The sequence below is a fragment of the Nocardiopsis codii genome (assembly GCF_036327455.1).
In the GTDB taxonomy this organism is placed as follows: Bacteria; Actinomycetota; Actinomycetes; order Streptosporangiales; family Streptosporangiaceae; genus Nocardiopsis; species Nocardiopsis codii.
Genome location: NZ_JAUZMY010000011.1, coordinates 57,672 through 173,014 on the forward strand (window position 1 = coordinate 57,672; position 115,343 = coordinate 173,014).

Sequence of the window (115,343 nt, forward strand, 5' to 3'; positions counted from 1 at the left end):
GAGGGCACCGCCCTGCTGATGATCACCCACGACCTGGGCGTCGTCGCGGGCCTGTGCGACGACATCAACGTCCTCTACGCGGGGCGGGCGGTGGAGACGGCCCAGCGCGCGCCGCTGTTCGCCGACCCGACCCATCCCTACACCGTCGGCCTGCTGGGCTCCATCCCCCGGCTGGACGCTCCGCGGGGAGAGGCGCTCACCCCCATCCGGGGCTCGGTCAACGACAACATCGCCTGGACGGACGGGTGCGCGTTCGCGCCCCGGTGCGACCACTACACGTCGGAGTGCCTCCAGGGGCCGCCGAAGCTGGTCACGGTGGGCGGGGAGGCCGGGGCCGGCCCGGCCGACGGGGCCGGTGACCGGGCCGCGACGGGCAACGCCGTCGCGGCGCACGCCCACCGGTGCGTGAACCCCGTCCAGCACGCGGACGTGGTGGACCGGACGGTACTGGAGAGCCCGGCCGTGGTCGGAGACGACGAGGAGGCGCAGGGATGAGCCTGCTGCGGATCAACGACCTCAAGGTGCACTTCCCGATCAGACGGGGGGTTCTCTTCGACCGCACGATCGGCCACGTCCGCGCGGTCGACGGCGTCAGCCTGGAGATCCAGGAGGGCCAGACCTACGGCCTGGTGGGAGAGTCCGGCTGCGGCAAGACCACGCTGGGCCGCGCCGTGCTGCGGCTGGTGGACGTCACCGAGGGGGAGGTGCTGTTCGGCGGGCGCGACCTGGCCGGACTGGACACCGAGTCGATGCGCCGTGAGCGCCGGAACCTCCAGATGGTGTTCCAGGACCCGCTGGGCAGCCTCAACCCCCGGCAGAACATCGGGTCCATCCTCCTGGAGGGCCTGCAGACCCACGGGATCGGCGGGCCGGAGGACGGCGGCGAGGGGGCGGGGGAGTCCCGTTCCGAGCGGCGCAGACTGGTCCTGGAGGACCAGCACCGCCGGGTCGTGGACGCCCTGGAGAGGGTGGGCCTGTCCTCGAAGGCGCTCACCCGGTACCCGCACGAGTTCTCCGGCGGCCAGCGGCAGCGCATCGGGATCGCCCGGGCGCTGGTGCTCGAACCCGACCTCATCATCTGCGACGAGCCGGTGTCCGCGCTGGACGTGTCGATCCAGGCGCAGGTCCTCAACCTGCTGGAGAGCCTCCAGAAGGAGCTCGGGCTCACCTACCTCGTGATCGCCCACGACCTGGCGGTGGTCCGCCACGTGAGCGACGTGGTGGGGGTGATGTACCTGGGGGCGCTGGTGGAGGAGGCGTCCAGCGACGAGCTGTACGAGACGCCGATGCACCCGTACACGCGGTCGCTGATGTCGGCGGTGCCTGTGCCGGACCCCGAGGTGGAGGACGCCCGCGAGCGCATCCTGCTCGCCGGGGACCTGCCCTCGCCCGCGAACCCGCCGGCGGGCTGCCGCTTCCACACCCGCTGCCCGTGGCGCCAGGAGGAGCTGTGCGGCACCGAGCGCCCCGAGCTGCGTCCGGTGCGGGGCGCGGCCGAGGGCAGCACCCACCGGGTGGCCTGCCACTACGCGGAGCAGATCCTGTCGGGGGAGATCAGGCCCGACGAGAAACTGGCGGAGCGCATCGTGCACGGCGCGGGCTGAGCCGTCCGGCACGCCCCGGAACCATCGGGGCGCCACGGGACAGGGAACCAGGGCGGTCGCCCGGTCGGAGGACCGGGCGACCGCCCTGTCCCCCGCCCGGCTCCGGTACGGGGCCGCACCCGTGACGGGGACGCGCACCGGCACGCGGAGCGGGCGCCGCGGGGACCGCCGGAGGGCGGGGGAGCGGTGCGGCGACGGCCTCCCCGGAGACGGGGGCGCCGACGGGGACCATGACAGTTGTCATCCCCGATCCGCCGGATCCTCACGGCGCGCGGGTGACAGCCGCGTCTACTCCGGTTCGGGCGGGCGCGACAGCCTTGGGGTATGACCTCCGTCGACTCCCCGACCCAGACCCACGGTTCCCCTCCCGGCCCCGGGAGGAGGCGTGGGGAGCGCTCGCCCTCCGCCCCCGGCCGCGTGTGGCTCGCCGCCCTCGTCGTCGGCGCGGCGGTCGCCGTCCCCGCCCACCTGTTCGCTCCACTGGCCCCTCCGCCCACCGCCGTCCTCGAGGGCGACGCGGACCTCCTCGCCGACGTGGAGGCCCTGGTCGACCCGGTGACGGTCCAGGGCGTCAGCGTCGCCCGCTTCCCGGTGGACGACCCCGGCGCGGTCGAGTGGGTGCGCGGAGGCACCGCCGACGGCTCCGTGCCGGTCGACGGGAACACCCCCTTCGAGACCGCGTCCGTCTTCAAGACGGTCACCGCCATGACCTTCGCCGACATGGTGGAGAAGGGGGAGACCTCACCGGACCGGACCCTGGGGGAGATCTTCCCCGGCCTCGACTTCGCGGACCCCGGGACCGCCTCCGCCACCCTGGAGGACCTGGCGACCCACCACTCCGGGCTGCCCACGGCGCCCGCCACCGACCCCCTGCGCCACTACGTCCTGCCGTCCCTGGCCTTCTCGGACGCCTACGGGTGGAGCCCGCACCCCCTGGAGGCCCTGGCCGTCACCCCCGCGAACACCAGGGGCGAGTACGAGTACTCCAACCTGGGATTCGCCGTGCTCGGCGCGGCGCTCGCGGCGGAGAGCGGCACACCCTACGGCGAGCTGGTCCGGGAGCGGATCCTCGACCCCCTGGGCATGGACGACACCGTGATCGTCGAGGGCGGGGTCCCCGAGGGCGGCGCGGCCCCGCACATCACCCCGGGCGGGACCGTGCAGCCCTGGCACAACACCGACTACGCCCCCGCCGGGATCACCACGTGGAGCACCACCGCCGATCTGGTCCGCTTCCTGCAGGCCGTCTCCGGGGGGACCGCGCCGGGCCTGGCCGCGCTGGACCCCGTGCACGAGGACGTGTCCCTCCCCGGGGCGCCGGAGGACGCCGAGGGCGGGTTCGGCCGCTTCACCCAGGGCCTCGCCTGGTTCACCGTCGACGTCCCCGGCCACGGCCCGGTGACCATGCACACCGGCGGCAGCCTGGGCTCGGCCACCATCGCCGCGTTCGACGACGGCCACGCGGTCGTGGTGATGGCCAACTCCCGCACCCTGGACTCGGTGGGCCTGGGCACGGAGCTGCTGAAGGACGACCCGCAGCCCCTGCCGGGCAACCCGGACTGGCTTGCCGCGTTCGGCCTCGTGACGACTCTGATGATGGTGGTGGTCCCGCCCGTGCTCCTGGTCTCCCTCATGCTGCGGCGCCGAACCCTGATCACGCAGCGCCTGCTGGACAGGCTGAGGATCGTCTCCCTGTCCCTGGGCTCCCTGACCTGGCTGGTCACGGGCCTGCGCTGGGGCGACTGGCAGACCACGCCCATGGTTCTGTGGGCCCTCGCCGCCGGACTCGTGGCCGCGGGCCTCACCGTGGGCGCCTGGCACTTCCGCCGGGTGCCCGCCGAGGCGGGGCGGTGGCGCCGGCTGCACGTGTCGGTGTTCGCCCTCTCGGTGGTCTTCTCCCTGACCCTGGGCTCCCTGATGGTCTGGAGCATGGCCATCGCGGCCTGAGCTCCCGTCGGACGGGCCCGGCGGTGCGGGCGGGCCCCGCACCGCACAGCCGGGCCCGTGGCCGCGCGCCGAGACGCACATCTCCCCGGCGCCCGCCGGGAGAGACCGGCCGTGAGGGGAAGGATGGGGGTATGAGGACTCCACCGGACACCGCCGCGGCCCCCGGGACGTTCCTGTTCGACCGCGACTGCGGGTTCTGCCAGCGCGCCGTCTCCTTCGCCCGGGACCGGGTGCGCGCACGCAGCCGTTTCGTGGCCTGGCAGGACGCGGACCTGGACGCGTTCGGGCTCACCCCGGACCAGGCCGACGAGGCCGCCTGGCTCGTCTACGCGGACGGGCGCCGCTTCCGCGGGGGCGATGCGGTCGCCGAGGTCCTGGTCCACGGGCGGCCCCTCACCCGGCCGGTGGGGCGGATGATGCGCCTGCCCCTGCTGCGCGCGGTCAACCGGTTCGTCTACCGCAGGGTGGCCGCCAACCGCCACCGGCTGCCCGGCGGCACCGCCGCCTGCGCACTCGACTCCCGGCCGGGCCCTGCCTGACCCCGGCCGGGGTCAGGCCGCCCGCAGGGTCCGGCAGGCCTCCAGCAGGTGCTCGCGCAGCTCCGCGCCGCGTTCGGCGAAGTCCCGCTGCGCCTCCATGTACGCGGCCTTGCCCTCGGCCGTCTCGATGCACACGGGCTCGTACCCCAGGTCCGCGAGGTCGTACGGGGACGCGCGCATGTCCAGGGTGCGGATCTCCCGGGAGAGCTCGAAGCAGTCCACCACGAGTTCCGACGGCATCGCGGGGGACAGCTTGTACGCCCACTTGTACAGGTCCATGTTGGCGTGCAGGCAGCCCGGCTGGTCCAGCTCCGACTGCCGTTCACGGCTCGGCCGGAGGGTGTTGAGCGGGCGCGCGGGCTCGGTGAAGAACCGGAACGCGTCGAAGTGGGAGCACTGGATCCGGTGCGACTCCACGACGCGGTCGGTGCCCTCGTGGCCGAGTCGCAGAGGCACCTGGCCGTGGCGCACCCGGCCGCTGCGGTAGACCATCGCCCACTCGTGCAGACCGAAGCAGCCCAGGTGGGCGGGGCGCGAGGCGACCGACGACAGGAGCCCCTCGACGAAGCCCAGCACGGGCCGCGCCGCCAGGAACGCCCCGGCGTCGACGCCGACGGCCCCGCCGGGCAGTTCGGTGTAGAACCGCTCCGAGAGGCGGGCGCGCGCCCCCTCGCCCAGCAGCGCCGTCCCGGCGCCCGGGTGCCAGCGCCGCAGCTGGGAGGGCTTGAGGTTGTAGTAGGTGAACAGGAAGTCCTCCACCGGGTGGGGCACGCCCTCACGGCGACGCTCCAGGTGGTCGGCGACCAGCGCGTCCACGCGCTGTTCGTGCCGCTCGGCGCGCTCGCGCCACTCCGTCTCGGCGAGGGCGGTCGGCGCCCCGGTACTCGTTCCCGTCACGGCCCCAGGGTACGCGGGCGCGGTGAGCGCCCCCGCGCTCCCCGGACCCGGCCGCGGGGTCTCAGGCCGCGCCGTCCGGGTGACCGCCGCTCCGACGACACCCGCCCGCGCCGGTCCGGGGCCCGGAGCACCGCGGCCCGACCGGGGCCCACCCGGACGTCCGGCCCTCAGCCCGCGGATCCGGCCTTGACGAGCGGTGCGTCCCGCGCGATCTCGCGGAACCCGACGCCGTGGTACAGCCCGCGCGCCTTGGGGTACCCCGGCGCGCCCAGGCAGGCGACCGTCGCATGGGCGGCCCCGGCCGCCCGCGCCAGCCGCATGCCGTGCAGGAGCACGGCCCGTCCCAGCCCCAGCCGCCGGTAGCCCGGATGCGTTCCGACCGGCTCGAACTCGGCGGTCCTGTTCGCTTCGTCGAGCCACATGATCGCCGAGGACGCCATCGTCCCGTCCGGCGCCTCGACCAGGAGGTGCAGGTCGCCGCGGTACCCCGCCGCCCGCCGGACGCCTTGGTAGGCCTCGGCCGTGTACGCCGAGGGGGCCCAGACGTCCAGATGGGCCCGGACAGCGGCCTCCGGGCCGGCCTCGTCGGCGGTGACGAACCGGAACCCGTCCGGCAGCGACGGCGGTTCCACGTCGGTGAGGTCCCGCTCGTTGAGCTGGGTCCAGGAGCCGGTGTCGCCGAGGGAGGCCGGGTCGGTCCCGTAGCCGTGCGCGGACCACCGCTCCAGGGCGAACACGTCGGCGGCGCTCGGCACCACCGTGCGTTCGAGGCCCGACGCCGTGGCGTCGTACCAGCCGATCACCTCGTCGACGAGCCCGGCGTGGTCGGGATGGACCTGGTATACCAGGCCGGCGCCGGTGACGTCCCTCTCCGACCCGTCGCTCAGCCTCACCCGGTACGGCAGACGGGCCCATCCCCACGCCACCAGGTCCCCGTGGGAGAACCACAGTCGGCGCGGCCGGCCCGCGCCGTCGCCGGCCTGTCCCCTGCCCCAGTTCCAGGCGAGCCCGCCGAACGACGCGTCGCTGTTCACCAGGTCCGGGCGGATGGCGGTGACCCGCTGCGCCAGGCCCTGCATCAGCTGCACGTCCGCGGCGGTCACAGGCTCCGTGTTCGTCATGCGTATGACTGTGCCAGGACGCCTCGAGGCCGTCGAACCCTTTTCCGGCGCCGCCGACCGCGGCGGTCGCGGTACGGCGCACGGACCGGCGCCCCGGACCGCCCGGCCTCGGGACGGGGCCGGGCCGCCGGTCCGGGACCGGGCTCAGTTGGACTGCTGGACGGGCAGGTGGCGGCCCAGGTAGCCGATGTAGACGCGGTTGGTCGTGCCCGGCCCCAGGTCGGGGTAGAAGTACAGACGCGGGCAGATCCCGTACTCGATGTCCAGCTTGATGTGGGCGTACATCGGGACGCGCCCGCCGGGCTCGACCTCCTCGGGCACGCGGAACAGGCGCTTGTCGTTGAGCTTGCCCCTGTTGCGCACGTAGTCCGACTCCTGGGATGCCAGCCGCTTGACCGGGATCACCTGGTAGCCGTCGGGCGTCTCCTTCAGGTACGAGTGGAACCCCAGGCCGCTGCCCGGGTTGTCGAACTGGTAGCGCGCGTAGTCGTTCAGGGCCATCAGGGCCTCCCACGCGCGGGTGACCCACAGGGACTCCTTGCGGCTGTCGGACAGCTCGTACACCGTCTGGGCCTCGATGGTGAAGAACAGGTGAGGCAGAGCCGACCCGTCGGTGACACGCTCCAGGAGCTCGCGTACGCTCCGGGGCGGTCGGCGCCGGGGGTCGCTCGGGGCGGGGGCCGCGGCCAGCCGGAACTGCCCCGCCTCGCGGGCCCGGTCCCGCAGCCACCGGACCTCGTAGACGGCGGACCGCGCGTGGTCCCGCGCGCTGTCGAGCTCTTCGGCCAGGTCGGCCGTCTCGGCCAGGAGGCCCTGGCGCTCCTCCGACAGCTCGGAGACCCGGGAGCTGAGACGTGTGACCTCCTCCTTCAGGCGCAGGACCTGCTGTTCCTGGGCCTCGCGTTCCTGCTCCGAGGCCAGGTCGAGGGCGCCGGCGGCCTCGGGCGCCGCCCGGTGGACGATGGCGGCCCTGCCGGTCGCGGACCGGACGCCGCCGGCCGCCGGCCCCGCGGCGGCGGAGCGGGCGGACGCGCGCAGGTCGTCGGTCTCCTCGGCGAGGAGTGCGTCGACCGCGAGGAGGGGGTCGGGGAGGCTGACGTCGAGGGCGTTGTCGCGTACACGGCGCGACAGCGCGGCGCCCACCCAGTTGCGGATGCGTTCGCCGTCGCGTGCGGTGTCGAGCGTGGCCGGGCTCATCCGGGGGTGGCGGGGGGCGTCGTCGCCGTCGAGCAGGTCCACTCCGGGTAAGAACGTCCGCACGCCGCCGGGCGGGACGTCCAGCCCGCGGGGGAGGAGGGAGGCGACGCGTTCCAGGGCGGCGGCGTCGAGCACGTAGCCGGCGCACATGCCGGTGCAGCGGGCCAGGGCGCCGGCCATGGCGTCGCGCCAGTCGGCGACGGTGACGTCCCGGGGCGCCCCGGTCGCCACCACCGCCATGCGTCTGCCGGGGTCGCTGATAGCCGACACCAGGGTGTCCATGAGGGCGTCGTCGCGACCGCGCACGATCAGGGGCGCGGGGGGCAGGGGGTGACCGCCGTCGTGGGCGTTCACCGAGTCGAGGAGCATGCGGGCGGCCTCGGGGGGCATGACGTCCAGTCGGGGCGGCTCGGCTCCGGCCCGCTCGCCGGCGGCGGGGGCGACGGCCATGTCGATCCACACGTACCGCCACGGGGACAGTTCGGGGTCGACGACGGCGGTGGCGACGGTCCGCCACAGCCCGTCGGGCTTGTCGGACTCGGTGGTGAGGCGGAGGAAGCGGAGCCCCTCGTCGGCGTTGTCGTGGCGGACCACGATGGCACGGGAGCGGTTGCTGAGGTCGTGGTGCCCCGAAGCCGAGAAGTCCACCCGCGCGCCCGAGTTGCCGCGTTTGCTCAGCCAGCGTGACAGGACCGTCGAGGTGACGTCGATGAGGTCGCCATCGTGCTCAGGGACGGCGACGAGCGTGCGGTAGACAAGTGGCAATGAGCACTCCCGGGCTCCCGTCGGCGGCGGCGGACCCGAGGGTTCGACCGAAAACGCTGGCAGAGCCCTCCTTCCCACTCTGGACGAAGGAATCCTCCCGCGCTAGTCAGTTCGCCAAAGATCCCTTGACCGCCGCCCGATATTCCCAGGAGGCTCAACTCGCCCCACCAGTGCACCTCACAGCACGTGTGCGCCACAGTGGCCAAGATCCGGACGCGGGTTGGCAAACATGGACAAAGCGTTCGGCGAGACCCGGGCGCTAGCGTCACGGACATGTCCACGCACCCGTTCTGGCTGGCCGGCACCGCCGCGACCGGCGACACCGAGATCACCGTCGTCAATCCCTACACCGGCGAGTCCGTCGGCGCGGTCTCCGTGCCCACCGCCGGGCAGATCGAGGAGGCCGTCGCCGCGGCGCACGCGGTCGCGGCCGAGGCCGCCGCGCTGCCCGCGCACGTGCGGGCCGACGCCCTCGCGCACATCTCCCGGCGTATCGGTGAACGAGCCGAGGAGATCGCCCGGACGATCACCGTCGAGAGCGGCAAACCCCTCAAGTGGGCCCGCGCCGAGGCGGGCCGCGCCGTGTCCGTCTTCCGATGGGCCGCCGAGGAGGCCCGCCGTGACAGCGGCGAGCTCCAGCGGCTGGACACCGACCCCGGCGGCGTCGGGCGGATGGCCGTGATCCGTCGCGTCCCCAAGGGGCCGGTCCTGGGCATCTCCCCGTTCAACTTCCCGCTCAACCTGGTCGCCCACAAGGTCGCCCCGGCCCTCGCCGTGGGCGCGCCCGTCATCCTCAAGCCCGCTCCGGCGACACCGGTGACGGCCCTGATCCTGGGCGAGATCGTCGCGGAGACCGACCTGCCCGGCGGCATGCTCTCCGTCCTGCCCATGCCCAACGACAGCGCGGCGCCGCTGATCACCGACGAGCGGCTCCCCGTGATCTCCTTCACCGGCGGCGCCTTCGGCTGGGAGCTGCCCCGGCTCGCTCCGCGCAAGCACGTCACCCTGGAACTGGGCGGCAACGCCGCCGCGGTGGTCCTCGCCGACGCGGACCTGGAGTGGGCGGCGCAGCGGGTCGCGCTGTTCGGCAACAACCAGGCCGGACAGGTGTGCATCGGCGTGCAGCGCGTGATCGTGGCGGACGCCGTCCACGACGAGTTCGTGTCGCGCCTGGTCGAATGCGTGGAGGCCCTGGGCGTGGGCGACCCCGCCGACCCGGCCACCGATGTGGGCCCGCTCGTGAACGAGGCGTCCGCGGAGCGCGTGGCCGCCTGGATCGACGAGGCCGTCGCCGACGGCGCCACACTGCTCACCGGCGGCACGCGGGACGGCGTGACGGTCGCCCCGACCGTGCTCGCGGACGCGCCCGCGGACTCGAAGGTCGTACGCCAGGAGGTGTTCGGCCCGGTGCTGGTCGTCCAGCGGGTGGCCGACACGGACGCCGCGTTCGCGGCGGTCAACGAGAGCGACTTCGGCCTCCAGGCCGGGGTGTTCACCCGCGACCTGCCCACCGCGTTCCGGGCCCACCGGGAACTGGAGGTCGGCGGCGTGGTGATCGGCGACGTCCCCACCTTCCGTGCCGACCAGATGCCCTACGGCGGGGTCAAGCAGTCGGGAGTGGGCAAGGAGGGCGTGCGCGCCGCCATGACGGACCTGACCTACGAGCGGGTCCTGGTGCTCACCGGCATCGACCTGTAGCGGGAGCGGGCGCCGCCCGGGAGGCGGCGCCCGGCCCGTCCGGTCGTCCCGGCGGGTCCTGGGCCGCGTTCCGCGGATCGTTCCGGGCTCGCGTCCCCGGGCTGCCTCTCGCCGCGCCGACTGCGCTCGGACAGCCGAACCCGGGCTGACCCGCGCTACCCGTCTTGCGAGAGATGGCCTGGAAGCCGCTCGCGTCGATCGGCGCAAGCGCCGAGTCAACCGAAAGCATCCACGGAACACGCCTTAGAGACCCGAGGCGTGGTTGTACAGCTTGCGGGCCTCCGCGCCCAGGCGGGGGCCGTACTGGGTGCTGCGGTCGTTGGCGTACTTGAAGCTGACCACCGAGGAGATCGTGCCCTGGCCGGTCCCGGTGTCGAAGCCCGTGAACCAGGGGCCGCCGCTGGAGCCCTGCGTCATCCTGCACCGCACACCGTTGGCGGTGGTGCCGCCGGTGTCGGCCTTGGTGCGGCCCGAACAGTAGTGCAGGTCCTCGCCGTCGAAGGGCGAGGCCGCCGGGTACCCGAACGCGTACACCTGCACGCCGTCGCGCACCCTCTCCTCGGTCCAGGTGTTGAACGCGATCCGCTGGGCCCCGACCTTGTCCTGGACGGCGGTCCCGCCGTCGGAGTTCAGCACCACCATGGCGAAGTCGTAGCTGTCGTCGGCGTCGCGCGACCACTGGGGCGCGACGAGCATGTCGCGTGCGGTGAACCTGCCGTACGGGTCCGTCCCGGCGTCGTGGCCCGGCACGAAGGTCCAGTTGCGCGCCCACGAGCCCGTGCCGTCCTTGGCGCAGTGTCCGGCGGTGACCACGGTGCTCTTGTTGGCGGAGTTCACGACCGACGCCGAGCACGTGAAGTCGCGGCCGTCCATGGTCAGGTAGACCTTGCCGGTGGTCTTCGTGACCAGGCCGCCGGCGCCCCAGACGTCGCCCCGGCTGTCGGCCCGCGGCGACGCCTGGCGGTCGACGCCGTCCTGGGCGGCCGCGGCCCGGGGCGGTCGGAGGGCTCCCACCAGCATGCTGGTGATGGGCTGGGCCGCCGCCATCCGCTCCGCGGTCCAGTAGTCGAGGACGGCCTGGTTCTGCGTGCCGGTGACGGCACCCGACTGGTGCGAGACCCCGTCCACGCGCGACAGCGCCTCACCGCTCGCCTGGGCCGGAACCGCGTGTTGCGGCATCCGGTCGGCCTGGGTGACGGCGGAGGCCGGCGCGGGAAGTCTCTCGATCAGGGCTATTCCCCCCAGGGCGACCGCGAGAGCGGCCAGGGGAGCGAGGATCTTGTGTGAGGTGGACGAGGTCATGCCCACGATCCTTGCACACTTTGTGTAACTTCATAGCTACTTTTAGTTTGTGTCGTGGGTCCGTTGGGCAGGTGGGACCGCCCCCGGCCCGGGGGCGCCGGAGGCGGTCGGAGGGTGGCGGGGCGCCGCGGGAGCGGCGCCGCTCCCGCCGCCGGTCAGGCGAGCGGCACCGTGACCTGCGTCGGGCTGCCCTCGGGGGACGTCACGTCCACCCGGTCGCCGACGGCGCTCTCGCTCGTGTAGCGCGCGTCCCTGCTGTCCACCACGACGGCCAGGCGGTGGCCGGCCGGGACGTCCCAGACGACCGGCTCCAGTTCGGTGGTCACCGTCACCGGCTCACCCGGGGCGGCGTCGCGCAGGGTGTGGGGCGTGTGGGAGAGGAGCGCGCCGGTCCCGTTCCCGTTGACGGCGTACAGGTAGACGAAGACCGACTGGTCCTCCGCGGTCGGCGTGAACGTGAACGTCGCCTCGGGGGTCCCCGCCACGCGCACCCCGTCGGGGTAGGCGGGGCTGGTCCACACGGCCGCCCGGTAGCGGTCCACCGTCGGCAGGAGGACCCCCGTCGGGATGTCGAAGAACTGCTGGAGCGCGCCGGACAGCATCACCGTGCCGCTCTCCGCGGGTGTGCCGACCCCGGTCCGGAAGCGGTAGTCCCAACCCGTCGACGGCTCGGACTCCATGGCGCCGCTGCTCTGCCAGCGGAACCAGTCGGTGCTCGGCTTCGCCAGGTAGTACCGGTCGGCGTCCCCGGTCACCGAGGGCCAGTCGGCGTGGGAGGTCCACCCGCCGCCCCCGTTGTTGGGCCTGACGTGGACGGGGCCGTCCGCGTCCACCTCGCTCTCCTCTCCCTTGAGGTGGTGGTCGAACCAGTCGCCCAGGGACTCCCACACCTCGTTGGGAAGGCCGAGTGCGCCGAACGCCTCCTGGGTGGCGTGGTCGCCCGGGGTGAGCATCAGGCGCTTGGGCCCCTCCAGCTCCTCGTAGAAGTCGGTGACGTGGCTGACGGGGAAGATGCCGTCGTTCCAGGCGTGCGCCATCATCACGGCCGTGCCGTTGGCGTTGAGCGCGTCGACCTTGGTGGCGGCGGAGCGGTCCGGGGCCAGGTCCAGGGCCGGCTGGATGTTGCCGCGCCGGTACTCCTCCCCCATCTCCGTGAGGTCCTCGCCGGGGCGGCCCGTGAGGCCGCCCGCCAGAAGGAGCAGTTCGGCCGCCTGCCTGTTGACGGTCCGGTCGGGGTACAGGGACGCGGCCAGGTCGGCCCATCCGCTCAGGGACGCCACGGCTCCGACCCGGTCGTCCTCGGCGGCGGTCAGGAGGCTGATGCCGCCGCCGTAGGAGATGCCGGCCATGCCGATGCGGTCCGGGTCGGCCTCGGTGTTCTCCAGGGCCCAGTCGATGACCGCGCCTGCGTCGGCCCGGTCGTCGGGGCCGGCGACCTCGATCCGGCCGCCGGAGTCCCAGAAGCCCCGCGAGGTGTAGGCGACGACCTGGTAGCCGGACTCCATGGCGAGCCTGGCCGCGGCTCCGACGTAGATGATGTGGGGCGTGCCCCAGGCCGAGGGCATGACGAGCAGCGGCCGGGGCCCCTCGACGCCGGTCGGGGTGATGACCTTGGCGCTCAGCTCGGTGCCGTCGTGACTGACGATCGTCTCGTAGCTGACGGAGGCGCCGACGGCGGCGGAGGCGGGGGCGGGGTGGAGGACGGTGGCGGCGAGCGCCGCCGCGAACGCGCAGGACAACAGGCGGGTGAGTCCTCGCGCGGCGGGCCGGGGCGGCGGGCCGTCCTCCGGGGACGCGGAGCGGGGTGTGCTTCTCACAGGGCGCATGCGGGGGACCTCGGGGGTGAGGGGGTCAGGGGGCCGATGGGTCGTCGCGCCGTCTCGCCATCGGGAGGCCGGTGTCCGTGGGTGCCGACGGGGGATCGGCGGCTCACGTAACCGTGGAGTAACTTACTCACGAGTAAAGTTAGGGCAATCGACACTGGTTGTAAAGACCCGGTGACTCCGGGGTCGTACCGGCCGGGTGCCGACGCGTGCGGGGCCGTGCCGGGACGGACCGCGACTGTCGGAGGACGCCCGCCTCCGGCCCGCCGCCTCCGGCCCGGCCGGCCCTCTCCCGGGCAGGTCTCCGGCGACTCCGCGGAACGGGGGCCCGCGCCGGGTGCCGACGAGTGCAGGATCGCGGCCCTCCCCGCAGACCGGTAGGTTCCTCGCATGTCGGACCGCAGCCTGATCCTCGACCTCCTCCGCCGGGCCTCGGACGCCCTCCTCGTCGAGCCCGGACCGGGCCCCGGGTTCGACCCGGGGAGCAAGCCCGGACGGGACTCGGCGGTCGAGTTGCGGGAGGCGGTGGTCGACCGGCACCTGGACGGACTGCGGTCGGCGCTGACGCGCGAGGACCTCGGGGAGCCCGCGATCGCCGTCCTGCTCGAACTGCTCCACGGAGCCGGGGCTCTCCGGGCGGAGGACCTCGCACCGTTCGCCCGCACCTGGCGCACACGCCTGTTCGTGAAGCCCGACCCCTACACGAGCGCGGCGCCGGCGGTGGTGACCTACGCGGCGGCCCTCGCCGCGTCGGGGGACGGCGCCGGCGGGAAGGTCGCCGACTCCGTGGCGCGCGACACACGCGTGTGGTCCCTGCCCGTTCGCCACCTCATGCGGGGGGCGCTGTCCCGCGGCCGGGACGCCGACCTCGCCGCCGAGGCCGAACTCGTCCCTCCCGCCCACGGAGGCGGACAGCACAGGGGCAAGGGGGGTCAGGCCGCCGCGCACGCGCTGTGCCTGGTACGGGCACGGCTCCGGGGGATCACACCAGTGGAGGCCGCCTGCGCGTCGCTCACCGAGGCGCCCGAGCGGCCGCCGTACGTGCGGCGCGGGTTCGCCGCGGCCGCCGTCGCCCTGGAGAGCGGCGGTTCGGGCCTGTGGGCGCACCACTTCCGGACCGCCTCCGTGCGTGCCCTGGACGCGGCGTTGCGCGTCGCGGACGACGGGAGCCTCCCGGTGGAGGCGCGCCGCAGGGTCCTGGCCCTCGCCGACGAGTCGACGGTCCCGGACCATCCCCGGCACGCGCGCCCCATCCGGGTCGGGGACGCCGAGGCGGACCGGCTGCGCGCGGTCCGGAGCGGGGTCGGGGCGCGGCTGGACGCGCTGACACAGGTCGGCGGGGGCCCCGGGAGCTGACGGGTCCGCGTCCGCGCGCGCCGTCACGCCCGACGCCCCGGACCGTTCGGACCAGCCGGTCCCCGGTTGTCCACAGGGGTCCGGCGGAGGTCCGCCGGGTGCGGGACAATGGGGCCGTGCGAGAAGAACAGCAGCGAACAGTAGTGATCCTCGGCTCCACCGGCTCGATCGGGACCCAGGCCGTCGACATCGTCCAGCGCAACCCCGACCGCTTCAGAGTGGTGGGCCTCGCGGCGGGCGGCGGCAGGGCGGACCTGCTGGCCAAGCAGGCGGCCGAGCTGGACGTGCCGCTGGTCGCGGTCGCCGACCCCGCGAGAGCCGCCGAGATCGCGCGCTCCCTCGCCGAGCACGGCAGCGGGGCCACCGTCCTCACCGGCGCAGAGGGCGTGGCCGAGCTGGCGGGGAGCCCCTGCGACGTCGTGCTCAACGGCATCACGGGCGCCCTGGGCCTGGAGTCGACCCTGGCGGCCCTGCGCGCGGGGACCACCCTCGCACTGGCCAACAAGGAGTCCCTCATCATCGGCGGGCCGCTCGTGCGCGACCTCGCCAGGCCCGGACAGATCGTCCCGGTCGACTCCGAGCACTTCGCCATCGCCCAGTGCTTCCCCTACCTGCCCGAGGGCGAGCTCGCCAGCCCGGCGCAGGGCCACGTGCACGCCCGCCGCGACGAGGTCAGCCGCCTGGTCGTCACCGCCAGCGGGGGCCCCTTCCGGGGCCGCGACCGCGACGGGCTGGCCCACGTCACCCCGGCCGAGGCGCTCGACCACCCCACCTGGAGCATGGGTCCGGTCATCACCGTGAACTCCGCCACCCTGGTCAACAAGGGGCTGGAGGTCATCGAGGCCAGCCTGCTGTTCGACATGCCCTTCGACAGGATCGACGTCGTCGTGCACCCGCAGTCCATCGTCCACTCGATGGTCGAGTACGTGGACGGATCCACCATCGCCAAGGCCAGTCCGCCCAGCATGATGATCCCCATCGCCTACGGGCTCGGCGCGCCCGACCGGGTCCCCGGCGCCGCCCCCGGCATGGACTGGACCCGGGCCCAGGCCTGGACGTTCGAGCCGCTGGACCACGAGGCCTTCCCCGCCGTCCGGCTCGCCTGCGAGGTCGGTGCGGCGGGCGGGACCGCCCCCGCCGTCTACAACGCGGCCAACGAGGAGGCCGTCGACGCCTTCCTGCGCGGAAACCTCGCGTTCCCGTCCATCATGGACACCGTCTCCCGGGTAGTCTCGGAGCACCAGCGAACGGACCGCCCCGGGGGAGCGTCACACCAGAGCGTGGGACTCAGCCTGGACGACGTGTACGCCGCCGACACCTGGGCCCGCACACGTGCGCGCGAGCTCCTCGCGCGCCAGGCCTGACACCGCCTAGAGGAGAGTTGCATGGTCGCCCTGATGACCGTGGTCGGGATCGTCCTGTTCGTCTTCGGGTTGTTGTTCTCGATCGCCTGGCACGAGCTGGGCCACCTCTCCACCGCCAAGATGTTCGGGATCAAGTGCACCGAGTACATGGTGGGCTTCGGCAGGACGCTGTGGTCCTTCCGGCGGGGTGACACCGAGTACGGGATCAAGGCGGTGCCGCTGGGCGGCTTCGTGCGCATGGTCGGCATGCTCCCGCCGGCCCGCCGGACCGCCGACGACAGCCCGCGCAGGCTGTCCCGCTGGCGGGCCATGGCCGAGGACGCCCGCGAGGCCTCCTACGTCGAGCTCTCCCCCGAGGACCAGGACCGGCAGTTCTACCAGCGGGCGCCGTGGAAGCGGCTCATCGTGATGTTCGCCGGCCCCGCCATGAACGTGATCCTCGCCGCGATCCTGCTCGCGGTGCTGTTCATGGGCATCGGCGTCCCCAGGAGCACCACCGAGATCGGGCTCGTCAACGAGTGCATGGTGCCGGTCGGCAGCTCCATCACCGACTGCACCGACGTGCCGCCCACCCCGGCCGCCGAGGCCGGCATACTGCCCGGCGACGTCATCGTCTCCGTCGGGGGCGAGTCCACCCCGGACTGGAACACCGCCAACCGGCAGATCCGCGAGTCCCTCGGCAGCACCGAGGTCGTGGTCGAGCGCGACGGCGAGCGCCTCCCGCTCGACGTCGACGTCGTCGAGAACGAGCTCCCGGCCCGCGACGCCGAGGGCGAGATCCTCTACGAGACCGACGCCGACGGCGAACCCGTGTACGACGACGAGGGCTACCGCGTCTACCGGACCGAGACCGTGGGCTTCCTCGGCATCGTCTTCGCCCAGGAGCGCGCCCCGCTCACCGTCGGTGAGTCCGCCGCCGAGATGGGCTCCATGATGGTCGGCGTGGGCGAGGCGCTCATCGCCCTGCCCAGCAAGGTCCCGGAGGTGTTCGGCGCCGCGTTCCTGGGCGAGGAGCGCAACCAGGACTCCCCGGTGGGCATCGTCGGCATCTCGCGTATCGGCGGCGAGATCATGGCCCAGGGCCTGCCCGTCGCGGACACCGCGGCGATCATGCTCCAGATCCTGGCCGGCGTGAACCTGTTCCTGTTCGCCTTCAACATGCTGCCGATCCTGCCGCTGGACGGCGGCCACATGGCCGGGGCCCTGTGGGAGTGGCTCAAGCGCGGCTGGGCCAAGCTGTTCCGCCGCCCCGAGCCCGCACCGGTGGACGTGGCGATGCTGACTCCGGTCGCCTACGTCGTGGTGGCGTGCTTCCTGGTGTTCAGCGTGGTCCTGCTCGTCGCCGACCTGTTCAACCCGGTCAGACTCTTCGGCTGACGCACACCGCCGCGCCCGGGGGCGGACGTCCGGCCGACGTCGTCCGTTCACCCTGGTGCGGGGCGGTGCCGACGTGACGCCGAGCACCCTCCGGTACCGGTAATCTTCAGCTGGAGCACCGGTTCCGCGCTTCGCGGGGGGTGCCCTTCCCGGGGCGGGTAACCTGGGGATCGCGATCCGGGAACGACGGTGTAGCTGAGGCCGCCGCGCGAGACGCCCCGGTCGCGGCGCCGCGCGCTGCGCCGGACGCCCTTTCCCGATAACCGACGAATCAAGTGCCGCCCCCCTCCGGCGGCAGACGAGGTGAATCAAGCGTGACCGTCGATCTCGGTATTCCAGTCGCACCGCCGCGCCCGCTGGCGACGCGGCGCAAGACGCGGCAGATCATGGTCGGGAACGTCCCCGTCGGCGGGGACGCCCCGGTGTCCGTGCAGTCGATGACGACCACCCGTACCTCCGACATCAACGCGACGCTCCAGCAGATCGCTGAGCTGACCGCCTCCGGCTGCCAGATCGTGCGGGTTGCCGTGCCCACCAACGACGACGCCGACGCGCTGCCGATCATCGCGAAGAAGTCGCAGATCCCGGTGATCGCCGACATCCACTTCCAGCCCAAGTACGTGTTCCAGGCGATCGACGCCGGCTGTGCCGCGGTGCGCGTGAACCCGGGCAACATCAAGAAGTTCGACGACAAGGTCGCCGAGATCGCCCGGGCCGCCAACGAGGCGGGCACCCCGATCCGCATCGGCGTCAACGCCGGTTCGCTGGACAAGCGCCTGCTCCAGAAGTACGGCAAGGCCACCCCGGAGGCCCTCGTCGAGTCGGCGCTGTGGGAGTGCTCGCTGTTCGAGGAGCACGGCTTCCGCGACATCAAGATCTCGGTCAAACACAACGACCCCGTGGTCATGGTCAACGCCTACCGCCAGCTGTCCGCCGCCTGTGACTACCCGCTGCACCTGGGCGTCACCGAGGCCGGCCCCGCGTTCCAGGGCACCATCAAGTCCGCGGTGGCCTTCGGCGCGCTGCTGTCCGAGGGCATCGGCGACACCATCCGCGTGTCGCTGTCCGCGCCTCCCGCCGAGGAGGTCAAGGTCGGCGCCCAGATCCTGGAGTCGCTGGGGCTGCGCGAGCGCGGACTGGAGATCGTGTCCTGCCCGAGCTGCGGCCGGGCCCAGGTGGACGTCTACACGCTCGCGGAGGAGGTCACCGCCGGCCTGGAGGGCATGGAGGTGCCGTTGCGCGTGGCCGTCATGGGTTGCGTCGTCAACGGTCCCGGCGAGGCCCGTGAGGCCGACCTGGGTGTGGCCTCCGGCAACGGCAAGGGCCAGATCTTCGTCAAGGGCGAGGTCATCAAGACCGTGCCCGAGTCCAAGATCGTGGAGACCCTCATCGAGGAGGCCATGCGCATCGCCGAGGAGATGGGCGAGGCCGGGGTCGAGTCCGGCCAGCCGACCGTCGCCGTGGCCGGCTGACCGACGGAGTTCCCGACGACGGCCGCGCCGCCCCGCAGGGGGCGGCGCGGCCGTTCGCGTGGGGGAGGGGTTCACGGGGCCGCACGGCTTCGCCCCGGTCGTGCGCGCCGGGCAGGGCTCGCGGCCCCTGCGACGACGGTCACGCGGGGCGGATCCGTATGGTCTCCCTCACAGGGGGCCGCGTTTCCTTGCGTGGAAGCGCACGGATGCGCCGCTTCTTCGGGACGGACGCAACGAATGTGGGTCATGTTACGCATAAGGCACGACTACCGTTGCTGAGGGCGTTTTCGGGCTGATGCCGGTACGAAACGTACGCCCACCTCCCACCACCCCTCCCCCAGGGGACCGGTGTGCCCGCCCACAGCAACGAGGAGTAGTCACGTGGTGGACCAGAAGACCCCGGCGGGCGAGGACGCACCCGCCGGCCCGGGCGGGGCTCCCGCGCTGAGGGAGCGCCTGACCAGGCGCAAGCCGGTCGAGAAGCTCGTCGCCGAGACCAGCGACGGCACCGGCCTCCACCGGCACATGGGTTTCTGGCAGCTCTCCATGATCGGCATCGGCGCCACCCTCGGCACCGGCATCTTCGTCGTGCTGGGCGAGGCCGTCCCCGTGGCCGGGCCCGCCGTCATCCTCGCCTTCGTGCTCGCGGGCGTCACCGCGCTCTTCTCCGCGCTCGCCTACGCCGAGATGGCCGGGATGATCCCCGCCTCCGGCTCGGCCTACTCCTACAGCTACGCCACGATCGGCGAGTTCATGGCCTGGGTGTGCGGCTGGTGCCTCATGCTCACCTACGGCGTGTCCGTCGCCGCCGTCGGCGTCGGCTGGGGCGAGTACATCAACGAGCTCCTCCACCTCACCACCGGCCTGTCCCTGCCGGGGGCGGTGCTCGCCGGGCCGCTGGAGGGCGGCGTGGTCAACCTGCCAGCCGCGATCGTGGTCCTGCTGTGCATGTTCGCCCTGCTCGCGGGGGTGCGTGAGAGCAGCCGCGCCAACGCCGTCATGGTCGCCGTCAAGGTCGCCATCCTGGTCATGTTCGTGGCCATCGCGATCACCGCCGTCCAGGACGGGAACTTCGCACCGTTCATGCCGATGGGCATGGCCGGTGTCAGCGCCGCGGGCGCCACCCTGTTCTTCTCCTACATCGGCTTCGACTCCGTCTCCACCGCGAGCGAGGAGGCGAAGAACCCCCAGCGCGACCTGCCCCGCGCGATCATGTTCTCGATGATCCTGGTGACCGCCGTCTACTGCCTGGTCGCCTTCGCCGCCGTCGGCGCGCTCGACTGGACCGGCTTCGTGGACGGGGAGACGTCCCTCGCGGGCATCCTCACCATGGTCACCGGCACCCCGGTGTGGGCGGTCGTCTTCGCCGCCGGAGCGGTCCTGGCCCTGGCCAGCGTGGTGCTGGTGGTGCTCTACAGCCAGACCCGCATCCTCTACGCGATGTCCCGCGACGGGCTCGTCCCGAAGGCCTTCTCCACCGTGGACGCCAAGGGCACCCCGCGCGCGAACACGGTCATCACCTCCGTTCTCATCGCGTTCCTGGCCGCGCTGGTCCCCCTCGGGCCGCTCGCCGACGCCACCGCCATCGGCACGCTCTTCGCCTTCGCCCTGGTCAACGTGGCGGTACTGGTGCTCCGACGCACCCGCCCCGACCTCCCTCGCGCCTTCCGCGTGCCCGGAGCCCCCGTCACCCCGGTCCTCGGCGTGCTCGCCTGCGCCTACCTGATGTTCAGCATGTCGCTGAGCGTGTGGGTGGCCTTCGGCGCCTGGCTGGCCATCGGACTCGCCGTCTACTTCGGCTACGGCATGCGACGCTCCGCCCTGGAGGCCGGGGCCTAGACCCAGCTTTCCGCTTCCTTCCGGACTCGCGACCGCCCCCGGAGGACGGGGCGGGGCCGAGGGGACACGACGCACGCCCGTACAGGGGCCGGGGAGCAGTTCGGTTCGGACCCCCGGCCCCTGTGGCGTGCCCCGGGCGGAACGCCGCCGCGGGGCCGCGGACGGCGCCGCGCGGCAATGCGCGCACGAACACGGCGGAACACGCAAAGAACCATGTCGGAGCGGCGAGAAGACGCGTGTTTCCACCGCTTCGGCGCACTGTTCCGACACGATCGGCCACCTAGAGTGGACGCGGCCCGACAACGACCGAGGAGGGGGCGGCCCATGACGCGCGCACCACTGCGTGTGGCCCTGGACCAGGGCACCGGACGCAGCGGCGACGTCGCCGACGCGCTCGGCCGGCTCGCCGACCGCGCCGCACGGGCCGCCGGGGCCGGGGCGCGCCTGCTCGTCGGCCCCGAGATGTCGCTCACCGGATACGGCCTCGGAGCCGACGCCGTGGCCCGGCTGGCCGAACCCGCGGACGGCCCCCTCGCGGACGCCGTCGCGCGGATCGCCGCCGACACGGGCGTCGCCCTCGTCTACGGATTCCCGGAACGCGCCGACGGCGCCGTGTACAACACCGTCCAGCTCGTGGACGGCACCGGAACCCGCCTGGCCGCCTACCGCAAGACCCACCTGTTCGGCGACCTGGACCGGGGCGCGTTCGCGCCGGGGGCCGACCCGGTCGTCCAGGCCGACCTCGACGGGTTCCGCCTCGGCCTCCTCATCTGCTACGACGTGGAGTTCCCGGAGGCCGTGCGCGCGCACGCCCTCGCCGGTACCGAACTCCTCGTCGTCCCGACCGCCCTGATGCTGCCCTTCACCGAGGTCCCCACCCGGGTGGTGCCCGTGCGCGCCCTGGAGAACCAGCTCCACCTGGCCTACGTGAACCGGTGCGACACCGAGGGCGATCTCGCCTACGCGGGCCTGAGCGTGCTCGTCGCTCCCGACGGGTCGGAGACGCTGCGCGCCGGATCGGGGGAGGAGTTCCTGGTCGGCGACATCGCCCCGGACGCGGTCGACCGCGCCCGCCGGGTCCAGTCCTACCTGGCAGACCGCCGCCCCGACCTGTACCGCGCGCTCACGGCCTGACCTGCTCCCGCGCGGGCTCCCGGTACCGGCCCGCCCGGTCTCCCGCCGCGGTCCGCGCCGCCGGGACCGCGCGGACCCCTGGGGCGCCCGCACGCACGGCCGCCCCCGCCGTTCTCACCGTCCGACCACCGAACACCCGAAGGAGGGGCTCCATGACGTCTGCCGTGCCCACCGCCGCCGGTACCGCACCCGCGCCCGGCACACCGCCGCTGAACATGTGCGGGCCGGACTTCCCGTTCGCCTACGACTCCTACCTGGAGCACCCCGCCGGGCTCGGCCAGGTCCCGCCCGGGCGCCACGGCACCGAGGTCGCCGTCATCGGCGGCGGACTGTCCGGGATCGTGACCGCCTACGAGCTGATGAAGATGGGGCTGCGGCCGGTCGTGTACGAGGCCGACCGGATCGGCGGACGACTGCGCACGGAGAAGCTGGCGGGCTGCCCCGACGACGTGGTCGCCGAGATGGGGGCGATGCGCTTCCCGCCCTCCTCCACCGCGTTCCTCCACTACGTCGACAGGGTCGGCCTGGAGACGACGCCGTTCCCCAACCCGCTCTCACCGGCCACCCCGAGCACCGTGGTCGACCTCAAGGGCGAGTCCCACTACGCCACCACCCTCGCAGACCTGCCCGAGGTCTACCGGGAGGTGGCCCGTGCCTGGGAGCGCACCCTGGAGGCCGGCGCCCAGCACAGCCGCATGCAGCGGGCGATCCGTGAACGGGACGTCACGACGCAGAAGGAGATCTGGAACGATCTCGTCGAAGGGCTGGACAACCAGACCTTCTATGGTTTCCTGTGTGAGTCACCGGCATTCGCGTCCTTCCGCCACCGTGAGATCTTCGGACAGGTGGGGTTCGGCACGGGAGGCTGGGACACGGACTTCCCGAACTCCATCCTGGAGATCCTCCGGGTCACCTACACGGGTGCGGACGACGACCACATGGGCATCCTCGGCGGTGTCCAGCAGCTTCCCCGACGGCTCTGGGAGGACGCCCCGGACAAGCTCGTCCACTGGGCGCAGGGCACCTCGCTGGGGACGCTGCACGGACGTGGTCCGCGCCCGGCCGTCACCGCCCTGCGCCGCACCGCTGCGAAGGGCTCCCCCTCGGGGAACATCACGGTCACCGACGCCTCGGGTTCCACCCGCACCTACGCGGCGGCCGTGTTCACCGCGCAGAGCTGGATGCTGCTGTCCAAGATCGACTGCGACGAGGACCTGCTGCCGATCGACCACTGGACGGCGATCGAGCGGACCCACTACATGGAGTCCTCGAAGCTGTTCGTGCCGGTGGACCGCGCCTTCTGGCGCGACAAGGACCCCGAGACGGGCCGGGACGTCATGAGCATGACGCTCACCGACCGCATGACCCGGGGCACCTACCTCCTGGAGGGCTCCGACCCGGAGAGCCCCGCCGCGATCTGCATGTCGTACACCTGGTGCGACGACTCGCTCAAGTGGCTGCCGCTGTCGGCCAACGAGCGCCTGGAGGTCATGCTGTCGTCGCTGTCCAAGATCTACCCGGGGGTGGACGTCCGCTCGCACATCACCGGTGACCCGGTCACCGTGTCGTGGGAGGACGAGCCCTACTTCATGGGCGCCTTCAAGGCGAACCTGCCGGGCCACTACCGCTACCAGCGGCGTCTGTTCACGCACTTCCACCAGGAGGAGCTGGCGGAGCGCCACCGCGGCCTGTTCCTGGCCGGGGACGACGTCTCCTGGACGGCGGGATGGGCGGAGGGGGCGGTGCAGACCGCGCTCAACGCCGTGTGGGGGGTGGCGCACCACTTCGGCGGCGGCACCGATCCCTCCAACCCCGGACCGGGCGACCTGTTCGACGAGCTCGCCCCGGTGGAGCTCCCCGAGGACTGAGCCCCGCCGGTGATTCCCGGGGCGGGCCCCGCAGGCTCCTCCGGCCCCCGCCCTCGGGCGACCGGGCCGTCGCCCGGGAGCGCACGCGTCGCGAACCGGCCCCATACCGATTCCGCATGGGAGTGGCTGTTCCCGTCTTGGACAGCATCGGGGCCGGTGGCCAGACTGCTGGGCGGGACCATCCCGCAGGGGTGGCCCACGCGCGGCGTCCCCGCCCGGAGCGGTGGGGGCGGACACCGCCTCACCGTTGCGGGCGGACCGGGCCACCCGGGTCGCGCGCCCCCGGAATCAGGAGATGAACAGGACCATGTCGCTCTCACCGACCCTGCGCGCCGGAGGTGCGGCCCTGGCCGCGCTGGCCCTCGCCACCGCCTGCTCGACGCCCGGCTCCGACCCGGCGCCCGTACCCGGGCCGGGCTCGGAGCAGTCGGCATCTGCCGACGCCGCGGCCCTGCCCGCCCGCGAGTTCGAGCGGCTGGAGGAGCGGTTCGACGCACGGCTGGGCGTCTACGCGGTGGACACGGGCACCGGAGAGGAGATCACCCACCGCCCCGACGACCGCTTCGCCTACTGCTCCACCCACAAGGCGCTCTCCGCCGGCGCGGTGCTGCGGCGGAACACGCTGGAGGAGATGGGGGAGGTCGTCACCTACACCGCCGACGACCTGGTCGGCCACACGCCGATCACCGAGCGCCACGTCGACACGGGGATGACGCTCCTGGAGGTGGCCGACGCCGCGGTCCGCTACAGCGACAACACCGCCGCCAACCTCCTCCTGGAGGAACTGGGCGGTCCGGACGGGTTCGAGGAGGCCATGGAGGAGATCGGCGACGACGTGATCGAGGCCGACCGGATCGAGCCCGACCTCAGCAGGACGGCTCCCGGTGACACTCGGGACACGAGTACTCCGCGCGCCATGGCCGCGAGCCTGGAGGAGTTCACGCTCGGGGACGCTCTGCCCGAGGACCGGCGCGCCGTGCTCAACGGGATGCTCGCCGACAACACGACCGGCGACGAGACGATCCGCGCCGGGCTTCCCGAGGACTGGGAGGTCGGCGACAAGACCGGCAGCGGGAACTACGGAACGCGCAACGACATCGCCGTCGTCCGTCCCCCGGGCGGCGCCCCCGTCATCATCGCGATCATGTCCATGCGCGACGAGGAGGACGCCGGGTTCGACAACGCGCTGATCGCAGGAGCCGCCGAGGTGGTCGCGGAGGCCCTGGCCTAGCCGCACCCGGACGCGTGCCCGTCACCGACCGCGTCCCGGGCCAGGGCAGGTCCGGCGGAGGCGGTCCGGGCGTCGAGGGGGCCGTCCGCCTCTCGGCGAACGGCCCGCCGGCGCCCGGGTTCAGGGGGCGTCACCCCTCCCAACGAACGGAGCGGGCCCAGGGTTTCCGCTCCGGTGGGGGACACGCCGCGTCGCCGCTCAGGGCAGGTCGGCCGTCCCGGCGAGGATCGGCTGGTCCACGAGTCGGGACAGGACCAGCGTGCTCTTGGTCCGCACCACGAAGGGCTCGGCGCCCAGGCGCTCGATGACCTCTTCCAGGTGGTGCGTGTCGCGGGCGCGCACCTGCACGATGGCGTCGGCCTCGCCGGTGACCGTGCACGCTGACGTGATCTCGGCGTAGCCCGCGAGCCCGGACCGTATCTCGCCGGGGGAGGTGCGGGCGCGGCAGTACAGCTCGATGAAGGCCTCGGTGGTCCACCCGACGGCCTTCGGTTCGACGACGACGGTGAACCCGCGCACGGCGCCGGACTCCACCAGGCGGTCCACGCGCCGCTTCACCGCGGAGGGACTCAGTCCGACGTGACCGCCGATCTCGGCGAAGCTCATCCGCGCGTCCGCGCCGAGAATCGCGATGATCCGCTCATCGACACGATCCAGCCGCATTGTGCCCCTTTGTCCACGTCTGATCCAGGCAGGGCACATGTTACCGGGGCATGCCCGCATGGGGTCCGTGTCGCTTCCCTCTGTCACGTTGCGCAGCGGTGACAATGCATGAGGTCACCTAGGCAGTGTGAGGGAGTGGACGAGTGCGAGCACGAACCCTGGCGGCGGTCTCGGCCGGAGCGGTCCTGGCCTCCCTGGTCGCGGGAGTCCCCGCCCGGGCGGAGCGGACCGAGGAGACGGCGGAGACCTCCCGCGCCGCTCCCGAGGGCCTGGCGTGGGGCCCCTGCGAGGACATCGCTCCCGTCGGGGACGAGGCCCTGGAGTGCGCGACGCTCACCGTCCCCCTCGCCCGCAGTGCCGACGGCGCCCGGGTCAACGGCCTCCAGGACACCGTCGAACTCGCCCTGTCACGGGTCCCCGCCACCGGCCGGGCCGAGCACACCATGCTGGTCAACCCCGGCGGACCCGGAAGCGCGGGACGGATGTGGGCCGCGCACACCCACCGCCGCATGCCCGCGGAACTCCGCGAGATCTACGACGTCGTCTCCTTCGACCCGCGCGGAGTCGGGGCGTCCACGCCCTCCATCACGTGCGACCCCGGCTTCTTCGCGCCCGTCCGCCGCGACACGGTCCCGGCGGACGCCGACGCCGAGGCGGCCCTGCGCGCCGGCGCCGAGGAGTACGCCCGGGCGTGCGAGAAGAACACCGGCCCCCTCCTCGACCACGTCCGCACCGAGGACACCGCCCACGACATGGACGCCATCCGGGCCGCCCTCGGTGAGGAGACCATCGACTACCTCGGCTACTCCTACGGCAGCTACCTGGGCACCGTCTACTCCGCGCTCTACCCGGACCGGGTCCGCGCCCTGGTCCTGGACAGCGTCGTCGACCCCGACAAGCCCTGGTACGAGAGCAACCTGACGCAGAGCCGCGCCCTGGAGAGGGCGGCGGACGGCTTCTTCGACTGGGTCTCCCGCCACGACGACGCCTACGGGCTCGGCACCGACGCCGGACAGGTCGCCGAGGCCTACTACTCCCTGCGCTCGGACCTGGCGGCGGCCCCCGCGGCGGACACCGTCGGCCCCACCGAGCTGGAGGGCGCCGTCATCGTCGTCTCCTACAGCGGCGGCACCTGGCCGCGGGTCGCGGAGGCGCTCTCCGCCCGGATCAACGACGGGGACGACGCCCCGCTGGTCTCCCTGCACGAGGCCTACGGGGACGACGCGGACTCCGACCGCGGTTACGGCGGCTACCTCGCCGTCCAGTGCACCGACGCCCGGTGGCCCGAGGACTGGTCCACCTGGCACGACGACGCCGCCGCGCTCCACGCGGACACCCCCTTCATGGGGTGGCACAACATCTGGTACAACGCTCCGTGTGCGACCTGGGGCGCCGAGTCCGACGACTGGTTCCAGGTCGGCGACGGCTACGGCGAGCACCCCGCCTACGACGGGGACGCGCTCGTCGTGCACGCCACCCGGGACGGCGCCACCCCCGTCGAGGGCGCCTACTCCCTGCGCGACAGGCTCCCCGGGTCGGCTCTGGTGATCGAGGAGGGCGGACTGACCCACGGGGTGTCCCTCACCGGGAACACCTGCGTGGACGACGTCGTCACCGCCTACCTGCGCGACGGGGTTCTCCCCGCGCGTGCCGGGGGAGAGCGGGCCGACGTCACCTGCGAGGGGCGTCCCGAGCCCCGGCCGCGTACGGCCCGCACCGCACCTGAGACGATGGTGGAGCGCCTCGGGCCGGTCGGCCTGGAAAGCCCCGGGAAGCCCGGGTCATACGAGTAACCGGTCCAATAGGCTGGAACCGGTGCGAACAGGCTCGGCCAGTCGTCCCAGGGCCCTCCCGGGCCCGGGCAGATGGGGGAGATGCGATGCTGCGGACCTCGCCGGTACGGATACTCGGAGAACGGGACCGGGACGCCGTACGCGCGCTCCTGGACGCCGACCCCGTCGGCAACGTCTTCGTCGCCTCGCGGCTGATGGCGGGCGGCCTCGCCGCCGGCCCCCACGGCCCCGAGGTGTGGGGTCACGTCGAACGGGGACGCCTGACCGCGATGTGCTACTCCGGGGCCAACCTGGTCCCGGTCAACGCCGGCCCGGCCGCGATCCGCAGCTTCGCCGACCACGCGCGCTGGCGGGGGCGCCGCTGCTCGTCCATCGTCGGCCCGGTCGAGGCCGTCAGCGACTTCTGGGAGCAGGTCACTCCCGTGTGGGGGCCCGCGCGCGCCATCCGCGGCAGCCAGCCCGTCCTGGAGATCGACGGGCCGCCCGCCGTGGCCGCCGACCCCCTCGTGCGCCGGGTCAGACTCTCCGAACTCAACACCCTGGTGCCCGCATGCGTGGCCATGTTCACCGAGGAGGTCGGCGTCCCGCCGGACTCCGGTGACGGCGGCGCCCTCTACCGGGCCCGTGTGGAGGAACTGGTGCGCACTGGGCGGGCGTTCGCGCGGATCGAGGACGGCCGGGTCGTGTTCAAGGCCGAGATCGGCGCGGTCACCCGCCACGCGTGCCAGGTGCAGGGCGTGTGGGTGCACCCGGACCTGCGGGGCCGCGGCCACTCCGCCGCGGGGATGGCCGCGGTGGTCGAGTACGCGCTCGCCGAGATCGCCCCCCGCGTCACCCTCTACGTCAACGACTTCAACGCCCCGGCCCGCGCGGCCTACCAGAGGGTCGGCTTCCGCCAGGTGGGCGAGGTCATGTCGGTCCTCTTCTAGCCCCCGGAGACGCCGCTCCGGTGTCGGCTCCGCCCGCCACCGCCCCTTTCTGACGGACTTCTGTCACATTGCCCCCGTGCTTCCTGTGCCGGCGCCCACGCGCCGGTAGCGTGGGCGGGTTCGCGCGCCGCGTCGCGCGCCCCCGTCACCCACGAGAGAGCCACGATGCGGCACAACCCGACCGGACGCGCACGCCTGGGCCTGGCCCTCCTCCTCGGCCTCCTGGCCGTCCTCGGCCCCCTCAACATCGACATGTACCTGCCGGGCTTCCCGGAGATCGCCGCCGACCTCGACGCCGGGGCGTCACAGGTCCAGCTGAGCCTCACCGCCTGCCTGATCGGGCTCGCGGTCGGCCAGGTGGTCGTCGGTCCCGTCAGCGACGCCCGCGGGCGCCGCGGACCCCTCGCCGTGTCGCTCCTGCTCTTCGTCCTGTCCTCGCTGCTGTGCGCCATGGCCCCCGACATCGCGACGCTGGTGGTGGGCCGCTTCCTCCAGGGGTTCACCGCCTCGGCCGGAATCGTCCTCTCACGGGCTGTCGTGCGCGACGTGTTCGAGGGACCCGCGCTGACGAGCTTCTTCGCGCTGCTGATGGTCATCACCGCCGTCGCCCCCATGGCAGCGCCGGTCGCGGGTGGCGCCGTCCTGGCGCTGCCCTTCGCGACCTGGGAGACGATCTTCCTGTTCCTCGCCCTGTTCGGCGCCGTGATCGCCCTGGTCGCCCTGCTCCGGCTCCCCGAGACACTGCCCGCCGAACGGCGCATCCCCAGCTCGCTCGGCGGTTCCCTGCGCACGATGGCCGTGCTCCTGCGCGACCGCTCCTTCATGGGGTACGCGCTCATCGTGGGCCTGCTCCACGGAGGCAGCTTCGCCTACGTCGCCGGGACGCCGTTCGTGTACCAGGACCTCCACGGGGTGTCCCCGCAGGTGTTCGGCGTGCTGTTCGGCGTCAACGGGATCGCCATCATCCTGGGCAGCGCCGCCGTGGGGCGCCTCAGCACACGGGTGACCGAGCGCACGCTGCTGAGGATCGCCGTGGTCACCGCCGTCCTGGCCACCGGGGTGCTGCTGGTCGTGACGCTGGCCGACGGTCCGCTGCCCGCCCTGGTGGTCCCCGTCTTCGTCTACATGACGTGCATGGGGATGATCCTGACCAGCTCCTTCGCCCTGGCCATGGAGGGGCAGGAAGGGCGTGCGGGGAGCGCGGGCTCACTGCTCGGCGCGCTGCCGATGCTGATCGGCGCCGGGGTGGCGCCCCTCGTCGGCTTGGACGAGAGCACAGCGGTGCCGATGGGCGCGGTCCTGTTCGGAACCGCGGCCCTGGGCCTGCTCGTGCTGGTGGGCATGACCTCCGAGCGCAGGCGTGAACCGGCCGCCGAACCCGGCCGCTGAGGACGGGGCCGCCCACCCGCGGGAGGGGTGACGATCCACCCCTCCCGCGGGCGGGCGCGCGTCCTACGCGTCCGTGACGGGCCGGTCCTCCACGGCCATGCCCAGACGCTCGGGGGTCCCCGCGAAGGACAGTTCGAAGTCCGGGGTGTCCGCGATCAGAGCCCGGGTGTACTCGTGCTCCGGTGCCGACATCACCCGACCGACCGGCCCCTGTTCCACGATCGCGCCCCGGTGGAGAACGGCCACCCTCTGCGCGATGTTGGACACCAGGGCGATGTTGTGGGTGACGAACAGCAGCGCCATCCCCTCGTCCTGGAGTCCGCGCAGCAGCTTGACGATCTCCGCCTGCACCGACACGTCGAGCGCCGACGTGATCTCGTCGCAGACCAGGAGGTCCGGGCGGGTGGCCACGGCACGGGCGATGCACACCCGCTGCCGCTCACCGCCGCTCAGCTGCTCCGGGTAGCGGTCGGCGTAGGAGGAGGGGAGCGCCGCGCGCTCCAGCGCCTCGGACACCACCGCGTCGGGGTCCTCCGGCCTGCCCACCAGGTGTCGGTAGGGGCCCAGGACCTGGTCGCGCACCCGTCGGCGCGGGTTCAGCGCCTCGTACGGGTTCTGGAACACGTACTGCACCCGGCGCCTCTGCTCGGCCGTGCGCCGGTAGCTGCCGGGGGCCAGCCGGCTCCCGTCGAACAGCACCTCGCCGGTGTACTGCTGGTGCAGCCCCGCGACCGAGCGCGACAGGGTCGTTTTGCCCGACCCCGACTCGCCCAGGAGGGCCACGCACTCACCCCGGTGGACCGACACGTCGATCCCCTCCAGGACCCTGGTGCGCCCGTACCCCGCGTTGAGCCCCGCGACCCGCAGCAGCGGCTCGCCCTCCGGCTCGCCGCCCTCCTCGTGGCCGGAGGTCCTCAGCAGCGGCACCGCCATCAGCAGCCGCCGGGTGTAGGAGTGGCGGGGGTCGGCCAGGACCCGGTCCGTGCGCCCGCGCTCGACGACCTCGCCCCGGTACATCACCGCGATCTCGTCGGCCAGGTCGGCGACCACCGCCATGTCGTGGCTGATGTACACCCCCGCCGTCCCGTAGTCGCGGGTCATCCGGCGGATGGTCTCCAGGACGTGCGCCTGCGTCGTCACGTCCAGGCCGGTGGTCGGCTCGTCCAGGACGATCACGTCGGGGCGGCCGACGAACGCCATCGCGATCGCCACCCGCTGCTGCTGTCCGCCGGACAGCTGGTGGGGGTAGCGGGCCAGGAACCCCTCGTCGTCGGGCAGCGCGACCTCGCCCAGGACCTCGCGGACCCGGGCGTCGGCCTCGGCGGCCGACAGGGAGGCGTCGTGCAGGGCCTCGCGCAGCTGGGTGCGCAGCCGCAGGGCCGGGTTGAGCGCGGAGGCCGGCGACTGGGGGATGTAGGCCACCGCCCGCCCGCGCAGCTCGCGCACGCCCTGTTCGGTCAGCGCGGCCAGATCCTTCCCGGACACCTCCACGTGTCCGGCGGAGATCTCCGTGGCCCGCTTGCAGTGCGCCAGCAGCGACAGCCCCAGTGTGGTCTTCCCGGAACCGGACTCGCCGACCAGGCCGAGGATCTCCCCCCGCCCGACCGTGATCGAGACCCCGCTGATGATCTCCACGTCCGAGGGGCGGCCGATCACGGTCAGGCCCTCCACCGAGAGCACGATCGCCCCGGTGTCCCGGTCGCCTCCGGAGCCCGCGTCCGGTGCCATGTCCCGCGTCACTTCTCCACCCCCCGGTCGATGCCGATCGCCGCACGGGACAGCCCGTCGGTGATCAGGTTGGCGCCGATGGTCAGGACGGCGATCGCCGTCACGGGCAGCGCCACCGCCCACGGCTGCACGGCCATGCCCTGCCGGTTCTCGTTGATCATCAGTCCCCAGTCCGCCGTCGGCGGCTGGAGCCCCATCCCGAGGAAGCCCAGTACCGCGACCACCCCGATGGAGTAGGTCAGCCGCAGGCCGAGCTCCACCAGCAGCGGGCTCGTCACGTTCGGCAGGATCTCCACCGCCATGATCCGCCAGCGCGGCAGGCCGATGGCCTCCGCGGCCTTCACGTAGTCCTGCTCGATGACCTTGCGGGTCGCCTCACGGATCACCCGCGCCACGCGGGGCATGTGCGACACCGCGATGACGGCCACGATCAGCCACACCTTCGGCCCGATGATCGACATCACCAGCAGGGCGGCGATCAGCTGGGGGAAGGCCAGCAGCACGTCGCTGACGCGCATGAGGACGTCGTCCAGCCACCCGCGCCGGTACCCGGCGATGACGCCGACGACGGTTCCCGCCGCCACGCCGATCCCCGCGGAGGCGCCCGCGAGCAGCAGCAGCGTCCAACCGCCCCACAGGAAGCGGGTCAGGACGTCGCGGCCCCGGTTGTCGCCGCCGAACAGCGTGCCGTCCACACCGGTCTCGAACGGCTTGGCCACGAACTCGGTGGGGGTGTACGGGGCCACGAAGGGCCCCACCACCGCGATCAGGACGACCAGGCCCGTCAGGGCGACGCCCACACGGGTCCGGCCGAACCCCCAGGCGGTCCGGAACAGTCCGGCCCCGCGGCTTCGCGGTACGACGGCCACGGGCTCCACGCCCGCGTTCACGGGAGCGCTCATCGGTTCGCCACCCTCACCTTCGGGTTGGCCGCCAGCCCGATCACGTCCGCGAGCAGGTTGACGAGGATGTAGATGCCGGCGATGAGCAGGACCACGGCCTGGATCAGGGGCACGTCGCGGTTCTCGATCGCGTCCATCAGGACCTTGCCGACACCGGGGAAGTTGAACAGGAACTCGATGGCCACCACTCCGCCGGCCAGCCACGCGAGCTGGAGGGCGACCACCTGGGCCACCGGACCGATGGCGTTGGGAGCGGCGTGCCGCCACAGGACCGCGCGCTCGTCCACGCCCTTGAGCCGGGCCTGCTGGACGTACTCGCTCTCCAGGACCTCGATCATCGTCGCGCGCATCATCCGGATGATGGGCGGCGCCACCGCGAACGCCAGCGTCAGCACGGGCAGCACCCACTGGTCGGGCCCGCCCTCGCGGGAGTACACCGACGGGAACCAGCCGAGCCCGCCGGGGCCCAGCAGCAGGATCAGCAGGATGCCGACCACGAACTCGGGGATGGACGCCACGACCAGGGTCCCCATGGACGAGGTGTGGTCGAAGGCGCGGTCCCGCCGCAGCGCGCTGACCGCGCCCACGACGAGGGCGACGGGGGTGGCGGCGACGGCCGCCAGCCCCATCAGGGTCAGCGAGCTCAGGACCGGCTTGGCGAGGACCTCGGTGACCTCCAGCCGGTTGGAGTAGGAGGTGCCCAGGTCGCCCTGGACGAGTCCCTGGAGCCACTGGAGGTACTGCACGGCCACCGGCTCGTGCAGGTTGAGCTGGTCGCGCAGGACCTCCACGCGCGCGGGCGTGGCGTCGCGGCCCAGGATCATCTGGGCGGCGTCACCCGGCAGCGCCTGCGTGGCCGCGAAGACCACGAGGGACACCGCCCAGAGTGTCAGCGCGCCGAAGAGGAGGCGGACGACGATGAGTCGGATCATGGTGAGCTTTCGGTAGCGGTCGGTCGGGTCCGTGGGGAACCGCTACTGCTCCAGCCAGGCCCGGTGGAACGCGTAGGAGCCCAGCGGGTGGCCCGACACGGCGGGTTCCAGGCCGTGCACCGTCGTGCTGTGGCCGTCGAGGAGGTTCACGAAACCCCACACGATGTAGCCGCCCTCCTCGAACTCGACCTGCTGCGCCTGGCGGATCAGCTCGTTGCGCTCGTCCTCGTCGGCGGTGCGGCGGGCCTCCTCGAGGTGGCCGAGCCACTCCTCGTTCTCGCCCCACATGGTCTCGTTGTAGGGGGCGCCCACCACCGAGCCCTGCGCGGCCTGGGTGATGTAGTTGCGCGCGCTCCAGAAGTCCTGGCCGAAGGCGTAGGGGAAGCCCTCCTCCTCGTTCCAGTAGTCACTGGGGTTGACGCGGCGGAGCTCGACGGTGACCCCGGCCTCGCGGGCCTGCTCCTGGAAGACCTCGGCGGCGGCGACCACGCCCGCGCTGATGTCGGAGGTGACCAGCTCCACCTCCAGGCCGTCCTCGTGCCCGGCCTCGGCCAGCAGGCGCCTGGCCTCGTCGATGTCCTGCTCGCGCTGCTCGACGCCGTCCGGGTAGGACGGGTCCATCCGCGCGTACATGTCGTTGCCGACCTGGCCGTACCCGGAGAGGGCCTGGTCGATCATCTCCTGGCGGTCGACGATGAGCCGGAAGGCCTGGCGGACGCGGACGTCGTCGAAGGGCGCCTGGTCCACCCTCATGGTGAACGGCAGCCACATGCCGGTCTCGGACTCCATGATCGCCAGGTCGGGGTTGCCCTCGATCACCGCCACCTGTGCGTGGGGCACCTGGGTGATGAGGTCCACGCTGCCGCTGTTGAGGGCGTTGACGCGCGCGTCGTCCTCGGGGAAGTCGACGATCTCCAGTTCGTCCGCGTACGGCAGGCCCTCCTCGTGGTAGCCCTCGTGCCGCTCGAAGAGGCTGTACTCGCCCGCCACGAACTCGACGCTGCGGAACGGGCCGCAGCCGATCGGGTCCGCGGGGTCGTACCCCTCGGGGACGACGCAGTTGTAGTACTCGGCGAGGGCCTCGGGGAGGGTGACCGTGGGCTCGTCGCAGCGGATGAGCACCGTGCGCTCGTCCACCGCCTCCAGCCCGTCCGGGTCGACGCCCGCCATGTCGCCGGCGCCGCGCAGCGGGTTGTCGGGGTCCAGGATGCGTTGGAGGGAGAAGACGACGGAGTCCGCGGTGACGGGGGAGTCGTCGTGGAAGGTGAGGCCCTCCTTCAGCACCACGGTCCACTCGGTGGCGTCCCCGTTGGGCTCGACGGACTCGGCCAGGTGGTTCTCGATGGTGCCGTCGTTGGCGTAGCGCAGCAGCCCGGCGTAGAGCGCGAAGTTGCGGGCGATGTCCACGTTGTCGGTGGGGTCGTGTGCGTCGAGTGTGTCGTTGACACCGCCGCCCGCGACGCCGACGCGCAGGCGCCCGCCCTGCTGGGGTTCACCCCCGCCCGAGCCCCCGGAGCCGGAGTCCCCTCCGCAGGCTGCCAGGACCGGGGCGACGACCGCGCCGGCGGCGGAGACCTTGAGGAGGGACCGGCGGCTGGGAGTGGAGAAACGGGGGGAGCGGGAGCTTTCGGACAGGGGCGACAAGGGACACCTCGTGTGGGGACGGGAAGCGCAGGGCGTCCGGGCCGGGGTTTGAGGAGGCGCCCGGGGCGGGCGCGGCCCGGCATCGGACCTGATCGATACTTGTTCGCCCTTCACGGAGCGTCAAACGAGGTGGGAGGCGGTGCGGACTGTGAACGGGGTGTTGCGGCACGGTAACGGCGGAGGAAGTGGGGATCGCGCTCGAATGTGCTGTGGCCTGGGGCTTTCAGCGATGTTCGGCGGATGCCCCACGTGGCCGTGTGCGCATGGCGCCCACCGCCCGTTCACGGCGAACGACGCTCCGGGAGGCGCCCGGGTTGTGCCCCAATCGATGTCGGGGGGACGCGAAACCGTGGTGTTTAGTGCGGGAAATATCCGTTTTGTGGCTGTAATGGGCTATATGTCTGTTCGGGTGGGCTCGCGGTGGCGTCCGGGCGGCCCGATCCGGCCTCCCGGCGTCGCGGGCGTGCGTCCGCGCCGCTCGTGGCGAGGTCCGCGCGCCGCGGTGTGGACCTCGCCCGGCCCCGGGGCGGCGTCCGCCGCGTCATGTGCCGGTCTCCCGCGGAGGCGTGTGCCTGGTGCGGGCGTGCGGCCGGTGGCCGCCGGGCGGTCCCGGCCCCGCCCCGGCCGGGGTCGGCGTCCACGGCCGCGACGGGGGAGTGCCGGGCGTCCCGATACCATCTGAAGAGGCACGAGGGGCGGCCCCGGTCCGCGGGCGCGGTTCCCCGGTGCGCCCCGGGCGTCGGCGGCCCGGCGCGGACGCCGCCGGACCCGCCCTCCACACGGGGCGCGGAGTGCGGTCCGGACACGGAGGCGATGGTCTCGCCCCCGTCGCCGTCGGGCCGACGGTCCGACCGGGGCGGGTATTGCCAACGTGTTACACCTCACATGGGGGACTCTGGGGTCCGGACTGTTTCCTTTGTCCTCATCGGGGATGACACGTGACGGGGTTTTGTGGCCAATACCAGGCGGGGGCAATGCAGGTGTGCTGTTCTGGACCCAGCACACCCTTGTCTAAGGTGAGTGCAGGCGGCGCAACCCGCGCGCCCGTCGCGGGTGATTGGAGTGACCGGATGGCTGAGGCGAGGCAACTCCGGGAATACGTGCCCGCGGAGGTACCGGAGAACACGGTTCCCACCACACCGGGGTTCGAGGCGGGCGACCTCACAGGAGGGTCCACGGACCACACGGTGTGGAGCTGCGCCGGCAACCTCACGGCCGTACGGTCGATCCGCGCGCGCGTGCGGGACTTCCTCACCCGCATGGGCCACGCCGAGGGCGCCCTGGACGACGCCGAGCTGTCCGTCAGCGAACTGGCGACCAACGCGCTGCTGCACTCCCGCTCCGGGCAGAGCGGCGGCGTCATGACGCTCTTCATCCGCTCCGACGCCGGACGCCTCCGTGTCGCCGTGGCCGACCAGGGCGAGCGCGACGGCGAGGGGGTGCACACGCGCGAGGACGGCGACGACTTCGGGCGGGGCAAGCTCATCGTCGACAGCTGCGCCACCCGCAGCGGCGAGTACTGGAGCGAGGCCACCCACGTGGCCTGGTTCGAGATCGAGGAGGACCACGTGCCGGTCTCCGCCTTCGACGCCGAGTCCGCCTCCGCGGAGTCGGTCGGCTCCGGGGACTGACCTCCCGCCGGATCCGCCCCATCCGGGTCCGCGCACGCCGGGGCCCGGGGACGGGTTCCGGCCCCGGTGCCTCTCAGCCCCTCAGCGCACGCTGTCGTGGTGGGGGAAGCCGACCCGTGTCGGCTCGGGAGAGCAGAGCACGGTCACCTGACGCCCCTCGGGCGGGGGGCAGTCCGCCCCGGTGACCACGCAGGCCCCCGTCCACAGCGCCAGCGCCACCAGCGCCACCCGCGTGGCCTCGTCACCCCGTTCGTCCACCGCCACGACGTCGTCGGCGGTCAGGTCCAGCAGGTTCCGGAGCTCGGAGAAGCGGACCATCAGGTCGTTGTGCGGGTAGAGGGTGGTCAGCAGTCCGTCGCTGGTCCTCTCGTAGCCCAGGATGCCGTTGTCGAACAGGCCCCGCGCCGGGCTGTACCCGTTGCCGTCGGGGCTGGGCTGCAACAGGTCCTCGAAGGGCGTCGTGCCCAGTGCCGGTCCGAACGAGATGATCTGCCGCACCCGCGAGCGCTCCGCCAGTTCGAGGGCGGTCTGCGCCAGCTCGGGGCTGACCAGGAGCAGCCGGGCGTCGGTCTCGGCCAGGACCGCGCACTGGGTGTCCAGGTCGGACGAGGTCGAGAGGGGCAGGGCCCGGCCTCCCACGGCCATCACCGTGTACGTGGCCAGGAACCGGTCGGGCGAGACGGGCGCGAGGACCCCCACGACGTCGCCGAAGCACATGCCCCGACGGCTCAGTCCCGCCGCGGCCTGCTCGACCGTGGCGGAGAACGTCAGCGCGTCCACCCGGTGTCCGACGGCACGCAGCGTTCCCGGCCTCGTCGAGCGGAGCCGCAGCCGCTCGCAGAGGCCGCCCGTCAGAGATCCGATCGGGTCGTCCCTCCGCGGCAGGTGGCGCCCCGGTCGTCCGGTTCCTGAAGACAGCCCTACCCCCATACGTACCCCCAGTCGGCCCATCCGGTGGTGGATCTGGCGACCGGGCTCGTCACGCCCCCTCCACGTGGCGAGCCCGGTCGGCGCCGCTCCGGGTGGTCGGTGCGTTGTCCCTCCCCAGGACGCACCCCGCTCCGGTGCGGTTCTCCACCGGCCCCGGGAAGCTTCCCGGGGCTGACGGTCCGCCGGAATCCGGTGTTCGGATCCGGCTCCGACGGACGTTTCCGGGACCCACGGAACTGTGTCACCGCAGTGCCACGAGCGTGGTGTCCCATGGCGTGAAGCCTAGCGCGTTCACAGTCAGATGCACATGCATATTGCTATGCAGATGCATATGTAGATTCTGGCCACGGGGACAGGAACGCCCGTGCGAGAGAGGGCGTAATCGGGCAGACCGGGCGTTCAGCCCGCGGCTCTGTGCTGCTCCATCCACGCCGTGATCTGCGCCCGCGAGTGGAACCCCATCTTGCGGTTGATGTTCGCGACGTGCCTGGCGGCCGTCGACGGCGTGATGAAAAGGGTCCGGGCGATCTCCGGGTTGCTCTGGCCCGAACTCACCAGCCTCGCGATCTCCAGCTCCCGCTTGGTCAACCGCTGTTGAGGGGTGACCGACTCGGGCGCCGGCACGGGGCCGGTCACGGGACGGCGTGCCCTCCCACGTGCGGCGGGCGTGGAGACGGCGGCCGCCGCCGGCGGCGAGCTCCGCCTCTGAGGGGGCCGCCGCCCCTCCTCGGCCAGGCGCTCGGCCTCGCGGACCACCTCGGACAGGCCCAGTCCGCGCCCCTGCTCCCACCACGTCACCAGCTGCCTGCGCCGCCGCCGTACCCGTTCCACGTCGACGAAGGGCCACGGGGCCGCGTGGACGGCCAGACCCAGCTGTTCGCGCACGCCCATCGCGGCGCCCGACAGTTGGCAGGCGGGTTCGCGCAGCCCGGTGCCGAACACCACCCGGGCGATGGCGACCAGCGCCCGCGCGGCCTCGGCCCGCTGCCCCGTCGAGTGGCTCAGCAGAAGCCCCTCGCTCAGGTAGTCGTAGGCCTGGCCCGTGGAACCCTGCGCGTGCGCCACCCGGCCGATCCCGGCCAGGCAGCGCGCCTCCTCCGCCGCCGCCCCGATCATCCGCTGGGTGTCCAGGGCCTCGCGGTAGCAGCGGTCCGCGGTGATCAGGTCGTTGTTGGCCTCCGCGGCCCGGGCCTGGCCGATGAGGGTGACGCCCACACCCCACCGGTGGTCGATCCCCCGCAGGAGGGTCAGCGCCGCGTTGTAGTGGTGGTCCGCCGTCGGATAGTCGCCCTGCTGGGCGACGAGGGCGGCGCGGGTGCCCAGGGCGATCGCCTCACCCCACTGGTCACCTGCCTCCCGGCACAGTCTCAGGGCCTCCTCCACACGCACCGCGGCCTGGTCCGACACACGGTCGCGCACCTCCACCAGGGCCAGCAGGTTGAGGGCGGTGCGCACGAACGCGTCGTCCCCGGCCTCGCGGCACAGCCGCAGACCCTCCTCGCCCAGCGACACGGCCAGACCGTGGTCGCGCCGCACCCGCGCCAGCTGGGCCCGTGCGACCAGGGCACGCGCCCGTGAGGGCGCCTTGCCCGACTCCTCCAGCTCCAGCAGCCGGTCCATCCAGTGCGCGCCCTCGGCGTGGGCCTGGTGGCTCACCCAGTGCGCGACCAGGCTCACGCACAGCCGGAGCCCGGACTCCGCCGCGCCGCGCGACAGGGTCCAGCGCAGCAGCGACCGCAGGGTGTCGTACTCGGCGATCACCCGCTGGCGTCCGGCGTCGCGTTCGCTCCAGGGCATCGGACGGCTCGACTCCAGCTTGCGCCCCAGGTCCTCGACCAGGCGCAGCATCCGGTCCAGCAGGCGTTCGTGGTAGAAGTCCGCCTCACCCGCGGCGACCAGGCGCCCGGCGGCGAAACGGCGCACCGCCTCGGGGAGCCTGTAGCGCACGCGCCCCTCGAACTCGCCGGTCACGGTGATCAGCGAGCGGTCCAGCAACGACGTCAGCAGGTCCAGGACGGCCGACTCCGGAAGGGACTCGTCCGCGCACACCTGCTCGGCGAGTTCGAGGTCCCACCCCCGGAACACCGTCAGGCGGCGCAGCAGCACGCGCTCGGCCTCCGACAGGTTCCGGTACACGTAGTCCAGCACCAGCGGCAGCACCTGGCTGCGGGAGATCGCCTGCCCGGGGCCCGGCTGGAACTCGGGCGACGCCAGGTGGGCGCGCAGGCCCTCCGCGAGCGCACCGGGGCCGACGGCGGGTGCGAGGGCTCCGAGCACCTCGATCCCCAGGGGCACACCGCCCGTCAGGTCGCACACCACCGCCACGGTCTCCAGTTCCGCCGGCGTGGCGGAGAAACGGGGGTCCCGCGCCCGTGCGCGGTCGAGGAACAACCGGACCGCGTCGGACGTCGCGGGGTCCGGCGGCGGCGCGTTGCGCGCGGCCACCGGCAGCGCCATCGGGGTCATCCGCCACACGGTCCCGTCCGCGAGACGGACGGGTTCCTCACTGGTGAGGAGGATGCAGAGCGCGGGGCAGGCCTCCAGAAGGGCCTCGCCGACCTCCTTCACCCGGTCCGGGACGTGTTCGCAGGAGTCCAGCACCAGCAGCAGGCGCCGGGAGCGCAGAGCCTCGGCCACCGTGGCCGACAGGGGCTGCCCGGGTTCCTCGATCACGCCGACCGCGGCGCAGACCCGCGCGTAGACCTCCAGCGTCGTGTGCGCGTCGGTGAGGTCGGCGAGCCACACCCCGTCGGGGAACGACACGGTCGACTGCTCGGCCACGCGCAGCGCCAGCCGGGTCTTGCCCATGCCGTCGGTTCCGCACAGGGTGACGGACCGGCTGGAGCCGAGCAGTCGGAGCAGGTCGCTCAGGTCCCGCTCGCGGCCCACGAAACCGGTGCCCGGTCGGGGGAGGTTGTGCCGCGCGGGCGCGGTCAAAGGTGCCATGGCCTTCACAGGTAGGGGCGGTCGGGGGGTTCCTCACCAGGGCTGAGGGGTCGGTAGGCAAGGGGGACGTGATCGATGAGTGCGGTGGAGGTCGGGGTTTCTGTCTTAGCGGGTGCACGCGCACTGTGCAAGTGCTGCCGGGTGATCGGGGCCTTCTCAGCCACCGTCCCGGGGAGCAGCCCAACCGGTCAACTGCGTCCTGGAGGAAATTGAGAGTTTTCTGAAGATGTTCGCTATATGTCGGGCTGCTGTGGCCTGACTGATGGTCAACCGCTCGGCGATCTCACGGTTGGACAGACCCCGCTCGGCGAGTTCGGCGATCTCCCGTTCCCGCGGCGTCAGCGACTCCGGCCCCGACGCCTTCGGGGCCGGCGACCGCGGGAAGGCGAGCGCCCGGTCGCGCACCTGTTCCAGGGGCAGCGACCGCCAGGCGTTCCAGGCCTCGGACGTCCGTGCCCCGCCCACGCGGCGCTCCACGGTGGAGCGGAGCCGCAGCGTCTCCGCAGAGGGCCGGTCCAGGGAGGTGCGCAGGCCCGCGGCCACACCCGCCAGGGCGGCGGCCCGTTCGTCCTCGTCCTCGGCCAGGGCGAGCTCGGCCAGCGCCTCCAGCGCACGGGCCACCGCGATCCGCTGCCCGGACGTGAAGCTCACACGAAGGCACGTCGACAGCGGCTCGCGTGCCCGGAGGGGCTCGCCCCCGGCCAGGAACAGGCGTCCCAGGTCCCGCGCGCAGTGCGCGGTGGCAGGGGCGGCCTCCAGCTCGCCGAAGACCGCCAGGGCCTCGGTGAACAGCTCGCGCGCCCCCGCGAAGTCCCGGCGCTCCGCGGCGATCGTGCCCAGACCGTGCAGGCCGCGGGCCACGCTCCAGCGGTCGTCCAGGTTCTCCGCCAACGTGATGCCGTGCTCCAGGTGGGCGACGGCCCGGTCGGGTTCCCCGTTGCGCCTGGCCACCTGGGCCAGCACGCCGAGCGTCGTCCCCTCGGTGATCGGGTCGTCGATCCGCTCGGCCCATCCTCCGGCCCGTTCGGCGTGCTCCAGCGACTCCTCCAGCCGGCCCGTCCGCAGGGCCAGCGCGGCCATGGTCGTGAGGGCGGAGGCAGCGGCCCCCGCGTCGCGGCAGGCCCGCGCCGCCTCCAGCGCGCACTGGGCGAGGGTGGACACGCGCGGCGCGGGGTCGAGGTCCAGCCGCAGCTCCGCGTGGAGGGCCAGGGCGCGCGCCCGCAGGTGCGGGGACTGGGCGTCGGGGTCGGCCGCCAGGACCCGCCCCAGAACGCGGCTCCCCTCGGAGGCCAGGTCGCGCACCATCCAGTACGGGCGCAGCGCCACGCACACCCGCAGGGCGTCGTCCACGCGCCCCTGCGAGAGCGCCCACTCCACCATCCGCGCGTGGTTCTCCCGGTGGTGGTCGAGCAGTTTCAGGTACGACAGCCGCTCGCTCCACGCCAGAGGCGCGCAGAAGCTCTTGGCCCACTCCTCCAGACGGGTGACGGAGAAGCGGAGGTAGCGTTCCCATCGCGCGTCGAGGTCGCCGTCCTCGGCCAGGCGCTCCGCGGCGTAGGCGCGCACCGTCTCCGTCAGCCGGTAGTGCGCGGTGCCGTCGATCTCGGTGTCCACCACCACCAGGGACTTGTCCAGCAGGGAGAAGTGCAGCGGCAGGATGTCGGCGGAGTCGACGCCCTCGCCGGAGCACACGTCCTCGGCGGTCTCCAGGTACCAGGTGGAGAAGACCGACAGCCGGTGCAGCAGGAGCCGCTCCGGTTCGGTCAGCAGGTCGTGGCTCCACTCCAGCACCGCCCGCAGGGTGCGCTGGCGCGGGGGCAGGTCGCCGGAGCCGTCACTGGTCAGCAGCTGGAACCGGTCGTCCAGCCTGCGCAGGATCTGCTGGACCGACAGCACGCGCACCCTGGCCGCCGCCAGCTCGATCGCCAGGGGCATGCCGTCCAGCATCCGGCAGATCTCCGCGATGTAGCCGGAGTTCTCCCTGGTCATCTCGAACCCCGCCCGGGCGGCGTGCGCGCGTGTGACGAACAGGCGCACCGATTCGTAGCGCTGGGTGTCGCGGCGGGGGATGGGCGCCGGATCGGCCGCGTACGGGTCGGTGGGGGTGGCGCGGGCGGGCAGCGAGAGCGGGGGCACCCGCCAGATGCTCTCCTGGGCCACGTGCAGGGGCTGGCGGCTGGTGACCAGGATCCGCACCCGGGGGCAGTCGCGCAGGACCGCCTGGCACAGCTGGGCCATCGGCCCCACGGCGTGCTCACAGGTGTCCAGGAGGAGCAGGAGGTCGCGGGTGCGCAGCGACGTGATGATGGCGTCGGTCATCGTGCGCTCGTCGTCCTCCACCGCCTGGAGGCTGTTGGCCACCGTGCGCAGTGCCTGGTCGTGGGTGGAGGACTCGCTGAGGTCGATGAAGCGGACACCGTCGGGGAACCGGCGCATGACGCGCTCGGCCAGGTGGAGGGCGAGGCGCGTCTTGCCGATGCCGCCGGTCCCGGTCAGGGTGACCATCCGGGCGGTGTTGAGGAGACGGCTCAGGTCGACGATGTCGCGCTCGCGCCCGACGAACCTGATGAACTCGCCGGCGGACAGGGGCAGGTTGTGGCGAGGATGAGACATGGCCTCGATCAGTAGGACTCCGAATCGGCCCGCGGGGCACGCCCGGGGGACGCGTCGACGCGGAGAAAGCCGTTCCCAGTCTGGCACCCGGCGGCCGGGCTGTCTCGCCAATGGCCGGTTCCGGCACGAGCGGCCGGAAACCGCCCATGCCTGTCGATCGGGTGCTACGGGTCGACTACCCTGCGCTGCCCTCCCCGGAGGGCTCCGGGGACCAGGTGCCGGGGTCGGCCGGTCCCTGGACGCCCGACCCCATGTCCTTCACCTCGTGGCCGCCGTCCGCGTCGAACGGGGGGAACCACACGAAGGGGATGCCCTTCTTGGAGGCGTACTGGATCTGCTTGCCGACCTTGGCGGTGGAGTGGAACACCTCGGTGTTGAACCCGCGGGAGCGCAGCAGCTCGCCCGTCAGCAGGGCGTCCCGGCGGTGCTCGGCGCCGGGCACCACGACCATCACGTCGGTGGGGCAGGTCCGCCCCTCCTCGATCCGGCCCTCGGCGACGAGCTTGGCGAAGATGCGGGTGAGGCCGATGGAGATGCCGACCCCGGGCAGCTTCCGGCGGATGAACTGCCCGGCGAGGTTCTCGTACCGCCCCCCCGCGCAGATGCTTCCGTAACCGGGGTCGTCGTCGAAGGAGGCCTCGTAGACGGTGCCGGTGTAGTAGTCCAGGCCGCGGGCGATGGAGAGGTCGGCGACCACGCTGCCCTCGGGGAGGTCGGCGAGTTCGCCCATGACGAAGTCGAGCTCGTCGAGGCCCTCGTCGAGGAGGTCGGAGGAGACCCCGAGCTCCCGTACGTGTGCGGCGACGTCCTCGCCCGAGCCCTTGACGTGCGCCAGGGCGAGGCAGGCGTCGGCCTGCTCCCCGTTGAGGCCCTCGGCCAGGAGGATGTCCCGTACGCCGCCGTCACCGATCTTGTGGAGCTTGTCGACGGCGCGGATGACAGCGATCGGGTCCTTGACCCCCAGCCCCTCGTAGAAGCCCTGGAGGACCTTGCGGTTGTTGACGTTGAGCGTCCAGGCGGGGATGTCGAGCCCGCTGAGCACCCGGTGGACGATGCGCGGGAGCTCGGCGTCGAAGTGCAGGGGGACGGAGTCGACGTTGATGACGTCGATGTCGCACTGCGTGAACTCGCGGAAGCGCCCCTCCTGCGGCCGCTCACCCCGCCAGACGCGCTGCATCTGGTAGCGCTTGAACGGGAACGTCAGCTCGTTGAAGTGCTGGGCGACGTACCGGGCGAACGGCACCGTGAGGTCGAAGTGCAGCCCGAGCCGGGCGTCGGAGTCGTCCTTGGCGTCGGCCTGGAGCCTGTGCAGGGTGTAGACCTCCTGGGAGGTCTCGCCCTTGGCCGTCAGTACGTCCAGGTTCTCCACCGAGGGGGTCTCCACCGACGCGAAGCCGAAGGACTCGAACCCGGCGCGGATATGGTCCAGCCAGCGCTGCTCCACGGCCCGGACCTGTGGGGTCCATTCGGGGAAACCGCTGATGGGAGTGGGACGGACGACGCGCTGATCGGACATGTGGGGTTCTCGGCTCCCTTGGGAGGGTCGTGTCGGGCGGCTCGCCCTCGGCCGGACGCGGGCGCGGGTGCGCGCGTGCTGGTCCGGCGCGGGGAGGGCGAGCCCATCCTACGGCCAACCGGGGGGAAGGGCCCCTGCGAGGAGCACCCGTGGCCGGGCCCCGTCCGCGCGGAACAGCGGCCGGACCGCGGAGCGGGCCCTGCCGGACCCGTGGGGCGTACCGGGGCGCGGGGATCCCCGGTGGGGACCGCGGGGGCGTGTGAGCGGTGCTGCCAGCCTCCACCGGCCCACGTGGACGGTTGTGGGCCGGTGGGGCGCCGGAACGCCGACCTGAGGTGTCGACCGGACCCGACGTCGAAGAGCGAGACGTCGGTACGTGGTCGCCCGCCCCGGGGCGTCGCGGGGCTCCCGCGGGCGGTCGCGTCCTCGTGCCAGGAGTCTGTACCGCGACCGCGTTGTGGTGCGGGGGCCCTGTCCTCCACCGTAGACTCCGTGGGCGGTGTCGCACAGGGATCGACGCGGCCGAAAGCGGCCGAAAATGGCCGCTCACAATGTCGTAAAGTCGACCTTCCGGGGTAGAAGTCTGTGCTTACCTGGTCACGGTGAGTTCCCGGAAGGGGACTCGCCGCCACGGAGCGTGCGGAGTACCCGTGGCCGTGCCTGCTGCCCTGCGGAGGTAGGTGCCGTAGCGTCGGGAATGTGGTCTCTTGCACCACTGTCCCGAAACGCCGTCTCCGGTGCCCTTGCGGTGTTAGGTTCCAGGGGCGACACCTCCCGTGATGGTTCGGACCCCGGGAGTACCGCACCCCTCAGGACCGGGCCGTGTGAGCCGCATAGTCCGTACTGGCCCGGCACTCTCGCTAGGACTAACTGTGATCGATCCAGCCAACAGCACGAACAACGCTCACGCACCCACCGAGCTGTCCACCAAGATCATCATCGCCGGGGGCTTCGGGGTCGGGAAGACCACGTTCGTCGGCGCTGTCTCGGAGATCCCGCCCGTCCGCACCGAGGCCGCGGTCACCGCGGCCAGCGCCGGTGTCGACGACCTCTCCCACACCCCGAACAAGACGAGCACCACCGTCGCGATGGACTTCGGACGCATCTCGCTGGACACCGACCTGACCCTGTTCCTGTTCGGCACACCGGGCCAGCAGCGTTTCTGGTTCATGTGGGACGACCTGGTCCGCGGTGCGCTGGGCGCCGTGATCCTGGCCGACACCCGCCGCCTGGAGGACACCTTCCAGGCACTCGACTACTTCGAGCGCCAGTACAAGCTGCCCTTCGTCGTCGCCGTCAACGAGTTCGACCCCGAGGCCCCCTACAGCGCCGATGAGTTGCGCGACGCCCTGGACCTGCCCCCGGAGGTCCCCGTCGTCTACTGCGACGCCCGTGACAAGCAGTCCGTCGTCCGGGTCCTGATGACCCTCGTCAAGCACGCCATGGCCGTCGAGGCCCGCCAGCGCACGAAGCGCCAGCTCGTCTGACGTACGGGCGCCCCGTGTCCGAGGTGCGGGTCCGCCGATCCGCGCCGGCATGGGGGCGCCCGGGGTTCTCCAAGGGGTTGTGTCCGGCGTTACCCTGTGGTGGTGTTCGGACGAATGGCGGAAAGCGTCCGCCGCCTACTGGGCAAGCCCGGTGCGGTGGACCTGCGGCCTTATACCAAGCTCCTGTCGGCGATCGAGGCCGAGGAGGATGGTCTGCGTGAGCTCGACGACACCGAGCTGACGGACAAGGCCATCGAACTCGGCAACGCCGAACTCCCCTACGATCGCAACGACCTCGTGTCGCTGTGCGCCGTCGGCCGCGAGGCCGCCCGGCGCTCACTGGACGAGCGCCCCTTCGACGTGCAGCTCCTCGGTGTCATGGCGCTGCTCGACGGCCACGTCGCGGAGATGGCGACGGGTGAGGGCAAGACGCTCGCCGGCGCCCTCGCCGCGGCCGGGTTCGCACTGCGCGGCCAGCGCGTGCACCTCCTGAGCGTCAACGACTACCTGGCCCGGCGCGACGCCGAGTGGATGCGACCCGTCTACGACATGCTCGGCGTCACCGTCGGGTGGATCACCGAGGACTCCACCCCCGAGGAGCGCCGCGCCGCCTACACCTGCGACGTCACCTACGCGGCCGTCAGCGAGCTGGGCTTCGACGTCCTGCGCGACCGCATGGTCACCGACATCGACGACCGGGTCGTGCCGCCGCCCAACATCGCGATCATCGACGAGGCCGACTCGGTCCTCGTCGACGAGGCCCGCGTTCCGCTGGTCCTCGCCGGGGCCGCCGAGAGCGTGGCCGCCGACGTGGAGATGGCGGACATCGTCCGAGGGCTCAAGCCCCGCCTGCACTTCGAGATCGACGGCGAGGGACGCAACGTCCAGCTCACCGACGCCGGTATCGACGCGGTCGAGAAGGCCCTGGGCGGGATCGACCTGTACTCCGAGGACGACACGTCGGTCCTTCCCCAGGTCAACCTGGCCCTCCACGCGCACGTCCTGCTCCAGCGCGACGTCCACTACGTGGTGCGCGACGGCGAGGTCCGGCTCATCAACGAGTCCCGGGGCCGCATCGCCCTGCTCCAGCGGTGGCCGGACGGCCTCCAGGCCGCGGTCGAGGCCAAGGAGAAGGTGGCGGTCAGCGAGACCGGCGAGGTCCTGGACTCCATCACGGTCCAGTCGCTCGTGCTCCGCTACCCCACGCGCGGCGGGATGACCGGTACCGCGATGGCCGTGGCCGAGCAGCTCCGCGAGTTCTACGAGCTGGAGGTGGCGGTCATCCCCTCCAACAAGCCGAACGTCCGCGAGGACCACGGCACGCGCCTGTACGCCACGCGCGAGGAGAAGGAGGACGCCCTCATCGCGAAGGCGGAGGAGGTGCACAAGTCCGGGCGGCCGATCCTCATCGGCACCCAGGACGTGGCGGAGTCCGAACTGCTCGCCGGGCGCCTGCGCGACGCCGGCCTGGACTGCGTGGTCCTCAACGCCAAGAACGACGCGGACGAGGCGTCGATCATCGCGGAGGCGGGTACCCACGGCGCCGTCACGGTGTCCACCCAGATGGCCGGCCGCGGTACCGACATCCGCCTGGGCGGCAGCGACATGGGCGACCGCGAGCGGGTCGTGGAGACCGGCGGCCTGTACGTCATGGGATTCGGCCGCTACCCCAGCAGCCGCCTCGACGGGCAGCTGCGCGGGCGTGCGGGCCGCCAGGGCGACCCGGGCGACTCCATCTTCTTCGTCAGCATGGACGACGACCTGGTGGTGAACAACGCCCCCGAGACGACGGGGTACGAGACCACCGCCGAGGGCGAGATCACCGACGCCGGCTGGCTGCAGATGGTCGACCACGCCCAGCGGGTCGCCGAGGGCCAGCTCCTGGAGGTCCACCGCAACACCTGGCGGTACAACCAGCTGATCGACGTCCAGCGCGACGTGGTGCTGGAGCACCGCGAGATGGTCCTGACCGGAGACCAGGGCGACCGGCACATCAAGCTGGACCGCAAGAAGCAGCACGCGGAGCTGGTGGACGAGGTGGGTGAGGAGAAGGTCGCCCAGGCGGCCAGGCTCATCACCCTGTACCACCTGGACCGGGGCTGGACCGACCACAACGCGTTCCTGTCGGAGCTGCGGGAGGGCATCCACCTCCGGTTCCTCGGCCGCCGCGACCCCCTGGACGAGTTCAACCGCGACGCGGTGCCGGTGTTCAAGGGCTTCCTGGACGAGGCGCGCGCCCGTGCGGCGGAGAGCTTCGAGGGCCTGGAGGCCGAGGACGGCGAGCTCGACGTCAGCGGGGTCGGCGTCAAGCGCCCGTCGATGACGTGGACGTACATGGTGCACGACCACCCGTTCAGCTCGGCGTTCGAGACGCTGGTGGGACGGCTCAAGGGCGGACGGGGTACGGCCGACCGGGACTGAGAATTCAGGCAAGGACGGTTTCCTGCGCGGGTCGGGACTTTGGTCCCGGTCCGCGCATTACCTTTGTCAGCTATTCTGCTGAAACGTCGGTCGGACGCGAAATCGCCATGCGCAATTGCCCTGGCCGCGTTAACATGACTGCGTTTTCAACAGAATCCGAGACGGTTGGGACTGAATCCACTGTGGTTCACGAAGTCGGCGCGCAGGAGAAGATCAGTTACGGCCGGAACGACCGCTTCGCGGGCGGTCCGGTCGGTGGGGGGAGCTTCTGGATCGACGATGACGGCCGCCCGGTGGCCAAGATCGGCGGCCCGAAGGAGTGGCGCCCCACGCCCATGATCGACGTCCACGTGAGTGATGTGTTCAGTGTGGGAGGGCAGGTGTGGAGGGTCACCGATATCGTTGACGCGGACAGCCCCTCCGCCTATCTGCTGGCCACGCGAATAAGCTGAGCGCGCTCCGGGTGGACGGCCCGGGACGCATTCGACTCGCTCGGACCGGGAAACGCAACCCCGTGCAACCTTTCCGGGTGAAGTCACGGATTGTTTTCCTTCCCGGTTTTGTGGATGTCGCCCTTTTTCCGGTGGAGTCCGCCTCGCGAGGGCGCGGCGGACCTCCACCGGGGCTCCCGTTAGTTCTGTGATTTCTGGGGTTTCGGGAGTGAAACGGAGGCGTGGCTCTGTGTCACCGCAGTTCAGTGCGTGTCTCCTGATATGGCCGGAAGGAATCGAGACGTTCCGGTTATCTGATGGAGGTTGTTCGCGTTACCGCTGAATCGTTAACGTCAGTGGTGCAGGGCGCGCCTCGGCGCACGGGGAGGGCATTACTCTCGGCGGTTTTCGGGTCGCTGCGCCTTGCCGCCCCCCAAGGTCGGTCCCAGGGGCTGTCCCCCGCCCCTGGGCCTGGCCGCCCCCGCTCCGCCTCCGGCGGGGGAGCGGTGCCGCTTCGCCCCGGCGCCGGTTCGCGGTCGCTCCCGTGAGGGGCTCGCGGCCCTCCGCCCCACCGCGGTCCCGCGCCGCCCCGTCGCCCCCTCTGCCGGGCCCGGCCCCGTTCCCCGCGCCCTCCGGGGACGCGTCTGCCCCGGAGCGGGCTCGCAGTGCTCCCCTGTGGTTCGAAGGCGCCCGGCACCGCCCCCGGCCCTCGGTGCGCCCCCAGGTAGATCGTGTTCCACTGCGGACGTGGATCGCCGTGACGGCAGGCCCGTCCTGCACGTGTCCTGCGCGCGGGGCTTGCGGTAGAACGCGTTCCAGTATTAACCTCTGCGTATACCTGGCCCGGTGAGGGCGTCCGGCGGTTCGGTCGCCGGTCGCCAGCGGACGGCAGGTGAGAGAGGATCGTCGCCCGTCGACGTCGGATCGCGCCCCGACGCCGGCGGGCGACGCCCGTTCGGGCCCCGGTCAGCCCAGGAGGCGGCTCAGCTCGCCGAAGGTGGTGCAGGGCCAGGGCAGGCGGCAGCCCAGGCAGTGGTGTCCGCCCGGTTCGTCCTGCTCCTCGGGGCGGTGCAGTCGCAGCAGGTCGGCGCAGACGCCCGCCAGTGCGGTCACCTCGTCGCGGGCGTTCGCGTAGAAGGCGACGTCGTTGATCCGTGCGAGGGCGCTGTCGGACCCGGCGTCCGGGATGCCGACCGTGTCCGGCTCCCAGGGGACCGCCCGCACGGAGCGCTCCTGGATGCCCTGCACGCACTGGAGCAGCTGCGCGTGCTCGGAGAGGTGTCCCCTCCGTGGCGCTGGTCTGGCGAACGGCGACATCGCTGATCTCCCCCGATGGGTGGATACGCAGCCTCACGTAGTGACACAGCGTATACCCAGCGTCGCGCGTTGTCGCGATCTGTGGGGGTGTGGGGCCGGAATGAACGCGAGGTGCGGGCCGCCCCCAAGGGGAAGGGCGGCCCGCGGGGGGTGGGACTCAGGCGCAATTGCCACCGCAGCTACAGGATCCGCCGTTCTGGCATCCGCAGCCGCAGCCCGAACCGCAGCTGCATCCGCTCAGGCTCGGGACGGTGGTCGGGGGGTGGGTCACAGTCACTCCTCGGGGCTCGGCAGCGCCCGCGCGCGATCACGCCGGGAATCCTCCCAGGAGGGGAGGGGCGTCGCGGGCGTGTTTCCCGAAACTTGACGTGCCCCCTCCGCGGCTTTCCCAATCCGCGACGACAACCTTGCCGACGCGTGACCGGGCGACCCCGTCCGGGTCACGGGCTACCCCACCGGGGTCGAGCTGGGAAGCCGTGACACGCGGAGTCAGGCGAAGAAGGTCGCCTCGACCGCAGGGCGGCGCGTCATTCGGTACAGCCAAACCTGGCCGATGAGCATGACCGGAATTGCGGGCAGGAGGGTCACCCAGACGAACACCCCGGTCCCGGCCGGTACCGGGGCCCACGGGAGCTGCGCGGCCACCGCCACCAGGAGCCCGGGCACGGCGATGGCCAGCGCCGACGTGTGGCGCGACAGCATCGGCCCCACGAGCCCGCTGGTCGCCGCCAACGCCCCCGCCAGCACCACCGCGAGGATCACCGCGGGCGCGGCCGACGAGAGCTCGGGGCCGCCCGGGAGGAGGGCCGCCGCGGCGGCCAGGACCGTCGCCCCCAGAGCCGCCCGCGACAGCGGACGGGTGACCCGCGCCGCCACGTCCGCGCTCTCCGCGTCGGCGGGACCGACCAGCCGCTCCGCGCCGAAGGCCGCGCCGCGCAGGGCGAACAGGGCCATCACCACGGCCGTGCACAGCACGGTGAACGCGCTCGCCGTGAGGCCGCCGGTGAGCATTCCCGCGACCGTCAGCCCCCACGTCGCCGCGACGGTCCAGCTGCCCGCGACGATCGCGGCGTCGCAGCCCAGGCGCCAGCGGGGTCCGGCCACGCGGGCGCGCAGCCACAGCCCCGCGTCGCGGACCAGCCATGCGGCCAGCATGGCGGCGAGCACCGGCCGCAGTTCGGCGACCACGTGGTGCTCCAGGAGGGGGAACAGGCCGGCCAGGACCCCGACGGCGGCGACCAGCCACACCTCCGAGGCGAGGAAGTAGGGGGCGATCGCGGACACGACGCGCCGGCGCTGGGCGGGTCCGCGCGCCACGTGCGGCATCAGCATGCCCAGGCCGATGTCGGACCCCGCTAGGACGAGGTACCCCACGAAGAACAGGGCGAGTAGTGCGGTGGAGGCGAAGGACAGGACGTCCATGGCTGGGATGCTCCCTGGATCAGAACGTGTGGACGGGGTCGGCGAGCTCCGCGGGCTCCTCCTCGCGGCGCTCCGCGAGAGGTCCGCCCCCGGGGCCGCGCCGGGCGTACCGCACCAGGAGCCAGTAGGTGACGGCGGCCAGGACCGCGAACGCGACGGTGAAGAAGGCGAAGGAGGCGACGGCCGCGACCGGCGTCATCGGGGTCACCGCGTCGGCGGTGGTCAGGTGGTGCACCACCGTCCAGGGCTGCCGGTTGGTCTCCCGGAACACCCAGCCGCCGACACTCGCCAGATAGGGGGCGAAGGGGGTGACGACCAGCGGGGCGAGGAACCACCGCCACCGGTCGAGGCCGCCGAAGGGCCAGACCAGCAGCATGACCGGGCCGAGGAAGAACAGCACCGCCCACATGCTCATCATGAGGCCGTCGGCGGTCGCGTTGACGCCGTTCAGGAGCGGGCCGCCGGGGGAGGCCGCCTCGATCGCCGCGATCTCCTCGGCGGTGTAGGTCAGTCCGCTGGTGGGCGGGGCCTCTCCGAAGAGCCCGAACTGGACGCCGCCGAAGGTCACCACGAACATCGGCATGACGGCCATGACGATCGCGGCGTAGCGGATCCCGCGCCGGAAGATCCCGTGCGGGTCGTCGCGCCGCACCAGGTGGTAGGCGCTGGTCGCGGCGACCACCAGGGCGCCGACCGTCATGGCGCCGCTGACGACGTGCCCGAACGCCATGGTGGCGGCGGGGTTGGTCATCAGGGCGACCGGGTCGGTCAGGTGCGCGACGCCGTCCACCATCTCGAATCCGGTGGGGTTGCGCAGGAACCCGTTGGAGACCAGCACCCACCACGCCGAGGCGTACGCCGTCGCGGTGACCACGGCGAAGCAGGCGAGGTGGGCCCACCTGCCCATCCGGTCCCAGCCGAAGATCCACAACCCCAGGAACGTGGACTCGACGAAGAACGCCGTCATCGTCTCCAGGGCCAGCGGAGCCGCGAACGTGTAGCCGAACATCTCGTGCAGGCCGCTCCAGTTGAGCGCGAGCTGGAGCTCCATCACCAGGCCCGACAGGATCCCCATGCCGTAGTTGACGAGGTACAGGCCGCCCCAGAAGCGCACGGCGGTCATCCGCGAGCGGTCACCGCGCAGTGCGGCCAGGAACTGGGTGGTGAGGATGTACGGGGCGAGCCCGAGTGTCAGCGCCACGAACATGTAGTGCGTGGCGGCGGTCAGCGCGAACTGGAGCCGTGCCAGGAGAAGCGGGTCTTCGAGCATCGTCGGGCCTCGCGATCGGCGGTGGGAACACGCCAAGCATCCGACGACGGCGGCAGCGGGCACATCGTCCCGGAGGGGGCTCCTGCCGACCCCCCTCCGGGGTACGCGCCGCCGGGAGGCTACTCCCGCGGGTGTACGGGGAGACCCTGAGGCGACCCCGACGTCCCGCGGTCGGGGTCGGGGTCGGTCAGCTGTTCTGGCTCCACCGCGGAGTGACCAGGGCCGTCTCGTAGGCGATGACGACCAGCTGTGCGCGGTCCCGCACACCCAGTTTCACCATGGAGCGGCTCACGTGGGTCTTGGCGGTGGCCGGGCTGACCACCAGGCGGGCGGCGATCTCCTCGTTGGACAGGCCGCCCCCGACCAGCGCGACCACCTCGCGCTCGCGGTCGGTGAGCCCGTTCAGGCGGACCGACGGCTCCGGCGCTCCGGGCGGGCGGCGGGCGTAGTCGGCGATCAGCCGCCGGGTGATCCCCGGCGACAGCAGTGCCTCGCCGCCGTGCACGACCCGCACCGCCTGGAGCAGGTCGCGGGGCTCGGTGTCCTTGACCAGGAACCCGCTGGCCCCGGCCCGGAGCGCCTCGAAGATGTACTCGTCCAGGTCGAACGTGGTGAGGATGACGACCCGGGTCGCCGACAGGTCGCGGTCCGCGAGGATGCGCTCGGCGGCGGCCAGGCCGTCCACACCCGGCATGCGGATGTCCATCAGGACCACGTCGGGGCCCTCCGCCCGGGCCAGCCGGACGGCCTCCTCGCCGTCACCGGCCTCGGCGACCACCTCGATGTCGGGGGCGCTGTCCAGCAGCGCGCGGAAACCCGCGCGCACCAGGACCTGGTCGTCGGCGAGCAGCACCCTGATCACGGTGTCCTCGTTTCGTCGGTGCCGGACGCGCCGCGCGCGTCCGGCGAGGCGGAATCGGGTCGGCCGGGCTCGGAGCGTCCCACCGGCAGCCGCGCCCGCACCCGGAATCCTCCACCCTCCAGAGGGCCCGCGTCCACCGTGCCGCCCACCAGCGCGGCCCGTTCGCGCATCCCGGTGATGCCGTTGCCCGGCACCGGCGGCCCGACCGTACCGCGTCCGTCGTCCGTCACCTCGACCACCAGGTCGGTGGCCCCGTACTCGATCCGGACCCGGGCGCTCGTCGCGCCGGCGTGGCGCACCGTGTTGGTGAGCGCCTCCTGCACGGTGCGGTAGGCGGCCGATTCGGTGCTCACGGGCAGGTGGCGGGGGACGCCGGTGACCTCGACGCCCACGTCGATCCCCGCTCCCCGCGTGCCCTCGGCCAGTTCGCCGACCCGGTCGAGCCCGGGGACCGGAGACCTCGGCGCGGCCTCGTCCACGGCACGCAGGACACCGAGTATCCCGCGGAGCTCGATCAGGGTGTCCTTGCTGGTCTGCTTGATGGTGGCCAGGGCCTCCGCGGCGCGTTCGGGCTCCGTCTCGATCAGGTACAGGGCTGTGCCCGCCTGCACGTTGATCAGCGAGATGTTGTGCGCGACGGTGTCGTGTACGTCCCTGGCGAGCCGGACGCGCTCCTCCGACCCACGGCGGAGCACCTCCTCCTCCCTTGTGCGGTCGGCCTCGGCCGCGCGCTCCCGGTCGGCCCGCAGGTACTCCTGGCGCCAGCGCACGACCTCGCCCGTGCACAGCAGGAGCAGGACCCACGCGACCATGCCGACCGCCTCCAGGCGGTACCCGCCGACGACCACCAGTTCGAAGGCGTTGACGGCCACGAACTGGCCGATGCCCAGCGTCCACCCGAACACGCGGTACCCCCGGCGGACGAGGGCGTAGAGCGTGACCGCGGTGCACAGCATGACCATGCCGTCGGGAAAGCCCAGCGGGTAGTAGACGGTCGCGGAGGCGACCGAGACCAGGCCCACCACACGCGGGAGGGCGGTCCGCCACAGGAGGGGCAGGCACGCCGCGAGGATGAGGGCGTACCCCCACGGCCAGAGCTCTCTGTCCGCGGTGACGGGGGCGACCCACTCCCTCGCGAGGGTGCTGCCCAGGGACAGGACCAGCAGTGCCAGGGTGATCCATGAATCGGTGCGCGTGGGGCGCGGGAGTAGTGCTGCCACACCACCGACAGTACGGGCAGCACCCCGGGGGCGCGCGTCGTCCTCAGGGCTGATCCTCGCCCGACGGCGTACTCCCCACGGCGTACGCGCCCTCCGGCGCGACCCGCACGGGGCCGCCGCAGGGGGCGGGGGATCCGCGACCGCGCGTCCTCCGGTCCCGGCCGCATCGGCCGGGACCCCGCGGCGGTCTCAGAACACGTCGTCCGGCGGAGCGGGGGAGTCGACCGCGTCCGCGTCGTGGACGGGCGCGCGGCCCGACACGAAGCGGTCCAGGTCCTCGCCCTCCAGCAGCCGGGCCATCTCCGGGTCGCGGTGCGCACGGCGGCCCAGTTCCTGCGCGGGGAGCGGCCGGTGGCCGGCCACCAGGACGAGGTTGCCGAACCGGCGCCCGCGCAGGATTCCCGGCTCCGCCGTCAGCGCCACGTGCGGCAGGGCCGCACGGACGGTCGCCGCCTGCGTCCGGGTGTGCTCCAGCGAGTGGCCGTCGCCGATGTTCACCGCCAGCAGGCCCCCGGGGCGCAGCACGCGGGCCGCCTCCGCGTAGAACTCCACCGACGTCAGCCGGGCGGGGGTCCGGGCGCCGGCGAAGACGTCGCTGATGACCAGGTCCGCGCTGTCGGCGTGCCGTGCGGTGATCCACTCCCGGGCGTCGCCGATGCCCACCCGCAGCTGGGCCCGGCGGTCCCACGGCAGCCGCCGGCGCACCATCTCCACCAGCGGCGCGTCGACGTCCACGGCGCGCTGCCGCGAGCCCGGGCGGGTGTGCGCCACGTACCTGGCCAGTGTCAGCGCTCCCGCGCCCAGGTGCAGCGCGTCGATCGGCTCGCCCTCGGGCGCGACGAGGTCGGCTGCGTGCGCGATCCGCCGCATGTACGAGAAGTCCAGGTAGGCGGGGTCGGACAGGTCCACGTGCGACTGCGGTGTTCCCGCCACCACGAGGAACCACGAGTCGGACCGGTCGGCGTCGGCGAGCAGTTCCATGCCCGGGACGCCCGTCGGCTCCCCGTCCCCGTCGCCCTCCGGGTCCCGAGTACCGCGTCTGCCCATGATCTCCCCGTTCGTCGGCCGCGCCCGCCGGCCACGCACGCCGCCCGGTTCGTCGGTCCCCCAGCCTAGGTACCGGCGGGAGCACTCGCGCAACTCACGCGCGAACGCGTCCGCACTACCGCTAGCCTGGGTCTCCCCTAGTTCAGTTCCCACGCCCCACGGGCGTGTTCACCGAGGAGTGGCCGTGCTGCTGCGGATGTCGAACCTGTTCCTTCGCACCCTGCGTGAGGACCCGGCGGACGCCGAGGTGCCGAGCCACAAGCTCCTCGTCCGCGGCGGGTTCGTGCGCCGCGCCGCCCCCGGCATCTACACCTGGCTGCCGCTGGGCAAGATGGTCCTGGACAACGTGGCGCGGATCGTGCACGAGGAGATGGCCGCCATCGGCGGCCAGGAGGTCCTCCTCCCCGCCCTCCTGCCCAAGGAGTTCTACGAGGCGAGCGGCCGCTGGGAGGAGTACGGGGACACCCTGTTCCGCCTCAAGGACCGCAAGGGCGCCGACTACCTGCTCGGCCCCACCCACGAGGAGCTGTTCACGCTCCTGGTCAAGGGCGAGTACTCCTCCTACAAGGACTTCCCCGTCGTCCTGTACCAGATCCAGGAGAAGTTCCGCGACGAGGCGCGTCCCCGGGCCGGCGTGCTCCGCGGCCGCGAGTTCCACATGAAGGACTCCTACTCCTTCGACATCGACGACGAGGGCCTCCAGGCCTCCTACGAGGCCCACCGCGCCGCCTACGTCCGGATCTTCGACCGGCTCGGACTGGAGTACGTCATCGTCTCCGCCACGTCCGGCGCCATGGGCGGCTCGGCCTCGGAGGAGTTCCTGGCCGTGGCCCCCAACGGCGAGGACACCTTCGTGCGCAGCACGGAGTCCGACTACGCCGCGAACGTCGAGGCCGTCGCCGTCCCGGTGCCGCCCGCGCTGCCCGTCGAGGGGCTGCCCGAGGCCGTGGTGCACCACACCCCCGGCACCGCCACCATCCAGACCCTGGTGGACTTCCTCAACGAGGCCGGGACGGGCCGCGTCTACAGCGAGGCCGACACCCTCAAGAACCTCCTCGTCAAGACCCGCGCGCCGGGCGCCGAGGACTGGGAGCTGCTGGCCATCGGCCTGCCCGGTGACCGCGACGTCGACCTCAAGCGCCTGGAGGCCGCCCTGGAGCCCACCGAGGTCGCCCTCCTGGACGAGGCCGACTTCGCGGCGAACCCGTTCCTGGCCAAGGGCTACATCGGTCCCCGCGCCCTTCTGGACAACAAGGTCCGCTACCTGGTCGACCCGCGGGTGGTCACCGGCACCGTCTGGGTGACCGGCGCCGACAAGACCGACCACCACGTCATCGACCTGGTGGCCGGACGCGACTTCACCCCGGACGGCACCATCGACGTCGCCGTGGTCCGCGACGGCGACCCCTCGCCCGACGGTCACGGCACGCTGTACACCGCGCGCGGCATCGAGATCGGCCACATCTTCCAGCTCGGCCGCAAGTACACCGACACCTTCCAGGTGGACGCCCTCGGCGCCGACGGCAAGCCGAAGCGCGTCACCATGGGCTCCTACGGGGTCGGGGTGTCGCGCGCCGTCGCCTGCGTCGTCGAGCAGTCCCACGACGACAAGGGCATCGTCTGGCCGCGCGCCATCGCACCCGCCGACGTGCACGTGGTCGGCACCGGCAAGGGCGAGCAGATCGAGGAGGCCCTGCGGATCGGCGCGGAGCTGGAGGCCCGCGGCCTGCGCGTCCTCGTGGACGACCGCAAGGGCGTCTCGCCGGGTGTGAAGTTCACCGACGCCGAGCTGCTGGGCATCCCGACCGGCGTCATCATCGGCCGCGGGCTCAAGGACGGCCTGGTGGAGCTGCGCGACCGCGCCACCGGCGACCGCGAGGAGGTCGCCCTGACCGAGATCGTGGACCGCACCGTCGCCGCCTGCCGCGGCTAGCCGCAGGGCAGCGGACGAGACGCGGGGCCGGGGAGGGATCCCCGGCCCCGCGCGCGTGCCGCCGTCAGGCGGTCTCGAAGCCGGGAAGGGCGTCCAGCTCCCCGCCCCACTCCAGCCCGCGCAGCGTCGTCTCCTGGAGGGCCCGCGCGCCCGTCACCCGCAGGCCGGTGTCGGCCGACGCCGCCAACCACAGGTACGCGCGCGCCGCCGTCTCCTCCACCCCGATCGCGAAGGCGTCGAGGGCCCCGCCCCCGCGCTCCTCCGGCAACGGGTACGAGGCCAGAGCGGAGGGCGCGTCGATGCCGCGTTCCACCGCGGCGGCGCGCAGCGTGTCGCGCAGCGCCTTGTGCCGCTGGGCCGCGTCCAGGGCCCGCTCGCGCCGGTCCTCGTCCCCGGCGGCCCCGCCGACGAACTCGTACCCGTACACCGCCGCGTGCTCGGCGCTCAGGGCCTCGGCCAGCGCCTCGGGGCCGGGGTCCGACCCGTCCGGGGTGGACGCGGGACTCTCGTTCACCTGTACCGCCTTCACGTTCGTGGATGTCCGTCCGGAGGCAAAAGCTAGACCCTGCCCAGCAGGTACGCGTGTCCTGCCTCGCAGGCGCCGATACCGCTGATCAGCTGTGCCAGACCCGGGTCGGAGACGGATCCGGCCTGGTCGAGGCGGGCGCTCGTCGCCGCCGACTCCAGCAGCCGCAGCCCGGCGGCGTCCATGGCCGCGCCGGACGCGGGATCCTCCGCGGGAGGGTCGCCCTCACCGTCGGCGAGGTCGGCGGGCGCGGTGGGGGAGGCGTCCTCGGGCAGCGACTCCACCAGGGCGTCCATGTGGGTCAGGTGGTGGCCCAGCAGGCGCTCCAGCAGCTCCGCGGGGCCCGAGCCCTCGGCGATCGCCGCCTCGTAGCGGACGACCATCCGCTCCTTGTCCCGGATCACCGACCGGAGCACGTACTCGTCCGGGGTCACGTCCGCGGGGTACCACTCGGCCTCGCCGCACGCGGCCAGACCCGCGACCGCCGCTCCGGCCACCGCCGCGCCCAGCACCGTGCGGCGGCTGATGACGCAGCCGTTCACCTGGCCCACGTGCTCTCCTTCCGTGCCCCGTGCCGTCCCTCGTCGGCACGACGGCCGTCCGGGACGGCCACGGCCCCATCTTTCCACGGTCCGCGCGGGGTGCGGCCCGCGCCGACACACCCCGTCACACGGGCTTTCCCGCTCCCGGAGGCCACACGGTGACGCGTCCCGGGCACCGACGGCGACCTGGACCGCGCCCGGGTGTGGATACCCTTGCAGCACAACCGCCGTCGCACGCGACGCGCGGCCGGTCCGCGTCCCTCAGGGGGGCGGACCGTTCAGTCGCAGACTACGTACAGAGCTGGACCGCCCCGTACACCGGCCAGAGGCCGAGCGGGCGGGATTTCTCCGCTGGAGGGGCAGACACCACATGGGAGCGCAGGCACGCGAAGAGCGCATCGCCGAGCTGCTGGAGCCGGTACTGGCAGAGGCCGGACTGGACCTGGAGGCCGTCGAGCTGACACCGGCGGGCAAGCGCCGGGTCCTGCGCGTCGTCGTCGACTCCGACGACGGGGTGGACCTGGACCGGGTCGGTGAGGTCAGCCAGGAGGTCAACGCCACCCTGGACGCCTCCGACGTCATGGGCGAACTGCCCTACGTCCTGGAGGTCACCTCGCCGGGGGTGGACCGACCGCTGACGCAGCCGCGCCACTGGCGGCGCTCCCGTGGACGGCTGGTGAAGGCCGCCCTCACCGAGGGCGGCGACGTCACCGGCCGGGTCACCGACGCCGACGACGAGGGCGTCACCCTCGACGTCGAGGGCCGGCCCCGCACCCTCGCCCACGCCGAACTCGGCCCGGGCAGGGTCCAGGTGGAATTCCGTCGCGAAGCCGACACCGACGCGGCGGACTAGAGGGGGAGCCCCGTGGATATTGACATGAGTGTCCTGCGCAGCCTGGAGCGCGAGAAGGACATCGCGGTCGAGTTGGTCGCCAAGGCCATCGAGGACGCGCTGCTGATCGCCTACCACCGCGAAGAGGGGCCCGACAAGAAGGCCCGGGTCGAGCTCAACCGCTCGACCGGCCACGTGACGGTGTGGGTGTCCGAGACGGACGAGGAGGGCGGGGTCGTCGGCGAGTTCGACGGCACCCCGTCCGGATTCGGCCGTATCGCGACCTCCACCGCCAAGCAGGTCATCCTCCAGCGTCTGCGCGACGCCGAGGACGAGCTGACCCTGGGGGAGTTCGCCGGACGCGAGCACGACATCGTCTCCGGCATCATCCAGCAGGGCAGGGACCCCCGCAACGTGCTGGTCGACCTCGGCAAGCTGGAGGCGATCCTTCCCCCGCAGGAGCAGGTCCCCACCGAGACCTATACCCACGGGGAGCGCCTGCGCGCCTACGTGGTGCAGGTGCGCAAGGGGCACCGCGGTCCGTCCGTCACCCTCTCGCGCACCCACCCCAACCTGGTGCGCAAGCTCTTCGAGCTGGAGGTGCCCGAGATCGCCGACGGGACCGTCGAGATCTCGGCGATCGCCCGGGAGGCGGGCCACCGCACCAAGATGGCCGTCCGCTCGCACCGGGGCGGAGTCAACGCCAAGGGGGCCTGCATCGGCCCGCTCGGCAGTCGTGTCCGCAACGTGATGGCGGAGCTCCACGGAGAGAAGATCGACATCGTCGACTTCTCCGAGGACCCGGCCGTGTTCGTGGCCAACGCCCTCTCCCCGGCGCGGGTCAACTCCGTGGAGATCCTCGACATGGCCGCGCGCGTCGCGCGCGTGATCGTGCCCGACTACCAGCAGTCCCTGGCGATCGGCAAGGAGGGGCAGAACGCCCGCCTCGCCGCCCGTCTGACCGGTTGGCGCATCGACATCCGCTCCGACGCCGAGCCCACGGGCGAGGCCGCGGACGGTGACGGAACCGACGGCGACGACGCCGCCGCCGTCGGTTAATCGGGTCGCGGCGATGTCCCGACGCGATATGGTGGCCGGAGACGGTCCCGTCGGCCCCGTGCGCACCTGCGTAGGGTGCCGGTCACGGGCAGTCCAGTCCGACCTCGTGCGGCTGGTGGCTGTGGGCACGGCCATCACGCCCGACACCCGGGGTCGACGTCCGGGGCGTGGCGCCTACCTTCACGGCGATCGGCGATGCCTTGAGCTCGCCGAACGTCGCAAGGCCTGGTCCCGCGCCTACCGGAGGGGAGCGGGTGATACCGGGTGGGACCTCTCATCCGTGGAGGCCCTGCTCGATGCCGCCCCGCGTGGCGGATAGGGTCACCGCTCCCGATAGGGTTGGAATGTCTGCGCCGGCCTCTGGGTTGTCATAATCGAGGTCGGCGTAGCAGTGCTGTGTCGGCATGCTGGTACCGACCCATTGTTGTGTAGCGATGAGGAAGCAGGTCGAGATTGCGATGAGCGCCTGATGAGTACGCAGCGATGAGTAACTCGAGCTAACGACGGTCCGGCACAAGCCCATGTCCCGGACCGAAGCTGAAGGAGAGTAGTGGCGAAGGTCCGGGTGTACGAACTCGCCAAGGAGTTCGGTGTAGAGAGCAAGGCCGTGCTGGCCAAGCTCAACGAGATGGGCGAATTCGTCCGTTCGGCGTCCTCGACGATAGAGGCCCCCGTCGTACGACGCCTCCAAGAAGCCTTCAACAACGGTTCCGACGGCGGCAAGAAGGGCTCGGCTCCCAAGCCCGGCCCGCGCGCCGCGTCCGAGCCGGGTGCGGCCCCGAAGCCGGGTCCCGCCCCCAAGCCGGGTCCGAAGCCGGCTCCCGCCGCGCCCAAGCCGTCGGCCGCGCAGGGCGAGTCCGCCCCGCGTCCCGGCGCGCCCAAGCCCGGCCCCAAGGCCCCCCGCGGTGAGGCGGGTGCCCGCCCCGGCGGCGCGCCCAAGCCCGGTGGTCCGGCCGGTCGGCCCGAGGGTGTGCGCTCCGAGGAGTCCCGCCCCGAGGGCGGGCGTCCCGAGGGTGGACGCCCCGAAGCCGGTCGTTCCGAGGGCGGGCGTCCCGAGCGCGGTGACCGCCCGCAGCGCGGCGACCGTCCCCAGCGGGGCGAGCGTCCCGAGCGCGGCGGAGCCCGTCCGGGTCCGCGCACGTCCGGTCCGCGTCCGGGCAACAACCCGTTCGCGTCCAACGCCTCCGGCATGGGCTCCAAGCCCGCGCCGCGTCCCGGCGGCGCCCCCGGTGGCGCTCCCGGCGCCGGTGCCCCGCGTCCGGGCGGTCCCCGTCCGGGTCCGCGTCCCGGCCCGCAGGGCGGTGGCGACCAGCGCGCCCCGCGTCCCGGTGGCGCTCCCGGCGCCGGTGCCCCGCGTCCGGGCGGTCCCCGTCCGGGTCCGCGTCCCGGCCCGCAGGGCGGCGGCGACCAGCGCGCCCCGCGTCCCGGTGGCGCAGCGGGCGCCCCGCGTCCCGGCGGTGCCGCGGGTGGACCCCCGCGTCCCGGTGGCGGCGCAGGCGGACCCCGTCCCGGCGGTCCGCGTCCCAGCCCGATGAACATGCCCTCGTCCCGTCCGGCCTCGCCTGCGGGCGGCGGTCGCGGTGGCGGCGGCGGTCGTCCCGGCGGCGCAGGCGGCCGTGGCCGCGGGGGAGCCCCCGCGGGTGCGGGTCCGCGTCCCGGCGGCGCCGGTGGCGGCGGCGGTCGTCCGGGCGGCTTCGGTGGTCGTCCCGGTGGCGGCGGTCGCGGTCGCGGTGGCGGCACGGCCGGTGCGTTCGGTCGTCCGGGCGGTCGTCCCGGGCGCGCACGCAAGTCCAAGAAGCAGCGGCGCCAGGAGTTCAACGACCTCCAGGCCCCGTCCTTCGGCGGCGTCAAGATCCCGAGCGGCAACAACCAGGTCATCCGTCTGTCCCGCGGCGCCTCGCTGTCGGACTTCGGTGACAAGATCGACGTCAACCCGGCGTCGCTCGTCCAGGTCATGATGCACCTGGGTGAGATGGTCACCGCGACCCAGTCGCTGCCCGACGAGTCGCTCCAGCTGCTGGGCGAGGAGCTCAGCTACCGCATCGAGGTCGTCAGTCCCGAGGACGAGGACCGCGAGCTGCTGGAGTCCTTCTCCATCGAGTTCGGCGAGGACGACGGTACGGCCGAGGACCTGCGTCCCCGTCCGCCCGTGGTCACCGTCATGGGTCACGTCGACCACGGTAAGACCCGACTGCTGGACACCATCCGCAAGACCAACGTCGTCAGCGGCGAGGCCGGCGGTATCACCCAGCACATCGGTGCCTACCAGGTCTCCACCGAGGTGGACGGCGAGGAGCGCAAGCTCACCTTCATCGACACCCCCGGTCACGAGGCGTTCACCGCCATGCGTGCCCGCGGTGCGAAGGTCACCGACATCGCGGTGCTGGTGGTCGCGGCCGACGACGGCGTCAAGCCGCAGACGGCCGAGGCCATCGACCACGCCAAGGCGGCCGAGGTGCCGATCGTGGTCGCGGTCAACAAGATCGACGTCGAGGGCGCCGACCCGCAGCGGGTCCGTGCGCAGCTCACCGAGTACGGCCTGGTCGCCGAGGAGTACGGCGGCGACGTCCAGTTCGTGGACATCTCCGCGCTCAAGGGCGACAACATCGACGGCCTGCTCGAGTCGATCGTGCTGACCTCCGACGCGGCGCTCGACCTGACCGCCAACCCGGACATGGACGCCCAGGGTCTGGCCATCGAGGCCTACCTGGACCGCGGTCGCGGTTCCATGGCCACGGTGCTGGTCCAGCGCGGCACGCTCAACGTGGGCGACTCGATCGTCTGCGGCGACGCCTACGGCCGCGTGCGCGCCATGCTCGACGAGCACGGCGACAACGTGCAGACCGCCGAGCCGTCCCGTCCGGTGCAGGTGCTGGGTCTGACCAACGTTCCCAGCGCCGGCGACAGCTTCCTGGTCGTCAAGGACGACCGGGTGGCACGGCAGATCGCGCAGCAGCGCGAGGCGCGCGAGCGCTTCGCCCAGCAGGCGCGTTCGGCCCGCCGCGTCACGTTCGAGACCTGGCAGGACGCTCTCAAGGAGGGTGAGCGCTCCGAGCTGCTCCTCCTCATCAAGGGCGACATGTCCGGTTCGGTCGAGGCCCTGGAGGAGTCGCTCCTCAAGATCGACTCGGGTGGCGACGAGGTCAACATCCGCGTCATCGGCCGCGGTGTCGGTGCGATCACGCAGAACGACATCAACCTGGCGTCGTCCGCCGACGCGATCATCATCGGCTTCAACGTTCGGCCCGAGGGCAAGAACAGCGAGCTCGCCGATCGCATGGGTGTCGACATCCGGTACTACTCGGTGATCTACCAGGCCATCGACGAGGTCGAGGCCGCTGTCAAGGGTCTCCTCAAGCCGGTCTACGAGGAAGTCCAGCTCGGCAGCGCCGAGGTCCGCGAGGTCTTCAAGGTTCCGAAGATCGGCAACATCGCGGGCTCGATCGTCCGCAGCGGCCTCATCCGCCGCAACACCAAGGCGCGGCTCATCCGCGAGGGTGTCGTCATCTCCGAGAACCTCACCGTGGAGTCCCTGCGGCGGTTCAAGGACGACGCGACCGAGGTCCGCGAGGGCTTCGAGTGCGGTATCGGTGTCGGTTACAACGACATCCGCGTCGAGGACGTCATCGAGACCTACGAGATGCAGGAGAAGCCCCGCGACTAATCCTCGCGGAGCCTGATCCGAGGGGCCCCGGCCGTGTGGCCGGGGCCCCACACTCTTTCCGCACAACACCACAGGTGATCACTTGTACGTAGGGTCGCTGACCCTGGACGTCCTTCTCGGTGACGTCCACTCGCTCAAACAGAAGCGCTCGCTGGTCCGGCCGGTGATCGCCGATCTGCGCCGCAAGTTCTCCGTCTCGGTCTCCGAGGTCGGGGACCAGGACCTGTACCGACGGGCCAAGGTCGGCGTGGCGGTGGTCGCGCCGACGGCGGCGCACGCCCGTGACCTGCTGGACACCTGCGAGCGTTTCGTCGCGGGACGTCCCGAACTGGAGCTGCTCTCTGCCAGGCAGCGGCTCTTCAACGAAGAGGAAGACTGACAATGGTTGACGCCGCACGCGCGCGGAAGATCGCCGACCGCATCCAGCGCATCGTCGCCGAGATGCTGGACCGGCGGATCAAGGACCCGCGCCTGGGATTCGTCACCGTGACCGACGCGCGCATCACCGCTGACCTGCGGGACGCCACGGTGTACTACACGGTGTTCGGCAGTCCGGAGGAGAAGGCCGCCTCCGCCGCAGCTCTGGAGAGCGCCAAGGGCGTCATCCGCAGCGAGGTGGGGCGCCAGACGGGTATCCGGCACACGCCGAGCCTCACCTTCGTCATCGACGAGGTGCAGGAGAACGCCCAGCACATCGAGGAACTGCTGGTCAAGGCGCGTCAGTCCGACGCGGAGGTGGCCGAGAAGGCCACCGGCGCCCAGCACGCGGGCGAGGCCGACCCGTACAAGGCTCCCCGCGAGGACGACGAGGACGAGGACGAGTAGAGTCCCGCCCCGTTCCACCACCACCGGCGGCGGCGCGGTCGCGCCGCCGCCGTCCCCTTCCCTCCGATGCTCCGAGGAGTCCCATGGCCGAGAGCGGCGTCGTCGTCGTCGACAAGCCCGCCGACTGGACCTCGCACGACGTGGTCGCCAAGACACGCGGGCTGGCACGCACGCGCAGGGTCGGCCACGCGGGCACCCTCGACCCCATGGCGACGGGGGTCCTCGTGCTGGGGATCGAGAAGGGCACCAAGCTCCTCGGCCACCTGACACTGACCGAGAAGGAGTACGACGCCACGATCCGCCTGGGGCTGGTGACCAACACCGACGACGCCGAGGGCGAGCCCGGGGCCCGGGTGGACGCCTCCGGTGTCGCGGAGGAGGCCGTGCGTACGGCGGTCGCCAGGCTGACAGGTGAGATCCAGCAGGTTCCGCCGCAGGTCAGCGCGATCAAGGTCGACGGCAAGCGTGCCTACAAGTCGGCGCGCGAGGGCAAGGAGGTCGTCCTCAAGCCCCGCACGGTCACCGTCTCGGGGTTCGAGATCACCGACATCCGCAGGGTGGAGGACGCCGACGGCGCGTTCGTGGACGTGGACGCCCTGGTCACGTGCTCCAGCGGCACCTACATCCGCGCGCTCGCCCGCGACATGGGCGAGGATCTGGGCGTGGGCGGCCACCTGACCGCGCTGCGCCGCACACGGGTGGGCCCCTACGACCTGTCCCAGGCCCGCACGCTCGACCAGTTGGCCGCGGAGTTCACCCAGGTGCCCCTGGCCCGCGCGGTCGCGGTCGCCTTCCCGGTGCGCATGCTCACCGACGACGAGACCCGTCGCGTCCAGAACGGCAACCGGATCGAACCGAGCTCGCTGGGTTCCGGGCCCGTGGGCCTGTTCGCCCCCGACGGCCGGGTGATCGCGCTGGGCGAGAACCGCCGGGACCACATGAAGCCCCTGGTGGTGTTCGAGCCCGCCTGATCCCCGCCCGCGGGCTCAGACGGCGCCGAGGAAGTCCGCGAGGGCGGCGGTCAGTTCCGCGGGGCGTTCGACGGACGGCAGGTGTCCGGTGTCCGGCATCTCCAGGAGGCGTGCCCCGGGGATACCCGCCGCGTACAGGTCGGCGACCTCCCGGACCGGGCCGGGCTCGGACAGGCCCTTCACCACCAGCGTGGGTGCGGCCACCTCGCCGAGCCGGGCCTCGGGGGGTCTCCGTGGCCGGCGGGTGGTGAGAACCGGCCCCGACCACTGGCGCGCGAACAGCTCCCGCAGCATCAGCAGGGACAGGTCCCACGCCTCCGGCGCCATGTCGGCGGGGTCCCGTTCGGGGCCCAGCACCGTGAAGCGGGCCTGGGCCTGCGCCATCGCCGCGACGTCCGCGGGGTCGGGGGCGGCACGGCCCGCCCGGTACGCCTCCAGGCGCTCGTGGGGGACGGCCGCCAGGGCCGCCTTGCGGGACTCGCGGACGAACACCTCGGGCCACTCGTGCCCCGACATGCCGGGACACACCAGGGCCAGGGCCTCGACCCGGTCGGGCGCGGCCAGAGCGGCGTCCGCGCAGTAGGCGCCGCCGTGGGAGGCCCCCACCAGTGTCGCGCGCTCGATCCCGAGCCCGTCCATGAGGGCGAGCAGGTCCTCGTGGTGGGTGACGGGCCCCTCGTGGTCGGCGGAGCCGCCGTGTCCGCGCCAGTCGTACCTGACCGCCCGGTGGGTCCGTGCGAACGCGGTGAACTGGTGGTCCCACATGCGCCGGTCGCCCACCCCGGCGTGCACGAACACGATGGCCGGCCCGGAGCCGGCCTCGTCGTACGCGAGTCGGGTCTCGCCCGTGTCGATCATCGCCATCCGGGCACGTTAACGGTGGTCCGGCCGTGTGCCAACCCGGCCCTGCGACCGGAGGGGCGCGGTCGTGCCCGGGAGGCTCCGCGCACACGGTGCCCGCTCGTCGACTCCACCGCGATGCCCGCCAGGTGTCCGCCCGCGCCGGTTCGCCTTGCATCACGGTGCTCCCCCCTCTGCCCGGGGACTCCGGCCAGGGGGCGACCGCCTCCCCGACCTCCCGCGGACCGACTCGGCGGCGGGCGGTGCGCGCCCCGCCCGCGTCCGTCCGGGGAATCCGGGGCCCCGGGTCACGTGCCGCTTCGTCGTACGCGCAGAGGTTGCTGTCGAGGGCCGTTCCCCGGGCGTCGGTCCCGCTCCCGCGCAGAGGGGGCGGAGGGTGTGCCCGGCCACACACCCCGCGTGTCGGTGCGGGTGCGCCCGGCGTGGCACCCTTGGTTCCGGAAAGCCCCGTGGCCCATGGCGGCGGGGCTCGGCGCGAAGCCATGAGGAACGACGAGCAGGGGAGCCGGACGTGCGGCGATGGGACGGGCTGGAGGGCATCCCCTCCGGGCAGGGGCGCTCCGTGGTGGCGGTCGGTGTGTTCGACGGGGTGCACCGGGGCCACCGGGCCATCCTGGAGGCCGCCGTCGGGCGCGGCCGCGAGCTCGGGCTCCCGGTGGTCGCGGTCACCTTCGACCCGCACCCGCGGGCGGTGCTGACCGGGACCGCTCCGCCGGTGCTGACCCCGCTGGAGCGCCGGTTGGAGCTGCTGGGCGAGTACGGCGCCGACGCCGTGTGCGTCCTGGCGTTCACCAAGGACCTGTCCTCCCTCACCCCCGAGGAGTTCGTCCGCCGGGTGCTGGTCGACCGCCTGCACGCCGCGGCCGTGGTCGTGGGCGAGGACTTCCGGTTCGGACACCGCGCCGCGGGCGACGTCGCCGCGCTGGCCGGGTTCGGAGCCGGGTACGGCTTCACCGCGGACGGGATCGCGCTCGTCGCGGACGGCGACGCCATCACCTCCACGCGGGTGCGCGCCCTCCTCTCCGAGGGAGCCGTCGCCGAGGCCGCCGACCTGCTCGGCCGTCCCCACCGGGTCGAGGGCGAGATCGTCCACGGGGCGGCGCGCGGCCGTGAGCTGCTGGGCTTCCCCACGGCCAACATGGATCTGCTGCCCGGCACGGCCGTTCCCGGTGACGGCGTCTACGCGGGCTGGCTGAGCCGCGTCGCACCCGTCGCGGGGCACGAGTCGCGCTGGCCCGCGGCGATCTCCGTGGGCACCAACCCCACCTTCGACGGTGCGGAGCGGACCGTGGAGGCCTACGCCCTGGACCGCGACGACCTGGAGCTCTACGGGGTCCGCATGACAGTGGACTTCACCGCGCGCATCCGGGGCCAGGAGCGGTTCGACAGCATCGACGAGCTCATCGTCGCCATGCGCCGGGACGTGGACCTGTGCCGCGACGTCCTCGGCGCGGCCTGAGCCGGGGTCGCGGGGGCGGGGAGACGGGGCACACCCGCGGAGCAGCCCCGTCACCTCGTCCTCTGCGGTAGGGTGGGTCCGTCCACGTGTGCCTCGCGGACGGTCACGATCCGGTGAACCGTCCCGTGGGGAGCGCGGTGCGCCCACGCCGTCGGCGGAGGGCCGCGCACACCACACGCGACGGTGACTGTTCGCACGCGCGGTCACCGCGTCTGATCCTCGTCTCGTACAGGGATCCGCCCTGCGTGCCGACTTTCCAGTGAAGGAGCGACGTGTCGATCGACACCGCCACCAAAGAGAAGATCATCGCCGAGTACGCCACCACCGAGGGTGACACCGGTTCCCCCGAGGTCCAGGTCGCGCTGCTCACGCACCGCATCACCGAGCTGACCGAGCACCTCAAGGACCACAAGCACGACCACCACAGCCGTCGTGGCCTGCTCCTGATGGTCGGTCGCCGTCGCCGCCTCCTCAAGTACATCGCCAAGCAGGACATCACCCGCTACCGCTCGCTGATCGAGCGTCTGGGTCTGCGCCGCTAGAGGTGATCGGCGGGAGTGGCTTCGGCCGCTCCCGCTTTGTTAGTAAGGTGTGACGCGACGGCGGTCACCTACCGCCGCTCGCCCCTAATTTCACAGAGATCACCCGCGCCCCTCCCTCGGCCGCAGAGTCGAGGCCGGTCCTCGGTAGTGGTCCCCGGACACCGCCCGTCAGGGCGTGCCGTGGGCTTCGATCGATGACCGGCCGTCATCAACTCCGGGGCACGGACGCGGGATACGAACCATGAAGCGCCTGAGGCACACCCGTGCCCGGCGTGACGAACGCGAACACGTGTAGCAGGAGGTCGCCCATGGAGGGCGTTTACTCGGCCGAAGCCGTCATCGACAACGGCAAGTTCGGCTCCCGTACCATCCGCTTCGAGACCGGTCGCCTGGCCCGCCAGGCCGCCGGTTCGGCGACGGTCTACCTGGACGACGAGACCGTCGTCCTGTCGGCCACCACCGCCTCGAAGCGTCCCAAGGAAAACCTCGACTTCTTCCCTCTCACGGTGGACGTCGAGGAGCGCATGTACGCCGCGGGCCGCATCCCCGGCTCGTTCTTCCGGCGTGAGGGCCGTCCCTCCGAGGACGCCATCCTCACCTGCCGCCTGATCGACCGGCCGCTGCGCCCGTCGTTCCGCAAGGGCCTGCGCAACGAGATCCAGATCGTCGAGACGATCCTCGCCCTGCACCCCGAGCACCTGTACGACGTCGTCGCCATCAACGCGGCCTCGATGTCCACGCAGATCTCCGGGATCCCCTTCTCCGGTCCGATCGGCGGCGTGCGCGTCGCCCTGATCGACGGCCAGTGGGTCGGCTTCCCGACCCACGCGGAGCTGGAGGGGGCCACCTTCGACATGGTGGTCGCCGGTCGCGTCCTCGACGACGGCGACGTGGCGATCATGATGGTGGAGGCCGAGTCCACCACCCGGACGCTGAAGCTGGTCGCCGAGGGCGCTGTCGGCCCCAACGAGCAGACCGTCTCCGAGGGCCTCGAAGCCGCCAAGCCCTTCATCAAGGTGCTGTGCAAGGCCCAGCAGGCCGTCGCCGACCAGGCGAGCCGCGAGGTCACCGAGTTCCCGATCTTCCTCGACTACGAGGACGACGCGTACGCGGCCGTCGAGGCCGCCGTCCGCGAGGAGCTCTCCAAGGCGCTCACCATCGCGGACAAGCAGGACCGCGACGCCGAGCTGGACCGCGTCAAGGCCATCGCCGGCGAGAAGCTGGCGGAGGACTTCGAGGGCCGCGAGAAGGAGATCGGCGGTGCCTTCCGGTCTCTCAGCAAGCAGGTCATGCGCGAGCGCGTCCTGCGCGAGAAGGTCCGCATCGACGGTCGCGGCCCCAAGGACATCCGCGGGCTGAGCGCCGAGGTCGGCGTCCTGCCGCGGGTGCACGGCTCCGCTCTCTTCGAGCGCGGCGAGACCCAGATCCTGGGTGTCACCACGCTCAACATGCTGCGCATGGAACAGACGGTTGACACGCTCAACCCGGACAAGACCAAGCGCTACATGCACAACTACAACTTCCCGCCCTACTCCACCGGCGAGACCGGTCGGGTGGGCTCGCCCAAGCGGCGCGAGATCGGGCACGGCGCCCTCGCCGAGCGCGCCCTGCTCCCGGTGCTGCCGGCGCGCGAGGAGTTCCCGTACGCCATCCGCCAGGTGTCCGAGGCCCTCGGGTCCAACGGCTCCACCTCGATGGGCTCGGTCTGCGCGTCCACCATGTCCCTGATGGCGGCCGGCGTGCCCCTCAAGGAGATGGTGTCGGGCATCGCCATGGGTCTGATCAGTGAGGGCGACGAGTACGTCACCCTCACCGACATCCTGGGCGCCGAGGACGCCATGGGCGACATGGACTTCAAGGTCGCCGGTACCCGTGACCTCATCACGGCCCTGCAGCTGGACACCAAGCTCGACGGCATCCCCGCCGAGCAGCTGGCGCTCGCGCTCCAGCAGGCCCGCGGTGCCCGCCTGGCCATCCTCGACGTGATGCAGGAGGCGATCGAGCGTCCGGCCGAGATGAGCCCGAACGCTCCGCGCATCCTCACCGTCAAGGTCCCGGTGGACAAGATCGGCGAGGTCATCGGCCCCAAGGGCAAGATGATCAACTCGATCCAGGACGACACCGGCGCCGAGATCACGATCGAGGACGACGGCACCATCTACATCGGTGCCACCGACGGTCCGTCCGCCGAGGCCGCTCGGGACACGATCAACCAGATCGCGAACCCGACGATGCCCGAGGTGGGCGACCGGTACCTGGGTACCGTCGTCAAGACCACGACGTTCGGCGCGTTCGTGTCGCTGCTGCCCGGCAAGGACGGCCTGCTGCACATCTCGCAGATCCGCAAGCTGCACGGCGGCAAGCGGATCGAGAACCTCGACGACGTCATCGGCATCGGTGAGAAGATCCAGGTCGAGATCCGCGAGATCGACGACCGCGGCAAGCTGTCGCTCGTCCCGGTCGAGGTCGTCGAGGCCGAGGCCGCCTCCGCGGCTCCCGCCGTCGAGGCCGCCGTCGAGGCCGACGACGCCCCCGCGGACGAGGACAACGGTGGCGACAAGGACGGGGACGCCCCGCGTCGCCGTCGTCGCCGCAGCTCGGGCGGGCGTTCCGAGAACACCTGATCCTGACTGACGCGTGTCGGGGGCGGTCGCACCACGGGTGCGGCCGCCCCCGGCGCGTATCCTCGGCTGGGCCCCGGCGGCCCGGCCGCCGACGTTCCGACGCGAAGAAGAAGGATTCATGAGCTCTGTCCCCATCGCCGCCGAGCAGGATCCGGGCACGACCGTGACGCTGCTGGAGCCCGACGGCGGTTCCGGCCTGGTGCGCCGCACGGTTCTGCCCGGCGGCCTGCGCGTGGTCACCGAGAACATCCCGGGCGGCCGTTCCGCGGCGTTCGGGATCTCGGCCACCACCGGCTCCCGCGACGAGGACTCCGCGCACGCGGGGTCGGCGCACTTCCTGGAGCACCTGCTGTTCAAGGGGACCCGGACCCGGTCGGCGCTGGAGATCTCCGCGCTGCTGGACGGTGTGGGCGCGGACCACAACGCCTACACCACGAAGGAGCACACCTGCTACTACGCGAAGGTGCTGGACCGCGACCTCCCGCTGGCCATCGACGTCGTCGGTGACATGGTCGCGAACTCGGTGCTCGACGCCGGGGAGGTGGAGACGGAGCGGGGCGTGATCCTGGAGGAGATCGCCATGTACGAGGACGAGCCCGCCGACCTGGTGGACGACGTCTTCGCGGCGCACTTCTACGGAGACACCCCGCTGGGCCGTCCGATCCTGGGCACCATCGACACCATCCGGGCCCTGCCCCGTGACCGTATCGCCGAGCAGTACCGCGACGTGTACGTCCCCGGTGAGCTGATCGTGACGGCCGCCGGAAGCCTGGACCACGACCAGGTGGTGGAGCAGGTCCGGGCGATGTTCGCCGACCAGTCGGCCGCCGCCGGTGACGCCCGCCCGGCCCGCCCGCGCTCGGGGGACGGCCGGGTCGCCACGAACGGCGGCACCGTGGTGCAGCCGCGCGACACCGAGCAGGCGCACATCATCCTGGGTTCGGAGGGCATCACCCGGACTGACCCGCGCTGGCACGCGCTGCGGCTGCTCAGCGCGGCCCTGGGCGGGGGCATGTCGTCCCGCCTGTTCCAGGAGGTGCGGGAGAAGCGGGGACTGGCGTACTCGGTGCACGCGTACCAGACGGGCTACGCCGACACCGGCATGTTCCAGGTCTACGCCGGCTGCCTGCCGGAGAAGGCCGACGAGGTCATCGGCGTGTGCCGCGACGAGCTGGAGAAGGTCGCCGCCTCGGGTATCACCGCCGAGGAGCTGACCCGCGCCAAGGGCCAGATCCAGGGCTCCCTGGTGCTCGGCAGCGAGGGCACCAACGCCCGGATGGGGCGGCTGCTCTCGCACGAGCTGAACAAGCCGCGCCACTACTCGATCGACGAGGACCTGGCGCTCTTCGACGCCGTGACCGGGACGGAGGTGGCCGAGGTGGCCGCCGAACTGCTGTCGCGTCCGCGCGCCCTCGCCGTGATCGGCCCGTACGAGGCCGACCGGGTCTTCTAGGGCGTGTTCCGTGGATGCTTTCGGTTGACTCGGCGCTTGCGCCGATCGATGCGAGCGGCTTCCAGGCCATCTCTCGCAAGACGAGTAGCGCAGGTCAGCCCGGGTTTGGCTGTCCAAGCGCAGTCGGCGCAGCGAGAGGCAGCCTGGGGGACGCGAGCCCGGAATGATCCGCGGAACGCGGCCTAGCCCCGTCAGGACGCCCCGGCCCCGTCCCCGGACGGGGCCCGCGCCCCGCGCCGGCCTCACACGAGGCGGGCGCGGGGCGCTCGTGCGCCCGGGGGAGGAGGGCCCCGCCCCGGCCTCGGCTCTGCTCCGCCCGGCGCCGTGTGGTGCCCGCCGGACGGTGGCGCGCGAGCGGGTCCGGCCCGGTCAGCTCTCCAACAGGGTCTGACCCACGTATCCCCCCTCCTCGCACCCGGGCGGAACGGCGAACACCGCAGAGCCCACCGCGGTCACCCACTCGTTGAGCAGGTCGAGTTCGTCCATGCTCCGCTGGATGGGCACGAACTGGCGCACGGGGTCGGCCTGGAACGACGCGAACAGCAGCCCGGCCTCCTCCCCGCCCGCTCCGCGCTGGTCGTAGTTGTAGGCCCGGCGGAAGATCCGCTGCGCCGGGTCTCCCGTGACCGCACGGCGCACGTGGGCGAACGCCGGGACGACCGTCAAGCCTGTGGCGTCGGTGGCGGCCAGGTCCACCTCGTCGTGCTCGGACGACCCCGTCAGCGGCGCGCCGTTGTCCAACCTGCGGCCGATGACGGCCTCCCGGGCGGGCCGGTCCAGTTCGTCCCACGTGTCCAGGTCGGTGGCGATGCGCCGCAGCACCAGCCCCGTTCCGCCCTCCAACCACGAGGGCCCGCCGCCGCCCCACACCAGCTGGGCGAAGTCCGCCGTCCCCGGCTCGGGGTTGACGGTGCCGTCGACCTGGCCCATCAGGTTGCGCATGGTCGTGCCGTCGGGCTGGGAGCCGTGGGCTCGGCGAAACCCGCTCTGGGTCCACCGGGGCCGGGTGAAGGCCCGTGCGTCCTTGAGGAGCATCCGGACCGCGTGCGAGACCGTGAGGGGGTCGTCCGCGCACACCTGCACCAGGAGGTCCGCCTCGCCCCAGGCGGGGTCGAGCCGGTCGTGGTCGAACTCCGGCAGGGGCCCCAGCCAGTCCGGGGCCGCGTCGGGGGCCACACGTTCCACCAGACCCCGTCCGAAGCCGAACGTGGTGGTGAGCCGGGCCGGCACCTCCGCCAGTTCGGGCTCGGTGTCGGCCAGGGCGGGCTCTCCCCGTGCCAGGCGGGCGGCGTCGTCGCTGAGCAGCCGCATGAGGCGTCGGACGCCCTCCGCGTCGACCTCCGCCCCCAGGTCCAGCGCCACGAACGTGCCGTGCGCCTGGGGCGGGGTCTCCACCCCGGCCTGGTGGGGGCCGTGGAAGGACACGGTCAGGGGGCCGTGGAGCGGGGGGTCGGCCGCCGGGGCGGGGCCGCCCTCCGCCCGTTCCGCCCATCTGGCCGCCCCGACCCCGGCGACCCCTGCGGCGCCGAGGCCCGCAGCCCCGCCCACGAGAAGGCGGCGGCGGCTCAGCGGGCCGGTGCCCGCACCGCGTTCCGCCATCAGTGGTCCCCGTCCCCGTGTCCGTCCCCTCCGTGTCCGTCGCCCTCGTACTCCTCGTTGGCTCCGGCGTACTCCTTCACGGGGGCGGTGAACTCGGCGGTGGAACCGTCGGAGAACTCCACGGTCACCGTGGTCTCGTCGCCGGGTTCCAGGTCGCGGGTGAGGTCCATGAGCATGATGTGGTCGGCACCGGGCTCCAGGGGGAGGCCGCCCCCCGCGGGTACGACGAACCCGCCGTTCTTCTCACGCATGGTGGAGTCCGCGCCCTCGGTGACGACCTCGTGGAGTTCGACGGTGTCGGCGGCGTCGTGGGAGGCGGCGACGATCGTGACCTCCGCGTCGGAGCCGTTGGTGATCTCGCCGAAGACGGCGGTCATGCCGTCGTCGGCGGTGGCGGCCTTGACCCAGGGGTCGGTGACCGCGAAGGCGTCGGCGGCGGTGGCGGCGTCCGCGGACGGGGAGGGGGCGTCCGCGTCGGCGGTGGAGGGGTCGGGGGAGGTCGCGGGGCCGCCGCAGGCGGTCAGGGCGAAGGCGAGCAGGGCGGTGGCGGCCCACGTACGGGTCGGGTTCACGGGTGTTCGCTCCAGGTTCCGGGCCGCGCTTCCGCGGCCGTCCACCCTTGGTGTCGGATCCGCGGGCCGTTCGGTTCCCGGGAACCCGGTATCCGCCTCCCGCCGGGCGCCGGAGGGAGTCGCGCGGGGGCGCGGAGCCGGGCGGGCGGCGCCGCCCCGCTCCGGCGGCGGGGGAGCGTCCTGCGGCGCGGCGAGCCGCCGACGGGCCCCGGGGCCCGACGGCGGCTGCCCGGTGGGCCGGCCGGAAGGGGCTCTTAGGAGTGCTTCGGCGCCCGTCTGCGCACCGCGATGCGCTTGGGGCCCCGCGCGTTCGCCCCTCCGCGGACGGTGATCTCCAGCAGGCCCTCGTCGAAGGAGGCCTCGATGTCCTCCTCGCCGATGCCCTCCGGCAGGCTGATCCTCCGTCGGAACGTGCCCATGAAGCGCTCGGACGTGTAGTAGACGACGTCGCTCTCGTCCCGGTGGCGCTCCCCGCTGACGCTGAGGATGCCGTCGTTGAAGCTGACCGACACGTCCTCCTGGCGTACCCCGGCGATCTCGCACCGGAGCACGAGGTCGGTGCCCCGGGCGAGGATGTCGGTCGGCGGGCTCCACGCGTCCGAGTACCCGCGTTCCCTGTCGCCCGCCTGGCCGCTCTCCAGCGAGGACATGCTGTCGGAGATCCGGTTCATCTCGCTGATCATGTCCACCACGCCGTGGAACGGGTTGTTGAACCTTCTCGGAGCCACCACGGCCTCCTCTCTTCGCTTTCGGTGTGCTTCGGGGGATCAGTCGTGGCGGGACGAGCTCCTGGAGCCCCGGTCCTCCGCCCGGGACTGTTTCGGCGCCCCCGGTTTCGGTTCCGAGGCCAGGCCCTTGAGCAGCCCCCAGACCATGAACAACAGGATGACCGCGAAGGGCAGGCCGGTCACGACCGATGCCGCCTGCAGGGCGGACAGGGCGTTCGTGCCGCCCAGGACCAGCAGGATCAGCGTGACCGCGCCCTCGCTGATCGCCCAGAAGGCGCGCTGCGCCTTGACCGGGTTCAGGTCGCCGCCGCTGGTGAGGGTGTCCACGACCAGCGAGCCGGAGTCGGAGGAGGTGATGAAGAAGACCGCCACCACGATGATCAGGAGGACGGAGACGATCAGTCCGACGACCTCCCCCATGGGCAGCAGGTCCATCAGGTGGAAGGCCCTGTCCTCCTCCGCGAGCCCGTTGAACGCGCCGTCGCCGAACAGTTCGTAGTAGAGCCCGGACCCGCCGAACACGCCGAACCACAGGATGGACACGATGACGGGGGCGAGCAACGCGCCCAGGACGAACTCGCGGATGGTGCGCCCGTACGAGATCCGCGCCAGGAAGATACCGACGAACGGAGCCCAGGAGATCCACCATCCCCAGTAGAAGATCGGCCAGGTGGTCGTCCAGGTGGCCGCCTGCTCGTCCACGAGGGGACTGGGGAAGGCCAGGCTCCACGGGATGAGGTTGGACAGGTACTCCCCGGCGGAGGTGGTCGTGATGCTGATGATCCACAGCTTCGGCCCGAACGCGAAGACGATCACCAGCAGTGCGAAGGCGAGCCACAGGTTGATGACGGAGAGCCTGCGGATGCCCTTGTCGATGCCGGAGAGGACGCTGAGCAGGGCGATGCCGGTGATCACGATGATGATCACCGACTGGACCAGGGAGTTCGAGGGGATGCCGAAGACGTGGTTGAGGCCGCCGTTGATCTGGAGCGTGCCCAGCCCCAGGGAGGTGGCCAGTCCGAAGATCGTGCCGAACACGGCGAGGATGTCCACGAGGTTGCCCGGCCAGCCGAAGGCGCGGTCCCCCAGAAGCGGGTAGAGGGCGGAGGCGGGGCGCAGCGGCAGCCCCTTGCGGAAGGCGAAGTAGCCGAGGGAGAGCCCGAGGGCGATGTAGATCGCCCACGGGTGGAAGCTCCAGTGGAAGTAGCTCAGGGCGAGTGCCTCGCTCGCCGCCTCGGGGGAGGGGAGTTCGCCCTCGGGGGCGATGAACTCCGAGGACCGGGGCGAGTGCAGGTGGTGGATGGGCTCGGAGACCCCCCAGAACACCAGGCCGATGCCCATACCGGTGGTGAAGAGCATGGCGAACCAGGCCACTGTTCCGAACTCCGGCCGCGAGTCGTCGGGGCCGAGCCGGACCGAGCCGAACCGGCTCAGCATGAGGACGACCGCGATGATCAGGAAAAGGGTCGTCGCGAGGATGTAGATCCAGCCGAGCTTCTCGCCGATCCAGTCGCGTGTGGCCGTTGCCGCGTTCAGCAGGGGGTCGGTGGCGACGATGCCCGCGACGACGAAGGCGATGATCACGAGCCCGGACACACCGAAGACAGTGGGGTTGGTGTGTTCTCGGATGTGCTGACGTAGGGATGAGATGGTGGCTCCTTCCCGGCCCCTGTGGGACGGGTGCGCCGTTGGCTGGCCGGTTGTCTGCGCTCCTCCGGCCACTGACGTGTTTCCGTGGGATGGTAGGGCCGGAACAGGCCAGGGCAAAGGAACCGTGCGATCACGGAGTGTTGGCTTATCGAGCGTCATTGCACACGGTGACGGGATATGTCACCCCGAGTCGCCAGGAGGGGCCGACGGCTACCGGTGGCCGTCGGTGAGGCCGTCCAGGGTGGTGCCCACGCGGTCCAGCCAGTCCGCGATCACGGCCAGCTCCTCCAGCGTGTAGTCGGCGTGCAGGGCGGTCATCGCGCCGCGCATGTCGGGCGCGGTGGCGGCGGCCAGGCGCTCGGCGCCCCCGGTCAGGCGGACGGCGACCTTGCGCCGGTCCTCGGGGTGGCGGGTGCGCTCCACGAGCCCGTGCGCCTCCAGCCTGTCGACCACCCCGGTCACCGAGCCCGTGGACAGGCAGAGGCTCTCGGCGATCTCGCCGGGGGTCATGGTGCCGCCGACGCGGAGCAGCGTGTAGCACTGGAAGTCCGTGGGGTTCATCCCCGAGCGGTCCGCCATCCGGTGCAGCAGGCGGATCAGCCGCACGGCGAGTCGCTGCCCGTCGTTCTGGAGGGAATCGTAGAGTTCACCTCGCGACCGGCTCTCGGCATCCCCGTCGCGGGCGTCCTGTAGCCCGTCGGAGTGTGCTGCCGGAACGGCGTCCATGGTCTCTCTCTCGTGCTGGCGTGATCGGTTCACCCGGTCTTCCCTGTGAGTCTACGGTGCGCGGTGCGGGGGCTCCTCCGGTCCGCGCACGCGTTCCCGGGGGGCGGGCAGGGTTCGGACGCCGCACTCCGGGAAATGCTTCGTTTACCAAGATTCATAGAATCCGAGTAATTATGGGCAGTCCGGAGGCCCGACCACGGGAGGAAGCCGTCAATCCGCTCCTGAACACCCAGAGGCACGTCCACACCGCCGCGGTCGCGGGACACCGCACCGCACTGGAGGACGCCCTGCGCAGCTACCTCCACCGAAGACTCCGCGACGCGGAGGCCGTCGACCGGGAGTTCGGTCGTGAACTGGCGGGTGAGACCGTCCGCTTCACCCTCGGCGGAGGCAAGCGGATGAGATCACTGCTGGCCTGGTGGGGATGGATCGCCGGCGGGGGGACCACCGACGGCGAGGGCGCGCACTCCGCACTCCAGGCCTGCGGGGCCCTCGAACTCATCCAGACCTGCGCCCTCGTCCACGACGACGTCATGGACGGCTCCCCGACGCGCCGGGGCCGCCCGTCGGTCCACGCCCGCCACACGGCCGAGCACGCGGAGAACGGCCACGGCGGCGAGCCGCGGCGGTACGGCGAGGCCCTGGCCGTCCTCGTGGGCGACCTCGCCCTCGTCTGGGCCGACGACATGTTCGGGGAGGCCCTGGCCGGTGTGCCGCGGCCGGGCCGGGCGCGGCCGGTCTGGAGGGAGCTGCGCACCGAGATCATGGCCGGGCAGTTCCTCGACGTCCGCGCGCAGGCCCGGCGCGACCGCTCCGAGGGGGCGGCCCTGCGGGTGAACCTGCTCAAGACGGCGTCCTACAGCGTCGAGCGACCCCTCCACCTCGGCGCGGCGATGGCCGGGGCCGACGGGGAGACGGTGGACGCCCTGCGCGGCTACGGGCGGGACGTCGGGACCGCCTTCCAGCTCAGGGACGACCTCCTGGGCGTCTACGGGGACAGCGCCCGGACCGGCAAACCCGTGGGCGAGGACATCCGCGAGGGGAAGTGCACCCTGCTCCTCGGAGCAGGGGTGCGGCTGGCCGGGGAACAGGAGGACGCGGCCGCGCGCGACCTGCTCGCCCGCGTCGGCGCGGACGCCGACCCCGCCGAGGTCGCCGACACCCTGGACCGGCTCGGCGCACGCGACCTCGTCCGCGCCAGGTGCGAAGAGCTGGCGGCCCGCGGGGCCGGCCGGCTGGACGGGCTCGACCTGGACCCCGTCGTCCTGGAAGGTCTGCGCGGCCTCGCCGCCCGGACCGGGACGGACCCCGCGTGAACGGCCGCAGCGGTGCGGCCGACGGGGCGGGCAGGCGGACGGCGGCCCCGGGACCCGGCCGCGACCGGGTGGTCGTGGTGGGCGCGGGACTGTCCGGCCTCGCCTGCGCCCTGCACCTGCGGGGCGCGGGGCGCGAGGTCGTCGTCGTGGAGAGGGAGCGGCACCCGGGCGGGCGCGCCGGGCGGCTCGACCTGGACGGCTTCCGGATCGACACCGGACCCACGGTGCTCACGATGCCCGAACTCCTCGACGAGGCGCTGGGCGCCGTCGGCGAGAGCACGGCGGACCGGCTCGACCTCGTGCCGCTGAGCCCCGCCTACCGGGCCGCCTTCGCCGACGGCTCCGTGATCGACGTGCACACCGACCGCGAGGCGATGGCCGCCGAGGTGGCGCGGGTGGCGGGTGAGCGCGAGGCCGACGGCTACCTGCGGCTGAGGGACTGGCTCACCCGGCTGTACCGGGTGGAGATGCGCTCGTTCATCGACGCGCCGTGCGACTCGCCCCTGGACCTGGTCCGGCCCGACCTGTTCAGACTCGCCGCGCTGGGCGGGTTCGGCCGCCTGGCCCCGGCGGTCGGGCGCCGTGTCACGGACGAGCGGCTGCGCCGGATCTTCTCCTTCCAGGCCCTGTACGCGGGTGTGGCGCCGGAGCGCGCACTGGCGGCCTACGCCGTCATCGCGTACATGGACACCGTCGCGGGGGTGTACTTCCCGCGCGGAGGGATGCGGGCGATCGGGGACGCCCTGGCCGGGGCGTTCACGAAGGCGGGCGGAACCGTCCGCTACGGGGAGGCGGTCACCCGCCTGGAGCGGAGCGGCGACCGGGTCACCGCAGTGGTCACCGCCGAGGGGGAGCGCATCCCCTGCGGCCACGTGGTGGTCACCGCCGACCTGCCCGCCGCCCACCGCCTCCTCGGCCACCGGCCCCGCCGGCCGGTCCGGACCCGCTTCTCGCCCTCCGCCGTCGTGCTCCACCTGGGCACCGATCGCACCTGGGAGGGGCTGGGGCACCACACCATCTCCTTCGGCGCCGCCTGGAAGCGCACCTTCGCCGAGATCATCCGGGAGGGGCGCACCATGAGCGACCCCTCCCTGCTGGTCACCCAGCCCACCCGGACGGACCCGGCGCTGGCCCCGGAGGGGCACCACCTGCTGTACGTGCTCGCCCCCGCCCCGAACCTGGCCGCGGGGGACATCGACTGGGAGCGCGAGGGGCCGCGCTACCGGGACAGCCTGGTCCGGACGCTGGAGGAGAGGGGCCTCGACGGCCTCGACGCCTCCGTCCGGACCGAGCGCCTCGTCACCCCCGCGGACTGGGCGCGTCAGGGGATGGAGCACGGAACCCCGTTCTCCCTCGCGCACACCTTCGCGCAGACGGGGCCGTTCCGCCCGGGCCACACGGTCCCGGGAACCTCCAACGCCGTCCTGGCGGGGTGCGGGACCTCTCCGGGGGTCGGCCTGCCGACCGTGCTGATCTCCGGAAAACTGGCCGCCGCGCGCGTGCTGGCGGAGAGGCGTGGCCGATGAGGGCCACGGCCACGGCGGAACTCGACGCGGCCGGGATCGGCTGCGACCGGCTGCGCGGGGACTACCTGCGCTGTCGGCAGCTGCACGCGCGCCACGGGCGCACCTACTTCACGGCCACGCGGGTCCTGCCGCCGGAGAGGCGACCCGCCGTGCACGCGCTCTACGGGTTCGCCCGCTGGGTGGACGACATCGTCGACGAACCTCCCCCGGGCACGACCGCGGCCGGCCTGCGTGAGCGGCTCGACGCCGTCGACGCCGACCTGGGCCGCGCGCTGTCGGGAGCGGAACCCGACGACCCGGTCCTGCGCGCCCTGGCCCACACCGTCGCCCGCTACGACCTGCCGCCCGTCTACTTCACGGCGTTCATGGACTCCATGCGGATGGACCTGGACGTCACGGGATACCGCGACCTGGAGCACCTGCGGGAGTACATGTACGGGTCGGCGGCGGTCATCGGACTCCAGGTGCTGCCGGTCCTGGGGACGGTGGCGCCCCGGGCGGAGGCCGCGCCCCACGCCGCCGCACTGGGCGAGGCCTTCCAGCTCACCAACTTCCTCCGCGACGTGGCGGAGGACCTGCGGCGGGGCCGGGTCTACCTGCCCGCCGACGTGTTGGAGTCCCACGGGGTGGACCGGGGGCTCCTGGAGCACTGCGCGCGGGTCGGGGCACCCGACCGGCGCGCCCGTGCGGCGGTCGCCGACCTCGTCGAGGTCAACCGGGGGGTCTACCGGGAGGCCGAGCCCGGCATAGCGATGCTCTCCCCGGTGGCCCGCCCGTGTGTCGCCACCGCCTTCCGGCTCTACCGGGCGATCCTGGACGAGATCAGCGCGGCCGACTTCGACGTGTGGAGCACCCGCCACCGGGTCTCCGGCGCCCGCAAGGTCGCCGCGGCCGTCCCCGCCCTCGCCCGTTCCCTGCTCGCCCGCTCGGTGCCGCGCCCCCGGTCCGGCTGAGCGCGGCGGACACGCCCAGGAGGAGAACCACGTGACGCTGCCCGACCCCGAACCGCGGCGGACCCCGCTGCGCCGGATGCCCGCCGTCGAGTGGAGCGAGCAGAGGCCCACCTGGAGGGAGGGGTCGCCCGCCGTCATCGGTGCGGCGCTCAAACGCGCCCTGGCCAGGCCGTCCGGGAACTGGTTCGTGCTGGCGGCCAGCCGGGAGGTGCGCGCCGACCGGCCGTTCGGCCGTGTCGTCGCCGGTACCGAACTCGTGGCCTGGCGCACCCCCGACGGCGCCGCCCACGCCGGCCCGGGCGCGTGCCCCCACCTGGGGGCGCCGCTCTGCCGGGGAGCGGTGACCGGGGGGAACCTGGTGTGCCGCTGGCACGGGCTCTCCCTCGGGGCCGGTGGCTTCCCGGGATGGGACCCCTACCCGGTGCACGACGACGGGGTCCTCGTGTGGGTGCGCCTGGACCGGGAGGGCGGGGAGGAGCCCCTCGACGCCCCGGTCGTCCCCGAGCGCCCCGAGGAGGGTGCCGCGATCACGGCGGTGGAGAGCCTGGCGGGGCGGTGCGAACCGGAGGACGTGGTGGCCAACCGGCTGGACCCCTGGCACGGCTCCTGGTTCCACCCGTACTCGTTCGTGGGGCTGACGGTGACCGAGGTGCCGGAGGGCCCCGACCCGCACCCGGACCGGATGGTGGTCGACGTGGGGTTCCGGGTGGCGGGGCGACTGGGGGTGCCGGTGCGCGCCGAGTTCACGTGTCCCGAACCCCGCACCGTGGTCATGCGCGTCATCGAGGGGGAGGGGCTGGGCAGTGTGGTGGAGACCCACGCCACCCCGCTCGGCGTCGACGCCCGGGGGGTACCGCGCACGGCGGTCGTCGAGGCCACCGTCGCGACGTCCGACAGGGTCGGCTTCGCGCTGGCCCGCAGGGTGGCGGGCGCGGTCGTGCGCCCCGCGATGCGCATGGCCGCGCGCCGCCTGTGGCGCGACGACCTCGCCTACGCGGAGCGCCGGTACCTCCTGCGCGCCTCCGGCCGCTGGCCAGGGTGAGCCGCGCCCGGACCGTGCGGCCCCCGCCGCGCCCGGGGTCAGACGGGAGAGCTCCGGGCCCACCGCGCGAGCGACCGCAGCGGGGCCGAACGCCCCCGCCGGGGCACCGTCCACACGGTGTGCCCCTCCCGCCCCCAGCGGGACAGCAGGGCGTTCGCGGCCAGCAGCCCGCTGGTGGCCGCGCGCTCCATCAGCGCCACCGGAAGGTCCGTGCGGACGTGGTCGCCCGCCAGGACCAGGAACGGGTCCGGGGTGGACACCCCGCACCGGTCGCGGTGGCTCCCGGGGGCGAACAGCGGGCAGTCCGCGCGCAGCTCGTGCCGCGCGTCCACCACACCGCAGGCGCCCAGTTCCGGATAGACGGAAGCGGCCTGTTCCCAGAGCCGCACCCGCTCGCGCTCCGGATCGCAGCCCTCCGGGAGGGAGTAGGCGTGCAGTTCCACCACGGAGCCGCCCGTGCGCCGGGCCCACGCGCGGGCCTCGTCCTCGTAGCGGTCGAGCACGCTCACGTTGTCCAGCGCCGTGTACCCCGCCGTCCCCAGGAACGCCGGACGGTGCGGGCGCACGGGACGGTCGAGCCAGTAGCGCGACACCAGGAACGGGGGAGCCGACGCCAGTCGCCCGAGGCGACCGCGCCATCCCGCGTCCCCCAGGTCCGGGGACGCCGCCACCAGGCCGCGGACCCCGGGCGGGTCGGCCGCCAGGACCACACCGTCGAACTCCTCTCCCGGCCCGCCCCCCTCCGGCCCGCACCGCACCGCGAACCGGCGCGCGTGCCCGGGACGCACCCCCTCGACCGGCTCGCCGGTCCGGAACCGCGCGCCCAGCTTCACCAGGTGGCGCTCCAGCGGATCCCACAGCGCCTGCGGGAAGGGCGAGCCCGGCACGTCGAACACCAGGCCCTCGGACGAGCCGAGGAAGTACAGGTGGAACATCACCGCCAGTTCGGCGGCCGACAACCGGCCGGGATCCGCGAAGAAGCTCCGCGTGAACACCTCGAACGCGAGGTGCCGGGCCCGCGGCGGGAAGCGGACCGCCTCCAGCAGGTCCCGCGCGCTCAGGTGGTCGAGGCGCTCGTACACGCCCGGCACGTCGACGTCCAGAAGCTGCAGGGCCGCGGGGACGTTGACCCGTGCCAGGTCGCGCAGGGGGAAGCTCGGGCTGGTCGCGGCGAGCACCGCCGCGTTCCACGGCGGGGTCGTGGGCAGCCCCGAGAAGCGGTCGCGCGGGCCGTCCCGGTGCACCAGCGGGTAGTCGGCGAGGGGCACCAGCCCGTCCAGGCCGGGGTCGGCCCGCCGCAGCAGGCCGCGCAGGTTGTAGTACTGGCGGAAGAACGCGTGGAAGCCCCTGGTCATCGTGGCGTTCGACCCGTCGCGGAGCGTGGTCTCCCACCCCCTCAGGCGCCCGCCCAGGGAGTCCTCCCGCTCGTAGACCACCACGTCCACGTCCCGCTCGGCCAGGGCGCACGCCGCGGCCAGCCCGGCGACGCCGCCGCCGACCACCGCGACGGCGGGCCGCTCTGCGGGCCGGGGCCCGGACGGCGGCGCGGGGGCGACGGGTTCCGCCAGCGGGTCCCGGACGTCCTCGGGGCGGTCAGCGACCATGGCCGGCCTCCGTCCCGAGGGGCCGCCGGCCCGCGAAGGTGTGCGTGACACCGTACTGCCAGCCGGGCAGCGGGGCGCTGGCCACCGACTCCAGGCCCGAGCGGCGCATCCGGTCCAGCAGCGCCGCGCGGCCGTCGAACTCCAGCACGCTCCGCCACAGGTAGCGGAACAGGTCGGCCCGGCCGGTCAGTGCCCGGCCCGCCGGGATCACGACCCCCCAGCACACCGCCGACCACACCGCCCGCGCGGACACCGAGTCGGCCACGGAGTACTCGTGCAGGACGAGTCTGCCGCCGGGCCGCAGGAGGGACCGCACCGACGCCAGCAGCATGTCGGGGTCGGGGCAGTTGCGCACCAGGTACGCGCCGAACACGGCGTCGGCGGGACCGCCCAGGTGCTCCTCCGCCCACGCGGGCGTGAGCTCCTCGGCCCGCCCCCGGTGGAAGGACACCGAGGTCGGCCAGGGCTTGGCCCGGGCGGCGTCGAGCATGCCCCGCGAGGCGTCCACGCCCGCGATCCGGGCGGACGGGGCCGTGTGCAGCAGAGCCGCGGTCGACGCCCCGGTGCCGCACCCCAGGTCGAGCAGGCGCAGCCCGCGCCCCCGGTCGGGCAGCCCCAGCCGCCGGGCCGAGATCCGCAGGTGGGCGTGGTATCCGGGGTTGGCGGACACCAGCCGGTCGTAGGCGTCGGCGGCGTGGTCGAACTCGCCGGTGACCGCTCCGGCCTTCATAGTCCTCGTGGTGGTGTCCACGGGTCCCTCCCCCGGGTTGCTGGGTGTTCGCGTGCTCACGGCGGCCTCCCGGTGCATGCTGGGGGCATGGCCGACTACGACGTGGCGATCATCGGCGGGGGAGCCGCTGGGCTCACCCTGACCCACCGGCTCGGCGGTATCAACGACCGGAGCGGTCGTCCGCTGCGTGTCGCCCTCCTGGAGCCGCCGCCCGGACCGCACACCCCTCCGCCGCGCACCTGGTGCTTCTGGGAACCGGACGGCGGCCCCTGGGACGGCCTGCTGGCCGCACGCTGGGAACGCCTGTCCGTGGTGGGGGAGGACGGGGCGGTCCACTCCTCCCCCGCGGCGCCCTACGTGTACAAGATGCTGCGGTCGGTCGACGTGGACGCGCACGTACGCGCCTCGGCGGGCGAGCACGTGGACCAGCTCCCGCTCCTGGTGACGGGGGTCCGGGACGGGGAGGGGCAGGCGCTGGTCGAGGGGGTCGGGCCGGACGGCGGGACGGCGGCGCTCACCGCGGCGTGGGTGTTCGACTCCCGGCCGCCCCGACCGCTCCCGCGCGGGCGCACCCACCTCCTCCAGCACTTCCGGGGCTGGTTCGTCCGCGCCTCCGACGACGTCTTCGACCCCGGCGCCGCCGTGCTGATGGACCTGCGCCCTGCCCAGCCGGTGAACGGGGTCGCGTTCGGCTACGTGCTCCCCCTGACCTCCCGTGAGGCGCTGGTGGAGTACACCGAGTTCGGCCGCGAGGCCCTCACGACCGCCGAGTACGAGCGCGCGCTCGGCCGGTACTGCGACCTTCTCGGGCTCTCCGGGCTGGAGGTGACGGCTGCCGAGCAGGGAGTCATCCCGATGACCGACGCGCCGTTCCGGACGCGGGAGGGGCGCCGGTTGTTCCGGGTGGGGGCCGCGGGGGGCGCCACACGGCCCTCGACCGGCTACACGTTCAGCGGCGTGCGGCGCCAGGCGGAGGCGGTGGCCCGCGCCCTCCAGGAGGGCTGGGTGCCGGTGCCGCCGGTGCCCCACCGGCGCCGCCACCTGGCCATGGACGCGGTGATGCTGCGGGCCCTGGACACGGGCCGGGTGCGGGGGGCGGACTTCTTCTCGGGACTGTTCGCGGCCAACCGGCTCGGGGACGTGCTGGCCTTCCTGGACGGCGGCTCGCGCCTGCACCGGGAGCTGGCCATGGGCCTGAGCACACCCGTCGCGGCGATGTCCTTGACGTCGGCCGAACACGCCTGGCACCGGCTGCGCGCGCGGCCGGCCCGCCGTTCCTGAACCGGGTCCGGCGCCGGGCCGGGGCCCGGGCCCGGCTCACCCCGGGGAGAGTACCCGCACGGCCTCGGCGAGGGAGTTCAGGTGGCCGTCGGCGAGGGATGGTCCCCCCTTCAGGGAACGCCATCCCGGTCCCGCCGTGTACACGGCGGTCGACTGCGGCGCCCCCGCCGCCGCGTGGACGGTGCGCCGTAGCGCGACGGAGTCGGCCGAGTCCCCCGCGTGGCACCAGAGCACCACGGCGCGGGGCCCGGTGCGGCGCACCGCCCGCGCGGTCGCCTCGACGGGGGTGCACGGGCCGAGCATCCGGTGTGGCACGCCGTGCTCCCTGAGCGCTGCGGCGAGGGCCTCCACCGGAAGGCTGTGCATCTCGTTCGGACCGCAGGCGAGCACGGTCGGCCGGACGTGCGCCGCCGTGCTCTCCGCGCCTGCGGGAGTGCGGGCGGGCGGTGGGACGCGGCGCAGGGCCGAGGACACGCACCACGAGAGCAGGTGCTCGACCTCCACGTAGCGCAGGGTGTCCTCCCACTTGCGGCCCATCCCGTACAGCAGGGGCATGGCCAGCTCCTCCCAGACCGCCACGACGCCGTGGCGTTCCAGCGCCTCCTCCAGGAGCGTCTCGACCAGCTCGGAGTCCAGCCGCATCGCGGCGCGGGCGATCCCCTGGAGCGTGGGCGCCGCGTGGCCGAGAGGGAGGGTGTCCCCGCCGGGGCGCCAGCCCGGGCGGGCCGCGGACGTGCCGGCGCCCGTTCCACCGGCCGCCGCGCGGTCCGCACCCTGGTCCCCGCCCCCGGCTCCTCCGCCGGGAAGCGCTCCGGCGCCTCCCGCGGGCGACGGTTCGGCACGCCTCGGGGCCGGTACGGGCGGCGACCGGTCGAGGGCGAGGCGGGCGGCCGAGGCGGGCGGAAAGCCCTCGCCGACCAGACGGCACAGCTCACGGAGCCGGGCGACGTCGTCAAGGGAGTAGCGGCGGTGGCCGCCCGGGCTGCGCTCGCGGGGGCCGACCCCGTACCGGTGGTCCCAGCTGCGCAGGGTGGAGGGGGCGACCCCGAGAAGGCGGGCGGTCGCCCCGGGAGTGAGTGCGTCGGTCATGGCGCCCCAAGCGTTGCGAAAGCGACGCGACTTGTGGTGTGCGCCACCCACGCACGACTCTAGCTGGGAGGACACCGAAAGGGGCAGCACATGGACCTGGACACGACACGTCCGGCGGACCGCCGTCTCAGCGTGGTCTACAGGGTCGGAGCGGGGCTCACGGGCCTGGTACTCGTCGGTTTCGGGATCGCGGGCCTGTTGACCAGGCTTCCGCTGTTCGACACCCAGGGAGAGGTGATCGCCGGGCTGTCCACGAACGGCGCGCTCAGCTTCCTCTCGATCGCGATCGGTTCGCTCCTGCTGGGAGCGGCGGTCCTGGGCGGTTCGTTCGCCTCGACAGTCTGCACCGTGGTGGGCGTGGGGTTCGTGGTCAGCGGGCTGGTCAACCTCTACCTCATGAGCGCGGGGCCCAACATCCTGGCGTTCTCGATGCCCAACGTCATCTTCAGCTTCGTGGTCGGCATCATGGTGATGACCTTCGGCATGTACGGCCGCGTCGGCAGCCACCTGCCCGTGGACAACCCGTACCGCCGGCGCCGGGAGGAGCGCCGCGAACGCCGCCGGCGCGAGCGCGGGGCGATCGGGGCCACCGGATGACCGGGGGCCACCGGACCCTGGTCACCGGGGCGACCGGGTACATCGGCGGACGGCTCGTGCCCGAGCTCCTGGCGGCCGGGCACACCGTCCGCTGCCTCGTGCGCACCCCGAACAAGCTCCGCGACGTCGACTGGCGGAGCGAGGTCGAGGTGGTGCGGGGGGACGTCGTCTCCGACGAGGGTCTGGCCGAGGCGCTGGAGGGCGTCGACACGGCCTACTACCTGGTCCACTCGATGTCGGGGGGACAGGGCTTCGAGAGCGCCGACGCCAAGGGCGCCGGGAACTTCGCCCGCGCCGCGGAGCGGGCCGGGGTGCGGCGGCTGGTCTACCTCGGCGGGCTCGTCCCCGAGGAGGGCGAGCTGTCCGCGCACATGGCCTCGCGCACGCAGGTCGGCGACGTCTTCCTGGAGTCGTCGGTCCCCGCGGCCGTGCTCCGCGCGGCGGTGATCATCGGGTCGGGTTCGGCGTCCTTCGAGATGCTGCGCCACCTCACCGAGCGCCTGCCGGTCATGACGACGCCCCGGTGGGTGCGCAGCCGGGTGCAGCCGATCGCGGTCCGCGACGTGCTGAGACTGCTGGTGGAGTCCGCGGAGCTTCCGGAGGGGACCGACCGCACCTTCGACATCGGCGGCCCGGAGGTCCTGACCTACGCGGGGATGATCCAGCGCTTCGCCGCGGTGGCGGGCATCGCCAAGAGGCTGATCATCCCCGTGCCGGTGCTCTCGCCCGGGCTGTCCAGCCTGTGGGTCGGCCTGATCACGCCGGTGCCGCCCGCGATCGCCCGGCCGCTGGTGGACTCGCTGCGCCACGACGCCGTCGCCGGGGAGGACGACCTGGCGGACTGCCTGGGGGACCACCACCGGATCGGTTTCGACGAGGCCGTACGGCTCGCGCTGCGGAGGGTGGACGAGTCGCGGGTGGACACGCGGTGGTCGTCGGCGGCCTGGCCGAGCGCGCCGTCCGACCCCCTGCCGACCGACCCGGACTGGACGGGAGGCAGCCTCTACACCGACGCCCGGGCCCGGTACGTCGACGCCGAGCCCGAGGACGTGTGGCGGGTGATCGAGGGGATCGGGGGCCGCAACGGATGGTACTCCTGGCCCCTGGCCTGGGCGGCGCGCGGGTGGATCGACCTGGCCGTCGGCGGGGTGGGCCTGCGGAGGGGCCGGCGCGACCCCGCCCGGCTGAGGACGGGTGACTCGCTGGACTTCTGGAGGGTCGAGGAGGTCGTGCCGGGCCGCCTGCTCCGGCTGAGGGCGGAGATGCGGCTCCCCGGTCCAGCGTGGCTGGAGCTGGGAGTCGCCACGGTGGGGGGACGCACGGTCTACCACCAGCGGGCGCTCTTCCACCCCCGCGGGCTCCTCGGACACCTGTACTGGCAGGCCGTGACGCCGTTCCACGGGATCGTGTTCGGTTCCATGGCCACCAACATCGCCGACCGCGCGAGCGAGGAGGCCCACACCGAACACGCCGGGTGAGCCGGCGGGAGGGGGCGCCCGGGCGGCGGTCCGTCGCCGACCCGCGCCGACAGTTGACTCGAAAAGCAAGATACTCTTATTTCGAGCCAATTTTCGACGCAACGGAAGGACCCGTCCCGTGCGCAAGGACAAAGACCGGCCACGCCGATCCCGCTGGTGGGTGGGGGCGGCTCTGGTGGTCGCCCTCGTGTGGCTGTTCGGCGCAGGCCCCCTCGGCATGTTCCTGGGCAAGCTCGGAGAGGTGCAGACCAACGACCCCGGCGCGTTCCTGCCGGTGGGCGCCGAGTCCACCGAGGTCGCCGAGATCGCCGAGGGGTTCGACCGCGAGGAGTCCGTCCCCGCGATCGTCGTCTACTCGGGGAGCGGTGACACCGGGGAGAGCCTGGACGCCATCGCCGAGGTCGGGGAGAGGGTCGCGGAGCAGCCCTGGGCCTCGGGCCCGGTGGTCGGCCCCTTCCCGGGGACCGAGGACCCCTCCGTCGCCCAGTTCGTCGTGTCCATCGACCCGGCCTACGACACCGGCGACACGGTCGCCGAACTCCGCGAGCTCCTCGCCGACGAGCCCGTCCCCGGACTCCAGGCCCAGGTCACCGGCCCCGCCGGGTACGCGGCCGACCTCACCGCCGCCTTCGGCGGCATCGACTCGACCCTGCTCATCGTCGCGATCTCCGCGGTCCTGGTCATCCTCGTGGCCGTCTACCGGTCGCCCCTGCTCCCGGTCCTGGTCATCCTCGCCTCCCTGCTCGCCCTCGGACTGTCCGGAGCTCTCGTCTACCTGGCCGCCGACACGGGCCTGGTCAGCCTCAACGGACAGAGCCAGGGCATCCTGTTCATCCTGGTCGTCGGTGCGTGCACCGACTACGCGCTGCTGCTCGTGGCCCGCTACCGGGAGGAGCTCGCCACGCGGGACAGCGTGCCCGAGGCCGTCCTGGCCGCGGTGCGCGGGGTGACCGGCCCCGTCCTGGCCTCCGGCGGCACCGTCATCCTCGGCCTGCTCTGCCTGCTCGCCGCCGACCTGGCCTCCACCCGCAGCCTCGGACCGGTCGTCGCCATCGGCGTCGCCGCCGCACTGCTCTCCGCGATGACCTTCCTGCCCGCCGTGCTCGCCCTCGGCGGGAGGGCGGTCTTCTGGCCCACCGCGCCGCGCCGGCCCGGCGCCGGGCCGGCGGCGGCGGACGGCCCCGCCGGGGGCGAGAGCCTCGACGAGGTCATCGGGAGGCACCGCCTCTGGGGGCGGATCGCCGGGGCGGTCTCGCGCCGTCCCCGCGCCTACTGGGTCGCGACCACCGCGGTCCTGGTGGCGGCGGCCGTGTTCGCGCCCCAGTTCGACGCCGGGGGGACGGGCCAGTCCGAGGTCTTCCGCACGGAGGTCGAGGCGGTCGAGGCGCAGGAGGTCCTCACCCGGGGCTTCGGCTCCGTCGGCGGCGCGGCCCCCGCACTCGTGGTGGCCGACGCGGACCGGCTGGACGAGGTCGTCGCCGCCGCGGAGGGGCTGCCCGAGGTGGAGGAAGCGGTCGCGGTGTCCGAACCCGGACCGCCCGGGGCCGACGCCCCGCCCCTGGTCGAGGACGGGCGCGTCCTGGTCGAGGTGACCCTGGCCGTCCCCCCGGAGTCCTCCGACGCGGTCTCCGCCGTCGGCGACCTCCGGGAGGAGCTGGACGGCGTCGAGGGCGCCGACACCCTGGTCGGCGGTGTCACCGCCACCGACCTGGACACCCTGGAGACCGCCCAGCGCGACTTCACCGTCGTCGTCCCCCTCGTCCTGGTCGTGGTGTTCCTCGTCCTGATCCCGCTCCTGCGCTCCCTGGTGGCGCCGCTGCTGCTGATGGCCGCGAACGTGCTGTCCTTCGCCGCCGCCCTGGGCGTGGGCACGCTGGTCTTCGAGCACCTGCTCGGCCTGCCGGGCGCGGACCCGGTCGTCCCGCTGTTCGCGTTCGTGTTCCTCGTGGCGCTGGGCATCGACTACAGCATCTTCCTGATGTCACGCGCCCGCGAGGAGGCACTGGTCCACGGACACAGGGAGGGGGTGCTGCGCGCGCTCGCCGTCACGGGCGGGGTGATCACGTCCGCCGGGGTGGTCCTCGCCGTGACCTTCGCGGCGCTGGCGGTCATCCCGCTGCTGTTCCTGTTCCAGCTCGCGTTCCTGGTGGCGTTCGGCGTGCTGGTGGACGCCCTGCTCGTCCGCACCCTGCTGGTGCCCGCCCTGTCGCTGGACGTGGGGTCGCGCGTGTGGTGGCCGGGGCGCGCCCGGAGATCGGCCGGGCCCGCCGACGGGGCGCCCGCGGCGGCGGAGCAGAGGGGTTAGCGGTCCCCCGGGTCCTCCGTGTGGAGGACCCGGGGCCGGCGCCCGGGCCGGCCCCGGTCGGTGCCGCCCTCCCGCGACCGGTCCGGGCGGCACGCCTACAGGGGGTCGCCCGGGATGTCGCGGTAGGCGGCGGCCAGCTTGTGGATCAGGGCGGACTGCGGCAGGTGGATCCCGTCGATCGAGGTGACCGGCCGTACCCCGGTGGTGGCGTTGGTGACGAACGCCCCCGACACGCGGGTGCTCGCGGCCCCGGCGACGGGCCGGGTCGACACGCGCACCGAGAGGGAGTCGGCCGCGCGGTCCACCAGCTGGGCCGTCACCCCAGGGAGGCACGGGGCCTGCGGCCACACCAGGCCGCCGCCGTCCAGGAACCCGATGTTCCAGGTGGGCCCCTCCGACACCCGCCCGTCGACGCCGACGAAGAGGGCGTCGTCGAACCCGTCCATCTGGGCCGCCCGCCGCTGGCGGATCGCCCCGAACATCCCGGTGCCCTTGACCTGCGGGGTGTCGCGGGCGAACGGCCGTGTGCCCAGGCGGACGGGAGACGGGCGAGCGCCCGGGGCCGGCCGGGTGGTGACCAGGATCTGCGGGAGCGGGCGTGAGCCGGGGCGGGCGAGGTCCATGCCCGGGTCGAAGACGGTCACCCGCACCACGGAGGGCGACGGGTGCGCGCGTGCTGCCCGGCGGGCGAGTTCGCGGACCCGGGGGATGTCCAGAAGGGTGCCGAACAGGGTCTGACAGTCCCTGCTCAGCCGCTCCATGTGCAGGTCGAGCCCGCGCACCCGCAGGTCGGTGACGAGCATGGTCGTGAAGTGGCCGTACCCGTACAGGGCCAGGCCCGCGATTTCCCCGGTGCTGACGGGGCGTCCGTTCAGTTCCATCGGGTCCTCATTCTGGCACTTCGGGACCTCCGTCATGCGGTTTTCGCCGCACCTGTGGACAAGTCGTCCCAAGACGGCCCGCAGCCGCAGCCCCCGGCCGCCGCGCGCGGCGGGGAGGTCCGCGGAGGCCGTGCCCGGCGGGGGCCGGCGACTCGGAGGGAGCGCCGGGGGTCGGGGGGCGTTGCGGAAGGGCCTGCGGGGCGCCCTCCACCGCGGTCAGGCGCCCCGCTCCCGTGCGGTGAAGGCGGTGACGAGCTGGTTCTCGGAGGTGTCGAGGTAGGTGGCGAGCTCGTCGGCGGCGCCCCCGACGTCGTCCGAGGCCAGCAGCGTGTGGATGCGCCGGTTCCAGTCCAGGTACGGGGCGTGGAACTCGCGGGGGGCGTCCATGACGTGGAAGACCAGCCGGGTCTCGGCGAGCACCTGGTTCATGAACTCGTTGACGCGCGCGCTCCCGGCGAGCCCGGCCAGGGCCTGGTGAAAGCGCATGTTGGCGGTGCCCATGCGCTTCCACTCCCGGCGGCTGCGGGCGGCCTCGCCCTCGTCCACGGCGGACCCGACCGCTCGCACGGCCTCCTCGGTGGGACGGACCGCACCCCGCAGTGCGGGAAGTTCGAGGACCCTGCGGGCCTTGAACAGGTCGCGGACGTCCTCGCTGGTGGGGAGAGTGACGAACACCCCCCGGTGCATCTGGTGCACGAGCAGGCGGTCGCGGACCAGGAGTCGGAAGGCCTCGCGCAGCGTGTTGCGGGAGACCCCCAGTTCCTCGCACAGCCGCTCCTCGGAGAGGCGCTGCCCCGGGGGGTAGGCGCCGTCGATGAGGGACTCGCGGAGCAGTGCGGCGACCCGCTCGGCCTGGGTGGGCAGCGGGGGCAGGAGGCGCCTGCGGCCGGCGGTCCGGTCGGTGTGGGCGTCCGTGGCCGTCACATGTGCTCCTCGGGGTGCGTTCGGTTACTCCATTGTGACCGACCCCGCGGACCCGTGGGGAAGAGGGCCTCCGCAAGAGCCGGTCGGTCGGATGACGGGACTTGTGATTCGTCGGTGATCGCGCCACTCCTCGGGGCGCGGGAAAAGGCGGCGATCCCCGCGACAGCATTGACCTGGGTTTTTTGCTTACGTGACCTTTACTCGACTCGTTGGATTGAAGTATTGTTCAACAATCCAACGATGGCGTGGTTGGTCATCGCGCCACGGCACGCTTCTCGCACTTCCTGGAGAGACCCATGGGCGACACGCCCCCCGCACCCCCGAAGGTGCGCCCGCGGATCGGCCGGATCACGGTGAGCAGCAGCCTGCTCGGCGCGATGTTCCTCATGGCCACGAGCGCCATCGGCCCCGGCTTCATCACCCAGACGACGACCTTCACGGCGCAGCTCGGCGCGACCTTCGCGTTCGCGATCCTCATCTCGATCCTCGTGGACATCGCGGTCCAGCTGAACATCTGGCGGGTCGTCGGCGTCGCCAACATGCGTGCCCAGGACCTGGCCAACAAGGTGCTGCCCGGAGCGGGCTACCTCCTGGCCGTCCTGATCGTCTTCGGCGGACTGATCTTCAACGTCGGCAACCTCGCCGGCACCGGTCTCGGCCTCGACGCCCTCCTCGGGTTCGACCCGAAGATCGGCGCCGCCGTCTCCGCGGTCCTGGCCGTGGGCATCCTCAGCGCCAAGAAGCTGGGCGTCGCCCTCGACCGCATCCTCATCGTGCTCGGCGTCGCGATGATCGCCCTGACCCTGTACGTCGCGATCGTCTCCCAGCCCCCGGTCGGCGAGGCCCTGCGCCAGTCCGTCATGCCGGAGCAGCTCAGCACCGACGTCTTCCTCGCCGCCGTCACCATCATCGGCGGCACCGTCGGCGGCTACATCACCTACGCCGGCGCGCACCGGCTCATCGAGGGCGGCCAGGGCGGCCGGGAGAACGTCGGGGACATCTCCAGGACCTCGGTCATCGGCATCATCGTCACCGGCGTCATGCGGGTCCTGCTCTTCCTCGCCATCCTGGGCGTCGTCAGCGGCGGCGCCGCCATCATGGAGGCCCCCAACCCCTCGGCCGAGGCCTTCTACCAGGCCGCCGGCGAGGTCGGCATGCGCCTGTTCGGCATGATCATGTGGGCCGCCGCGGTCAGCTCCGTCATCGGAGCCTCCTACACCTCGATCTCCTTCGTCACGACCTTCCACCCGTGGCTGGAGAAGCGCCGGGGCCTGCTGGTCACCGTGTTCATCGGTGTCTCCCTGGCGATCTTCCTGCTGTCGGGCCAGGCCCCGACCACGCTGCTGGTCCTCGCCGGCGCACTCAACGGCATCATCCTCCCGGTCGGCCTCGGCATCATGCTGTGGGTCGCGGCCCGCCGCTCCCGGGACCTCCTGGGCGGCTACCGCTACCCGCGCTGGCTGATCGCCATCGGTGTCGCCGCCTGGCTGCTCACCGTGTACATGGCCGTCAACGCCCTGGGCGGCATCGCCGCGCTCTGGCAGTAGAGACCCGGGGGGCGCGGCGCGGCGACGACCCCGCCGCGCTCTCCGTTCCAACCCCCGCCCCGCACGGTCCGGGACGCGTGGACCGTGCGGGGTAGGAGCCCTGTGAGGGCCCAGCACAGTACGACAGTGCCGAGGGGAGCGGACGGGCTGCGGGGACGCGGAGGCGCGCCCGCCCCGGACGCCCCGGCAGGCACGAAGATGAACGAGGAGCACCGACGTTGCGCATCGACCTCAACTCCGACCTCGGCGAGAGCTTCGGCCGCTGGGAACTCGGTGACGACCGGGCCCTGCTGTCCGTCGTCACCAGCGCCAACGTCGCCTGCGGGTTCCACGCGGGCGACCCGAGCGTGCTGCGCCGCACCACGGCGGACGCCAAGGAGCGCGGCGTGGCCGTCGGCGCCCACGTCGGCTACCGCGACCTCGCCGGGTTCGGCCGCCGCTTCCTCGACGTCCCGCCCGCGGACCTCACCAACGAGGTCGTCTACCAGCTGGGGGCCCTGGCCGCCTTCACCCGGCTGGCCGACGACCGCATCCGCTACGTCAAACCGCACGGCGCCCTCTACAACACGATCGTGCACCACGAGCAGCAGGCCGCCGCGGTCGTCGAGGCCGTCCGCGCCTTCGACCCCGACCTGCCCGTGCTCGGCCTGCCCGGTTCCCGGTTCCTCGCCCTGGCGGAGCAGGCAGGGCTGCGCACCTACCGTGAGGCGTTCGCGGACCGCGCGTACACCCCCGACGGCGTCCTGGTCTCCCGTCGCGAACCCGGAGCGGTGCTCCACGACCCCGCGGCGATCGCCGAGCGCTGCCTGCGCATCGCCCAGGGGCTGCCTGTCGAGGCGGTCGACGGGACGGAGATCGTCATCGAGGCCGACTCCCTGTGCGTCCACGGTGACAGCCCCGGCGCGGTGGACATCGCCCGCGCCGTCGCCGAGCGGCTGCGCGCCGCCGGCGTCGCCATCGCACCGTTCGCCCAGGAGGCTCCGGCCGCCCGGGGGAACGCGTGACCGTTCCCGCACGGGGAGGTGCGCGCGCGGGGGCGTGCGCACCTCCCCCTGCGGAGACGCCCTGCCGCCGCAGGCAGGGTCGCCACCACCAGGTTGAGGAGTCTTGTTGCGTGTCCTGAAGTGTGCCGACAGCGGTGTGCTGGTGGAGGTCGAGGACCTGGCCGCGGTCATGGCCCTGCGCTCCGCGCTGGAGGCTCACCCCGTCCCCGGGGTCACCGACGTCGTCCCGGCAGCCCGCACCCTGCTGCTGCGGATCGAACCCGGTACGCCCCCGGAGGGGGTCGCGGCGGCCGTCGGCGCCCTGTCCCCCGCCTCTGGCGGGGAGCAGGCCTCCGGGGACACCGTCACCATCCCGGTCGTCTACGACGGTGAGGACCTCGACGACGTCGCGGAGCTGACCGGCCTCACCCGTGAGGGCCTGGTCCGGGCGCACACCTCCGCCACCTGGACGGTCGCCTTCTGCGGGTTCGCGCCCGGGTTCGGCTACATGGTCGGCGACGACCCGCGCCTGCACGTCCCCCGCCGGAGCGAGGCCCGCACCCGGGTCCCGGCCGGCTCGGTCGCGCTCGCCGGGGAGTTCGCCGGCGTCTACCCGCGGAGCTCCCCGGGCGGCTGGCAGCTGCTCGGCCGGACCGAGGCCAGGATCTGGGACCTGGACCGCGAACCGCCCGGCCTGCTGCGCCCCGGAGTCCGCGTGCGCTTCACGGACGCGGGCGCCGACGCGCGGACGGGGGTGACGGCGTCATGAGTTCCCTCGAGATCATCGCGACCGGCCCCCTGACCACGGTCCAGGACGCGGGCCGGTTCGGGCACGCCGACCTGGGGGTGGGTCGCTCCGGAGCGGCGGACGCCGCCTCCTACGCCCTCGCCAACAGACTGCTCGCCAACCCCGCGGGATCCGCCGCCCTGGAGGCCACCCTGGGCGGGCTGCGCGTGCGCGCCCGCGGGGCGGTCACCGTCGCCGTGACCGGAGCCGAGGCGCCGGTGGAGGTGGACGGGCGCGGCGCCGCCGCGAACACGGTCCTGCACCTGCCGGACGGAGCGGAGCTCACCCTCGGCATGCCCGTCCGCGGCCTGCGCACCTACCTGGGAGTGCGCGGCGGCGTCGACGTCACGCCGGTCCTCGGGTCGCGCAGCACCGACGTGCTCGCCGGACTCGGCCCGGAGGTGCCCGCGGTGGGAGCGGTGCTGCCGGTGGGCCCGGCGCCCTCCGGCTTCCCCGCCGTCGACCAGGCCCCCGTGGCGCCCGTCGGCGGGCCCGAGGCCACGCTCAGGGTCGAGCTGGGTCCGCGCGAGGACTGGTTCACCGACGAGGCGATCACCACGCTCCTCAACGGCGAGTACGAGGTGACCTCCCGCAGCGACAGGGTGGGGGCCCGGCTCTCCGGCCCCGTCCTCGAACGCGCGCCGTCCCGGTCCGGAGAGCTCCCGAGCGAGGGCATGGTCGTGGGCTCCCTCCAGGTGCCGCCGGGCGGCGAGCCCGTGCTGTTCCTCGCCGACCACCCCGTCACGGGCGGCTACCCGGTGGTGGCCGTCGTGCGCACGGCGGACCTGCCCAAGGCCGCGCAGGCCCGCCCCGGCAGCCGGATCCGGTTCGCCCTGTGAGGCGGAGCGGGGCCCGGACGGCAGGCCCCCCACAGGTCAGAACGAGAGGCAGGAGACCATGACCTCACCGGCGGAACTCTCCCCGAGCCAGGCCCGCGCGCTGTTCCGCGCGGGGCTGAAGGTGCCGACCTCCGGGTACAGCCCGGGCTACGCACAGGCCAACCTCATCGCACTCCCGCAGGAGGCCGCGTTCGACTTCCTGCTGTTCGCGCAGCGCAACCCGAAGTCCTGTCCGATCCTCGACGTCACCGAGCCGGGCCGGGTCGACGCGTCGGTGTTCGGCGGCGACCTGCGCACCGACCTGCCCGCCTACCGGGTGTACCGGGACGGGGCGATGGTGGAGGAGCGCACCGACGTCACCGACCTGTGGCGGGACGACCTGGTGGCCTTCCTCATCGGGTGCAGCTTCACGTTCGAGACGCCGCTCCTGGAGGCCGGGGTGCCGGTCCGCCACATCGAGGCGGGCAGCAACGTCGCCATGTACGCGACCAACCGGGAGTGCCGTCCGGCGGGCCGGTTCCGGGGGCCGCTCGTCGTGTCCATGCGGCCGATCCCCGCCCACCAGGTCGCGGACGCGGTGCGCGTCACCTCGCGCTACCCGGCGGTGCACGGCGCCCCGGTCCACGTGGGGGACCCGGCGGCACTGGGGATCACGGACCTGGACAGGCCCGACTACGGTGACGCGGTCGAGGTGCGGCCGGGCGAGATCCCCGTCTTCTGGGCGTGCGGTGTGACCCCGCAGGCGGCCGTGACCGCCTCCGCGCCGGAGTTCGCGATCGGCCACGCGCCCGGCCACATGGCCATCACCGACGTCCGGGACTCCTCCTACCAGGTTCCCTGACCCGCGCCCGTGCAGACCCGGCCCTCCCAGGGGCCAGGGCGCCCCGGGAGGACCGTGCCCCCGAGGGCGGGCGCCGGGGCCTCCGGAGGCCCCGGCACCGTGAGGGGCCCGGGTGCGAAGGGGCGCAGGCGGAGTGGCCGGCCCTGCCCCGGGGCAGGACCGGAACGACGGGGCGGCGCCCCCACACGACCGGTGAGGCGCCAGCCCGCCCACCCGGCACGCGCGGTCCCGGGCGGCTCAGCCGTGCCGGGGCGGTTCCGTGTCCTGGGGCGGTCCGGCCGCGGCGCCGGGCCCGCGCCCACCGGCAGCGGGGGGCGCGGGGTCGGGGGCGGGACGGCCCCGGTCGGTCTGCTCCCCGCGGATGACGCCGTCGCGCCCGGATGCGTCGGCGGGGGCCTGCCCGCGCCCCCGCTTGCGGGAGTAGCCGGACTGGCTCGCGTAGAGGGTCTTGGACGTGCGCGACGCGTCGTCGGTGCGCGCCCTCTCCGCCATCAGCCCCAGTTCGGCGGACTGCGCCGCCACCTCGGGAGGAGCGGGCGCCCCGTAGCCCGCGGGGCCGCCCGAGCCCGCGGGACCGCCGAGGTCCCGGCGGGCGCGGTCGAGGATGTCGGCGGCGGTGTCCCGGTCGCCCCGGCGCAGGGCCTCCCCGGCCTCCCGCTTGGCGGTCTGCGCACGTTGGAGCGACTCCTCGGTGCGGACCTCGGGCCTGGGCACCCTCGACGCCGCCTGCTCGCCCGGTACCACGTTGACGGTGACCGGCAGGGTCGCGGTGTACGTGGTCAGGGTCGCAGGGTCCACGTAGGTGGCCTCCAGCGCGGTGACCGTGACGGTGCCCAGGGAGGACAGTCCCGGAACCTCCAGGCGCAGGAGGAGGCGCCGGCTCTCGCCGGAGTGGAAGTCGCCGAACTCGACCACGACCGACCCGTCGGGCAACCGGTGGGACGGCATCTCGCCGACGACGCCGACGGCCCTCAGGCGGGGGCCGACCGGTATCCGCAGGGACACCGCCTGCGCGGTCTTGGCCAGGAGGTACTCGGCCTCCTGGGCGATGAGGCCGCCCGCCGTGTCGGGGTCCTCCGCGAAGAGCGCGCTGCCGGCGCCGCCGTCGGCGACCGCCCCGAGCAGCGCCTCGTCGAAACCGAGCCCGTAGCCCAGCGTCGTGGTGGTCACCCCGTGGGCGTAGGCGTCGCTCGCGACCTGTTGGAGCAGGTCGTGCGCGGTGACCCCCTGGTTGGCGTGCCCGTCGGAGATCAGCAGGAGCGTGGCGCCCCGGTCGCCGCCCGCCCTGCGGGCCTCCTGGACGCCGCGCAGCAGGCCGCTGGACAGGTCGGTGCCGCCTCCCGCGCGCAGGGCGCGGATGCGGCGGCGCGTCTCCGCCCGGTCGGTGAGGGGGCCGGCCGGGATCTCGACGCGGGCCTGTTCGTTGAAGGAGACCACGCCGAAGTTGTCGGAGGGCGCGAGCCGGTCCACGAGGCCGAGCAGCGCGCGGACCGCGCCGTCCAGGCGGCTGCCGCCCATGGAGCCGCTCCGGTCCAGGACGACCTGCAACGTGGCCGGCGGGCGCGCGGTGTCCTCCTCGCGTTCCGGGGCGGTGACGTCGAGGAGGACGGACACGGCGTCGTCGGTGTCCAGGGGGACGGCGTCGAAGTCCAGCAGGGCGGACAGGTGCATGCGGTCTCCCGGGGGGTGCGGTGGCGTCTCCAGCCTAGGCACGGGGTCCGACGTTCCGCAGGAGGTCACCGGGCGGGGAGGGCCGGCCGCTCCGGGTCAGAAGCCGCGCAGCCCCAGGCGCCGCAGCTCCAGGTCGGCCAGGGCGCCGACGGCCTCCCTGTCGTCGGCGTGCCACGCACCCGCGGGGTCCCCGTGCACGCCGACGAGCTTCGAGGGCGCCACCGACGACAGGGCGCGCAGGGCCAGGAGCCGTGAGCGCGCCTCCGGGGCGAGTGCGCGCAGCCGCCGGGTGGCGTTGGCCTGGTGCACCCAGCGGACCCGGGCGGGCAGCCACGTCGCGGCGATCAGCAGCAACGGGAGCGAGGCGGTGAGAAGCGGAAGGGTCAGCGCCAGCGAGGCCACGGACTCCCGGAAGGCGTCGCCCGCGGACGTCAGGGACTCCCCGGTCTCGCTCATGCCGCTGAACGGGGTGGCCAGCGCCTCCCCGGCGACGGGCACCCTCCGGGCCTGTTCCGCGGCGTTGGTCATGTGCTCGCTGAACCCCTGGCCGGTGCTCTCCAGCAGTTCCCCCGGACGGTCCAGGGTCAGGACGGTCTCGCGGAGCGACAGGGCCGCCCGGACCCACACGTAGATCCAGACCAGGGCGAGCACGTCCGAGGCGATCTGGACGAGCGCGCGCACGGGGTGTTCGGCGTAGAGCTTCACGGGGACTCCCGGGGGGTAGGCGTGGTCGTGGGTCCCGGACCCACGGTTGCGCGTTACCCGTTCCCGGGCCTGTTCGCACCGCCTCGCACGGGTTCCTTGGCGGCGCACGCACGGCACGCCGCCCCGGACACGGGTCCGCCCCGGGCGGGACCCGTGTTCACGGGGTCCCGCCCGGGGCGGTGGGAGACGGTGTCGGAGCGAGGGCTGGGAGGCGCTGCGACACCGCGCGCGGGCCGGTTGCGGTCCCGGGAGGGCCGGCCCGCTCTGTGGTCAGCTGCCCTTGACCTCGGCGGGCGTCCGGTCGCCGCCCTCGGAGGCGTCGGCTGCACCGTCGGCCGCGGCGTCGGCGGTCCCGTTCGCCGGGGCGCCCTCCGGGCTCTGGGCCGCGGGGCCGTCCTCGTCCTTCTCGTAGCTCATGAGGGCGTCCATGTCGATGGAGTTGGGGTTGTCCAGGACCTCCCGCAGCCGCTCGCGGTCGAGCGTGCCGGTCCAGCGACCCATGACCAGCGTGCCCACGGCGTTGCCGGTCAGGTTGGTCAGGGCCCGGGCCTCGGACATGAACCGGTCGATGCCGACGATGAGCGCGATACCCGCCAGGGGGATGACGTCACCGAAGGCCGCGAGCGAGGCCGCCAGGGTGACCAGGCCCGCGCCGCTGACTCCGGCGGCGCCGTTGCTGGAGATCACCATGAACACGAGAAGGCCGATCTGGGTCCAGACCGAGATCTCGGACCCCGTGGCCTGGGCGATGAAGATGGCGCCCATGGCCATGTAGATGGCGGTGCCGTCGAGGTTGAACGAGTAGCCCGTCGGGATGGTGAGGCCCACCGTCGACTTCCGGACGCCCGCGGCCTCCATCTTGACCATCATGCGGGGCAGGACCGACTCGCTGGACGAGGTGCCGAGCACGATCAGGAGCTCGTCGCGGATCAGCCGGATCATCTTGAAGAGGCTGAAGCCCGCCACACGGGCGATGAGGCCGAGCACGACCACGATGAACACGACGCAGGTGATGTAGAAGCTGAGCATGAAGAAGGCGAGGCTGCCCAGGACCTTGCTGCCGTGCTCGCCGATGGTGAAGGCCATGCCGCCGAAGGCGCCGATGGGCGCGGTGAACATGACGATCTTGATGACGCCGAACATGATGTGCGACATCGTGTCCAGCGCGCGGACGGCGGGCTCGCCGCGTCGGCCGAGCATGGTGAGGGCACAGGCCACGAGGACGGCCAGGAGCAGCACCTGGAGCAGCTGGCCGTCGACGAAGGCGGAGAAGAAGGAGTCCGGGACGATCTGCATGAGGAAGCCGGACACGCCGGTCTCGGTCCCCTCGACCGCGGCGATGGTGTCCGCGGCGTCGGCCTCGTCGAAGGACATGTTGAGCCCGACGCCCGGCTGCATGATGTTCACGGTGATCAGGCCGAGGGCCAGGGCGACGATCGTCGTGGCCGTGAAGTAGACCATGGTGCGCATCGCCAGGCCGCCCGCCTTGGCGAGGTTGCCCATGCCGGCGATGCCGACGGCGACCGTACAGAAGATGGTCGGGGCGATGACGACCTTGACGAGGGCGATGAACAGGTCGGCGAGCCAGCGCATCCCGGCGGCCTGGGCCGGGAAGAGCAGACCGACGGCGATGCCCAGGGCGATACCGACGAGCACCCAGAAGTACAGGTGCCGGTAGATGGGCTTCTTGGGCTGGGCCGGTGCCGTGTCGGCGCCCGGCCCTGCTTTGGCGGCGCGTCCGAAACTCGGCATGGCCTCTCCTTCAGGGTCCTGTGTGGCGGGTCACAGGAACCTTCGCCGAGGGTGTGTTCAACGGCCAAGTCACGAGGGGGAAACTTAAGATTTACCTGACATTCGATCACCCTGTGTCGCATTCCGTGACACGGCGGTGAACATTCCGTGTCCTGGGCGGGTCGACCACCGGGGCGCGGTCGGCTCAGCACCCGTTCGCCGACCGGTCCGCGCTCGGCTCACCTGCGGCAACGCCCGGTGGTTGGTGACGGAGGGTGACGCAGGCAACAGGCGTCCGGACGCCGGCGGTTCCTCGCCGGCCGGCGTACGTCACGCGGGCGCTCCCCGGTCCTCCCCGGGGCGTGACCGCCGACCGCTACGATCGCGCGGATGACCGTGGAACACACCTGGCGGGGCGGTTTCGACAACGCGGAGCTCAACGCGCTCCACGCCCGGGGGTTCGGGTACGAGCCCGGTGACGCGGACGTGTGGGGGCGCGTCAACGACCACAGCCTGGGATGGGTGTGCGCCCGCCTGGGAGGCGAGCTCGTCGGCTTCGTCAACGTGGTCTGGGACGGGGGCGTCCACGCGTTCGTCCTGGACACCGTGACCGACCCGCGCCACCGGCGGGCCGGGATCGGCACCGCGCTGGTGCGCCTCGCCGCGGAGCGGGCGCGGGGGGCCGGATGCCGGTGGCTGCACGTGGACTTCGAGGCGCACCTGGACGCGTTCTACCTCCGGGCGTGCGGGTTCGCCCCTACCCGGGCGGGACTCATCGCCCTCTGAACCCGCAGGGGCCGGGACCGGTCACCCGGCCCCGGCACCCCGCCGACGGCCTGCCCGCGCACCTGGCGGCCGACCGGCGCCGCGGCCCCGCACGCGCCCGGCCGACCGGTCTCGGCGGGTGTCCGTCCTCCACCGGGAGAAGCGCCGCTCCAGGGTGAGGAGGGCGCAGAGCGGCCACGCCACCGCCACCGCGACGACGAACCCGGTCAGCGCCCGGGGCAGGCTCGCGGACACGTGGGCCACAGCTGCCCGCTTCCCGCGAGATCCCAGGCCGCGGCGAGCACCTGGGTCAGCGGTGGCAGGAACACCCGGTCCACCGGGCCGAGGCGGGGCGCGCACTCCCGCAGGAGCAGGAACGCCCCGATGGCGGCGGACCGCTTGAACCACAGCCAGGCGGTCGCCCGGGCGACGCGTTCCGCGCCCGTCGGCGCCGCGACGGGTTCCCGGGGCCCTGTCCCGGGGCGAGCCGGGCCGGTCCGGGCACCGGGGGCTCCGTCAAGGTGAGGGCGTCCGCCTGGCGGTGCCGTGGGCCGGTACGGCCGATCGCCGCGCGGGAGACCGGGCCGTCCAGGGGCGGCCCTGTTAGCTTGCGGGCAGGGAACACAGGACAGAGAGGACCCCCGTGGACGACAGGACCCAGGCGTTCGACCAGCTCACCGAGGACTACCGCCGCTTCCGTCCCGACTACCCCGCCCCCCTCCTCGAACGGCTCGGCGAGCACGTCCGCGCCGGGGACCGCGACTCCTGGCCGACCCCGTGGCTGATGCTCGACGTCGGCTCCGGAACCGGGATCTCCACCCGCGCCCTGCGCCGCGTGTTCGGCCCCGCGCCCCGCGTCGTCGGGGTCGAACCCGGCCGTGCCATGCGGGACACCGCCGAGGGCCACGACCGCGACGGCGTGGAGTTCGTCGGGGGCCGGGCCGAGGAGGTCCCCTTCCCGGACTCCTCCGCCGTCCTCGTGCTCGCCGCACAGGCAGTCCACTGGTTCGACCGGCCCGCGTTCTACGCGGAGGCCGCACGCCTGCTCGCCCCCGGCGGCACCGCCGCCGTCCTCAACAACGACCGCGACTGGACCGCGAGCGCGTTCGCCGACGCCTACGAGAACCTGCTGGAGGAGTACGGCGACGACTACCGGCGCGACTACAGGGCCTACGACACCGTCGGTGAGATGAACGCCGCCGACGGCCTGGGCGAGGCCACGGAGTCCACCGCGTCCTGGACGCGCTCACTCGGCCCCGAGGGGTTCGTCGGCACGGCCCTGTCCTCCAGCCGGATGGCCGCCGTGGTCCGCAACATCGGCGAGCCGCGCACCCGCGACGCCCTCGCCTCGCTCGTCACCGAGTACTTCCCCGACGGGAACGTACGCGTCCCCTACACCACCCGGCTCTACCTCGCCCGCAGGGAGGGCTGACCGGACGCCCGGCCCCCGACCGCGGTCGGGGACCGGCTTTGCCCCCCGTGTCACCACCGCTGGGTCTACCCAGACGCGGCACCGGGCAGGCTCCCGCCGATCGGGCCCACCGCGGGCCCCGACCGACGAGGGGCACGCACACCCATGGCTCAGCTGATCGTCCTCGGAGTGGCCGACCGCGACACCGCCGAGAAGGCCCTGGACATCGCCGCCGACCTGAGCAGGCAGCAGCTCCTCCAGTTGGAGGACGCCGCCTACGCCTACAAGGACGAGAAGGGCCGGCCGCGCATCCACCAGACCATCGGCACCACCGGGGTCGGCGCGCTCGGCGGCGCCCTGTGGGGCACCCTCATCGGGCTCGTCTTCCTCAACCCGCTCCTCGGCCTCGCCGTCGGCGCGGCCACCGGAGCCGTCGCCGGGAAGCTCACCGACGTGGGCATCGACGACGACATGATCAAGCAGATCGGCTCCCAGCTCGAACAGGGCCGTGCCGCCGTGTTCCTGCTGGCCGACTCCGCCACCGCGGACCGGGCGATCGAGGCCTTCGCACCGCTGCACCCCACGGTCATCCGGACCAACCTCACCCGTGAGAACGAGCGGGAGCTCGTCGAGGCCCTGCGCTCCTGACCCGGGCTCCCTCCGGCCGCCGCCGCGAGTCACCCGGCGGCGGCCGGAGGGAGCCCGGTGGAGCGGACGCTCCCGCGCGCCCTCCCCGCGGCCCGGTCCACGCGGCCGGGCGGTCCCGCCCCACCGTCCGCGGCGACCCCCCGGTCGTGCGCGCGTGCCGGGCGACCCGCGACCGTTCGCGAACCCGAAGGCGCCGTCCCGGCAGAGGACGCGGGGCGGACGACGGCGCACTGCCCGTACCCCGACCAAGATGCGACAAGGAGCAGTCATGACCACGACCAAGCCGAACCTGGAAGACGTCACCGACTTCGCGGACGCCGACCGGGGCCTCGTCGCCCGGCTCGAACCCGGCCGGATCAGGGACGATCGGGGCCGTGTGGTGTGGGACGCCGACGCCTACGCGTTCCTGGAGGAGGAGTGCCCGGACACCGCCGCCCCGAGCCTCTGGCGCCAGTCCCGGCTGTGCGCCCGCCAGGGCCTGTTCGAGGTGGTGGAGGGGATCTACCAGATCCGCGGGTTCGACCTGTCCAACATGACCCTCGTGGAGGGGGACACGGGCGTCATCGTCATCGACCCCCTCGTGTCGGCCGAGCCCGCCGCGGCGGGGCTGGACCTGTACCGCAGGCACCGGGGCGAACGTCCGGTCACCGGCGTGGTCTACACCCACTCCCACATCGACCACTTCGGCGGTGTCGGCGGCGTCACCGACGGCGACGTCCCGATCCTGGCCCCCGCGGGGTTCATGGAGAACGCGGTCGCGGAGAACGTCTACGCGGGCCCCGCGATGACCCGGCGCGGGCTCTTCCACACCGGTACGAACCTGGAGCGCGGCCCCGCGGGCCAGATCGGCGTCGGGCTCGGCCAGACCAACTCCACCGGCACCGTCACCCTCATCGCCCCCAACCGCGACATCACGCGCACCGGGCAGGAGGAGGCCGTCGACGGGGTGCGGTTCGTCTTCCAGATGACGCCGGGGACCGAGGCCCCCTCGGAGATGAACTTCCACCTCCCCGACCGCCGGGCCCTGTGCATGGCCGAGAACGCCACCCACACCCTCCACAACGTCCTGACCCTGCGCGGGGCGCCCGTCCGGGACGCCCGGGCCTGGTCGCGCTACCTCGACGAGGCCGTCGAACTGTTCGGCCGGGACTCCGACGTGCTCTTCGCGTCCCACCACTGGCCCACCTGGGGCGCCGAACGACTGGTGTCCTTCCTCTCCCAGCAGCGCGACATGTACGCCTACCTGCACGACCAGACCCTGCGCATGCTCAACAGCGGCTTCGTGGGAACGGAGATCGCCGAGCTGATCCAGATGCCCCCGGGCCTGGAGCGCGAGTGGCACACCCGCGGCTACTACGGATCGGTCAGCCACAACGTCAAGGCCGTCTACCAGCGGTACATGGGGTGGTTCGACGGCAACCCCGCCCACCTGTGGGAACACCCCCCGGCCGAGGAGGCCCGCCGCTACGTGGACTGCATGGGCGGCGTGGACGAGGTCGTGCGCAAGGCGGGCGAGTACCGCGACGCCGGAGACCTGCGCTTCGCCGCCACCCTGCTCGACCACGCGGTGTACGCCCGGCCCGACGACTCCGGCGCCAAGGCGGCCCTGGCCGGTGTGTACGAGGCACTCGGCCACGGGGCCGAGTGCGGCACCTGGCGCAACTTCTACCTCCAGGGCGCCGCGGAGCTGCGCGGCGGCGGGGCGGGCGAACCGCTGGCAGCGGGAGCGGGCATGGCCGCGGCCCTGACGGTCGAGCAGCTGTTCGACTCGCTCGCGATCAGGGTCGACGGGCCCCGGGCGTGGGAGGAGCGCTTCGCGATCGACTGGGACCTCACGGACCTGGGCGCCGTCGTGCGCACCACGATGTCCAACGGCGCACTCATCGTCCGGGAGGACCCCCGCGCGGGGGAGGCCGGCCTGCGGGTGACGCTCACCAGGCCCGAACTGCTCAGCCTCATCGGAGGAGGGGGCGGACACGGCCTCGCCACGTCGGGCGACGCGTCGCTGCTGGGGCGGCTGTTCGGTCTGCTGGAGGAGCCCGACCCGGTGTTCCCCGTCGTCACCCCCAGGAAGGCGGCGGACACCGGGGGGAGCAGGTCCGCGGCGCCGCGACCTCGCAGGGAGGGCGGGGACGGGGCCTGAGGGGACACTGCCGCGGAGGGCGCCGCGGTGGGCGGACGGCCCGGGCGGGTCCGCGCGGTGCACAGGGCCGATGCGGAAGGGGCGCGTGCCCCCCCCGGGCGGAGCGGGCCGAGGGCCGCGTCGGTTCAGAGGTCGGCGGCCCCCGGGCGCGACCGCAGGCGGCGCAGCATCCGGGCGTCCTGGAACCCGACCGCCCGGGCCGCCGCCTCCACGGTCTCCCCGGTGCCGATCAGGTGCTCGGCGCGCTCCACCCGCAACCGCTGCTGGTAGCGGAGCGGGGTGAGGCCGGTCGCCGCCACGAACGCGCGGGACAGGGTGCGCTCGCCGACCCCGGCGTCCGACGCGAGCTCGGAGAGGAGCAGGCGGTCCCCGAACCGCGCGTCGATGCGGTCCTGGACCCGGTGGACCGCGTCCACGAGGTGCCCGCGGTGCCGGAGCATGGCGCTGGCCTGGGGCTCGTCGCCGTTGCGGCGGGCGTAGACCACCATCTCCCGGGCGATCGAGGCCGCCGCGGAGGGTCCGTGCCACACGGTGACCAGGTACAGGGCCAGGTCGATGCCGCTGGCGATCCCCGCCGAGGTCACCACGTTGCCGTCCGGCACGTACAGGACGTCGGGTACGACCCTGGCGCGCGGCCACCGGCGGGCCAGGAGGTGCTGGAGGGCGTGATGGGTGGTGCAGGACCGGCCGTCCAGGAGTCCGGCCTCGCCGAGGGCGAAGGCGCCCGAGCACACGCTCGCCACGGTTCCGCCCGCCGCGTGGTGGGCTGCCAGGCCGGACGCCTGCCCCGGGGTGAGGACGCGGAGGGGGACCTCCCCGCCGGACCGCCAACCCGGAACGACCACCAGGTCGTCGGGGGAGGTGTCCGGCCAGGCGGTGCCGGCCCGCAGGGTGACGCCCTGGGCGGTCGGCACGTCCTCCCGCCCGGACACGTACCGGACCTCGTAGCCCAGGCCGAGGTCGGCGGCGGTGGAGAACACCTGCGCCGGGCCGGCCAGGTCCAGCAGGTGCAGTCCGGGGACGAGGAGGAAGACGACGGTGCGCACGATCCGGTCAGGCTACAGGGTCAGTTCCGCCACCGTGCGGACCCTGGCGAAACGGCCCTCCAGGGCGTAGACGGTACGGGCGACGACGGCGTCGGTCCCCAGGGTCAGCGGGTCGGCGAGGATCTCCGCGAGGGAGCGCCCCTCGGGGGATCCGGGAGCCTGGATGGGCTCGGTGGCCGTCGCGTCCACCGCGAGAACGACCTCGTACCCCAGGTCGGAGGCGGCGCGGACGGTGGTCTCGCAGCACTGCTCGGTACGGATACCGCAGACCACGAGTTCGGTGACGCCCCACCGGGTCAGGTGGCGTTGCAGACCGGGGCCGCCGAAGGCGCTGTGCACGACCTTGGTCAGGACAGGCTCCCCCTCCCGCGGCACCAGGCCGTCCAGCGGCTCCACGAAGCCGCGCGCGGGGTCGAACACGCTGCCGGTCCCGGGTTCGGTGTGCAGGACCCACACCACCCGGTCGCCCCGGCCGCGTGCGTGGTCCACCAGGGCGGCGATGCGCGAGCCGACGTCCGGCCGGGAGGACGCCTTCCAGCTTTCGCGCTGGAGGAAGGACTTCTGTGCGTCGACCACGACGAGTGCTCTTGTCATGGGTCGATGCTGGCAGTGCGGGACCGTTCGGGGCCAGGCACGATCCCGCCCGCCACCGGACCGATCCGGTCACGGGGTGCGTCGCCGCCGGGCCGGCGGCGCGGTCAGGTGAGCCGCTTCTTGAAGCCGACGTGGGAGGCGGTGTAGCCGAGTCGGCCGTAGAAGCGGTGCGCGTCGTCGCGGGCGGCGTCCGAGGTCAGCTGCAGCATCGCCGCCCCGCGTCCGCGCGCCTCCGACTCGGCCCAGGCCATCATCTCCGATCCCAGTCCGCTGCCGCGTTCGTCCGCGTGCACCCGCACAGCCTCCACCTGTGCGCGGGTGGCGCCGCGGTGGGAGAGGCCGGAGAGGAACGTGAGCTGGAGGGTTCCGACCACCCGCCCGTCGCGGCGCGCCACGGCGAGGAACTGGTGGGGGTCGGCGTCGATCACCTCGAACGCCGCGAGGTAGGGCTCCTGGTCGGCCGGGTCCTCGCGCCGGGCGCCGAGCACGTCGTCGGCGAGCAGGGCGACGATCGCCGCCACGTCCTCGGTGCGGGCACGGTCGATGGTGACGGCGGCGGGCATGCGCTCTCCTCGGAGGTCCAGGGGTCGTGGCGCCCCAACGTAGTGCAGGTCGGCGCGGCCTCTCCGGGCGGCCGACCCCGGGGCGCGCCCCGCTGCGGGCCCGCCTCCGCGGAAGCGGGCGGCCCGACGGCCGGGAGGGCGCGCCCGTCAGAGGAGCAGCCGGGCGACGGCCGCGAGGTCCTCCACCACCGTGGTCGCGTGCGCGAGGTCCGCGGGGTCGGTCGTGGACGCCACCGCCAGTACGGGCATCCCGGCGGCGATCCCGGCGCGCGCGCCGGCGGGGGAGTCCTCCACCACGACGCACGCCCCGGGGACGGCCCCCATGCGCCCGGCTCCCAGCAGGTAAGGCTCGGGGTGGGGTTTGCCCTCGGTGACGTCGTCGGCGGTCACCAGCACGCGGGGGAAGGGCAGCCCCGCCGTCCCGATCCGGGCGCGGGCGATCCTGTCGCCGCCGGACGTGACGACCGCCCAGGGGCGCCCCCGGGCGTCGAGTTCGGTGAGGAGGCCCAGGGCCGCGGGCACGGCACGGACCCCGTCTCCGGCGGCGGCCTCGTGGGCCTCGATCCGCTTCGCCTCGGCGGCCGGGTCCAGGTGCGGGGCCACCAGCCGCACCAGCCCGTGGTCGGTGCGTCCGTGGCTGTGCTCCAGGACCTCGGCGACGTCGAGGCCGCGCTCGTCGGCCCACGCCGTGAGGCCCGCTCGGATGCTCTCGGTGGAGTCCACCAGCACCCCGTCCAGGTCGAACAGCACCGTCGCCCCGTCGTAGGCGCCCACGTCGCCCCCTCGGTTCCAGGTCGGTCGGCACTCCAGGGTGCCAGAACCCGGCCAGGGCGCGGCGGGGCGCGACCCGCCGCGCCCGGACCCGCGCCGATGACAGCTGACCCATGGACACGGAACAGCTGACCCCCTCGCCCGGGCCACCGGCGTCGACGACCCGTCGGCGGGGCTCGACGCCACGGTGCGGGCCCGCAGGGAGAGGGAGCGGATCGAGGCCGTGCTCGTGCGCCGGGCGCGCAACCGGGGTGCAACCGGGGCTCCACCCGGGCGGAGATCGCGGAGGTCCTCGGAGCCTCCCGACAGGCCGTCCACAAGGAGTACGGCGGGCGGGGGCTCCCCGGTTCCCGGAAGCAGGCGCCGCGGCACCCCGGTCAGCGCAGCGCCGCCGCGAACCTCTCCATGCGGGCGCCGAACCCCTCCGCGTCGCCGAACCACACCGCCACCGAGTCCGCCCCGGCGGCGGTCAGCTCCCGGAACTGTTCCACGGCGCGCCCGAACTCCTCCTCGCCCCCGGGCCAGGCGATCCGGGTGCCCGTCCGCACGGGACGGTCGGTCAGGCCCCGCAGCCGGTTGCGGGCCGCCACGAACCCCTTCGTGGTCAACCCGACCCCCTGCCACTCGTCACCCCACACGGCGGCACGCCGCAGCGCCCGGTCGGAGGCCCCGCCGACCATCACCGGGACGGGCCGCTCCGGGCGCGGCTCGAACACCCCGTCCCCGTAGGAGTGGAACCGGCCCTCGAACGGGCCGCCGCCCTCCGACAGGTGCCGCAGCAGTCGCAGCGCCTCGTCCGTTCGGGCCCCGCGCGTGGCGAAGTCCGCGCCCACGGCGGCGAACTCCTCCCGGGACCATCCGACGCCCACCCCCAGGACGAACCGCCCCCCGGACAGCGCGTCCAGGGTCGCCGCCTGCTTCGCGAGGACCAGGGGGTCCCGCATCGACGCCACCAGCACCGACGTGCCCAGGCGGATCCGTGTCGTGCGGGCGGCCAGGTGCGCCAGGGTCACCAGGGGCTCGTACACGCCGCCGAACGTGGTCCCGTAGGGCGAGGGCGGCAGCAGGTGGTCCGGAAGCCACACGGCGTCGATGCCCAGTTCCTCGGCTCGGACGCCCAGGCCGACGAGGGTCCTCGGGGACATCTCCGGCGACTCGTCGGGCAGCACCACCTGGAGGCGGGTGCCCGTGATCGGTTCGGTCAGCTCGCTCATGAGCCGACGGTAGACCGTGCCATCGGTGTGAGGGTCAACCCCGACCGGCGCGCCCGGGCCGCGCGTCGCGACCGGCCCCGGGGCGGGTCCGCTACCGCGCCTCGGGCAGCGTGACCCGGGCGAGCACCGCCCGGTGGTCGCTGCCCGTGACCTCCACGACCTCGAACGAGCCGACGCCCATCGACGCGTCCACCAGCACGTGGTCGATCGTGACGCCGGGCAGGCCACCGCCCACCGGCCACGTGGGTTCCAGCCCCTGGCCGTGGACGGTCGCGGCGCTCACGTACCCCGCGTCCAGGACGCGGCGCAGTTCGGCGTGGTCCAGCGTGGCGTTGAAGTCGCCCGCCAGGATCCGGAGCCCCGTCCTCTGCAGGGGGTCGCCGGCCTCCCCCGCCCCGGCCTCAGCCCCGTCGGGGCCGGGCAGGGCGCGCAGTCCGCCCCGCCACCCGTCCATGGTCCCGGGCGCCAACGGCGGCTGGGGGTGTACCGACACCACCTCGACGGGGGAGGAGTACCCGGGCACCTCCATCGCCGCCCGAGGCATCGCGAACGCCTCGGTCCCCTCCGCCAGGTCCCCCAGGTCGGCGAGGGGGTGGGCAGCGTGGACGCTGCTTCCGTGCACGCCCGGGGCCGAATGGTCGACCGTGTGGGGGAGGAGGTCGTCGAGCCCGGCCGCCGACAGGGCGTCCAGCACCTCCGGGGTGACCTCCTGGAGGGCGAGCACCGTCACGCCGCGGTCGCGCACCAGCCCGACCACCTCCCCGGCGTCGGCGCCGCCGCCGAGGACGTTCAGGCTCATGACCCGCAGTTCCGGGCCGCCCGCGCCGGAGATCCCGAACGGCACCGCGCGCGGGACGACGGCCACCGCGAGGACGGCCGCCGCCGCGACCAGGACGGCCAGCGGCACCCGGCGCCGCAGCAGGCCCGCGGCCGTCGCCGCGAGGAGCGCGCCGCCCAACGCGTACGGGGTGAAGGCCAGCGCGGGCACCAGCGGCCACCCCCGCTCCAGGCCGAACCCCCGTAGCGCGGCGAACCCCGCGAAACCCACCGCCACCAGGGTGACCAGGATCGTCACGGCCGCCGAGCGCCGACGGCGAACGGCCCCGCCCGGCACCGGCTCCACCGCATCGGCCCCACGTACGTCCACGCGATCCATGGCCCCGCCTCCCGAGTCCCGCGGACGGTCCCGCCCGCCCCGGATAGGACTCCGTGCGCGGGCGCCGGGTTCGGAGCCGTTCCGGGCGGCGCCGACCCGCGCGCCCCGCGGCAGCGCAGGGGGTGGCGCGCCGACGGCACCGGCCGGTCCCGTCCGGGTCAGGCGGCCCCGCACCGCAGGCCCTCGGCGTACCCCTGGCGGAACGCCCTCCCGAACCGCTCCCCGCCCAACGCGGCGCGCGCACGGCCGCCCGCGCGGTCGACGTCCTCGCGCTCGGCCCCGGGCAGTGCCGCCCCCACCGACTCCCGCGCCGCCGACGCGGCTCCCAGGAGCAGCGCGGCCCTCCACGGGTCGCCGCCGACGGCCGCGGCCCCCGCCAGCCCCTCGAAGGCCAGAGCCACGGCACGCGGGTCCCCGGTATCGCGGGCCGCTGCCAGCCCCTCGGTGTGGAGTTCGAGGGCGGCGTCGGCGTCGCCGCGGAGCTCCGCGACGAAGCCGAGTTCGGCCAGCCCCAGGCACACTCCCGGCAGGTAGCCGCGCGCGCGGTTCCACGCCACCAGTTCGCGCGTGCGGGCCTCGGCCGCGTCGAGCCTTCCGGCCCTGCGGTCGGCCAGGGCCAGCCCGGTCGCCGCGAACGCCGCGTTCGACCCGAACGCCTGCTCCCGGGCGACGCGCAGCGCCCGCTCGTGCAGGTCCGTGGCGCCGGGGAGGTCCCCGGCCAGCAGGCGCAGCCGGCCCAGCGCCGCCAGCTGGTCGGACACCGAGGCCCACAGCCCCAGCTCCTCGGCCATGTGCAGGCCCTCGGTGGACAGCCGCCGGGCCGTCCCGTAGTCGCCGCCGATCTCGGCGAGCATCCCCAGCAGTCGCGTGGTGTGCAGGCGGCCCCAGCGGTCCCCCTCCTCCCGGAACAGGGCGGCAGCACCCTCGGCCTCCTCGCGCAGCTCCGGCAGGTTCCCGGCGACCGACGCGAGCTCGGCGCGGACCGCCCGGGCGGCGGCGATCCCCCAGCGGTCGCCCAGCGTCCGGAAGGCCGACAGGGCCTCCTCGTTGATGTCCCTGGTCCGGGACACGTCCCCGGAGCCCAGCATCGCGTACGCGCACAGGATCCGCGCGTACGCCGCCCCCGCCGGGTCGTCGACGGCCGCGTAGCCCAGGAGCACGTCCCCCAGCAGGCGTTCCGCGCCGGTGTCGCCGTGGTCCAGGAACCCGAAGCAGGCCAGCCACGCCATGGCCCGCAACCGCACCGGGTCCGGGGCGGTCCCGTCGGCGGGCGCGGGCCCCAGGGCCGCCGCCAGGTGCCGCCGCGCCTCCCGGACGCGCCCGCGCAGGAACCAGTACCGGCCCGCGGCGCCCGCCAACCGCAGCGCCGTCGTGCTCCCGCCCGATCCGACCGCCCAGTCCAGGGCGGCGCGCAGGTCGGCCGACTCCGCGTCCATCCGCCGCAGCCACGCGTGCTGGAGGTGCCCGCGCAGGGCCGGTTCGGACGCCTCCGCCAGCTCCGCGAGGTACTCGGCGTGCGCCCTCCGCACCGGCTCGGCCTCTCCCGCCTCCTCCAGCCGTTCGAGACCGTAGTCGGCCACCGACTCCGACAGCAGGTAACGGCGCGGATCACCCCCGTCGACCACCACGAGGGAGCGTTCCAGCAGGCGGGACAGCAGGTCAAGGACGTCGGCCCGGTCGACGCCGCCGCCCGCGCACACCCGCTCGGCCGCCGCGAGGGTGCAGCCGCCCCGGTGCACGGCGAGCCTGCGCAGCACCGCGCGCTCCTCCTCCGACAGCAGGTCCCAGCTCCAGTCGATGACCGCCCGCAGCGTGCGCTGCCGTGGGGGAGCGGTCCTGTGCCCGCTGCCCAGGACCCGGAACCGGTCGTCCAACCGGCCCGCCAGGTCGCGCACGTCCAGGACCCGGACACGGGTGGCGGCCAACTCCAGTGCGAGGGGGATGCCGTCGAGCCGGCGGCAGAGCGCCGCGACCGCCGCCCCGTTCCCCTCGTCCAGGGTGAACCCGGC

92 protein-coding genes (2 of these 92 cut by a window edge) are annotated in these 115,343 nt (G+C 73.3%); 49 read left to right on the top strand and 43 right to left on the bottom strand.

The genetic code is table 11. The features are described from left to right. From Q8791_RS13125 to Q8791_RS13140, 4 genes are all read left to right on the top strand, one after another. Positions 1 to 495: the 3' portion of an ABC transporter ATP-binding protein gene (locus Q8791_RS13125; protein WP_330091952.1), read on the top strand. The gene continues 639 nt to the left of window position 1, outside the view; the window shows 495 of its 1,134 coding nt (coding positions 640-1,134); its start codon lies off the left edge, out of view; it ends in the stop codon at positions 493 to 495. Continuing rightward, positions 492 to 1,604, top strand: coding sequence for an ABC transporter ATP-binding protein (locus tag Q8791_RS13130; protein WP_330091953.1), 1,113 nt, complete (start codon positions 492 to 494; stop codon positions 1,602 to 1,604). The genes Q8791_RS13125 and Q8791_RS13130 overlap by 4 nt, the downstream gene beginning before the upstream one ends. Positions 1,605 to 1,928: 324 nt before the next feature. Beyond that, positions 1,929 to 3,551 carry a serine hydrolase domain-containing protein gene (locus Q8791_RS13135; RefSeq protein WP_330091954.1) on the top strand — a complete coding sequence of 541 codons (1,623 nt, stop codon included), beginning with the start codon at positions 1,929 to 1,931 and terminating at the stop codon, positions 3,549 to 3,551. Between the two features lie 131 nt (positions 3,552 to 3,682). Next, on the top strand, positions 3,683 to 4,090 hold the full coding sequence (locus tag Q8791_RS13140; RefSeq protein ID WP_330091955.1) for a thiol-disulfide oxidoreductase DCC family protein: 408 nt from the start codon (positions 3,683 to 3,685) through the stop codon (positions 4,088 to 4,090). 12 nt (positions 4,091 to 4,102) lie between these two features. Here the strand turns inward: Q8791_RS13140 and Q8791_RS13145 are convergent, their stop codons facing one another. From Q8791_RS13145 to Q8791_RS13155, 3 genes are all read right to left on the bottom strand, one after another. After that, positions 4,103 to 4,987: a 3-methyladenine DNA glycosylase gene (locus Q8791_RS13145; RefSeq protein WP_330091956.1), complete on the bottom strand. Its 885-nt coding sequence runs from the start codon at positions 4,985 to 4,987 to the stop codon at positions 4,103 to 4,105. A gap of 167 nt (positions 4,988 to 5,154) precedes the next feature. Continuing rightward, positions 5,155 to 6,108 (bottom strand): GNAT family N-acetyltransferase, encoded by a 954-nt coding sequence (locus Q8791_RS13150; protein WP_330091957.1) that lies wholly within the window; start codon positions 6,106 to 6,108, stop codon positions 5,155 to 5,157. A 144-nt stretch (positions 6,109 to 6,252) separates the two neighbouring features. Continuing rightward, entirely contained in the window at positions 6,253 to 8,070 is a 1,818-nt protein-coding gene (locus Q8791_RS13155) for a hypothetical protein (protein ID WP_330091958.1), read from the bottom strand. Positions 8,071 to 8,343: 273 nt separating this feature from the next. Between Q8791_RS13155 and Q8791_RS13160 the strand changes: the two genes are divergently transcribed. Beyond that, positions 8,344 to 9,768 carry an aldehyde dehydrogenase family protein gene (locus tag Q8791_RS13160; protein WP_330091959.1) on the top strand — a complete coding sequence of 475 codons (1,425 nt, stop codon included), beginning with the start codon at positions 8,344 to 8,346 and terminating at the stop codon, positions 9,766 to 9,768. Positions 9,769 to 10,011: 243 nt separating this feature from the next. Here Q8791_RS13160 and Q8791_RS13165 read toward each other — a convergent pair whose 3' ends face one another. Continuing rightward, positions 10,012 to 11,070 carry a trypsin-like serine peptidase gene (locus tag Q8791_RS13165; RefSeq protein WP_330091960.1) on the bottom strand — a complete coding sequence of 353 codons (1,059 nt, stop codon included), beginning with the start codon at positions 11,068 to 11,070 and terminating at the stop codon, positions 10,012 to 10,014. Positions 11,071 to 11,225: 155 nt separating this feature from the next. Further along, a complete protein-coding gene (locus Q8791_RS13170; protein WP_407941992.1) occupies positions 11,226 to 12,887 on the bottom strand; it encodes a CocE/NonD family hydrolase in 1,662 nt (553 codons plus the stop codon). A 396-nt stretch (positions 12,888 to 13,283) separates the two neighbouring features. Between Q8791_RS13170 and Q8791_RS13175 the strand changes: the two genes are divergently transcribed. The 8 genes from Q8791_RS13175 to bla all read left to right on the top strand — a co-directional run bounded on the left by Q8791_RS13175 (position 13,284) and on the right by bla (position 24,534). Then, a complete protein-coding gene (locus Q8791_RS13175) occupies positions 13,284 to 14,249 on the top strand; it encodes a hypothetical protein (protein WP_330091962.1) in 966 nt (321 codons plus the stop codon). Positions 14,250 to 14,392: 143 nt separating this feature from the next. After that, entirely contained in the window at positions 14,393 to 15,613 is a 1,221-nt protein-coding gene (gene dxr, locus Q8791_RS13180; protein WP_330092055.1) for a 1-deoxy-D-xylulose-5-phosphate reductoisomerase, read from the top strand. 21 nt (positions 15,614 to 15,634) lie between these two features. Continuing rightward, positions 15,635 to 16,990, top strand: a complete 1,356-nt coding sequence (locus Q8791_RS13185; protein ID WP_330091963.1) for a M50 family metallopeptidase — start codon at positions 15,635 to 15,637, stop codon at positions 16,988 to 16,990. Between the two features lie 314 nt (positions 16,991 to 17,304). Then, complete coding sequence (ispG, locus tag Q8791_RS13190) at positions 17,305 to 18,462, top strand: flavodoxin-dependent (E)-4-hydroxy-3-methylbut-2-enyl-diphosphate synthase (RefSeq protein WP_330091964.1); 1,158 nt, start codon at positions 17,305 to 17,307, stop codon at positions 18,460 to 18,462. Between the two features lie 381 nt (positions 18,463 to 18,843). Further along, positions 18,844 to 20,301 (top strand): amino acid permease, encoded by a 1,458-nt coding sequence (locus tag Q8791_RS13195; protein ID WP_330091965.1) that lies wholly within the window; start codon positions 18,844 to 18,846, stop codon positions 20,299 to 20,301. A gap of 324 nt (positions 20,302 to 20,625) precedes the next feature. Further along, complete coding sequence (locus tag Q8791_RS13200) at positions 20,626 to 21,435, top strand: carbon-nitrogen hydrolase family protein (protein ID WP_330091966.1); 810 nt, start codon at positions 20,626 to 20,628, stop codon at positions 21,433 to 21,435. A gap of 152 nt (positions 21,436 to 21,587) precedes the next feature. Further along, positions 21,588 to 23,303 carry a flavin monoamine oxidase family protein gene (locus Q8791_RS13205; protein WP_330091967.1) on the top strand — a complete coding sequence of 572 codons (1,716 nt, stop codon included), beginning with the start codon at positions 21,588 to 21,590 and terminating at the stop codon, positions 23,301 to 23,303. A 307-nt stretch (positions 23,304 to 23,610) separates the two neighbouring features. Beyond that, on the top strand, positions 23,611 to 24,534 hold the full coding sequence (bla, locus tag Q8791_RS13210) for a class A beta-lactamase (protein WP_330092056.1): 924 nt from the start codon (positions 23,611 to 23,613) through the stop codon (positions 24,532 to 24,534). Positions 24,535 to 24,732: 198 nt separating this feature from the next. On the opposite strand, the gene Q8791_RS13215 is transcribed toward bla, so the two are convergent. After that, positions 24,733 to 25,197, bottom strand: coding sequence for an Lrp/AsnC family transcriptional regulator (locus Q8791_RS13215; RefSeq protein WP_330091968.1), 465 nt, complete (start codon positions 25,195 to 25,197; stop codon positions 24,733 to 24,735). 143 nt (positions 25,198 to 25,340) lie between these two features. Here Q8791_RS13215 and Q8791_RS13220 point away from each other — a divergent pair, with 143 nt between their 5' ends. The 3 genes from Q8791_RS13220 to Q8791_RS13230 all read left to right on the top strand — a co-directional run bounded on the left by Q8791_RS13220 (position 25,341) and on the right by Q8791_RS13230 (position 29,308). Then, positions 25,341 to 26,990, top strand: a complete 1,650-nt coding sequence (locus tag Q8791_RS13220; protein ID WP_330091969.1) for an alpha/beta hydrolase — start codon at positions 25,341 to 25,343, stop codon at positions 26,988 to 26,990. Positions 26,991 to 27,076: 86 nt separating this feature from the next. Then, on the top strand, positions 27,077 to 27,919 hold the full coding sequence (locus tag Q8791_RS13225; RefSeq protein ID WP_330091970.1) for a GNAT family N-acetyltransferase: 843 nt from the start codon (positions 27,077 to 27,079) through the stop codon (positions 27,917 to 27,919). A 165-nt stretch (positions 27,920 to 28,084) separates the two neighbouring features. Next, on the top strand, positions 28,085 to 29,308 hold the full coding sequence (locus Q8791_RS13230) for a Bcr/CflA family efflux MFS transporter (protein WP_330091971.1): 1,224 nt from the start codon (positions 28,085 to 28,087) through the stop codon (positions 29,306 to 29,308). Positions 29,309 to 29,371: 63 nt separating this feature from the next. On the opposite strand, the gene Q8791_RS13235 is transcribed toward Q8791_RS13230, so the two are convergent. The 4 genes from Q8791_RS13235 to Q8791_RS13250 are packed head-to-tail and all read right to left on the bottom strand — an operon-like array spanning position 29,372 to position 34,514. Beyond that, a complete protein-coding gene (locus Q8791_RS13235) occupies positions 29,372 to 31,036 on the bottom strand; it encodes an ABC transporter ATP-binding protein (RefSeq protein WP_330091972.1) in 1,665 nt (554 codons plus the stop codon). An 8-nt stretch (positions 31,037 to 31,044) separates the two neighbouring features. Then, entirely contained in the window at positions 31,045 to 31,938 is an 894-nt protein-coding gene (locus tag Q8791_RS13240; protein WP_330091973.1) for an ABC transporter permease, read from the bottom strand. Further along, complete coding sequence (locus Q8791_RS13245; RefSeq protein ID WP_330091974.1) at positions 31,935 to 32,870, bottom strand: ABC transporter permease; 936 nt, start codon at positions 32,868 to 32,870, stop codon at positions 31,935 to 31,937. Before Q8791_RS13245 ends, Q8791_RS13240 begins: the two co-directional genes overlap by 4 nt. Before the next feature lie 42 nt (positions 32,871 to 32,912). Beyond that, positions 32,913 to 34,514: an ABC transporter substrate-binding protein gene (locus Q8791_RS13250; RefSeq protein WP_330091975.1), complete on the bottom strand. Its 1,602-nt coding sequence runs from the start codon at positions 34,512 to 34,514 to the stop codon at positions 32,913 to 32,915. Between the two features lie 1,070 nt (positions 34,515 to 35,584). Here Q8791_RS13250 and Q8791_RS13255 point away from each other — a divergent pair. Next, positions 35,585 to 36,145, top strand: coding sequence for an ATP-binding protein (locus Q8791_RS13255; protein WP_330091976.1), 561 nt, complete (start codon positions 35,585 to 35,587; stop codon positions 36,143 to 36,145). Between the two features lie 81 nt (positions 36,146 to 36,226). On the opposite strand, the gene Q8791_RS13260 is transcribed toward Q8791_RS13255, so the two are convergent. The 4 genes from Q8791_RS13260 to hisS all read right to left on the bottom strand — a co-directional run bounded on the left by Q8791_RS13260 (position 36,227) and on the right by hisS (position 44,150). Next, the gene (locus tag Q8791_RS13260; protein ID WP_330091977.1) at positions 36,227 to 37,075 is read right to left on the bottom strand and encodes an AMP-binding protein; all 849 of its coding nucleotides are present in this window, start codon (positions 37,073 to 37,075) and stop codon (positions 36,227 to 36,229) included. A 399-nt stretch (positions 37,076 to 37,474) separates the two neighbouring features. Further along, positions 37,475 to 40,012 carry a LuxR C-terminal-related transcriptional regulator gene (locus Q8791_RS13265; RefSeq protein ID WP_330092057.1) on the bottom strand — a complete coding sequence of 846 codons (2,538 nt, stop codon included), beginning with the start codon at positions 40,010 to 40,012 and terminating at the stop codon, positions 37,475 to 37,477. Positions 40,013 to 40,177: 165 nt separating this feature from the next. Beyond that, positions 40,178 to 42,634, bottom strand: a complete 2,457-nt coding sequence (locus tag Q8791_RS13270) for an ATP-binding protein (RefSeq protein WP_330091978.1) — start codon at positions 42,632 to 42,634, stop codon at positions 40,178 to 40,180. A 175-nt stretch (positions 42,635 to 42,809) separates the two neighbouring features. Then, positions 42,810 to 44,150: a histidine--tRNA ligase gene (gene hisS / locus Q8791_RS13275; protein ID WP_330091979.1), complete on the bottom strand. Its 1,341-nt coding sequence runs from the start codon at positions 44,148 to 44,150 to the stop codon at positions 42,810 to 42,812. An 872-nt stretch (positions 44,151 to 45,022) separates the two neighbouring features. Here hisS and Q8791_RS13280 point away from each other — a divergent pair. The 3 genes from Q8791_RS13280 to Q8791_RS13290 all read left to right on the top strand — a co-directional run bounded on the left by Q8791_RS13280 (position 45,023) and on the right by Q8791_RS13290 (position 48,510). Then, positions 45,023 to 45,637, top strand: coding sequence for a GTP-binding protein (locus tag Q8791_RS13280; RefSeq protein WP_330091980.1), 615 nt, complete (start codon positions 45,023 to 45,025; stop codon positions 45,635 to 45,637). A gap of 114 nt (positions 45,638 to 45,751) precedes the next feature. Next, positions 45,752 to 48,058: an accessory Sec system translocase SecA2 gene (gene secA2, locus Q8791_RS13285; protein ID WP_330091981.1), complete on the top strand. Its 2,307-nt coding sequence runs from the start codon at positions 45,752 to 45,754 to the stop codon at positions 48,056 to 48,058. 182 nt (positions 48,059 to 48,240) lie between these two features. Next, positions 48,241 to 48,510 (top strand): DUF6406 domain-containing protein, encoded by a 270-nt coding sequence (locus Q8791_RS13290; protein WP_330091982.1) that lies wholly within the window; start codon positions 48,241 to 48,243, stop codon positions 48,508 to 48,510. 945 nt (positions 48,511 to 49,455) lie between these two features. On the opposite strand, the gene Q8791_RS13295 is transcribed toward Q8791_RS13290, so the two are convergent. From Q8791_RS13295 to Q8791_RS13320, 6 genes are all read right to left on the bottom strand, one after another. Beyond that, on the bottom strand, positions 49,456 to 49,806 hold the full coding sequence (locus Q8791_RS13295; RefSeq protein ID WP_330091983.1) for a hypothetical protein: 351 nt from the start codon (positions 49,804 to 49,806) through the stop codon (positions 49,456 to 49,458). A 489-nt stretch (positions 49,807 to 50,295) separates the two neighbouring features. Continuing rightward, entirely contained in the window at positions 50,296 to 51,228 is a 933-nt protein-coding gene (locus Q8791_RS13300; protein WP_330091984.1) for a cytochrome d ubiquinol oxidase subunit II, read from the bottom strand. Positions 51,229 to 51,247: 19 nt separating this feature from the next. Then, positions 51,248 to 52,498, bottom strand: a complete 1,251-nt coding sequence (locus Q8791_RS13305) for a cytochrome ubiquinol oxidase subunit I (RefSeq protein ID WP_330091985.1) — start codon at positions 52,496 to 52,498, stop codon at positions 51,248 to 51,250. Positions 52,499 to 52,685: 187 nt separating this feature from the next. After that, positions 52,686 to 53,360 carry a response regulator transcription factor gene (locus Q8791_RS13310; RefSeq protein ID WP_330091986.1) on the bottom strand — a complete coding sequence of 225 codons (675 nt, stop codon included), beginning with the start codon at positions 53,358 to 53,360 and terminating at the stop codon, positions 52,686 to 52,688. Next, positions 53,357 to 54,580 (bottom strand): sensor histidine kinase, encoded by a 1,224-nt coding sequence (locus Q8791_RS13315; RefSeq protein WP_330091987.1) that lies wholly within the window; start codon positions 54,578 to 54,580, stop codon positions 53,357 to 53,359. The genes Q8791_RS13310 and Q8791_RS13315 overlap by 4 nt, the downstream gene beginning before the upstream one ends. 189 nt (positions 54,581 to 54,769) lie before the next feature. Next, positions 54,770 to 55,627 carry a spermidine synthase gene (locus Q8791_RS13320; RefSeq protein WP_330091988.1) on the bottom strand — a complete coding sequence of 286 codons (858 nt, stop codon included), beginning with the start codon at positions 55,625 to 55,627 and terminating at the stop codon, positions 54,770 to 54,772. Between the two features lie 196 nt (positions 55,628 to 55,823). Here Q8791_RS13320 and Q8791_RS13325 point away from each other — a divergent pair, with 196 nt between their 5' ends. Continuing rightward, the gene (locus tag Q8791_RS13325) at positions 55,824 to 57,560 is read left to right on the top strand and encodes a proline--tRNA ligase (protein ID WP_330092058.1); all 1,737 of its coding nucleotides are present in this window, start codon (positions 55,824 to 55,826) and stop codon (positions 57,558 to 57,560) included. Between the two features lie 64 nt (positions 57,561 to 57,624). Here the strand turns inward: Q8791_RS13325 and Q8791_RS13330 are convergent, their stop codons facing one another. Together Q8791_RS13330 and Q8791_RS13335 are read right to left on the bottom strand one after the other, a co-directional pair. Beyond that, entirely contained in the window at positions 57,625 to 58,074 is a 450-nt protein-coding gene (locus Q8791_RS13330) for a ferritin-like domain-containing protein (RefSeq protein ID WP_330091989.1), read from the bottom strand. Between the two features lie 44 nt (positions 58,075 to 58,118). Beyond that, positions 58,119 to 58,637, bottom strand: coding sequence for a ferritin-like domain-containing protein (locus Q8791_RS13335; RefSeq protein ID WP_330091990.1), 519 nt, complete (start codon positions 58,635 to 58,637; stop codon positions 58,119 to 58,121). Between the two features lie 361 nt (positions 58,638 to 58,998). On the opposite strand from Q8791_RS13335, the gene rimP reads away from it, so the two are divergent. From rimP to truB, 7 genes are all read left to right on the top strand, one after another. Beyond that, a complete protein-coding gene (gene rimP, locus Q8791_RS13340; RefSeq protein WP_330091991.1) occupies positions 58,999 to 59,481 on the top strand; it encodes a ribosome maturation factor RimP in 483 nt (160 codons plus the stop codon). Between the two features lie 24 nt (positions 59,482 to 59,505). Then, positions 59,506 to 60,519, top strand: a complete 1,014-nt coding sequence (gene nusA, locus Q8791_RS13345; RefSeq protein WP_330091992.1) for a transcription termination factor NusA — start codon at positions 59,506 to 59,508, stop codon at positions 60,517 to 60,519. A gap of 28 nt (positions 60,520 to 60,547) precedes the next feature. Further along, on the top strand, positions 60,548 to 60,838 hold the full coding sequence (locus Q8791_RS13350; protein ID WP_330092059.1) for a YlxR family protein: 291 nt from the start codon (positions 60,548 to 60,550) through the stop codon (positions 60,836 to 60,838). Between the two features lie 231 nt (positions 60,839 to 61,069). Continuing rightward, positions 61,070 to 64,183, top strand: a complete 3,114-nt coding sequence (gene infB / locus Q8791_RS13355; RefSeq protein ID WP_330091993.1) for a translation initiation factor IF-2 — start codon at positions 61,070 to 61,072, stop codon at positions 64,181 to 64,183. 82 nt (positions 64,184 to 64,265) lie between these two features. Continuing rightward, complete coding sequence (locus Q8791_RS13360) at positions 64,266 to 64,562, top strand: DUF503 domain-containing protein (protein WP_330091994.1); 297 nt, start codon at positions 64,266 to 64,268, stop codon at positions 64,560 to 64,562. Positions 64,563 to 64,564: 2 nt separating this feature from the next. After that, positions 64,565 to 65,008, top strand: coding sequence for a 30S ribosome-binding factor RbfA (rbfA, locus tag Q8791_RS13365; protein ID WP_330091995.1), 444 nt, complete (start codon positions 64,565 to 64,567; stop codon positions 65,006 to 65,008). An 83-nt stretch (positions 65,009 to 65,091) separates the two neighbouring features. Beyond that, the gene (truB, locus tag Q8791_RS13370; protein ID WP_330091996.1) at positions 65,092 to 65,979 is read left to right on the top strand and encodes a tRNA pseudouridine(55) synthase TruB; all 888 of its coding nucleotides are present in this window, start codon (positions 65,092 to 65,094) and stop codon (positions 65,977 to 65,979) included. Between the two features lie 15 nt (positions 65,980 to 65,994). Here truB and Q8791_RS13375 read toward each other — a convergent pair whose 3' ends face one another. Beyond that, positions 65,995 to 66,843 (bottom strand): alpha/beta fold hydrolase, encoded by an 849-nt coding sequence (locus Q8791_RS13375; RefSeq protein WP_330091997.1) that lies wholly within the window; start codon positions 66,841 to 66,843, stop codon positions 65,995 to 65,997. 508 nt (positions 66,844 to 67,351) lie between these two features. Between Q8791_RS13375 and Q8791_RS13380 the strand changes: the two genes are divergently transcribed. From Q8791_RS13380 to Q8791_RS13395, 4 genes are all read left to right on the top strand, one after another. Beyond that, a complete protein-coding gene (locus Q8791_RS13380; RefSeq protein WP_330091998.1) occupies positions 67,352 to 68,299 on the top strand; it encodes a bifunctional riboflavin kinase/FAD synthetase in 948 nt (315 codons plus the stop codon). A gap of 272 nt (positions 68,300 to 68,571) precedes the next feature. Beyond that, positions 68,572 to 68,841, top strand: a complete 270-nt coding sequence (gene rpsO, locus Q8791_RS13385; protein WP_267948452.1) for a 30S ribosomal protein S15 — start codon at positions 68,572 to 68,574, stop codon at positions 68,839 to 68,841. A 308-nt stretch (positions 68,842 to 69,149) separates the two neighbouring features. Then, positions 69,150 to 71,465: a polyribonucleotide nucleotidyltransferase gene (locus tag Q8791_RS13390; protein WP_330091999.1), complete on the top strand. Its 2,316-nt coding sequence runs from the start codon at positions 69,150 to 69,152 to the stop codon at positions 71,463 to 71,465. 118 nt (positions 71,466 to 71,583) lie between these two features. Next, on the top strand, positions 71,584 to 72,918 hold the full coding sequence (locus Q8791_RS13395; protein WP_330092000.1) for a M16 family metallopeptidase: 1,335 nt from the start codon (positions 71,584 to 71,586) through the stop codon (positions 72,916 to 72,918). A gap of 369 nt (positions 72,919 to 73,287) precedes the next feature. On the opposite strand, the gene Q8791_RS13400 is transcribed toward Q8791_RS13395, so the two are convergent. The 5 genes from Q8791_RS13400 to Q8791_RS13420 all read right to left on the bottom strand — a co-directional run bounded on the left by Q8791_RS13400 (position 73,288) and on the right by Q8791_RS13420 (position 78,193). Further along, positions 73,288 to 74,517 carry a Dyp-type peroxidase gene (locus Q8791_RS13400; protein ID WP_330092001.1) on the bottom strand — a complete coding sequence of 410 codons (1,230 nt, stop codon included), beginning with the start codon at positions 74,515 to 74,517 and terminating at the stop codon, positions 73,288 to 73,290. Next, positions 74,517 to 75,089 carry a copper chaperone PCu(A)C gene (locus Q8791_RS13405; protein WP_330092002.1) on the bottom strand — a complete coding sequence of 191 codons (573 nt, stop codon included), beginning with the start codon at positions 75,087 to 75,089 and terminating at the stop codon, positions 74,517 to 74,519. The genes Q8791_RS13400 and Q8791_RS13405 overlap by 1 nt, the downstream gene beginning before the upstream one ends. 254 nt (positions 75,090 to 75,343) lie before the next feature. Continuing rightward, positions 75,344 to 75,817: an Hsp20/alpha crystallin family protein gene (locus Q8791_RS13410; protein WP_330092003.1), complete on the bottom strand. Its 474-nt coding sequence runs from the start codon at positions 75,815 to 75,817 to the stop codon at positions 75,344 to 75,346. 39 nt (positions 75,818 to 75,856) lie between these two features. Beyond that, positions 75,857 to 77,413, bottom strand: a complete 1,557-nt coding sequence (locus Q8791_RS13415; protein WP_330092004.1) for a BCCT family transporter — start codon at positions 77,411 to 77,413, stop codon at positions 75,857 to 75,859. 264 nt (positions 77,414 to 77,677) lie between these two features. After that, the gene (locus Q8791_RS13420) at positions 77,678 to 78,193 is read right to left on the bottom strand and encodes a MarR family winged helix-turn-helix transcriptional regulator (RefSeq protein ID WP_407941994.1); all 516 of its coding nucleotides are present in this window, start codon (positions 78,191 to 78,193) and stop codon (positions 77,678 to 77,680) included. A 173-nt stretch (positions 78,194 to 78,366) separates the two neighbouring features. Between Q8791_RS13420 and Q8791_RS13425 the strand changes: the two genes are divergently transcribed. From Q8791_RS13425 to Q8791_RS13440, 4 genes are all read left to right on the top strand, one after another. Beyond that, the gene (locus Q8791_RS13425) at positions 78,367 to 79,509 is read left to right on the top strand and encodes a polyprenyl synthetase family protein (RefSeq protein ID WP_330092006.1); all 1,143 of its coding nucleotides are present in this window, start codon (positions 78,367 to 78,369) and stop codon (positions 79,507 to 79,509) included. Between the two features lie 68 nt (positions 79,510 to 79,577). Then, a complete protein-coding gene (gene crtI / locus Q8791_RS13430) occupies positions 79,578 to 81,035 on the top strand; it encodes a phytoene desaturase family protein (RefSeq protein ID WP_330092060.1) in 1,458 nt (485 codons plus the stop codon). Next, positions 81,032 to 81,988, top strand: coding sequence for a phytoene/squalene synthase family protein (locus Q8791_RS13435; protein WP_330092007.1), 957 nt, complete (start codon positions 81,032 to 81,034; stop codon positions 81,986 to 81,988). Before crtI ends, Q8791_RS13435 begins: the two co-directional genes overlap by 4 nt. Before the next feature lie 31 nt (positions 81,989 to 82,019). Next, positions 82,020 to 83,030 carry a DUF5914 domain-containing protein gene (locus Q8791_RS13440; RefSeq protein ID WP_330092008.1) on the top strand — a complete coding sequence of 337 codons (1,011 nt, stop codon included), beginning with the start codon at positions 82,020 to 82,022 and terminating at the stop codon, positions 83,028 to 83,030. A gap of 38 nt (positions 83,031 to 83,068) precedes the next feature. Here the strand turns inward: Q8791_RS13440 and Q8791_RS13445 are convergent, their stop codons facing one another. Then, positions 83,069 to 84,634 carry an FAD-dependent oxidoreductase gene (locus tag Q8791_RS13445; protein ID WP_330092009.1) on the bottom strand — a complete coding sequence of 522 codons (1,566 nt, stop codon included), beginning with the start codon at positions 84,632 to 84,634 and terminating at the stop codon, positions 83,069 to 83,071. Next, on the bottom strand, positions 84,624 to 85,364 hold the full coding sequence (locus tag Q8791_RS13450; RefSeq protein WP_407941995.1) for a class I SAM-dependent methyltransferase: 741 nt from the start codon (positions 85,362 to 85,364) through the stop codon (positions 84,624 to 84,626). The genes Q8791_RS13445 and Q8791_RS13450 overlap by 11 nt, the downstream gene beginning before the upstream one ends. An 87-nt stretch (positions 85,365 to 85,451) precedes the next feature. Between Q8791_RS13450 and Q8791_RS13455 the strand changes: the two genes are divergently transcribed. Further along, on the top strand, positions 85,452 to 86,645 hold the full coding sequence (locus Q8791_RS13455; RefSeq protein ID WP_330092010.1) for a lycopene cyclase family protein: 1,194 nt from the start codon (positions 85,452 to 85,454) through the stop codon (positions 86,643 to 86,645). Between the two features lie 36 nt (positions 86,646 to 86,681). Here Q8791_RS13455 and Q8791_RS13460 read toward each other — a convergent pair whose 3' ends face one another. Further along, positions 86,682 to 87,734, bottom strand: coding sequence for a MerR family transcriptional regulator (locus Q8791_RS13460; protein ID WP_330092011.1), 1,053 nt, complete (start codon positions 87,732 to 87,734; stop codon positions 86,682 to 86,684). Between the two features lie 90 nt (positions 87,735 to 87,824). Between Q8791_RS13460 and Q8791_RS13465 the strand changes: the two genes are divergently transcribed. The 3 genes from Q8791_RS13465 to Q8791_RS13475 all read left to right on the top strand — a co-directional run bounded on the left by Q8791_RS13465 (position 87,825) and on the right by Q8791_RS13475 (position 92,114). Then, positions 87,825 to 88,331: a DUF4383 domain-containing protein gene (locus Q8791_RS13465; RefSeq protein ID WP_330092012.1), complete on the top strand. Its 507-nt coding sequence runs from the start codon at positions 87,825 to 87,827 to the stop codon at positions 88,329 to 88,331. Further along, positions 88,328 to 89,809 carry an SDR family oxidoreductase gene (locus Q8791_RS13470; protein ID WP_330092013.1) on the top strand — a complete coding sequence of 494 codons (1,482 nt, stop codon included), beginning with the start codon at positions 88,328 to 88,330 and terminating at the stop codon, positions 89,807 to 89,809. The genes Q8791_RS13465 and Q8791_RS13470 overlap by 4 nt, the downstream gene beginning before the upstream one ends. A gap of 118 nt (positions 89,810 to 89,927) precedes the next feature. Beyond that, positions 89,928 to 92,114, top strand: coding sequence for an MMPL family transporter (locus tag Q8791_RS13475; RefSeq protein WP_330092014.1), 2,187 nt, complete (start codon positions 89,928 to 89,930; stop codon positions 92,112 to 92,114). A 95-nt stretch (positions 92,115 to 92,209) separates the two neighbouring features. On the opposite strand, the gene Q8791_RS13480 is transcribed toward Q8791_RS13475, so the two are convergent. After that, the gene (locus Q8791_RS13480; RefSeq protein WP_330092015.1) at positions 92,210 to 92,995 is read right to left on the bottom strand and encodes an aminotransferase class IV family protein; all 786 of its coding nucleotides are present in this window, start codon (positions 92,993 to 92,995) and stop codon (positions 92,210 to 92,212) included. A gap of 216 nt (positions 92,996 to 93,211) precedes the next feature. Continuing rightward, on the bottom strand, positions 93,212 to 93,919 hold the full coding sequence (locus Q8791_RS13485; RefSeq protein ID WP_330092016.1) for a GntR family transcriptional regulator: 708 nt from the start codon (positions 93,917 to 93,919) through the stop codon (positions 93,212 to 93,214). A 296-nt stretch (positions 93,920 to 94,215) separates the two neighbouring features. Between Q8791_RS13485 and Q8791_RS13490 the strand changes: the two genes are divergently transcribed. The 5 genes from Q8791_RS13490 (at position 94,216) to Q8791_RS13510 (ending at position 98,916) form a co-directional block, all read left to right on the top strand. Beyond that, positions 94,216 to 95,466 (top strand): NRAMP family divalent metal transporter, encoded by a 1,251-nt coding sequence (locus tag Q8791_RS13490; RefSeq protein ID WP_330092017.1) that lies wholly within the window; start codon positions 94,216 to 94,218, stop codon positions 95,464 to 95,466. Positions 95,467 to 95,684: 218 nt separating this feature from the next. After that, positions 95,685 to 96,470 carry a LamB/YcsF family protein gene (locus Q8791_RS13495; protein ID WP_330092018.1) on the top strand — a complete coding sequence of 262 codons (786 nt, stop codon included), beginning with the start codon at positions 95,685 to 95,687 and terminating at the stop codon, positions 96,468 to 96,470. A gap of 106 nt (positions 96,471 to 96,576) precedes the next feature. Then, positions 96,577 to 97,218: a 5-oxoprolinase subunit B family protein gene (locus Q8791_RS13500; RefSeq protein ID WP_330092019.1), complete on the top strand. Its 642-nt coding sequence runs from the start codon at positions 96,577 to 96,579 to the stop codon at positions 97,216 to 97,218. Next, the gene (locus Q8791_RS13505; RefSeq protein WP_330092020.1) at positions 97,215 to 98,075 is read left to right on the top strand and encodes a 5-oxoprolinase subunit C family protein; all 861 of its coding nucleotides are present in this window, start codon (positions 97,215 to 97,217) and stop codon (positions 98,073 to 98,075) included. The genes Q8791_RS13500 and Q8791_RS13505 overlap by 4 nt, the downstream gene beginning before the upstream one ends. Positions 98,076 to 98,133: 58 nt before the next feature. Continuing rightward, positions 98,134 to 98,916 carry a putative hydro-lyase gene (locus tag Q8791_RS13510; protein ID WP_330092021.1) on the top strand — a complete coding sequence of 261 codons (783 nt, stop codon included), beginning with the start codon at positions 98,134 to 98,136 and terminating at the stop codon, positions 98,914 to 98,916. Between the two features lie 237 nt (positions 98,917 to 99,153). Here the strand turns inward: Q8791_RS13510 and Q8791_RS13515 are convergent, their stop codons facing one another. From Q8791_RS13515 to dctA, 3 genes are all read right to left on the bottom strand, one after another. Next, positions 99,154 to 100,587 carry a vWA domain-containing protein gene (locus tag Q8791_RS13515; protein WP_330092022.1) on the bottom strand — a complete coding sequence of 478 codons (1,434 nt, stop codon included), beginning with the start codon at positions 100,585 to 100,587 and terminating at the stop codon, positions 99,154 to 99,156. 96 nt (positions 100,588 to 100,683) lie between these two features. Then, positions 100,684 to 101,292, bottom strand: coding sequence for a hypothetical protein (locus Q8791_RS13520; protein ID WP_330092023.1), 609 nt, complete (start codon positions 101,290 to 101,292; stop codon positions 100,684 to 100,686). Positions 101,293 to 101,562: 270 nt separating this feature from the next. After that, positions 101,563 to 103,044, bottom strand: coding sequence for a C4-dicarboxylate transporter DctA (dctA, locus tag Q8791_RS13525; protein ID WP_330092024.1), 1,482 nt, complete (start codon positions 103,042 to 103,044; stop codon positions 101,563 to 101,565). Between the two features lie 369 nt (positions 103,045 to 103,413). Between dctA and Q8791_RS13530 the strand changes: the two genes are divergently transcribed. The 4 genes from Q8791_RS13530 to Q8791_RS13545 all read left to right on the top strand — a co-directional run bounded on the left by Q8791_RS13530 (position 103,414) and on the right by Q8791_RS13545 (position 107,990). Continuing rightward, positions 103,414 to 103,809 carry a GNAT family N-acetyltransferase gene (locus tag Q8791_RS13530; protein ID WP_330092025.1) on the top strand — a complete coding sequence of 132 codons (396 nt, stop codon included), beginning with the start codon at positions 103,414 to 103,416 and terminating at the stop codon, positions 103,807 to 103,809. 622 nt (positions 103,810 to 104,431) lie between these two features. Further along, positions 104,432 to 105,220, top strand: coding sequence for a class I SAM-dependent methyltransferase (locus tag Q8791_RS13535; protein ID WP_330092026.1), 789 nt, complete (start codon positions 104,432 to 104,434; stop codon positions 105,218 to 105,220). A 144-nt stretch (positions 105,221 to 105,364) separates the two neighbouring features. After that, complete coding sequence (locus Q8791_RS13540) at positions 105,365 to 105,847, top strand: DUF1269 domain-containing protein (protein WP_330092027.1); 483 nt, start codon at positions 105,365 to 105,367, stop codon at positions 105,845 to 105,847. A gap of 268 nt (positions 105,848 to 106,115) precedes the next feature. Next, complete coding sequence (locus Q8791_RS13545) at positions 106,116 to 107,990, top strand: alkyl/aryl-sulfatase (RefSeq protein ID WP_330092028.1); 1,875 nt, start codon at positions 106,116 to 106,118, stop codon at positions 107,988 to 107,990. Between the two features lie 125 nt (positions 107,991 to 108,115). Here the strand turns inward: Q8791_RS13545 and Q8791_RS13550 are convergent, their stop codons facing one another. The 7 genes from Q8791_RS13550 to Q8791_RS13580 all read right to left on the bottom strand — a co-directional run. Beyond that, positions 108,116 to 109,036 (bottom strand): GlxA family transcriptional regulator, encoded by a 921-nt coding sequence (locus Q8791_RS13550; protein WP_330092029.1) that lies wholly within the window; start codon positions 109,034 to 109,036, stop codon positions 108,116 to 108,118. 12 nt (positions 109,037 to 109,048) lie between these two features. After that, complete coding sequence (locus Q8791_RS13555) at positions 109,049 to 109,630, bottom strand: cysteine hydrolase family protein (protein ID WP_330092030.1); 582 nt, start codon at positions 109,628 to 109,630, stop codon at positions 109,049 to 109,051. Between the two features lie 104 nt (positions 109,631 to 109,734). Next, positions 109,735 to 110,193, bottom strand: coding sequence for a GNAT family N-acetyltransferase (locus Q8791_RS13560; RefSeq protein ID WP_330092031.1), 459 nt, complete (start codon positions 110,191 to 110,193; stop codon positions 109,735 to 109,737). A 147-nt stretch (positions 110,194 to 110,340) separates the two neighbouring features. After that, entirely contained in the window at positions 110,341 to 110,967 is a 627-nt protein-coding gene (locus Q8791_RS13565) for an HAD-IA family hydrolase (protein ID WP_330092032.1), read from the bottom strand. Between the two features lie 374 nt (positions 110,968 to 111,341). Continuing rightward, the gene (locus Q8791_RS13570; protein WP_330092033.1) at positions 111,342 to 112,178 is read right to left on the bottom strand and encodes a TIGR03619 family F420-dependent LLM class oxidoreductase; all 837 of its coding nucleotides are present in this window, start codon (positions 112,176 to 112,178) and stop codon (positions 111,342 to 111,344) included. 91 nt (positions 112,179 to 112,269) lie between these two features. Then, positions 112,270 to 113,334: an endonuclease/exonuclease/phosphatase family protein gene (locus tag Q8791_RS13575; protein WP_330092034.1), complete on the bottom strand. Its 1,065-nt coding sequence runs from the start codon at positions 113,332 to 113,334 to the stop codon at positions 112,270 to 112,272. 158 nt (positions 113,335 to 113,492) lie between these two features. Beyond that, positions 113,493 to 115,343, bottom strand: the 3' portion of a protein-coding gene (locus Q8791_RS13580; RefSeq protein ID WP_330092035.1) for a BTAD domain-containing putative transcriptional regulator. Its footprint extends 1,386 nt past the window's final position; 1,851 of the gene's 3,237 nt are visible here — the last part of the coding sequence; the start codon falls outside the window, past its right edge; its stop codon occupies positions 113,493 to 113,495.

Excerpts from the sequence above, each read along its gene's own strand:
- Q8791_RS13435 (WP_330092007.1), top strand. The coding sequence starts at position 81,032 with ATGAGGGCCACGGCCACGGCGGAACTCGACGCGGCCGGGATCGGCTGC.
- Q8791_RS13270 (WP_330091978.1), bottom strand. The coding sequence starts at position 42,634 with ATGTCTCATCCTCGCCACAACCTGCCCCTGTCCGCCGGCGAGTTCATC.
- Q8791_RS13400 (WP_330092001.1), bottom strand. The coding sequence starts at position 74,517 with ATGGCGGAACGCGGTGCGGGCACCGGCCCGCTGAGCCGCCGCCGCCTT.
- Q8791_RS13160 (WP_330091959.1), top strand. The coding sequence starts at position 8,344 with ATGTCCACGCACCCGTTCTGGCTGGCCGGCACCGCCGCGACCGGCGAC.
- Q8791_RS13460 (WP_330092011.1), bottom strand. The coding sequence starts at position 87,734 with ATGACCGACGCACTCACTCCCGGGGCGACCGCCCGCCTTCTCGGGGTC.
- dctA (WP_330092024.1), bottom strand. The coding sequence starts at position 103,044 with ATGCCGAGTTTCGGACGCGCCGCCAAAGCAGGGCCGGGCGCCGACACG.
- Q8791_RS13425 (WP_330092006.1), top strand. The coding sequence starts at position 78,367 with ATGGGCAGTCCGGAGGCCCGACCACGGGAGGAAGCCGTCAATCCGCTC.
- secA2 (WP_330091981.1), top strand. The coding sequence starts at position 45,752 with ATGGCGGAAAGCGTCCGCCGCCTACTGGGCAAGCCCGGTGCGGTGGAC.
- Q8791_RS13235 (WP_330091972.1), bottom strand. The coding sequence starts at position 31,036 with ATGGCACCGGACGCGGGCTCCGGAGGCGACCGGGACACCGGGGCGATC.
- Q8791_RS13505 (WP_330092020.1), top strand. The coding sequence starts at position 97,215 with ATGAGTTCCCTCGAGATCATCGCGACCGGCCCCCTGACCACGGTCCAG.
- Q8791_RS13510 (WP_330092021.1), top strand. The coding sequence starts at position 98,134 with ATGACCTCACCGGCGGAACTCTCCCCGAGCCAGGCCCGCGCGCTGTTC.
- Q8791_RS13150 (WP_330091957.1), bottom strand. The coding sequence starts at position 6,108 with ATGACGAACACGGAGCCTGTGACCGCCGCGGACGTGCAGCTGATGCAG.
- Q8791_RS13455 (WP_330092010.1), top strand. The coding sequence starts at position 85,452 with ATGGCCGACTACGACGTGGCGATCATCGGCGGGGGAGCCGCTGGGCTC.
- Q8791_RS13470 (WP_330092013.1), top strand. The coding sequence starts at position 88,328 with ATGACCGGGGGCCACCGGACCCTGGTCACCGGGGCGACCGGGTACATC.
- Q8791_RS13295 (WP_330091983.1), bottom strand. The coding sequence starts at position 49,806 with ATGTCGCCGTTCGCCAGACCAGCGCCACGGAGGGGACACCTCTCCGAG.
- Q8791_RS13240 (WP_330091973.1), bottom strand. The coding sequence starts at position 31,938 with ATGAGCGCTCCCGTGAACGCGGGCGTGGAGCCCGTGGCCGTCGTACCG.
- Q8791_RS13325 (WP_330092058.1), top strand. The coding sequence starts at position 55,824 with ATGTCGAACCTGTTCCTTCGCACCCTGCGTGAGGACCCGGCGGACGCC.
- Q8791_RS13300 (WP_330091984.1), bottom strand. The coding sequence starts at position 51,228 with ATGGACGTCCTGTCCTTCGCCTCCACCGCACTACTCGCCCTGTTCTTC.
- bla (WP_330092056.1), top strand. The coding sequence starts at position 23,611 with ATGTCGCTCTCACCGACCCTGCGCGCCGGAGGTGCGGCCCTGGCCGCG.
- truB (WP_330091996.1), top strand. The coding sequence starts at position 65,092 with ATGGCCGAGAGCGGCGTCGTCGTCGTCGACAAGCCCGCCGACTGGACC.
- Q8791_RS13545 (WP_330092028.1), top strand. The coding sequence starts at position 106,116 with ATGACCACGACCAAGCCGAACCTGGAAGACGTCACCGACTTCGCGGAC.
- hisS (WP_330091979.1), bottom strand. The coding sequence starts at position 44,150 with ATGTCCGATCAGCGCGTCGTCCGTCCCACTCCCATCAGCGGTTTCCCC.
- Q8791_RS13140 (WP_330091955.1), top strand. The coding sequence starts at position 3,683 with ATGAGGACTCCACCGGACACCGCCGCGGCCCCCGGGACGTTCCTGTTC.
- Q8791_RS13165 (WP_330091960.1), bottom strand. The coding sequence starts at position 11,070 with ATGACCTCGTCCACCTCACACAAGATCCTCGCTCCCCTGGCCGCTCTC.
- Q8791_RS13135 (WP_330091954.1), top strand. The coding sequence starts at position 1,929 with ATGACCTCCGTCGACTCCCCGACCCAGACCCACGGTTCCCCTCCCGGC.
- Q8791_RS13305 (WP_330091985.1), bottom strand. The coding sequence starts at position 52,498 with ATGCTCGAAGACCCGCTTCTCCTGGCACGGCTCCAGTTCGCGCTGACC.
- Q8791_RS13200 (WP_330091966.1), top strand. The coding sequence starts at position 20,626 with ATGACGCGCGCACCACTGCGTGTGGCCCTGGACCAGGGCACCGGACGC.
- Q8791_RS13540 (WP_330092027.1), top strand. The coding sequence starts at position 105,365 with ATGGCTCAGCTGATCGTCCTCGGAGTGGCCGACCGCGACACCGCCGAG.
- Q8791_RS13515 (WP_330092022.1), bottom strand. The coding sequence starts at position 100,587 with ATGCACCTGTCCGCCCTGCTGGACTTCGACGCCGTCCCCCTGGACACC.
- rimP (WP_330091991.1), top strand. The coding sequence starts at position 58,999 with ATGGGAGCGCAGGCACGCGAAGAGCGCATCGCCGAGCTGCTGGAGCCG.
- Q8791_RS13215 (WP_330091968.1), bottom strand. The coding sequence starts at position 25,197 with ATGCGGCTGGATCGTGTCGATGAGCGGATCATCGCGATTCTCGGCGCG.
- Q8791_RS13230 (WP_330091971.1), top strand. The coding sequence starts at position 28,085 with ATGCGGCACAACCCGACCGGACGCGCACGCCTGGGCCTGGCCCTCCTC.
- Q8791_RS13450 (WP_407941995.1), bottom strand. The coding sequence starts at position 85,364 with ATGAAGGCCGGAGCGGTCACCGGCGAGTTCGACCACGCCGCCGACGCC.
- Q8791_RS13480 (WP_330092015.1), bottom strand. The coding sequence starts at position 92,995 with ATGGAACTGAACGGACGCCCCGTCAGCACCGGGGAAATCGCGGGCCTG.
- nusA (WP_330091992.1), top strand. The coding sequence starts at position 59,506 with ATGAGTGTCCTGCGCAGCCTGGAGCGCGAGAAGGACATCGCGGTCGAG.
- rbfA (WP_330091995.1), top strand. The coding sequence starts at position 64,565 with ATGGTTGACGCCGCACGCGCGCGGAAGATCGCCGACCGCATCCAGCGC.
- Q8791_RS13320 (WP_330091988.1), bottom strand. The coding sequence starts at position 55,627 with ATGGGCAGACGCGGTACTCGGGACCCGGAGGGCGACGGGGACGGGGAG.
- Q8791_RS13350 (WP_330092059.1), top strand. The coding sequence starts at position 60,548 with ATGGTGGCCGGAGACGGTCCCGTCGGCCCCGTGCGCACCTGCGTAGGG.
- Q8791_RS13205 (WP_330091967.1), top strand. The coding sequence starts at position 21,588 with ATGACGTCTGCCGTGCCCACCGCCGCCGGTACCGCACCCGCGCCCGGC.
- Q8791_RS13225 (WP_330091970.1), top strand. The coding sequence starts at position 27,077 with ATGCTGCGGACCTCGCCGGTACGGATACTCGGAGAACGGGACCGGGAC.
- Q8791_RS13465 (WP_330092012.1), top strand. The coding sequence starts at position 87,825 with ATGGACCTGGACACGACACGTCCGGCGGACCGCCGTCTCAGCGTGGTC.
- Q8791_RS13245 (WP_330091974.1), bottom strand. The coding sequence starts at position 32,870 with ATGATCCGACTCATCGTCGTCCGCCTCCTCTTCGGCGCGCTGACACTC.
- Q8791_RS13175 (WP_330091962.1), top strand. The coding sequence starts at position 13,284 with ATGTCGGACCGCAGCCTGATCCTCGACCTCCTCCGCCGGGCCTCGGAC.
- Q8791_RS13560 (WP_330092031.1), bottom strand. The coding sequence starts at position 110,193 with ATGCCCGCCGCCGTCACCATCGACCGTGCCCGCACCGAGGACGTGGCG.
- Q8791_RS13130 (WP_330091953.1), top strand. The coding sequence starts at position 492 with ATGAGCCTGCTGCGGATCAACGACCTCAAGGTGCACTTCCCGATCAGA.
- Q8791_RS13575 (WP_330092034.1), bottom strand. The coding sequence starts at position 113,334 with ATGGATCGCGTGGACGTACGTGGGGCCGATGCGGTGGAGCCGGTGCCG.
- Q8791_RS13395 (WP_330092000.1), top strand. The coding sequence starts at position 71,584 with ATGAGCTCTGTCCCCATCGCCGCCGAGCAGGATCCGGGCACGACCGTG.
- Q8791_RS13490 (WP_330092017.1), top strand. The coding sequence starts at position 94,216 with ATGGGCGACACGCCCCCCGCACCCCCGAAGGTGCGCCCGCGGATCGGC.
- Q8791_RS13260 (WP_330091977.1), bottom strand. The coding sequence starts at position 37,075 with ATGGGGGTAGGGCTGTCTTCAGGAACCGGACGACCGGGGCGCCACCTG.
- Q8791_RS13555 (WP_330092030.1), bottom strand. The coding sequence starts at position 109,630 with ATGACAAGAGCACTCGTCGTGGTCGACGCACAGAAGTCCTTCCTCCAG.
- Q8791_RS13390 (WP_330091999.1), top strand. The coding sequence starts at position 69,150 with ATGGAGGGCGTTTACTCGGCCGAAGCCGTCATCGACAACGGCAAGTTC.
- Q8791_RS13570 (WP_330092033.1), bottom strand. The coding sequence starts at position 112,178 with ATGAGCGAGCTGACCGAACCGATCACGGGCACCCGCCTCCAGGTGGTG.
- Q8791_RS13445 (WP_330092009.1), bottom strand. The coding sequence starts at position 84,634 with ATGGTCGCTGACCGCCCCGAGGACGTCCGGGACCCGCTGGCGGAACCC.
- Q8791_RS13255 (WP_330091976.1), top strand. The coding sequence starts at position 35,585 with ATGGCTGAGGCGAGGCAACTCCGGGAATACGTGCCCGCGGAGGTACCG.
- Q8791_RS13530 (WP_330092025.1), top strand. The coding sequence starts at position 103,414 with ATGACCGTGGAACACACCTGGCGGGGCGGTTTCGACAACGCGGAGCTC.
- Q8791_RS13375 (WP_330091997.1), bottom strand. The coding sequence starts at position 66,843 with ATGGCGATGATCGACACGGGCGAGACCCGACTCGCGTACGACGAGGCC.
- Q8791_RS13420 (WP_407941994.1), bottom strand. The coding sequence starts at position 78,193 with ATGGACGCCGTTCCGGCAGCACACTCCGACGGGCTACAGGACGCCCGC.
- Q8791_RS13185 (WP_330091963.1), top strand. The coding sequence starts at position 15,635 with ATGGTCGCCCTGATGACCGTGGTCGGGATCGTCCTGTTCGTCTTCGGG.